Annotated in this window: 112 protein-coding genes and 16 pseudogenes (2 of these 128 only partly in view); 41 read left to right on the forward strand and 87 right to left on the reverse strand. The window is 32.9% G+C overall.

All coding sequences use genetic code 11. The annotated features are described in order from the left end of the window. The 3 genes and pseudogenes from Q9B79_RS06070 to yqeK all read right to left on the reverse strand — a co-directional run. On the reverse strand, positions 1–145 hold the start of the coding sequence (locus tag Q9B79_RS06070) for a phosphorylase family protein (RefSeq protein WP_306183019.1). Its footprint begins 593 nt before the window's first position; 145 of the gene's 738 nt are visible here — the first part of the coding sequence; the start codon lies at positions 143–145; its stop codon lies off the left edge, out of view. Continuing rightward, positions 142–886: pseudogene (locus Q9B79_RS06075) on the reverse strand (DUF3885 domain-containing protein). Before Q9B79_RS06075 ends, Q9B79_RS06070 begins: the two are co-directional and overlap by 4 nt. Before the next feature lie 13 nt (positions 887–899). After that, positions 900–1,508, reverse strand: a complete 609-nt coding sequence (yqeK, locus tag Q9B79_RS06080; protein ID WP_306183020.1) for a bis(5'-nucleosyl)-tetraphosphatase (symmetrical) YqeK — start codon at positions 1,506–1,508, stop codon at positions 900–902. 191 nt (positions 1,509–1,699) lie between these two features. Here yqeK and Q9B79_RS06085 point away from each other — a divergent pair, with 191 nt between their 5' ends. The 3 genes from Q9B79_RS06085 to Q9B79_RS06095 all read left to right on the forward strand — a co-directional run bounded on the left by Q9B79_RS06085 (position 1,700) and on the right by Q9B79_RS06095 (position 4,740). Continuing rightward, positions 1,700–2,395, forward strand: coding sequence for a response regulator transcription factor (locus Q9B79_RS06085; protein WP_046959467.1), 696 nt, complete (start codon positions 1,700–1,702; stop codon positions 2,393–2,395). Beyond that, the gene (locus tag Q9B79_RS06090) at positions 2,385–3,542 is read left to right on the forward strand and encodes a sensor histidine kinase (RefSeq protein WP_306183021.1); all 1,158 of its coding nucleotides are present in this window, start codon (positions 2,385–2,387) and stop codon (positions 3,540–3,542) included. Before Q9B79_RS06085 ends, Q9B79_RS06090 begins: the two co-directional genes overlap by 11 nt. A gap of 181 nt (positions 3,543–3,723) precedes the next feature. After that, positions 3,724–4,740: a D-alanyl-D-alanine carboxypeptidase family protein gene (locus Q9B79_RS06095; RefSeq protein WP_306183022.1), complete on the forward strand. Its 1,017-nt coding sequence runs from the start codon at positions 3,724–3,726 to the stop codon at positions 4,738–4,740. A 57-nt stretch (positions 4,741–4,797) separates the two neighbouring features. Here Q9B79_RS06095 and Q9B79_RS06100 read toward each other — a convergent pair. The 5 genes and pseudogenes from Q9B79_RS06100 to Q9B79_RS06120 all read right to left on the reverse strand — a co-directional run. Beyond that, positions 4,798–5,247 (reverse strand): annotated as a pseudogene (locus tag Q9B79_RS06100) (DinB family protein); the annotation flags it as partial. A 10-nt stretch (positions 5,248–5,257) separates the two neighbouring features. Beyond that, entirely contained in the window at positions 5,258–5,998 is a 741-nt protein-coding gene (locus tag Q9B79_RS06105) for an alpha/beta fold hydrolase (RefSeq protein WP_306183023.1), read from the reverse strand. Continuing rightward, positions 5,991–6,551 carry a nucleoside/nucleotide kinase family protein gene (locus tag Q9B79_RS06110; protein WP_306183330.1) on the reverse strand — a complete coding sequence of 187 codons (561 nt, stop codon included), beginning with the start codon at positions 6,549–6,551 and terminating at the stop codon, positions 5,991–5,993. The genes Q9B79_RS06105 and Q9B79_RS06110 overlap by 8 nt, the downstream gene beginning before the upstream one ends. Before the next feature lie 50 nt (positions 6,552–6,601). Beyond that, on the reverse strand, positions 6,602–7,123 hold the full coding sequence (locus tag Q9B79_RS06115; protein ID WP_372339536.1) for a GNAT family N-acetyltransferase: 522 nt from the start codon (positions 7,121–7,123) through the stop codon (positions 6,602–6,604). Positions 7,124–7,131: 8 nt separating this feature from the next. Then, positions 7,132–7,746, reverse strand: coding sequence for a flavin reductase family protein (locus tag Q9B79_RS06120; RefSeq protein ID WP_306183025.1), 615 nt, complete (start codon positions 7,744–7,746; stop codon positions 7,132–7,134). Positions 7,747–7,837: 91 nt separating this feature from the next. On the opposite strand from Q9B79_RS06120, the gene Q9B79_RS06125 reads away from it, so the two are divergent. Beyond that, positions 7,838–8,518 (forward strand): ArsR/SmtB family transcription factor, encoded by a 681-nt coding sequence (locus Q9B79_RS06125; protein ID WP_306183026.1) that lies wholly within the window; start codon positions 7,838–7,840, stop codon positions 8,516–8,518. A 93-nt stretch (positions 8,519–8,611) separates the two neighbouring features. On the opposite strand, the gene Q9B79_RS06130 is transcribed toward Q9B79_RS06125, so the two are convergent. The 9 genes from Q9B79_RS06130 to Q9B79_RS06170 all read right to left on the reverse strand — a co-directional run bounded on the left by Q9B79_RS06130 (position 8,612) and on the right by Q9B79_RS06170 (position 18,417). Beyond that, entirely contained in the window at positions 8,612–8,968 is a 357-nt protein-coding gene (locus Q9B79_RS06130; protein WP_131932346.1) for a hypothetical protein, read from the reverse strand. Positions 8,969–9,231: 263 nt separating this feature from the next. Then, the gene (locus Q9B79_RS06135; RefSeq protein ID WP_306183027.1) at positions 9,232–11,172 is read right to left on the reverse strand and encodes an AMP-binding protein; all 1,941 of its coding nucleotides are present in this window, start codon (positions 11,170–11,172) and stop codon (positions 9,232–9,234) included. A 49-nt stretch (positions 11,173–11,221) separates the two neighbouring features. Next, positions 11,222–12,763, reverse strand: coding sequence for an acyl-CoA carboxylase subunit beta (locus tag Q9B79_RS06140; protein ID WP_306183028.1), 1,542 nt, complete (start codon positions 12,761–12,763; stop codon positions 11,222–11,224). Positions 12,764–12,765: 2 nt separating this feature from the next. Next, the gene (locus Q9B79_RS06145; protein WP_306183029.1) at positions 12,766–13,554 is read right to left on the reverse strand and encodes an enoyl-CoA hydratase; all 789 of its coding nucleotides are present in this window, start codon (positions 13,552–13,554) and stop codon (positions 12,766–12,768) included. A 4-nt stretch (positions 13,555–13,558) separates the two neighbouring features. Beyond that, a complete protein-coding gene (gene mvaB, locus Q9B79_RS06150; RefSeq protein WP_098880945.1) occupies positions 13,559–14,470 on the reverse strand; it encodes a hydroxymethylglutaryl-CoA lyase in 912 nt (303 codons plus the stop codon). A gap of 21 nt (positions 14,471–14,491) precedes the next feature. Next, positions 14,492–14,707 (reverse strand): acetyl-CoA carboxylase biotin carboxyl carrier protein subunit, encoded by a 216-nt coding sequence (locus Q9B79_RS06155; RefSeq protein WP_001985297.1) that lies wholly within the window; start codon positions 14,705–14,707, stop codon positions 14,492–14,494. Between the two features lie 26 nt (positions 14,708–14,733). After that, on the reverse strand, positions 14,734–16,071 hold the full coding sequence (locus tag Q9B79_RS06160) for an acetyl-CoA carboxylase biotin carboxylase subunit (protein WP_306183030.1): 1,338 nt from the start codon (positions 16,069–16,071) through the stop codon (positions 14,734–14,736). Between the two features lie 15 nt (positions 16,072–16,086). Continuing rightward, positions 16,087–17,232 carry an acyl-CoA dehydrogenase gene (locus Q9B79_RS06165; protein WP_078384161.1) on the reverse strand — a complete coding sequence of 382 codons (1,146 nt, stop codon included), beginning with the start codon at positions 17,230–17,232 and terminating at the stop codon, positions 16,087–16,089. Between the two features lie 216 nt (positions 17,233–17,448). After that, the gene (locus Q9B79_RS06170; protein ID WP_306183031.1) at positions 17,449–18,417 is read right to left on the reverse strand and encodes a YbgA family protein; all 969 of its coding nucleotides are present in this window, start codon (positions 18,415–18,417) and stop codon (positions 17,449–17,451) included. 229 nt (positions 18,418–18,646) lie between these two features. Here Q9B79_RS06170 and Q9B79_RS06175 point away from each other — a divergent pair, with 229 nt between their 5' ends. Continuing rightward, on the forward strand, positions 18,647–18,946 hold the full coding sequence (locus Q9B79_RS06175) for a WGxxGxxG family protein (RefSeq protein WP_306183032.1): 300 nt from the start codon (positions 18,647–18,649) through the stop codon (positions 18,944–18,946). 120 nt (positions 18,947–19,066) lie between these two features. Here Q9B79_RS06175 and Q9B79_RS06180 read toward each other — a convergent pair whose 3' ends face one another. From Q9B79_RS06180 to Q9B79_RS06215, 8 genes and pseudogenes are all read right to left on the reverse strand, one after another. Further along, on the reverse strand, positions 19,067–19,720 hold the full coding sequence (locus Q9B79_RS06180) for a TetR/AcrR family transcriptional regulator (protein WP_306183033.1): 654 nt from the start codon (positions 19,718–19,720) through the stop codon (positions 19,067–19,069). A 24-nt stretch (positions 19,721–19,744) separates the two neighbouring features. Further along, on the reverse strand, positions 19,745–20,764 hold the full coding sequence (locus tag Q9B79_RS06185; RefSeq protein ID WP_306183034.1) for an ABC transporter permease: 1,020 nt from the start codon (positions 20,762–20,764) through the stop codon (positions 19,745–19,747). Further along, positions 20,761–21,486: an ABC transporter ATP-binding protein gene (locus Q9B79_RS06190; RefSeq protein ID WP_306183035.1), complete on the reverse strand. Its 726-nt coding sequence runs from the start codon at positions 21,484–21,486 to the stop codon at positions 20,761–20,763. Before Q9B79_RS06190 ends, Q9B79_RS06185 begins: the two co-directional genes overlap by 4 nt. A gap of 179 nt (positions 21,487–21,665) precedes the next feature. Next, a complete protein-coding gene (locus Q9B79_RS06195; RefSeq protein WP_000548621.1) occupies positions 21,666–21,917 on the reverse strand; it encodes a hypothetical protein in 252 nt (83 codons plus the stop codon). Between the two features lie 213 nt (positions 21,918–22,130). Further along, positions 22,131–22,354: pseudogene (locus Q9B79_RS06200) on the reverse strand (metallophosphoesterase); the annotation flags it as partial. Positions 22,355–22,468: 114 nt separating this feature from the next. Then, entirely contained in the window at positions 22,469–23,905 is a 1,437-nt protein-coding gene (locus Q9B79_RS06205) for an MBL fold metallo-hydrolase (protein ID WP_306183036.1), read from the reverse strand. 66 nt (positions 23,906–23,971) lie between these two features. Further along, entirely contained in the window at positions 23,972–25,171 is a 1,200-nt protein-coding gene (locus Q9B79_RS06210) for an FAD/NAD(P)-binding oxidoreductase (protein WP_306183037.1), read from the reverse strand. Between the two features lie 330 nt (positions 25,172–25,501). Then, positions 25,502–25,660, reverse strand: a pseudogene (locus Q9B79_RS06215) (peptidase M4 family protein); the annotation flags it as partial. Positions 25,661–25,786: 126 nt separating this feature from the next. Here Q9B79_RS06215 and Q9B79_RS06220 point away from each other — a divergent pair. The 8 genes from Q9B79_RS06220 (at position 25,787) to Q9B79_RS06255 (ending at position 35,482) form a co-directional block, all read left to right on the forward strand. Further along, the gene (locus Q9B79_RS06220) at positions 25,787–26,464 is read left to right on the forward strand and encodes a papain-like cysteine peptidase (protein WP_306183038.1); all 678 of its coding nucleotides are present in this window, start codon (positions 25,787–25,789) and stop codon (positions 26,462–26,464) included. A 654-nt stretch (positions 26,465–27,118) separates the two neighbouring features. Further along, positions 27,119–27,868, forward strand: a complete 750-nt coding sequence (locus Q9B79_RS06225; RefSeq protein WP_306183039.1) for a sugar phosphate nucleotidyltransferase — start codon at positions 27,119–27,121, stop codon at positions 27,866–27,868. A gap of 20 nt (positions 27,869–27,888) precedes the next feature. After that, the gene (locus Q9B79_RS06230) at positions 27,889–29,958 is read left to right on the forward strand and encodes a glycosyl transferase (RefSeq protein ID WP_306183040.1); all 2,070 of its coding nucleotides are present in this window, start codon (positions 27,889–27,891) and stop codon (positions 29,956–29,958) included. An 82-nt stretch (positions 29,959–30,040) separates the two neighbouring features. After that, the gene (locus tag Q9B79_RS06235) at positions 30,041–31,000 is read left to right on the forward strand and encodes an NAD-dependent epimerase/dehydratase family protein (RefSeq protein ID WP_306183041.1); all 960 of its coding nucleotides are present in this window, start codon (positions 30,041–30,043) and stop codon (positions 30,998–31,000) included. A 28-nt stretch (positions 31,001–31,028) separates the two neighbouring features. Continuing rightward, positions 31,029–32,117 carry a CDP-glucose 4,6-dehydratase gene (gene rfbG, locus Q9B79_RS06240; protein ID WP_098224144.1) on the forward strand — a complete coding sequence of 363 codons (1,089 nt, stop codon included), beginning with the start codon at positions 31,029–31,031 and terminating at the stop codon, positions 32,115–32,117. A 1,005-nt stretch (positions 32,118–33,122) separates the two neighbouring features. Continuing rightward, positions 33,123–34,238, forward strand: a complete 1,116-nt coding sequence (locus tag Q9B79_RS06245) for a Rap family tetratricopeptide repeat protein (RefSeq protein ID WP_306183042.1) — start codon at positions 33,123–33,125, stop codon at positions 34,236–34,238. After that, entirely contained in the window at positions 34,238–34,399 is a 162-nt protein-coding gene (locus Q9B79_RS06250) for a hypothetical protein (RefSeq protein ID WP_306183043.1), read from the forward strand. The genes Q9B79_RS06245 and Q9B79_RS06250 overlap by 1 nt, the downstream gene beginning before the upstream one ends. A 708-nt stretch (positions 34,400–35,107) precedes the next feature. Further along, positions 35,108–35,482, forward strand: a complete 375-nt coding sequence (locus Q9B79_RS06255; RefSeq protein WP_306183044.1) for a hypothetical protein — start codon at positions 35,108–35,110, stop codon at positions 35,480–35,482. A 488-nt stretch (positions 35,483–35,970) separates the two neighbouring features. On the opposite strand, the pseudogene Q9B79_RS06260 reads toward Q9B79_RS06255, so the two are convergent. After that, a pseudogene (locus Q9B79_RS06260) lies at positions 35,971–36,301 on the reverse strand (hypothetical protein). A gap of 1,194 nt (positions 36,302–37,495) precedes the next feature. Here Q9B79_RS06260 and Q9B79_RS06265 point away from each other — a divergent pair. Beyond that, positions 37,496–37,820 (forward strand): annotated as a pseudogene (locus Q9B79_RS06265) (IS4 family transposase); the annotation flags it as partial. A 232-nt stretch (positions 37,821–38,052) separates the two neighbouring features. On the opposite strand, the gene Q9B79_RS06270 reads toward Q9B79_RS06265, so the two are convergent. The 3 genes from Q9B79_RS06270 to Q9B79_RS06280 all read right to left on the reverse strand — a co-directional run bounded on the left by Q9B79_RS06270 (position 38,053) and on the right by Q9B79_RS06280 (position 39,918). Next, the gene (locus tag Q9B79_RS06270; RefSeq protein ID WP_306183045.1) at positions 38,053–38,559 is read right to left on the reverse strand and encodes a GNAT family N-acetyltransferase; all 507 of its coding nucleotides are present in this window, start codon (positions 38,557–38,559) and stop codon (positions 38,053–38,055) included. Between the two features lie 463 nt (positions 38,560–39,022). After that, a complete protein-coding gene (locus tag Q9B79_RS06275; protein ID WP_306183046.1) occupies positions 39,023–39,235 on the reverse strand; it encodes a hypothetical protein in 213 nt (70 codons plus the stop codon). Positions 39,236–39,474: 239 nt separating this feature from the next. Further along, a complete protein-coding gene (locus Q9B79_RS06280; RefSeq protein WP_306183047.1) occupies positions 39,475–39,918 on the reverse strand; it encodes a hypothetical protein in 444 nt (147 codons plus the stop codon). Positions 39,919–40,357: 439 nt separating this feature from the next. Here Q9B79_RS06280 and Q9B79_RS06285 point away from each other — a divergent pair, with 439 nt between their 5' ends. From Q9B79_RS06285 to Q9B79_RS06305, 5 genes and pseudogenes are all read left to right on the forward strand, one after another. Then, positions 40,358–40,555 carry a hypothetical protein gene (locus Q9B79_RS06285; RefSeq protein WP_071716450.1) on the forward strand — a complete coding sequence of 66 codons (198 nt, stop codon included), beginning with the start codon at positions 40,358–40,360 and terminating at the stop codon, positions 40,553–40,555. A gap of 69 nt (positions 40,556–40,624) precedes the next feature. Beyond that, complete coding sequence (locus Q9B79_RS06290) at positions 40,625–40,789, forward strand: hypothetical protein (RefSeq protein ID WP_306183048.1); 165 nt, start codon at positions 40,625–40,627, stop codon at positions 40,787–40,789. Positions 40,790–41,697: 908 nt separating this feature from the next. Continuing rightward, positions 41,698–41,903, forward strand: a pseudogene (locus Q9B79_RS06295) (hypothetical protein). Positions 41,904–42,188: 285 nt separating this feature from the next. After that, entirely contained in the window at positions 42,189–42,797 is a 609-nt protein-coding gene (locus tag Q9B79_RS06300) for a DUF998 domain-containing protein (RefSeq protein WP_306183049.1), read from the forward strand. A gap of 232 nt (positions 42,798–43,029) precedes the next feature. Further along, entirely contained in the window at positions 43,030–43,389 is a 360-nt protein-coding gene (locus Q9B79_RS06305; protein ID WP_306183050.1) for an FtsB family cell division protein, read from the forward strand. 235 nt (positions 43,390–43,624) lie between these two features. Here Q9B79_RS06305 and Q9B79_RS06310 read toward each other — a convergent pair whose 3' ends face one another. The 6 genes and pseudogenes from Q9B79_RS06310 to Q9B79_RS06335 all read right to left on the reverse strand — a co-directional run bounded on the left by Q9B79_RS06310 (position 43,625) and on the right by Q9B79_RS06335 (position 49,098). Continuing rightward, positions 43,625–44,152, reverse strand: a complete 528-nt coding sequence (locus Q9B79_RS06310) for a nuclear transport factor 2 family protein (RefSeq protein ID WP_306183051.1) — start codon at positions 44,150–44,152, stop codon at positions 43,625–43,627. Between the two features lie 154 nt (positions 44,153–44,306). Continuing rightward, positions 44,307–44,699, reverse strand: a pseudogene (locus Q9B79_RS06315) (nuclear transport factor 2 family protein). 4 nt (positions 44,700–44,703) lie between these two features. Further along, the gene (locus Q9B79_RS06320) at positions 44,704–45,525 is read right to left on the reverse strand and encodes an MBL fold metallo-hydrolase (protein ID WP_306183052.1); all 822 of its coding nucleotides are present in this window, start codon (positions 45,523–45,525) and stop codon (positions 44,704–44,706) included. 286 nt (positions 45,526–45,811) lie between these two features. Next, positions 45,812–46,432, reverse strand: coding sequence for a DsbA family protein (locus tag Q9B79_RS06325; RefSeq protein ID WP_060630888.1), 621 nt, complete (start codon positions 46,430–46,432; stop codon positions 45,812–45,814). Between the two features lie 486 nt (positions 46,433–46,918). Continuing rightward, positions 46,919–47,116, reverse strand: a pseudogene (locus Q9B79_RS06330) (YxeA family protein); the annotation flags it as partial. A 167-nt stretch (positions 47,117–47,283) separates the two neighbouring features. After that, on the reverse strand, positions 47,284–49,098 hold the full coding sequence (locus Q9B79_RS06335; protein ID WP_306183054.1) for an acyltransferase family protein: 1,815 nt from the start codon (positions 49,096–49,098) through the stop codon (positions 47,284–47,286). A 461-nt stretch (positions 49,099–49,559) separates the two neighbouring features. On the opposite strand from Q9B79_RS06335, the pseudogene Q9B79_RS06340 reads away from it, so the two are divergent. Beyond that, positions 49,560–49,781: pseudogene (locus Q9B79_RS06340) on the forward strand (IS200/IS605 family element RNA-guided endonuclease TnpB); the annotation flags it as partial. A 169-nt stretch (positions 49,782–49,950) separates the two neighbouring features. On the opposite strand, the pseudogene Q9B79_RS06345 reads toward Q9B79_RS06340, so the two are convergent. Beyond that, positions 49,951–50,052 (reverse strand): annotated as a pseudogene (locus Q9B79_RS06345) (LacI family DNA-binding transcriptional regulator); the annotation flags it as partial. A 208-nt stretch (positions 50,053–50,260) separates the two neighbouring features. Between Q9B79_RS06345 and Q9B79_RS06350 the strand changes: the two are divergent. Then, the gene (locus Q9B79_RS06350; RefSeq protein ID WP_306183055.1) at positions 50,261–50,884 is read left to right on the forward strand and encodes an undecaprenyl-diphosphatase; all 624 of its coding nucleotides are present in this window, start codon (positions 50,261–50,263) and stop codon (positions 50,882–50,884) included. Between the two features lie 7 nt (positions 50,885–50,891). Here the strand turns inward: Q9B79_RS06350 and bla are convergent, their stop codons facing one another. Together bla and Q9B79_RS06360 are read right to left on the reverse strand one after the other, a co-directional pair. Beyond that, a complete protein-coding gene (gene bla / locus Q9B79_RS06355; RefSeq protein ID WP_483861653.1) occupies positions 50,892–51,842 on the reverse strand; it encodes a class A beta-lactamase Bla1 in 951 nt (316 codons plus the stop codon). A 203-nt stretch (positions 51,843–52,045) separates the two neighbouring features. Next, positions 52,046–54,175: a peptidoglycan D,D-transpeptidase FtsI family protein gene (locus Q9B79_RS06360; protein WP_306183332.1), complete on the reverse strand. Its 2,130-nt coding sequence runs from the start codon at positions 54,173–54,175 to the stop codon at positions 52,046–52,048. Positions 54,176–54,506: 331 nt separating this feature from the next. Between Q9B79_RS06360 and Q9B79_RS06365 the strand changes: the two genes are divergently transcribed. Then, the gene (locus Q9B79_RS06365) at positions 54,507–56,273 is read left to right on the forward strand and encodes a peptidoglycan D,D-transpeptidase FtsI family protein (RefSeq protein WP_306183056.1); all 1,767 of its coding nucleotides are present in this window, start codon (positions 54,507–54,509) and stop codon (positions 56,271–56,273) included. An 11-nt stretch (positions 56,274–56,284) separates the two neighbouring features. On the opposite strand, the gene Q9B79_RS06370 is transcribed toward Q9B79_RS06365, so the two are convergent. From Q9B79_RS06370 to pepD, 5 genes are all read right to left on the reverse strand, one after another. After that, positions 56,285–57,112, reverse strand: coding sequence for an SH3 domain-containing protein (locus Q9B79_RS06370; protein WP_306183057.1), 828 nt, complete (start codon positions 57,110–57,112; stop codon positions 56,285–56,287). Beyond that, positions 57,105–57,635: an RNA polymerase sigma factor gene (locus Q9B79_RS06375; protein ID WP_306183058.1), complete on the reverse strand. Its 531-nt coding sequence runs from the start codon at positions 57,633–57,635 to the stop codon at positions 57,105–57,107. The genes Q9B79_RS06370 and Q9B79_RS06375 overlap by 8 nt, the downstream gene beginning before the upstream one ends. 587 nt (positions 57,636–58,222) lie before the next feature. Beyond that, entirely contained in the window at positions 58,223–58,816 is a 594-nt protein-coding gene (locus tag Q9B79_RS06380; RefSeq protein WP_306183059.1) for an SGNH/GDSL hydrolase family protein, read from the reverse strand. Positions 58,817–59,138: 322 nt separating this feature from the next. Beyond that, a complete protein-coding gene (locus Q9B79_RS06385) occupies positions 59,139–59,798 on the reverse strand; it encodes a CatB-related O-acetyltransferase (protein WP_306183060.1) in 660 nt (219 codons plus the stop codon). A gap of 264 nt (positions 59,799–60,062) precedes the next feature. Then, positions 60,063–61,532: a beta-Ala-His dipeptidase gene (pepD, locus tag Q9B79_RS06390; RefSeq protein ID WP_306183061.1), complete on the reverse strand. Its 1,470-nt coding sequence runs from the start codon at positions 61,530–61,532 to the stop codon at positions 60,063–60,065. Between the two features lie 216 nt (positions 61,533–61,748). Between pepD and Q9B79_RS06395 the strand changes: the two genes are divergently transcribed. Continuing rightward, positions 61,749–62,138 (forward strand): YxeA family protein, encoded by a 390-nt coding sequence (locus tag Q9B79_RS06395; protein ID WP_306183062.1) that lies wholly within the window; start codon positions 61,749–61,751, stop codon positions 62,136–62,138. Between the two features lie 18 nt (positions 62,139–62,156). On the opposite strand, the gene spoIISB is transcribed toward Q9B79_RS06395, so the two are convergent. From spoIISB to Q9B79_RS06420, 5 genes are all read right to left on the reverse strand, one after another. Next, positions 62,157–62,333, reverse strand: coding sequence for a stage II sporulation protein SB (gene spoIISB / locus Q9B79_RS06400; RefSeq protein WP_306183063.1), 177 nt, complete (start codon positions 62,331–62,333; stop codon positions 62,157–62,159). Between the two features lie 75 nt (positions 62,334–62,408). Continuing rightward, positions 62,409–62,534: a hypothetical protein gene (locus tag Q9B79_RS06405; RefSeq protein ID WP_000588712.1), complete on the reverse strand. Its 126-nt coding sequence runs from the start codon at positions 62,532–62,534 to the stop codon at positions 62,409–62,411. A gap of 112 nt (positions 62,535–62,646) precedes the next feature. Continuing rightward, on the reverse strand, positions 62,647–63,384 hold the full coding sequence (locus tag Q9B79_RS06410) for a type II toxin-antitoxin system SpoIISA family toxin (RefSeq protein ID WP_306183333.1): 738 nt from the start codon (positions 63,382–63,384) through the stop codon (positions 62,647–62,649). A 187-nt stretch (positions 63,385–63,571) separates the two neighbouring features. Continuing rightward, positions 63,572–64,309 carry a 2,3-diphosphoglycerate-dependent phosphoglycerate mutase gene (gene gpmA, locus Q9B79_RS06415; RefSeq protein WP_306183064.1) on the reverse strand — a complete coding sequence of 246 codons (738 nt, stop codon included), beginning with the start codon at positions 64,307–64,309 and terminating at the stop codon, positions 63,572–63,574. Positions 64,310–64,476: 167 nt separating this feature from the next. Next, complete coding sequence (locus Q9B79_RS06420) at positions 64,477–64,959, reverse strand: MarR family winged helix-turn-helix transcriptional regulator (RefSeq protein ID WP_306183065.1); 483 nt, start codon at positions 64,957–64,959, stop codon at positions 64,477–64,479. A 106-nt stretch (positions 64,960–65,065) separates the two neighbouring features. Here Q9B79_RS06420 and Q9B79_RS06425 point away from each other — a divergent pair, with 106 nt between their 5' ends. Then, positions 65,066–66,751, forward strand: coding sequence for an alpha-keto acid decarboxylase family protein (locus Q9B79_RS06425; protein WP_306183067.1), 1,686 nt, complete (start codon positions 65,066–65,068; stop codon positions 66,749–66,751). A 47-nt stretch (positions 66,752–66,798) separates the two neighbouring features. Here Q9B79_RS06425 and Q9B79_RS06430 read toward each other — a convergent pair whose 3' ends face one another. The 6 genes from Q9B79_RS06430 to Q9B79_RS06455 all read right to left on the reverse strand — a co-directional run bounded on the left by Q9B79_RS06430 (position 66,799) and on the right by Q9B79_RS06455 (position 73,198). Beyond that, positions 66,799–67,206 carry a VOC family protein gene (locus Q9B79_RS06430; protein WP_306183068.1) on the reverse strand — a complete coding sequence of 136 codons (408 nt, stop codon included), beginning with the start codon at positions 67,204–67,206 and terminating at the stop codon, positions 66,799–66,801. Positions 67,207–67,326: 120 nt separating this feature from the next. After that, on the reverse strand, positions 67,327–68,037 hold the full coding sequence (locus tag Q9B79_RS06435) for a class I SAM-dependent methyltransferase (protein WP_306183069.1): 711 nt from the start codon (positions 68,035–68,037) through the stop codon (positions 67,327–67,329). Positions 68,038–68,136: 99 nt separating this feature from the next. Then, positions 68,137–68,898 carry an ABC transporter ATP-binding protein gene (locus Q9B79_RS06440; protein ID WP_306183070.1) on the reverse strand — a complete coding sequence of 254 codons (762 nt, stop codon included), beginning with the start codon at positions 68,896–68,898 and terminating at the stop codon, positions 68,137–68,139. Positions 68,899–68,908: 10 nt separating this feature from the next. Then, the gene (locus Q9B79_RS06445; RefSeq protein WP_306183071.1) at positions 68,909–71,248 is read right to left on the reverse strand and encodes an ABC transporter permease; all 2,340 of its coding nucleotides are present in this window, start codon (positions 71,246–71,248) and stop codon (positions 68,909–68,911) included. A gap of 6 nt (positions 71,249–71,254) precedes the next feature. Then, the gene (locus Q9B79_RS06450; RefSeq protein WP_306183072.1) at positions 71,255–72,517 is read right to left on the reverse strand and encodes an MFS transporter; all 1,263 of its coding nucleotides are present in this window, start codon (positions 72,515–72,517) and stop codon (positions 71,255–71,257) included. Between the two features lie 45 nt (positions 72,518–72,562). Next, positions 72,563–73,198: a TetR/AcrR family transcriptional regulator gene (locus Q9B79_RS06455; RefSeq protein WP_306183073.1), complete on the reverse strand. Its 636-nt coding sequence runs from the start codon at positions 73,196–73,198 to the stop codon at positions 72,563–72,565. 485 nt (positions 73,199–73,683) lie between these two features. Between Q9B79_RS06455 and Q9B79_RS06460 the strand changes: the two genes are divergently transcribed. Continuing rightward, entirely contained in the window at positions 73,684–73,896 is a 213-nt protein-coding gene (locus tag Q9B79_RS06460; RefSeq protein ID WP_140969817.1) for a hypothetical protein, read from the forward strand. An 8-nt stretch (positions 73,897–73,904) separates the two neighbouring features. Here the strand turns inward: Q9B79_RS06460 and Q9B79_RS06465 are convergent, their stop codons facing one another. The 6 genes from Q9B79_RS06465 to Q9B79_RS06490 form a co-directional block, all read right to left on the reverse strand. Further along, complete coding sequence (locus Q9B79_RS06465; protein WP_167498158.1) at positions 73,905–74,063, reverse strand: hypothetical protein; 159 nt, start codon at positions 74,061–74,063, stop codon at positions 73,905–73,907. A gap of 158 nt (positions 74,064–74,221) precedes the next feature. Further along, positions 74,222–74,395, reverse strand: coding sequence for a hypothetical protein (locus Q9B79_RS06470; RefSeq protein WP_165507110.1), 174 nt, complete (start codon positions 74,393–74,395; stop codon positions 74,222–74,224). Between the two features lie 685 nt (positions 74,396–75,080). Beyond that, positions 75,081–75,230, reverse strand: coding sequence for a hypothetical protein (locus Q9B79_RS06475; RefSeq protein ID WP_306183074.1), 150 nt, complete (start codon positions 75,228–75,230; stop codon positions 75,081–75,083). A gap of 9 nt (positions 75,231–75,239) precedes the next feature. Next, positions 75,240–75,422 (reverse strand): hypothetical protein, encoded by a 183-nt coding sequence (locus Q9B79_RS06480; RefSeq protein WP_306183342.1) that lies wholly within the window; start codon positions 75,420–75,422, stop codon positions 75,240–75,242. A 181-nt stretch (positions 75,423–75,603) separates the two neighbouring features. Then, positions 75,604–76,947 (reverse strand): DEAD/DEAH box helicase, encoded by a 1,344-nt coding sequence (locus Q9B79_RS06485; RefSeq protein WP_306183075.1) that lies wholly within the window; start codon positions 76,945–76,947, stop codon positions 75,604–75,606. 73 nt (positions 76,948–77,020) lie between these two features. Next, positions 77,021–77,290: a hypothetical protein gene (locus Q9B79_RS06490; protein ID WP_306183076.1), complete on the reverse strand. Its 270-nt coding sequence runs from the start codon at positions 77,288–77,290 to the stop codon at positions 77,021–77,023. Positions 77,291–77,320: 30 nt separating this feature from the next. On the opposite strand from Q9B79_RS06490, the gene Q9B79_RS06495 reads away from it, so the two are divergent. After that, positions 77,321–78,112: a hypothetical protein gene (locus Q9B79_RS06495; protein WP_306183077.1), complete on the forward strand. Its 792-nt coding sequence runs from the start codon at positions 77,321–77,323 to the stop codon at positions 78,110–78,112. A gap of 45 nt (positions 78,113–78,157) precedes the next feature. On the opposite strand, the gene Q9B79_RS06500 is transcribed toward Q9B79_RS06495, so the two are convergent. Beyond that, positions 78,158–78,844: an MBL fold metallo-hydrolase gene (locus Q9B79_RS06500; protein WP_306183078.1), complete on the reverse strand. Its 687-nt coding sequence runs from the start codon at positions 78,842–78,844 to the stop codon at positions 78,158–78,160. Positions 78,845–78,973: 129 nt separating this feature from the next. Next, positions 78,974–79,234 carry a hypothetical protein gene (locus Q9B79_RS06505; RefSeq protein WP_000513513.1) on the reverse strand — a complete coding sequence of 87 codons (261 nt, stop codon included), beginning with the start codon at positions 79,232–79,234 and terminating at the stop codon, positions 78,974–78,976. Positions 79,235–79,824: 590 nt separating this feature from the next. Here Q9B79_RS06505 and Q9B79_RS06510 point away from each other — a divergent pair. Further along, positions 79,825–80,154: a YkvA family protein gene (locus Q9B79_RS06510; RefSeq protein WP_306183079.1), complete on the forward strand. Its 330-nt coding sequence runs from the start codon at positions 79,825–79,827 to the stop codon at positions 80,152–80,154. A gap of 92 nt (positions 80,155–80,246) precedes the next feature. Here Q9B79_RS06510 and Q9B79_RS06515 read toward each other — a convergent pair. The 11 genes from Q9B79_RS06515 to Q9B79_RS06565 form a co-directional block, all read right to left on the reverse strand. Further along, positions 80,247–81,592, reverse strand: a protein-coding gene (locus tag Q9B79_RS06515; RefSeq protein ID WP_306183080.1) for an IS3 family transposase whose coding sequence is annotated in 2 segments (ribosomal slippage) — positions 80,247–81,151 and positions 81,151–81,592 — 1,347 coding nt in all. Because the reading frame shifts where the segments join, the coding sequence is not laid out codon by codon here. 273 nt (positions 81,593–81,865) lie between these two features. Further along, entirely contained in the window at positions 81,866–83,101 is a 1,236-nt protein-coding gene (locus Q9B79_RS06520) for an MFS transporter (protein ID WP_306183081.1), read from the reverse strand. A gap of 138 nt (positions 83,102–83,239) precedes the next feature. Then, on the reverse strand, positions 83,240–83,710 hold the full coding sequence (locus Q9B79_RS06525; protein WP_306183082.1) for a MarR family transcriptional regulator: 471 nt from the start codon (positions 83,708–83,710) through the stop codon (positions 83,240–83,242). Positions 83,711–83,915: 205 nt separating this feature from the next. Further along, entirely contained in the window at positions 83,916–84,917 is a 1,002-nt protein-coding gene (gene tdcB, locus Q9B79_RS06530; protein WP_306183083.1) for a bifunctional threonine ammonia-lyase/L-serine ammonia-lyase TdcB, read from the reverse strand. A gap of 238 nt (positions 84,918–85,155) precedes the next feature. Next, the gene (locus Q9B79_RS06535; RefSeq protein WP_306183084.1) at positions 85,156–86,739 is read right to left on the reverse strand and encodes an aminotransferase class V-fold PLP-dependent enzyme; all 1,584 of its coding nucleotides are present in this window, start codon (positions 86,737–86,739) and stop codon (positions 85,156–85,158) included. A 69-nt stretch (positions 86,740–86,808) separates the two neighbouring features. Continuing rightward, a complete protein-coding gene (plsY, locus tag Q9B79_RS06540) occupies positions 86,809–87,357 on the reverse strand; it encodes a glycerol-3-phosphate 1-O-acyltransferase PlsY (protein ID WP_306183085.1) in 549 nt (182 codons plus the stop codon). 132 nt (positions 87,358–87,489) lie between these two features. After that, complete coding sequence (locus Q9B79_RS06545) at positions 87,490–88,389, reverse strand: BadF/BadG/BcrA/BcrD ATPase family protein (protein ID WP_306183086.1); 900 nt, start codon at positions 88,387–88,389, stop codon at positions 87,490–87,492. A gap of 18 nt (positions 88,390–88,407) precedes the next feature. After that, positions 88,408–89,556, reverse strand: coding sequence for an anhydro-N-acetylmuramic acid kinase AnmK (gene anmK / locus Q9B79_RS06550; protein WP_306183334.1), 1,149 nt, complete (start codon positions 89,554–89,556; stop codon positions 88,408–88,410). 21 nt (positions 89,557–89,577) lie between these two features. After that, a complete protein-coding gene (locus tag Q9B79_RS06555; RefSeq protein WP_074568134.1) occupies positions 89,578–89,844 on the reverse strand; it encodes a hypothetical protein in 267 nt (88 codons plus the stop codon). 78 nt (positions 89,845–89,922) lie between these two features. Then, complete coding sequence (locus tag Q9B79_RS06560) at positions 89,923–91,206, reverse strand: PTS sugar transporter subunit IIC (RefSeq protein WP_306183087.1); 1,284 nt, start codon at positions 91,204–91,206, stop codon at positions 89,923–89,925. Between the two features lie 11 nt (positions 91,207–91,217). After that, the gene (locus tag Q9B79_RS06565; protein WP_098921281.1) at positions 91,218–91,523 is read right to left on the reverse strand and encodes a PTS sugar transporter subunit IIB; all 306 of its coding nucleotides are present in this window, start codon (positions 91,521–91,523) and stop codon (positions 91,218–91,220) included. 227 nt (positions 91,524–91,750) lie between these two features. Between Q9B79_RS06565 and Q9B79_RS06570 the strand changes: the two genes are divergently transcribed. Continuing rightward, positions 91,751–93,310, forward strand: a complete 1,560-nt coding sequence (locus Q9B79_RS06570) for a glycoside hydrolase family 10-like protein (protein WP_306183088.1) — start codon at positions 91,751–91,753, stop codon at positions 93,308–93,310. Between the two features lie 39 nt (positions 93,311–93,349). Here the strand turns inward: Q9B79_RS06570 and Q9B79_RS06575 are convergent, their stop codons facing one another. The 4 genes from Q9B79_RS06575 to Q9B79_RS06590 form a co-directional block, all read right to left on the reverse strand. Further along, complete coding sequence (locus Q9B79_RS06575) at positions 93,350–94,501, reverse strand: DUF6688 domain-containing protein (protein WP_306183089.1); 1,152 nt, start codon at positions 94,499–94,501, stop codon at positions 93,350–93,352. A 166-nt stretch (positions 94,502–94,667) separates the two neighbouring features. After that, a complete protein-coding gene (locus Q9B79_RS06580; protein ID WP_306183090.1) occupies positions 94,668–95,501 on the reverse strand; it encodes a DUF3974 domain-containing protein in 834 nt (277 codons plus the stop codon). 24 nt (positions 95,502–95,525) lie between these two features. Beyond that, positions 95,526–96,638, reverse strand: a complete 1,113-nt coding sequence (locus Q9B79_RS06585) for a toxic anion resistance protein (RefSeq protein ID WP_000137416.1) — start codon at positions 96,636–96,638, stop codon at positions 95,526–95,528. Positions 96,639–96,952: 314 nt separating this feature from the next. After that, positions 96,953–97,537, reverse strand: a complete 585-nt coding sequence (locus Q9B79_RS06590) for an O-methyltransferase (RefSeq protein ID WP_306183091.1) — start codon at positions 97,535–97,537, stop codon at positions 96,953–96,955. Positions 97,538–97,850: 313 nt separating this feature from the next. Between Q9B79_RS06590 and Q9B79_RS06595 the strand changes: the two genes are divergently transcribed. Beyond that, positions 97,851–98,009 carry a hypothetical protein gene (locus Q9B79_RS06595; protein WP_001100983.1) on the forward strand — a complete coding sequence of 53 codons (159 nt, stop codon included), beginning with the start codon at positions 97,851–97,853 and terminating at the stop codon, positions 98,007–98,009. Between the two features lie 35 nt (positions 98,010–98,044). Here Q9B79_RS06595 and Q9B79_RS06600 read toward each other — a convergent pair. Then, a pseudogene (locus Q9B79_RS06600) lies at positions 98,045–98,302 on the reverse strand (RNA polymerase sigma factor SigJ); the annotation flags it as partial. A gap of 317 nt (positions 98,303–98,619) precedes the next feature. On the opposite strand from Q9B79_RS06600, the gene Q9B79_RS06605 reads away from it, so the two are divergent. The 5 genes and pseudogenes from Q9B79_RS06605 (at position 98,620) to Q9B79_RS06625 (ending at position 102,757) form a co-directional block, all read left to right on the forward strand. Next, positions 98,620–99,252, forward strand: coding sequence for a cupin domain-containing protein (locus tag Q9B79_RS06605; protein WP_306183092.1), 633 nt, complete (start codon positions 98,620–98,622; stop codon positions 99,250–99,252). Between the two features lie 815 nt (positions 99,253–100,067). After that, positions 100,068–100,496: a GNAT family N-acetyltransferase gene (locus Q9B79_RS06610; protein WP_306183093.1), complete on the forward strand. Its 429-nt coding sequence runs from the start codon at positions 100,068–100,070 to the stop codon at positions 100,494–100,496. Between the two features lie 264 nt (positions 100,497–100,760). Continuing rightward, positions 100,761–101,579 (forward strand): hypothetical protein, encoded by an 819-nt coding sequence (locus tag Q9B79_RS06615; protein WP_306183094.1) that lies wholly within the window; start codon positions 100,761–100,763, stop codon positions 101,577–101,579. Between the two features lie 374 nt (positions 101,580–101,953). Next, a pseudogene (locus Q9B79_RS06620) lies at positions 101,954–102,195 on the forward strand (hypothetical protein). A 22-nt stretch (positions 102,196–102,217) separates the two neighbouring features. After that, entirely contained in the window at positions 102,218–102,757 is a 540-nt protein-coding gene (locus Q9B79_RS06625) for a hypothetical protein (RefSeq protein WP_306183095.1), read from the forward strand. 44 nt (positions 102,758–102,801) lie between these two features. Here Q9B79_RS06625 and Q9B79_RS06630 read toward each other — a convergent pair. From Q9B79_RS06630 to Q9B79_RS06640, 3 genes and pseudogenes are all read right to left on the reverse strand, one after another. Next, a pseudogene (locus Q9B79_RS06630) lies at positions 102,802–102,999 on the reverse strand (N-acetylmuramoyl-L-alanine amidase); the annotation flags it as partial. Then, positions 102,992–103,177: pseudogene (locus Q9B79_RS06635) on the reverse strand (phage holin family protein); the annotation flags it as partial. The pseudogenes Q9B79_RS06630 and Q9B79_RS06635, both read right to left, overlap by 8 nt. 97 nt (positions 103,178–103,274) lie before the next feature. Continuing rightward, positions 103,275–103,760 carry a hypothetical protein gene (locus Q9B79_RS06640; protein ID WP_306183097.1) on the reverse strand — a complete coding sequence of 162 codons (486 nt, stop codon included), beginning with the start codon at positions 103,758–103,760 and terminating at the stop codon, positions 103,275–103,277. A 51-nt stretch (positions 103,761–103,811) separates the two neighbouring features. Between Q9B79_RS06640 and Q9B79_RS06645 the strand changes: the two are divergent. Continuing rightward, positions 103,812–104,360: pseudogene (locus Q9B79_RS06645) on the forward strand (site-specific integrase); the annotation flags it as partial. A gap of 280 nt (positions 104,361–104,640) precedes the next feature. Here the strand turns inward: Q9B79_RS06645 and Q9B79_RS06650 are convergent. Then, positions 104,641–105,909, reverse strand: a complete 1,269-nt coding sequence (locus tag Q9B79_RS06650; RefSeq protein ID WP_306183098.1) for an exosporium glycoprotein BclB-related protein — start codon at positions 105,907–105,909, stop codon at positions 104,641–104,643. Between the two features lie 429 nt (positions 105,910–106,338). On the opposite strand from Q9B79_RS06650, the gene Q9B79_RS06655 reads away from it, so the two are divergent. Then, positions 106,339–106,629 carry a DUF4183 domain-containing protein gene (locus Q9B79_RS06655; RefSeq protein ID WP_098601634.1) on the forward strand — a complete coding sequence of 97 codons (291 nt, stop codon included), beginning with the start codon at positions 106,339–106,341 and terminating at the stop codon, positions 106,627–106,629. A 61-nt stretch (positions 106,630–106,690) separates the two neighbouring features. Here the strand turns inward: Q9B79_RS06655 and Q9B79_RS27070 are convergent, their stop codons facing one another. Then, positions 106,691–107,602: a DUF4183 domain-containing protein gene (locus Q9B79_RS27070; protein ID WP_306183099.1), complete on the reverse strand. Its 912-nt coding sequence runs from the start codon at positions 107,600–107,602 to the stop codon at positions 106,691–106,693. Between the two features lie 209 nt (positions 107,603–107,811). Between Q9B79_RS27070 and Q9B79_RS06665 the strand changes: the two genes are divergently transcribed. Next, positions 107,812–108,381, forward strand: coding sequence for a BclA C-terminal domain-containing protein (locus Q9B79_RS06665; RefSeq protein ID WP_306183100.1), 570 nt, complete (start codon positions 107,812–107,814; stop codon positions 108,379–108,381). Positions 108,382–108,785: 404 nt separating this feature from the next. On the opposite strand, the gene Q9B79_RS06670 is transcribed toward Q9B79_RS06665, so the two are convergent. Next, the gene (locus Q9B79_RS06670; protein ID WP_306183101.1) at positions 108,786–109,400 is read right to left on the reverse strand and encodes a helix-turn-helix domain-containing protein; all 615 of its coding nucleotides are present in this window, start codon (positions 109,398–109,400) and stop codon (positions 108,786–108,788) included. 59 nt (positions 109,401–109,459) lie between these two features. Between Q9B79_RS06670 and Q9B79_RS06675 the strand changes: the two genes are divergently transcribed. Continuing rightward, positions 109,460–110,044, forward strand: coding sequence for a LysE family transporter (locus tag Q9B79_RS06675; RefSeq protein WP_306183102.1), 585 nt, complete (start codon positions 109,460–109,462; stop codon positions 110,042–110,044). 389 nt (positions 110,045–110,433) lie between these two features. Next, the gene (locus Q9B79_RS06680) at positions 110,434–110,694 is read left to right on the forward strand and encodes a hypothetical protein (protein WP_306183103.1); all 261 of its coding nucleotides are present in this window, start codon (positions 110,434–110,436) and stop codon (positions 110,692–110,694) included. Between the two features lie 297 nt (positions 110,695–110,991). Here the strand turns inward: Q9B79_RS06680 and Q9B79_RS06685 are convergent, their stop codons facing one another. After that, complete coding sequence (locus tag Q9B79_RS06685; RefSeq protein ID WP_306183104.1) at positions 110,992–111,120, reverse strand: hypothetical protein; 129 nt, start codon at positions 111,118–111,120, stop codon at positions 110,992–110,994. Positions 111,121–111,360: 240 nt separating this feature from the next. On the opposite strand from Q9B79_RS06685, the gene Q9B79_RS06690 reads away from it, so the two are divergent. Together Q9B79_RS06690 and Q9B79_RS06695 are read left to right on the forward strand one after the other, a co-directional pair. After that, positions 111,361–111,576 carry a spore germination protein gene (locus tag Q9B79_RS06690; RefSeq protein ID WP_088063347.1) on the forward strand — a complete coding sequence of 72 codons (216 nt, stop codon included), beginning with the start codon at positions 111,361–111,363 and terminating at the stop codon, positions 111,574–111,576. Positions 111,577–112,031: 455 nt separating this feature from the next. Beyond that, positions 112,032–112,817: a sulfotransferase family 2 domain-containing protein gene (locus Q9B79_RS06695; protein ID WP_306183105.1), complete on the forward strand. Its 786-nt coding sequence runs from the start codon at positions 112,032–112,034 to the stop codon at positions 112,815–112,817. Between the two features lie 300 nt (positions 112,818–113,117). Here the strand turns inward: Q9B79_RS06695 and Q9B79_RS06700 are convergent, their stop codons facing one another. Both Q9B79_RS06700 and Q9B79_RS06705 read right to left on the reverse strand, forming a co-directional pair. Next, on the reverse strand, positions 113,118–114,914 hold the full coding sequence (locus tag Q9B79_RS06700; RefSeq protein WP_306183106.1) for an ABC transporter ATP-binding protein: 1,797 nt from the start codon (positions 114,912–114,914) through the stop codon (positions 113,118–113,120). Next, on the reverse strand, positions 114,907–115,343 hold the 3' end of the coding sequence (locus Q9B79_RS06705) for an ABC transporter ATP-binding protein (RefSeq protein ID WP_306183107.1). 1,318 nt of this gene lie beyond the right edge of the window; only the last 437 of its 1,755 coding nucleotides appear in the window; its start codon lies beyond the right edge, outside the window — the gene reads right to left on this strand; it ends in the stop codon at positions 114,907–114,909. Before Q9B79_RS06705 ends, Q9B79_RS06700 begins: the two co-directional genes overlap by 8 nt.

Here is a 115,343-nt window from a genome sequence, read left to right on the forward strand (position 1 = left end):
TTATAGTATGAAAATGAAATTCCCAAGCTGCTCTTTTTTCAATGCGTTCACTTGGATAATACTGTTGCAAATAATTAAGTTCAGGTTCCCATGCGGCTACGATTGCAATACGTTTCATTACAAGCTTCACTTCCCCCACTGTCATTTAAATAAATTATCTATACTTTCTCGTTCATAATCTGGAATCCACTCTTTATATTTCTCATATAAATTTCGTATTGTTTCTTTATTCTTCGCAATTACTTCACATCCTCTATCATCATAAATAAACATGATAATATCTTTTGTTGCATTAATAAGAAATACATCTGGGTCAACTATCTCCACCTGAATTGTTGGGTTTCACCCGTAACACGAATCAGATGGAGTCTTCTTGCCGAAAAGGATAAAAAATTTCTTTTTTCCGTCCAAAACGAGGATAAAGCCCCGGAAAATATTCATGATTCGCAGCTTGAATAAGCGGCATATACTTTATATCGCAAGCAAAACATTTTAGTGAAAATTGATGAGTACAATACAAGTCAGCTTCTTCTTCAAATAAAAAAGGTACTGTTTCTTGCCTTATATGATACTTTAATTCTCTATTATGAATAAAACGTCTATATAGATTAATTTTCTGCGGATTTTTCACATTTTCCTTTTTAAATCGATAAACATTTGTTACTAAAAAGACTTCATCTTCTTTTGAAAATATATCTTCAAATAAGTATTTATTATATGTATAAAGTTGAGTGAAGTATTCCCTATTTATAGCGTCGGTTCTTTCTACATATAGGTCTTTACCTTTCCCAAAATGAAAATGCAAATGATTTTCCCATTGAAATTATATATGTGGTACTAATGTAACCCCAGGAAATGTTTGATTCATATATTCTTTTAATTGCATTCTTATACCCTTTCTACTCTACAATTTCTTTTAACTGCCAATATGATTCTTCTAGCCAAGGATGTAAAACTTTCAACTTATCTTTTCTATCCCACAAATATGAAATATATGCAAAAGCAGCATGTTCTAAAGATTTTTCTAATCCTTTTTTTACTTCTGCTAAATATGGTGGTGCTCCATTTTGATCCCATTCTATTTTATCAGCAACAAATAACACTAAATCCATTTTCGTTGCATGTTTACGTAGTGTAGTATGGCAACAAATTGCATTCAAAATTTCTTCATCATCCACTTTAAATATCTCTTTTGCAATTACTTTCGATAACTTTTGATGAATAATCATTGGAAATTCTCGTTCTTCTTGCAATATCTCTATTCCAAATTGCTCAGCAACTACAATCCGATCTTCATTCGGAAAGATTGCACTAATATCATGTAAATATCCTGCAATCGCTGCCTTTTCCCCATTTACATGATACATAACCGCAATTTTATGAGACTCATTTGCCACTCGAATTGAATGTTTATATGTAACTTCTTTATTGTATTTTAATAGAAAAGCTTTTATATCATTTTCAATTTTTCCAGTTGGAGTAAATGAATATATATCCTTATATAACATCGTATGTCCCCTTCTTCCTAATTTTCAGCATAACGTTGTATTTAAATATCCTTTTTATTTGTATTCGTTAAGAATGTTTTAATCCCTTTTTTATACGTTACATGAAATTTTATGTGGAATCATTGCTACAAAATACATAAATGTTTGATATTATAGTAATGTTAATGATTTGTAAGGAAAGGAACTACATAATGAATAAAAACATATTAATTATTGATGATGATAAAGAAATTGTTGAATTACTTGCTGTCTATTTGCGAAATGAAGGCTATAACATTTATAAAGCATACGATGGCGATGAAGCATTGCAAATGATTTCTACATATGAAGTTGACCTTATGATTTTGGATATTATGATGCCAAAACGAAACGGATTAGAGGTTTGCCAGGAAGTTCGTGAGAATAATACTGTACCTATTCTTATGTTGAGTGCAAAAGCAGAAGATATGGATAAAATACTAGGTCTTATGACAGGTGCAGATGATTATATGATTAAGCCCTTCAATCCATTAGAATTAGTAGCTAGAGTAAAAGCTTTGTTACGAAGATCATCTTTCCAAAATGCCACTTCCTCCAAAAATGAAGATGGTATTATCCGTATTCGTTCTGCTGAAATACACAAACATAATCATACAGTTAAAGTCAATGGAGAATACATTAAACTTACATCTATTGAATTTGATATTTTATATTTACTTGCGAGTAATACCGGGAGAGTATTTAGTTCCGAAGAAATTTTTGAACGCGTTTGGAATGAAGATGGCTATGGTTCAAATAAAACTGTAATGGTCCACATTAGTAATTTACGGGATAAACTTGAAACAGGAATGAATGGAGAGAAGTTTATTCATACTGTTTGGGGAGTAGGCTATAAAATTGAGAAATGAAGCATTTGATATATTAAAAGATATCCCAAAGTGGAAGTTAATTTTTTGGTTCATGTTAGCTATCACACTTACCCCCATTACTGAATTAATTATATATCGTCTTGTTACAAGTGTAATTGAAAGTTCACTTACATTAAGCGAACTAGGAAAAGAATTTATTAGAATTTTTGGTTATGAAAAATATAAAGGAATAAAGGAATCTCTTTGGATGATGATCGTCTCTTATTTATTTTTATTTTCGATTTTCTCATCTTACCTATACATTTTTTACCGTCATGAAAGAAAGCTTTACTATGAAGCTTGTATTAAAAAAATGATAGAAGAGATTCGTTATATTGCAAATGGAAACTTCAATCATAAAGTTTCTATTGTAAACCATAATTATTTGGAAGAGCTAGCAAGCGGGGTTAATCAAATTGTTGAACAATTGAAAGTCTCGATTGATGAAGAAAGACAGGCAGAACAAGCAAAAAGTGAATTGATTACAAATGTATCGCATGATTTACGTACTCCTCTTACTTCTATAGTTGGGTACGTGAATTTAATCCATCATGATAATTATAGAGATGAAGTGGAATTACGCCATTATATACAAGTCATTTACGATAAAGTAACCCGTCTTAATGCATTAATGAATGACTTGTTTGAATATACACGTGTTCAAAATAAAGAGTTAAGTTTATATTCTGTCCCCATTGATATTGTAGAACTTCTTGGACAATTAACTGTTCAATTTCGAATACAATTTCAAGAAGCGAATATAGAATGTCGCCCTTCTTTCCCATCTCAAAAACTGATGGTATTAGCTGATGGAGACAAATTAGTACGTGTGTTTGAAAATCTTATTATAAATGCTATCGCCTATGGAAACGACGGTGGATATATCGATTTTGCAGCCTATGAAAGCAATAATATGATTACTATAGATATAACAAATTACGGCCAACCTATTCCTAGTACGGATTTACCTCATATTTTTGAACGTTTTTATCGCGTTGAAAAATCTCGTTCTACGAACACTGGTGGATCTGGTCTCGGATTAGCAATTGCAAAAAGTATTGTAGAGTTGCATAAAGGAACAATTGAAGTATATAGTGATGATACAAAAACAACTTTCACTGTAAAACTACAACAATATAAATGTTAATACAACTTTATTTTAGGTCCAATTTCTTACCATATAAGAATTGGACCTTTCATTTTTCCATTAAAGCCCAAAATTTAATAATATTTTATAATTCTTTAGAAATTCTTTACCTTTTCTTTCTTACTAATTAAGCATTCCTTTTTACAATACTATTATTGATGCCATAGTAGGAGGATCGCTTATGCAATTCTTAAAAAAGTTCACAATTTTATTCTTATCTTTTGTTATTACAGCACTTATCGTTTTATATTTTTACCTTTATGTAAATGGTCCAATTATTCAAGCTAAATCAGCTATTTTAATAGATGCTAATTCAGGTGAAGTTGTTTATAAAAAAAATGAAGATATTTCTATACAGTCAGCTACTTTATCTAAATTAATGACAGAGTATATCGTAATGGAACAACTGAATGAAGGAAAAATACAATTAGATGAATTAGTAAAAATAAGTAACGAAGTTTTCCGAGCAGAAACAAGTCCTATACAAGTAACTTCGAAAGATAAAACGACAGTTCGTGATTTACTTCATGCATTGTTTTTGACAGGGAATAATCGTTCCGCACTTGCCCTTGCAGAACACATTGCTGGAAACGAAGATAACTTTACACTTTTAATGAATGAAAAAGCAAAACAACTAAAGTTATCACAACCATCCCCGTTTCTAAATGCTACTGGTATGAATAACGATACAAATAAACAATCAAATACAACAGCGATAGATGTAGCGAAACTAGCGACACAATTAGTAAAAGACTTTCCAGATGTATTGAATATTACGAAACTAACCTCTTACCAATTTACCTTCAAAGATTCAAAAGTTTTCAATACAAATAAGATGATTTATTCCCTTAATAAAAACATTAATCTCCAAGGTGTTGACGGCTTACAAACTAGTTTTTCAACTAATGGTAATTATAGTTTTGTCAGTACAGCACATCGAGGAGATACTAGACTTATTTCTGTAATATTAGACTCAAATGAAGAAAACAGTACCTTTATTGAAACAAAAAAACTACTACAGTACGGTTTTGATCCATCCTCGTACTCTTCACTCCAAGCTTTTAAAGATGCTGTTACATCTTGGACAGTATTGCTTCAATTTAAAAATTTAGTCATACAGACATTATTGATTTTCTTCATTATTACATTTTTAATGTTTTTACATATACGCCAGAAAAAATCCGAGGATTTCAACTAGGAAATCCTCTTATATATAACAACGGCTTGCATTTACAGTGCAAGCCGTTTTCTAAATTTATAATCCTCTTCCAATTAAATTAGCTGAAATGGGCTGAAGATTTAACTCTCTTGCCCACATAGATAGCTGACCAATGTGATGAATTTCATGTACAATTACATGCCTTAACACTTCACCGTATGTATATGTTTTATCTGTCCACGAAGCTTTTGATATCTTACATTCTAGGCTAGGTGACCACAACTGCAAAAAATCATCTAATTCTCGTTTATATAAATCAGATAACGCTTTCACTTTTTGGATTGATTGATAATCTTTAAACTGCGGTTCATTATCTTCTTTTCTTTGAAGTGCACTAATCCAGCTGTATTCAACATCGACAATATGGAATAATGTTTCTAAAATACTTCCTACACCACCTACACGCTTGCGGAGCAATTCTTCCTCTGAAAGTTGTTCACACCACTTAAACCAATCATCTCTTACTTGCCAATTGTATTGAAATAAGTGTACATATTTATCTCTCCCTAACCTCTATTATCCACTTAACAGCATCTGTTATATATTGAGGCTCATCTTTTTGAATATAGTGACCGCTTTGTTTTGCAATTACAAATTTATTATTGCTTGATAATCGTAATAATTCTTCTTGCAATTGCAACCATTTCATTTGTGCATCCGGCGAATAAAAAGCTTTTTTACCCGCAGCTAACACGACAAGTGGAATATCATTCATTGATTTACAATATCTATCTACTTCACTTAAACTAAATGTAAACTCTTCATATGAACTTTCATATACAAACTGTTTATAGTACGCTTCTTGAAAATCAGTAGCCATGATTGGTAAAAATGCTTCTTTATAATTTTCTGGTGTCGAATCCACTAAAACGATTCCCAACATATCTTCGGGATAAAAAGTCGCAAATAAACGTGCATTTATACCGCCAAAAGAATGCCCTACAAAAATATAAGGTGGTTTCAATTGTATTTGCTCCAAGCAACACCTTAAATCCTTTACGATTTCAGAACTAATACGCCTCTTAGAACTCTTCTCACTTTTCCCTAATCCCGCTCGATCATATGTAAGGACCGTCCCATATTCCGTCAACTCTTCAGCAATATGGTCCCATGTCTTTGAATAATCGCCATAACCTGCCTCCATTATAATAACTGGCTGCAGCTTCTTTCCTTGGAACTTTTTCGTATACATTTTAAAATCGTCAACTTGTACATATTCCTCTATACATTTAACCATTTACAATCACTTCTCTCAGACCAAGTTCCTCTACAGCATGATTAATTATTTCACTTACAGATAAAGAGCCATCCAATATAATTTCCGAATTCGGCTTAACAGTATGAATTGCTTCTAAATAAGCTTTTCTCGCAAATGTCATATAATGTTTCAAATCATTATGTATTTCATCTATTGTATCTCCTTTAAAATCTCTTAAAATTCTTCTAGCCAGCGCAATATCTAAAGGTGTATCGATAAATATAGTTACATCAATAAATTCTCGCATTTCACTATTTAAGTCTGCGAAAGGATAATCTACAATAATATAATCTACATTATCCTCTCGTATAAGATGCTGAATATCATGAATTAATGGCGTAAGCTCCCATTCATCATAATTTGCTCCATCATCAATCCATTTACAAATATCAGTAGGACAATTTTCAAAATGATAGCTATCAAAATATAGTGCTTTTGAATTTTTTAGCTTTTCAGTTAATTTTTCTGTAACAGTAGTTTTACCTCCTCCTGAAACAGCTGCAATTGTAATGATTTTCGTTTTATTATTCATAATCCCCACCATACCCCTTTTAATTAACATAACATAATTACAGAAAACTATTATTCTTTATCGCTCCATTCATATTCTAACATGCTCATTTCCCATAAATTCCAATACGTTTCTCCTACTTTTTTTGACTCTCGTAATAAACCTTCTTTTACAAATCCTATTTTTTCATAACATGAGATGGCCGACGTATTAAAATCATAGACACCAAGAGTTACTCTATGTAGTTTTAATTCTTCAAATGCAACTTGTAGTACTGCCTTCATCATATGTTTCCCTATAGAACGTCCTCTCATTTTTGTATCACCAACTAGCACTTTTCCAATCCTTGCCGACTTATTAATATTGTCTATTCGCCCAAGTGAAATATGACCAATTACTTCTTTACTCTCTTCATCTATTACTTTAAATGCAAGCGTATTTGCGCTTTCTATATATTTTTCTAATTGTTTTTCGTTTAAGGGATATGCAAATGCATTTCCTGACCATTGTATTAAAAATTCTTCGGAATGGATCCAGTTCATTAATTGTTTAAAATCGTTTCTTTTAAAGGGTTCTAGTTTAATCATTTCCATACTCCTTATCATGCCCGATAATTTTCACCTAGCTCTTTTCCAATTGAAAAATAATGTCTGAAATTATAAAACAACGGTTTCCATTTTAATGGATCAATATGATTTTCACTTTTAATGATCTCGTTATGTGCATGCACATGAACGACTTCAGTTTCAACAATTGCAAAGAAAGGTGCATATTCTGGAATATGCATTTCCTTCACTTTTGCTTCAATTTGTATTGGGCACTCCACTATTCGCTGTGGCTGTATTTTGGTTGAATCGATTAAAGTGAAATCACATACTGATACCTTGTCTTTTTTATATGTATATCCCATGTCTTGCTTAAAATTAGGAACATTTTCTACACCAGTAAATGGTGCAATTTTCTCAACTTGTTCCCATTGTAATGAAGAAGGTAAATTTACTACACATTCTTTATTAATTTCAAGATTTTGAATCGCTTTTCCTCCAAGACCTATGCCTAAAATAATATAATTCCCTAAAGCCCATGAAGATGACATAGGACTAACATTTGTTGTACCGTCCTCATTCAAAGTAGATAATAAAAAAATTGGCATACCATAATATAAAATCTTCGGTTGTATCTCTTTACATACAAACTTATTTATTTTTAAATCCATATTATCACTCCTAATATTTTCTATAAATCTATTGTAACTAATAAAAACTTCCATTATCATCGAAATATGGATGTAAAAAGGAGGGAATAAGATGAGTACAAATATTGCACGAATGGCATCGTTACTTAGTGATGCATCTCGATCCGCTATCTTAGTTCATCTTATGGACGGACGACCTCACCCTGCAACTGAACTGGCTAATGCAGCAAAAATCAAACCACAAACAGCAACTTTTCACCTTAATAAATTGTTAGAAGCACAGATTATCTCAGTTGAAAAGCATGGAAGGCATCGTTATTATAAACTAACAAATCATGAACTAGCCGATTCTTTAGAAAAAATCCTCTTCATTACGCAACCTGAACCAATTCAATCGTTTAAACAAGCAAAAGAAATGAATGAAATTGAATTCGCTAGAACATGCTATGATCATTTAGCTGGAAAATTAGGCGTAGAAATCGCAAATGCATTATTAAGAAAAGAAGTATTAGTAAAAAATGAAACTGATTTTCAAGTAACTAAGATTGGTGAGAAATTCTTTTATGATCTTGATATAGACTTAGAAAAATTACAAACTAAAAGACGATTATTTTCAAAATGTTGTTTAGATTGGACGGAAAGACAACACCACATTGCAGGCGCATTAGGAAATATACTTTTAGAACGAATGCTTGAAATGAATTGGATTATAAAAGTAAAACACTCAAGAGCAATACATATTACTCCATTAGGTCGACAAAAACTTAATGAAGTATTTTCAATAAAAATTTAGTTTTTATTCATTTTCATTGAAAAAGGAAATAGTATTCTTTAGTCTATTAAAAAAGGCCATTCACAAGAATGGCTTTTTCATAAAACTATTTAATTATGCTTTATTTGCTACATCCACACCGTTAAAATCAAACTCAGCAGTAACTGTTGTAACAGGAGGGAAAATTGCTTCAATTTTGCAAATTGAGATAATTACCCCCACTGAACCAGGAATAGCAGCAAGCTTAACTACATCACAACTTACAGATGAAACAGTACCTACATAAGTACGTCCCTCTGTGTTAATTTGTACTGTACGATTAATTAATTTCTTAAGCTCGTCTCTAATTCCTTGCACACAAGAGTCATCACATTTCTCATTTTGTTCTTTTTTACACTCTTCGAAAATATCCCAACAATCATCCTGTTTACACGTACACTTCTTTTTACAATTATTAAACCTAGAACCCAAAATCTCACCCCCTAATCATTTCTATTAATATAGTATGTCCACTAACTTTAAAGTGTACGAGGCAAAAACATAGAAAGGAAAAAACAAACACATGTACTAAATATAAAACAAATGTACTACTGTATGGACTTCAAGTGTATATACTTGGAATCCTCATATTAATAATTAATTAAATGTCTTTTTCTATTCAGCGCAATGCAAGAAAAAATAAAAACTGACCTCTAACAATTAGAGGTCAGTTCATATTATACATATTTTATTTCTTATATTTTACTAGACTGCAACCCCTGAATAAACGGAACTACTTCAGGATTTACAAGTGATGATAAATCACCTAATTCTTTTCCTAAATAAGCAGCTTTAATGACGCGTCGCATTACTTTAGAATTACGTGTTTTTGGTAAATCTTCTACAACGTGAATATCTTTTGGACATAATGCTTTTCCAATATGAGAGTTTACTAAACTCATTAATTCTTTCTTTAACTCTCCTGTGAATGTTATATTGTCCCTTAATACTACAAAACAATGACAAACTTCACCTTTTACTTCATCAGGTACACCAATCGCGGCAGCTTCTATGACATCATTATGCTTTACAAGAATTGATTCATATTCAGCAGGTCCAATGCGTTTTCCAGCAATGTTTAACGTATCATCTGAGCGTCCTGTAATAATATATTGCTCACCATCATAAATCACCCAGTCACCATGAACCCATTTATTTTCAAAACGTGACCAATATGTGTTCACATAACGCTCATCGTCTTCCCAGAAGCTCTTTGTCATACCAACCCACGGTTTCTCTAAACATAATTCTCCAACTTCATCACGAATTGGATTACCTTGATCATCGAGAACAACTGCTGCCATTCCTGGTAAAGATGCATTAAAACTAATCGGTGCAATTGGTTTAATAAGGACGTTTCCGAAAATGCCACCAGAAATTTCAGTTCCGCCTGAATAGTTACAAATTGGTACATTACTTTTTCCAACTGTTTCAAATAGCCACATCCAAGGGTCTGGATTCCATGGTTCACCTGTTGAGGCGAAAACTTCTAAACTCTTAAGCGAATGTTTATTTACATATTCATCACCTTTTGCCATTAACGCACGAATTAATGTTGGTGATATACCGAGATGTGTAATTTCATATTTATCAACTGTCTCCCATAAACGATCTGCCTCTGGGAAGTCAGGTACACCTTCATACATAACCATCGTTGCTCCATTTATGAGAGAGCCGAATAGTAGAAATGGTCCCATCATCCATCCCATATCAGTTACCCATAATACGCGGTCACCTTGTTTTATATTCATTCCAAATCCTGCATCAAATGCAGCTTTCAAAGGGAAACCAGCATGTGTATGTACTGTTCCTTTCGGTTTCCCAGTTGTACCTGATGTATAAATGAGCATTAATGGATCATCACTATGCATTTCTTCAGCATGTACAAATGGCTTTTCTTTTTCTAACGTACTCCATGAGAAATCATAATTATGCGGTGTAAATTCGTTTCCCGCATGACGAACGATAACAACTTTTTCAACAGTTGGACAATGTTCACAAGCTTTATCTACTTCATCTTTTAATGAAACTATTTTACCGCGGCGTGAAAAACCATCTGCAGTAATGATCATTTTAGATCCTGCCGCTTGCACACGTGTCATGACTGCATCAGACGCAAAACCTGAGAATATTGGTGAAATAATTGCTCCGATTTTCATAACAGCTAGCATTGCAACAACTGTTTCTGGAATCATCGGCATATAAATTGTTACACGGTCACCTTTTTCAATACCCGCATGTTTCAAACCGTTTGCAACACGACTTACCCAGCTGTCAAGTTCTTCATATGTAAATGATTTTGAAGTTCCATTTTCCCCCTCATACTGAAGTGCTGGTTGTGTTCTTGTTTCATCATCTGCAAGCCAGCGTGATAAAACTGATTCTACAACGTTACATGTTCCGCCATTATACCACTGTGCAAACGGCGTTCCATTTTCTAAATCTAGCACTTCTGTATAAGGTTTCATCCATTGATAGCCAACCGCTTTTTCAGCTTCTCCCCAAAACCAAGCTGTTTCTTCAATAGATTTATTATAAAACGTTTCATAATCTTCATAGCCCAATGATTTCATCCAACCATACAAACGCGTTTTTTCTTTATACTCTTCTGTTGGAAACCAAACTGCTTGTTTCAATGTTTTCCCCTCCTTGACTTTTTGAGCAAGAAAGCCCTAATTAGGGCTTTTAAACTGGATAAACAGGATGTTTACGATCCGTAAATACTTGATATTTACTCATATACATTTCGAATCGTCCTTTTAACTCTTCTCTTAAATTGTTTGGATGAACAATACCATCAATGACCATCTCTGATGCTAAATGGTAAATATCAATATCTTGCTTATACTCTTCGCGTTTTTCAGCAATGAAGCTATCACGCTCTTCTTCTGGTAAAGCAGCAATCTTATTTGCATATACAGCATTGACCGCGGCTTCTGGACCCATTACCGCAATAGAAGCTGTTGGTAATGCTAGGCAGCAATCTGGTTCAAAGGCTGGACCCGCCATCGCATATAAACCAGCACCATATGCTTTACGAACAACGATAGAGATTTTTGGTACAGTTGCTTCACTCATTGCAGAAATCATTTTCGCACCGTGGCGAATAATACCAGCACGCTCTACTTTTGTACCAATCATAAATCCAGGTACATCTGCAAGGAATAATAATGGAATATGATATGCATCGCATAAATTAATAAACTTCGCTGCTTTATCAGCTGAATCGTGGAATAATACGCCGCCTTTCATACGCGGTTGATTTGCAATAATACCAACGGGCTTACCATCAATACGTGCTAAACCTGTAATAAGTTCTTGAGCAAATAATTTTTTCACTTCATAGAAAGAACCTTCGTCAATAACTCTATTAATGAGATCTTTCATATTGAAAGGAGCATTTTGATTTTCTGGAATGATTTGTTCTAACGTTTTATCGAATTGTTTCGGTTCTTGAGGTGTAGCCAATGGAGTCTTTTCTAAGTAGTTGTTTGGAAAATATGAAATGTATTGTCTTGCTTGTGTAATTGCATCTTCTTCTGTTTTACATAAAACATCTCCGCATCCTGATACTGAGCAATGCATACGAGCTCCGCCCATCTCTTCTAACGTTACCTTCTCACCAATAACCATCTCAGCCATACGAGGAGATCCTAAATACATAGATGCATTTCCTTCCACCATCATAACAACGTCACAAAAGGCTGGAATATATGCGCCACCAGCGGCCGAAGGGCCAAATAATAAACAGACTTGCGGAACTTTACCTGATAATTTCACTTGATTATAGAAGATTCTTCCTGCACCGCGGCGCCCTGGGAACATTTCAACTTGATCGGTAATACGCGCTCCAGCAGAGTCAACTAAATAAAATAATGGAACACGTAATTTTTCTGCCGTTTCTTGAATACGTAAAATCTTTTCAACTGTACGTGCACCCCATGATCCAGCCTTTACTGTTGAATCATTTGCCATTACGCATGCAGTACGACCATGTATTTTACCTGTTGCCGTTACAACACCATCAGCAGGTAATCCTGTTTGTTCACAATTTGCAAATAATGCATCTTCTACATATTCACCATTATCAAATAAAAGAGCTAATCGATCTCGAACAAATAGTTTTCCTTTTGCTTTGTTTTGTTCATGATACTTTGGTGCGCCACCTTGTTTAATCGTTTCAACTCGTTCTTCAAATGTATTCGATTGTTGTTTTTGGTCTAACATATTTACTCCCCCTTATACATTGGTATGCGTTTTTCCTTGAATGCTTGTAATCCTTCTAATCTATCTTTCGTATGGATTACACCTTCATACGCTTGTTTTTCCATTTGTAATCCGGTATGTAAATCAACTTGAATACCGTTTGAAATTGCTTCTTTTGCTAATCGAACAGCAATAGGACCATTACTAGCAATTTTCTCTGCTATTTCAATCGCTTTTTCTTCAAGTAAATGAGCTGGTACAACAAATTCTACTAGACCATATTCTTTCGCTTCTTGCGCCGAAATACGTCTTCCTGTATAAATTAATTCTTTCGCTCTACCAACACCAATTAATCTTGGCAAACGCTGCGTACCACCTGCTCCTGGTATAATTGCAAGAGTCGTTTCAGTAAGACCAAGACTTGCAGATTCAGCCGCAATTCTAAAATCACAAGCTAAACTTAATTCCGTACCACCACCAAGTGCGATTCCATTTATAGCAGCAATAACTGGCTGTGGTAATTGTTCAACCATTTCCATAGTAGAACGAATCATACTAACAGCATGACGAACTTGTTCTTCACTCATGCCAGCACGTTCTTTTAAATCAGCTCCGGCACAAAATGCTTTTTCACCAGCACCTGTTAGAATAACTACACGGGTATTAGACTCTTCATTTATTTGAGTTAATATGTTTTGTAACTCTTCTAATAACGCTAAAGATAATGAGTTTGCTTGTCTTTCACGATATAATGAAATCTTTACAACGTGAGGTGTTACATAATCAACTGAAATGTTTTGTAATTGTAGCATCTTCTCACCTACTTATCGTTTTATGTTGAAGCGCTCTATACACATGACTCGGTAATTGGATATTTAATTTACTTTGAATAAATTGACTCGCTCTCAATAACTTCTCTTCATCAATATTCGTTTGAACCCCTAACTTATGGAGCATATGAACTAAGTCATCAGTTGCAACATTTCCTGATGCTCCTGGTGCATATGGACATCCACCAAGACCACCACAAGAACTATCAAATGTAGTAATACCATATTCTAATGACTTAACTACATTCGCCAGAGCCATTCCATACGTATTATGGAAGTGCATTGCAAACTGCGAAGCATCATATTTCTTTAATAAATGTTCTAATACTTTCTCTACTTGTAACGGATTTGCTACACCAATCGTGTCACCAAGAGAGACTTCATAAATGCCATATGAAAATAGTTGATTACATAATTCGTCAACTGCTACGACGCTTATATCTCCTTCATAAGGACATCCAAATACTGTAGAAACATAGCCCCTTACCTTTTTCCCTTCGAATAATGCCTGTTTTGTTATATCTTCAATTACAGCTAATGCTTCTTTAATTGATTTATTAATATTACTTTTATTATGAGATTCACTTGCTGATAAAAAAACATTCACCTCATCTACATTTTGCAAAAAAGCTCGTTCCAAACCATTTTGATTTGGAACAAGCGCTGCATATGTAACATTTGGATCCCTTTTCAGCTCAGAAAACACATCATTTGCATCTGCTAATGCAGGGACCCATTTAGGGTGAACGAATGAGGAAACTTCAACGTACGATAATCCTGCCTCTGTAAGTAGTTGAATCCATTTTACTTTATCTTTTGTGCCAACAATCTTTTTTTCATTTTGTAAGCCATCACGTGGCCCGACTTCTTTAATGACAGCAAAATTAGGTAGTTTCAATTCGCTTCCCCCTATATCTCCCTATTCAATTTCTAGTAATACATCTCCTTCATTTACAAAGTCGCCTTCTTGCACATTAATTTTCATAACTGTGCCAGCTTCTTCTGAAACGATTGGAATTTCCATTTTCATAGATTCCAAAATGACGACATCCTGCTCTTCCTCTACTGTATCTCCTACTCCTACAACAATCTTCCATACATTTCCTGCCATCGATGCATATACTTTCGTCATCATTTTTTCCCCCTTAATATTGTTAAATCTTATTTTTTAACAAGTTGTTTCGTTACAAAACCCGTTGTATAAATACCACTTTTGAACACATCATCTTCTAAAACTTGAATTAACATTGGCGTGTTCGTTTTAATGCCTTCTACCTTTAATTCTTCTAAAGCATCATGTAATTTCAAAATTGCTTCTTCACGAGTTTCACCATGAGCAATGACTTTCGCAATCATTGGATCATAGAAAGGTGTAATCGTTACTTGATTCTCTAAAAAGTGATCAATACGTACATTTGTTGGAAGCGCTAAATCTGTAATTTTCCCAGGTGATGGGAAGAAAGTCTTCGGATCTTCTGCATAAATACGTGCCTCAATGGCATGACCACTATGTTTTACATCATCTTGTGTAAACGATAATTTCTCACCATATGCAATTAAAAGTTGTTGTTCTACAAGATCTAAACCAGTAATTTCTTCTGTAACTGGATGCTCTACTTGTAATCTCGTATTCATCTCTAAGAAATAGAAGTTTTTCTGATCATCAACTAGAAACTCAACTGTACCAGCATTTGTATATCCTAGAGCTTTGGCAGCTTGTACAGCAACTTCACCCATCGCTTTTCTTGTACCTTCATCTAAAAATGGAGAAGGTGCTTCTTCAATCACTTTCTGATTTCGGCGTTGTACTGAACATTCACGCTCCCATAAATACACTATGTTACCATGTGTATCTGCTAAAAGCTGAATTTCAATATGGTGTGCATCTGCAATATAGCGCTCTAAATACATTTCTCCGTTACCGAAAAAGTTTTGCGCTCGTGTTTTGTTGCTTTCAAATGCTTTGGTGAGCGTTTGCTCAGTTTCCATCAACTGCATTCCAATGCCTCCGCCGCCTGCGGATGCCTTCAACATTAATGGATAACCAATCTGTTTAGCGATTTCAATTGCTTCTTCAGCAGTTTCAATATTTGTAGTAATCCCTGGAACTACTGGGACATCTGCAGCTTGCATTGCAATACGTGATTCGATTTTACTTCCCATCTTCGTAATGATTTCTTCTGACGGTCCGATAAATACGATTCCTTCTTCTTTACAGCGAACCGGAAAAGACGGATTCTCAGATAATAATCCATATCCCGGATGGATTGCTTCAGCATTTGTCTTCTTAGCTATCTCAATAATTTTTTCAAGGTTTAAATAGCTTTCTTGGACACGCGGCCCACCTACTAAGTACGCCTCATTTGCCATTTTTACATGTAGGGCATTTTCATCTGCCTCAGAATAAATAGCAACAGTGCGAATGCCAAGTTTTTGACAAGTTTTCATAATACGAACTGCGATTTCCCCGCGATTAGCAATTAATATTTTTTGAAACATAGTGATCCCTCCCTTTTATCTACATCCTAAATGTCTAGCAATTACGAGACGTTGAATTTCAGAAGTTCCTTCACCAATTTCTAATAGTTTCGCATCACGAATATGTCGTTCCACTTCATATTCACGCATATAACCGTATCCACCGTGAATTTGTACTGCTTGATTTGCAATACGGCTTGCTGCTTCCGATGCGAAAAGTTTCGCCATAGCCGCTTCTTTACCGAAAGGTTTATCGTTATCTTTTAGCCAAGCTGCTTTATGTACTAAATTACGAGCTAGCTCTACTTCAGTCGCCATATCAGCTAATTTAAATTGAATCGCTTGGAAATTAGAGATTGCTTTTCCGAATTGTTGACGTTCTTTCGCATATTGCAGTGCACGTTCAAATGCAGATTGCGCAATACCAACAGCTAATGCTGCGATTGAAATACGTCCTCCATCAAGTGTATATAAGAATTGTTTAAATCCTTTATTTACATCACCAAGAATGTTTTCTTTCGGTACACGTACACCATCAAGTACGATTTCACATGTATTAGAAGCACGAACACCCATCTTATCGTAAGGACTTGAGATTGTTAATCCTTCACTTGTAGTCGGTACAATAAATGCCGAAATGCGTTTTCTACCGTTGTCTTCAACACCGTTGACAGCGGTTACAATAATTGTATTTGCATACTCTGCATTTGTAATCCAACATTTTTCACCACTAATAACATACTCGTCTCCATCTAATACAGCTTTCGTTTGTGTACCACCTGCATCAGATCCTGCATTCGGCTCAGTTAATCCGAAAGCACCTAACGTTTTACCTGATGCCATTGGAACTAAATATTTCTTTTTCTGTTCTTCTGTACCGAAATAATAAATTGGAGAAGCACCTAATGAAATTGTTGCAGCGTAACTTAATCCTGTGCCACCACAAGCACGACCAATTTCTTCAACTGCTAACGCGTACGATACAGTATCGCCACCTGAACCTCCATACTCTTCAGGGAATGGGATGCCTAATAATCCTAGTTCGCCCATTTTTTGAAATGTTTCATATGGAAATTCCGCAGTTTTGTCATAATACACAGCTTTCGGTGCGATTTCCTTTTCAGCAAAGTCACGTACCATTTCTTTAATCATTTGTTTTTCGCGAGTTAGAGTAAATTCCATTCCGCTACACACCCCTTATCGAATATTGAGTTTCGACAGCGTGCGAGTTTCTACTACAAACACTACAGATTAAAAGACAAGAATATTAGTTAGATAATTGTTATAATTCTGTCATAATCTAATTTTAAAACAGATTCTGTACTAATGCACAAAAAAATTCCTACATTGTTCTACAACAACATAGGAGTTTTCTTGTCGAAATATGTAATTTATTGTTTAATAATCTCTACCTTTACCCGAATCTGAAATCTCTACTAACGCTTCAGGGTATGGTTCGAAATATGTTTGTCGTAATAAATACTTTTCATCAAATCGAAGAGCCCATGATTTTAAAATTGCAAGTATGCTACTAAGCGGGCTTTTCTTTTCTTTATATTTTTGTATCAGATCTAAAAAATGATCTTTTTCTTGTTTTTTCAATTTTGTTTTAAAATATCCAAAAATATGTTCACATACATTTACATTTGATGTATAGCGGGGTGTGCGCATAAATAATTCATATAAAGTTTTCTCATAATTTTCAAATACCACTTCAATCTTTTCATTTTTGTGATTTGCAATGATTCGCCCCAATTCCTTTTGTTTTACCTGATTATATGCCATAAATAAATATTTATTATCAGACTGAAAGGATACAAGATCTTTCATATTTTTATTATGTTTGATCATTTTGTAATACGCGATTGTAAATAACCTTGTAAAGAAATGTTCTCTAATAATAAAATTCGACAATCTACCTTCTTCTTCAATTGGAAGATACGAAAATTTTTTTATTACCGCTCCGCCAAATAAGCCTGATCCCTTTCCTTTCGCTGGCGCCTTTTCAAAACCAGAATAAATTTTTACATCACGAGTACCACAACTTGGCGAACGATTCTTTAAAATAAAACCATCCACCTCAGGTATCGTTTGTAAAAAGTCATTTGAAAATTTCTCCATTTTTTTAGTTACATCTTCCCGCGTCGACGGCTGCACAAGCTTATTCACACCATTTTCTTCTACAATTCGTATCGTTTCACGAGGAGTACCCAATCCGATTTCGACTTCTGGACAAACAGGTATAAATGTAACAAATGGCTGCAAATTCCGTATTGTTACATCTGGAATCATCTCTCCATTATAACGACAAGCATCAAATTCTAAACATTTACTTACAACAATTGTTGGTTTTGCAAATTGTCGCATTTCATTACCTCCTTTGTACTAGTCCGTACCATATAAATTGTACTAAGTTTAGTATCATAATCAAAGTTTGTTTTATTTATATTTTAATGAATATTTCCAATGACATTTTAACAGTTATTTAACTCTACGACGTAAAGATTTTCGCTTTATCAATATGGTTTGATACTGTCATATGAATAATGCACAAAAGAGTTGGAGAATGTAATACGTAAGAAAGGAGGGGAAATTTATGAAGAAAAAATTATCATCTATTTTAAGTGTTTTAGCACTATCTATTATGTTTTTAGGCACATCTGCCCAAGCTGAATACGATGGAAATCATATGAATAGAGTTAATAACACTGATATTTCAACTCGAGTTACTGACAATAACTTAGACAGAGTTAATAATGATGTGAGAACTCGAAATGTAAATACGACAAATGATTTAAATAATAATCGTGATAGAAATAATAATTGGGCTTGGCTTGGTTTATTAGGACTAGCAGGATTATTAGGTCTTAGAAGAAGAGACAAAGAAGTACGTTAATCTAGAATGTTTTCATAAACAAGTACTTATTTATCAAAAATATAACATATATAAATCGCCTTTTTAAAGGCGATTTATTATTTTACTTAAATGTATCATATGTAATTCATACTTCGACGATTAAATTCGTGGCGTTAATCCGTACAATATAAATTGAATCGTATTTTCAATTTCCACTTCATCATTCCATTTTTCTTCTGGTAATAATAAAAATCGTGTTAATAATAAACCTAATACAGCTGATAAAGTAAGTCGTAATACAGAAGATGGCGGCATTTCAATAATTTCTCCGTCTTCTTGAAACTTTACAATTAATTTTTTAAAATGTGAAAGTAACTCTGTTTCTACTAAATGTTGTATTTCATTTTTCAGTTCTGGCTGAAATGGCACTTCTTGAATTAATATTTTTATCATTGGAAAATGCTTTTTTGCAAATTCAAATCTATTATGAATCACAACTCTTAGAAGCCCTTCGTATGATTCATACTCCGATTTAAATATTTCCTTTGCGAAGGCTTGTACGAAAAATGGTGCAGCAAACTTTGTTAATGTTGGCATGACGACTGCTAACAATAAATCTTTTTTCGTTTTATAGTAGCGGAAGATTGTTCCTTCCGCTACACCAGCACGCTTTGCAATTTCATTTGTTGAAGTTGATGCATATCCTTTTTCTCCAAACATATCAACAGCTGCCTCTAGTATACGCATTTGACGTTCATTTCGTTTATCCGTATTTGTTGCAGCAATTAATTCTTCTAGCCAATCCTTCTTCATCTATAATGCCCCTTTGTATCATCATTATATTTTTCGATGTTTCTTTAATGCAAATACATTTCCTATTGCAAATAATACTGAGAAAAATAGTAAAACAGTTAAATCTAATGCAATCTCTATAAATCCTTGATTTCGAATCATCACTTGTCTCATTGCGTCAGCGCCGTATGTGAGCGGAAATAATTTCCCTAACATTTGAAGCCACTTATTCATCGATTCAATTGGAAACAAACCAGAAAAGAATATTTGTGGCACAATGACAAGCGGTATAAACTGAATCATTTGAAATTCATTATTTGCGTACGCTGATAAAAACGTCCCTAAAGTTAATGCCGTTAAAGAAAGCATACATGTAATAAGTAGGGTTAGCCATATAGAGCCAGCTATATACAAATCTAAAATATAAACTGAAAAATTTACGATTATAATGGATTGTATAAGTGCAAAGATCCCAAAACCAATAATATATCCTACAACTATTTCCCATCTTTTAATTGGAGTCGATAATAACCTTTCTAAAGTACCACTTAAACGTTCTCTTACGAAAGACACCCCTGATAAAATAAATACAAAGAAAAATGTAAAGAAACCGATTAATACAGGACCAAGCCCATCAAACATTGTAAAGTCTTTAGAGCCATGTAAATAATTCACTTCAGTTTTCATAGTTGATACATCGTTTTTCTCTGTACTCTTTTGTAATATTTGAAGCACAGCACGATTTTTTGACGAATCACTACCTTCTAATACAATATTCATTTTTCCATTTTCTAATCGAATTACTGCATCTACCTTTTGTTTCTCCAACTCAGACATTGCCTTTTCTTTACTATATTCATAAATTGTCGCTTCCTGATTTTTCATCACTTTTACTACCTGAGCAGGTATGTCAACAACAGCGATATGCGGTACATAGTCTTTTTGTGTAAACACTAGCGACAATAACCAAAGTAATAACATAGGTGCTCCAAACATCATCGCTAACGAACGTTTATCCCGAAAAAATTGGCGAATAATACGAATGATTACACCGGTAACTCTCATGATAGGTCCACCTCTTCCAACAAAAAGACATCTTCAATCCGCCCTGAAGATACCCGCTTTTTCAATTCTTCAGGTGTTCCAGTCGCAACTAGCTTTCCTTCTCTAATTAACCCTAGGCGTTCACAATATTCAGCTTCGTCCATTATGTGTGTCGTTACAATTATCGTTGTGCCTTTCTTTTTCAAATTATAAAATTTTTCCCAAATCGTTTTTCTAAGAATAGGATCTATCCCAACTGTTGGCTCATCTAAAATTAATATTTCAGGTTCATGAAGGAGGGCTATCGCTAATGATAAACGCTTCTTCATCCCGCCTGAAAAGTACTGTACTTGCTTTTTCATCTGTTGTGATAATTGAACAAGGTCAAAAACCTCTTGTATTCTTTCTTTTTTATGCTTCCCCTTTAATCCATACATTGTTGCCATAAAATCTGCATTTTCATATGCTGATAATTCTTCGTATAATGCATCCGCCTGAGCCATATAACCAATTTTTTTCATTTCATTTAAATTAGGCATGTTCGTGTTGTAAACAAACACTTCACCTTCTGTTGCCTCATTAATACCAGCAATCAATTTAATAAGTGTCGTTTTCCCTGAACCAGAAGGCCCAACTAAACCAAATATCTCAGCTTTTTCAACTTGCAATGAAAGATTGTGTAACACTTCTTTTTTTCCAAAACTTTTTGACACAGTTCGCAAAATAATGGAAGGTTTCTGCACGTTTTATTCCCCCTTTTCTAAAAATGAGTGAGTACTCACTTTTATTTTACTCTTGCGTAATTATATGTCAAACTTCATTGATTAGTATGTATTTTCAATCTTAAACAATGAAACAGAGTCGACATCAGAATATCATTTCTTAAAGTCGACTCTGTTTCATTTACATTATATATTTTACTTTACGTTTTTAAATTCATATACTTTCTAATTCTAGCAACATCTAAAGAGTATTCGATAACTAACTGCTGTAACGGTAAAATAACTGTGTCAGGATATAAATGTGCATATTGTAATGTTTCTGCATATTTTTCTAACCTTTTTTCTAAATACTTTATAATTTGATCAGGATGACTAACTAATAAACATTTACAATAATAATGTATTTGTTCCTCAATCGCCGTATACTCTTCAATCTCATATTCTTTATGCATGTGTACACCCCTTTAAGTTTTTTCACATGAGTTACTTATCACATTTTTCACTCGACTAATTTTTAAGTTTTTTGATTATTTACACTATAACAAACTCTTCGGGTCAAATTTTGTTACTTTATGTAACGTAGAAAATTTTTAACAAAATTGTAATGTTAACTTGTATAAAATGCATATTGTCTATTTATTTTTTTATACAAAAAATCGTACAGTTCAATTTAGCTGTACGATTACAAGTACCGGCCTATTAAAAATCCTTTTCGGAATGATACTATTGCCTAATCCTCTACTCACTATCCTATGCGTATTTTGTTTTTCATATAAACCGGCTGTATATGTAGGGAAAACCCCTTGATTTGGAGCAACTAATTTGCTGATAAAACTATATCTATTTGCTCATTAGCATAATTCTGAAAAAATTCAGGTCTATAGAATAAATCATCTATTTCTCCTATTTTAATATACTATCTAAATGTGGTGCTCCTATATATAGATATACTTCTATGTAATCCCAATTTTTCTTATTGGATAATTTAATGGAACTTATTTCCTTATACATTGCGATTACATATTATATATGGAAGTTCTTCTTTTTTCCACGCAAGAAATCCTCCCTTTAAATTCACTACTTCCTTTATACCAGCTCTTTGTAAAATACTAGCTGCTATAGCGGAACGCAATCCGGTTCGACATTGTAAAACGATTGGGCAATCTTTTGGAATGCAATCTAGTTGCTTAGATAGATTTCCTAAAGGGATGTGTATTGCATCATGAAGATGTCCTTCCTCCCACTCCTTTTCACTTCGTACATCGATAACCTTAACTTTTCCATCTTTTATATGCGGATATAATTCAATTGATGTTTTTTCTTTGTAATTTTCAAATTTATCAAGTCTTTGTATTACCTTTAAAGGTACAAAAGCAATAATATTGTCTAGCCCAATAGATTCAAAGTCTCTAATAACCTCCTCCACTCTAACCTCTTCCTCATCTAGTATGATTAAAGTTTCTGCTTTATAATCTAGTAACCATCCACACCACGTTGTAAAAGAATTGTTATAAGGTATGTTAATTGATTTCTCAATATGACCAGAAGCAAAACGCTCTACATCCCTTATATCAACTATTTGTTGAACGCTCCTCATAACTTCTTGAAGTTCTTCTACTGTTTTAATAGCAAAAACTTCCCTCTTCTTTCGAATTGGAGGACCGTACTTATTTAAATTCTTCATTAATGAAAAATACTTTGGAGGCTCTGGCTGTCCCGTCAATAAAGTCGATACAAACTCACCTTCTTCATTACACTGAAATGCCCAATTAAACATCTTTTCATAACCTAATGTAGAAGTTGGAATTGCTCCTAATGCTTTTCCACATGCACTTCCTGCACCATGTGATGGCCATATTTGCAAATAATCAGGGAGTATTTTTATTTTTTGTATAGAATCAAATAATTGTTTCGCTCCTATTTTTGCAGTATCTTTCATACCTACAGCAGTTTCTAATAAATCCGGTCTTCCTATATCTCCTACAAATATAAAATCACCTGTGAATATTCCCATCGGCTTATCATTCGTATAATTATTTTGACTCGTATCAGTTACTAAAAAAGAAATACTCTCAGGTGTATGCCCTGGGGTGTGAATTACATTAAATTTTATATGACCTATTTTAAACTCTGTGCCCTCTCTAACCAATTTGTATCGACCTTCGTTAAGATATTGATATTTCCAATCACAATCTCCTTCATCAGATACATATAACTTTGCATGATAAAGATTTGAAAGTTCTTTAGACCCAGAAAGAAAATCTGCATGAATATGAGTTTCAGCCGCAGCAATTACTTCTATTCCCTCTTTCTTAGCAAATTCTATATATTGTTCTATATAGCGACTTGGATCAATTACAATTGCTACGCCTTCCTTCTGACAACCGACTAAATAAGAAGCATGTGCTAATTTTTCATCATAAAAATATTTTAAAAGCATAGCTATTCCCTCCAAATAGTTAATTCAAAATGATTTTCAATTTTCATTACCGCTTTCTCTCTTCTCTTATAGAATCCCTTTCAACATAAAGTTCCAATACATATAGGGCAACATATATCTTTTAAGTAAAAACATACTGTATCGTTCTTTTGCTTGATTGAATGGAAACGTTTCTTGAGGCTCATGTTCATAGTTGAATTCAGCGAGTATAAGACTTTTATATCCTGTAATAATTGGACAAGATGTATACCCATCATATTTAGCCTGTATATCTCTTCCGTTAAATACGTCCATAATATTTTGTTTTAAGACCGGTATTTGTTTTCGAATTGCCGCTCCAGTTTTAGAGGTGGGTAAATTGGTACAATCTCCAATTCCGAAAATATTCTTATACTTTACATGCTGCAAAGTATAAGGGTTTATATCTACCCAACCCTGATGATCACTTATCTCACTCTCTTTAATAAAATTAGGTGGCCCCATAGGTGGAACAACATGGATCATACTATATGGTACTGTTTCTCTTTTCAGTGTTTGCGTATCTTCAAAAATTGCTTCTTTCTTCCCTGCGATAATTTCTACTAAGTTTTTATTATAATTTGTTATTATTTGCTTTCTTTCTAGCACTTGTTCTAATGTATTAGCATAACGTGGAACCTGAAATATGTTAGCATTAGCCGTGTAAAACATTACTTCACTTTTATTCCTTGCACCGCTATTACAAAAATACTCTTCTGCTAAATACATAATCTTTTGTGGAGCACCACCGCATTTAATAGGAGTATTGGGGTGGGTAAAAACCGCATTTCCTCCTTTAAATTTTTCAATTTCTCTCCAAGTAGAATCAACATATTTATAAGAGTAATTGCTACAAACCCCATTAGTCCCAATAGACTCCTTCAAGCCTTTAATACCATCCCAATTTATTTGTATACCGGCTGCTACAATAAGTATTTCATACTCAAGCAGCAGTCCATCATCTAAAAGTAGCTTATTTTCTTCCGGAAACAACTTAACGACACTTTTAGGAATCCACGTTGCACCTTTTGGAATAAGCAATTCTTGATCACGCATCGTACTTTCCTTTGAAACAATTCCTCCCCCCACTAAACTCCATAGTGGTTGGAAATAATGTTTTTTTGATGGATCAATAATTGCTATATTTTCTTTCAATAAGGGTATATTTCGTAACAAATGTGCAGTAGAAGATATTCCTGCCGTCCCAGCACCAATTACAATAATTTTATAACTATCTCTGGTCTTCATTATCCTCTTCCCATCTAAATTTGATTTTTAAAATAACTAATTCGTAGCCTTATTTTCATGGTATTAACATTATTATAAGTTAAAAACACCATCCGTTTGTCTGACTTAAATGAAAATTTTGTTAATTTTACTTTATGCGTAAATCCCCTATGCTACTTCCATCTTTTATATTTTTCAATACTAGCCCTTTATCCAATCTTACTTTTATTCCAGTTTCTCTTTACGCTCAAAGCTGCCTTTATCTTCTTTTTCGAAGAATGCTTCGTTACTTGTAATTGGAATTTAAGAGTTAGAATAACTTTCTCAGATATATAAATTTGTATAAACAGAGTAACGAAGATCAGCAGAATACTCTGTAACTGCATGAGTTAATTCATGTGCCACAACATAATGAGAACCAGAAAGTGGAATAAATCCACGATCATCTCCATCGCCATATATCATTTGCTAACCATTCCAAAATGCATTATTTACGTTAACTTCATAATTTTTACTTTTTAAGTTTGTACAAATGTCTTAGCCCTATGTACTTCTATATATAGGTCCACATCAATATATTATTGCATCATATACTGAAGAGATAATTTAAATTATTCTATAAAAAGGATGATGAGGATGAACCTAGAGGATATACAAAAATCCTATGGCCTGATTGTAAGTTTAGGCGGATTGTGCCAAGTTACTAACCAAGTCAAAAGGCACCATTTAAGAACATTTTCTGGACCTTTAGATTGGTTTTATTATCCATCACTTTCAGATGTAAACAGATTACTTCAAAATCGATTTGAAAAATTTATGAAGTTGGAAAATATGGTCATAGAAGGCTCAGAAAGTTATGGTCTTATTGAATCAGAATTTGATAATCAAACGAAATGGGCAGAACGAGTTACCTACTGTATAAAGGACACTTATTATAATTGTTTATCAATGCATGACTTTCCTATTAATCCAGATGAGAATTGGAAAGTAACCTACCCTTCTTTTAAAGCTAAATTAGACACTAAAATTAAACGATTCCTTGAAGAAATAACTAGTAGTGAATCAATTTTATTCATTAGAATTTGGGGAAATCGAGATGAGGCAGTTGAATTACAGAACGTGTTATCCAAAGTTACAAATAAAGATTTTAATATTCTTATTGTAAATTTTAAGGAGGGTATATCTAATATTGTTGAACAAAATTGGGGCATACCTAGGGTTTGTTCAATTGAACTCCCACGTTATCAGGATAGATGGGAAGGTGATGATTCCGATTGGGATTATATTTTAAATAAAATAGCATTAACTTATTAATTTCCTTTTTACTTTTAACATAATTTTGTTTGTAGATTAAAATAGGCGTAGAAAAATAAAATTCCCCTCTGATTAGTACACACTTAATTCATTATCCGTTCATATAATCATTCATAAGTCCTTCTTTATAGGATCAATAGTTCTTTACAAAGTTAATTCCATCACTAGAGCACCTTTATGCGGTGCTCTTTTTTAATTTCTAGAGTTTAAAATGTAATATTTGTTCACTTTTTCTTTAATAGTTAATTTCCTTCGCTATTCTTCTGTTAATTTCTTTGAAATCATTTATACAATCAGCATTTTCTGCTTAGGTAGTATATTCACAACTACCAGATTCTATAATTCACCTTATTTTTGTTATAATTTTATCTTCTAATACTTTTAATTACATGCTTCTTCCATTCCCCCAGATTTCCCTCCCCTTCTTTTATCTTACGAACAAGCAATTTCTTTCATTAGTACTATATAAACTAATTTACATACAATTCATGGTAAACTACATTGCGTATTCTCAACATTTAATCAGCATTTTAATTATAAATCTAACATATATTTTTTAGTTGATTGTCATTATGGTACAACCGTGTATACATTTTCCAAACAAACTACATAGCTTAAATTAGTAAAATATATAGAGAGGAAGGAAATAGATCTATGAAAGTCATAATTTTGTGTGGCGGAAAAGGGCTTCGGATGCAAGGAATTTTAGAGGACATTCCCAAACCATTAGTTCGAGTTCAAGGAAAGCCTCTCCTCTTGCATATAATGAATTGGTATAGAAAATATGGACATTCTGATTTCATTTTGCCCTTAGGATATAAAGGTGAGAAAATTAAAGAATATTTTATGGACTTTAGCTGGAAAGAGAATGATTTTAGTTTAAATTTTAAAACCAGTCAATATAAGCTACTTCAGGAATTAGAAAATTGGAATATACACTTTATAGATACAGGGATTGATACAATGACCGGGGCAAGACTAAAAAAACTTGAACCTTTTGTTCAGGGTGAAACCTTTTTATTAACTTATGGCGATGGATTAGCCAATATAGATATTGATCAACTGATAGCATTCCATAAAGAAAAAGGAAAAATTGCTACATTAACTGGAATAAAAAAGAATAGTCAATATGGCCTATTGGCGGTTGAAAATGGAATTGCTATTGATTTTAAAGAAAAACCATTACTTGATGAAGTAATTAACGGCGGTTTTTTTGTATTTAACAAAGAAATTTTCGATTATTTATGTAATAGTGATGATTGTGTTCTAGAAGAAGATCCTCTCCGAAATTTAATAAAAGATAATGAGCTGGCAGTCTATGAACACAATGATTTTTGGGCTAGTGTCGATACACCTAAAGATTTAAAAATCGTAGATGAAAGTTGGAATCCTAATAAATTTTAGTGGAGAGGACTGAATACACATTGAGCTTTAATGATAAAAAAACAAGCTTACCTCGATTATATATCCCCTCTAATGAGAAAATAATTAACCCAATTTCAACAGAAATGAAGACTTCAAATCGCTCTCCTAAAAATACTCAAAAACAAATTAACCCTCAATTCTATAACCAACAACATGATTTAAATAATCATTTTTGTGTCATTGTAGGTAGTGAATATATCTTGAAAATCATTGCCTTACAGCAATCATTAATGCAGTACTCAGATAGATTTACATTGTGGATTTGTTGTATAGACCCTTTTGCATATTCATTATTAAAAGAAATGAACCTAATTAACGTAAACCTTTTGCAAGTTGAAGAATTAGAAGATAGTGAACTAAAAGCAATTAAGAGAAAAAGAAAAGTAAATGAATATTGTTGGACTTTAAAACCTGTCTTGATAGAATATTTATTGGTAAATTATCATTTACCATCTATTCTATATTGTGATGGTGATTTATGCTTTTTCTCTAATCCTAATATTATTTTTGAGGAATGGGGTGAACATTCTATTTTCCTTACTCCCCAAAGAGATCGTGATTGGGTAGAAAAAATGTACGGTAAATACCAGGCTGGTCTAATTGGATTTAAGAGTGATCTCTATGGACTAAAGAGTGTAAGGTGGTGGAAAAAAAAATGTATAGATTGGTGTAGTGCCGAACCTGAGGAGGGAAAGTTTGGCGACCAAAAGTATTTAGATTATATCCCTATCTATTTCCCGAAAGTTAAAATCTCCAATAACTTAGGTGTAAATGCTGCTCCTTGGAACTGTATATATAATAACGATTACAAAATTGACAAGAGTAAAAATGATGTATTTATCGAAAATGATAAACTAGTTGTTTACCATTTTGCATGTATTACTATCTTTACTGAAAATGATTTTGATTTATGGTCCTTGGGAGCAATTTCAATACCAAATAATATATTAAACCATATTTACACTCCTTATTTAGAGAGAATCCAATTTATCTTAAAGCAATTAAAAGAAAAATTCAATAAAAATATAAAACAATTTTTAAGTAAAAAAGATATAAATGAAGCTCAAACCTTATATAAAGATTCACAATTAAGAAGAAAAATGAATCAATCCAATCATTTTATGAATTTTTCTATGATTATAAGTAAAGAACGATTAATTCAGGGATTGACTTCTTATTATTCGTTAGAAAATCTCGACACTAAATTTACTGTATGGATCTGTTGTATGGATGATTTAACTTACCAAATATTAAAAGATTTAAAATTAAAGCACGCCATACTCATTCCAGTAAAAGATATTGAAAGTCATGAACTACTCAGTATAAAACATGAGAGGAATTTACAAGAATATTGTTGGACATTAAAAGCACCTCTTTGTCTCCATGTCCTTAATCTTTATCCCGAAGTTGATCACATTATATATTGTGATGCTGATATGTATTTCTTTACAGCACCTAATATCATTCTTGATGAATGGTGGAAATACTCTATATTTCTATGCCCCCAAAGAAGTTCTACTGAAATTGAAAGCATACACGGTATATACCAAGCTGGTTTAGTAGGCTTCAAAAACGATCAAAATAGTAAAGAAATTCTAACATGGTGGAAAGATAAATGCCTAGAATATTGCAAAAATCATTATGATGTTGAAATGAATAGATGGGGTGACCAAAAATATTTAAATCACATTCCTAACATTTTTTCTAATATAAAAATCATGACTCATAAAGGTATTGATGCAGCACCTTGGAATGTAATTCTAAATAGCAGTTCTATATCAAAACCAGATCACAAGGTTCTTATTGATCAAGATGAATTAATTGCTTTCCATTTTGGAAGTATGCAGATTATTAATCCAAATGAGTTCGACTTATGGAAACATGAAACTTTAGAATTACCTTCAGCGATTTTAGATAATATATATATTCCTTATATTGAACAATTGAACAAGACATGTCATATCCTTCAAAACACTTTTCAAAAATCCCCATCTCCTTTATTTGCTGGCCAAATTGATACAACTACAATAAAAAATTATTTTAAATACTCCTCCCCTCATCACAATTAAGACTGATATTCTCCTTATGTTAAAATAAATGAATTTATTCCATTAACTAAAAATACATCTTAATAAAGGATAGATTATCACTATGATTACTTCATTTAAAAATAAAACTTTTCTTATTACTGGTGGATATGGTTTTATTGGTTCTCACTTAGTACGAAGACTTTTAAATTTACAAGCAAAAATTGTTCTTTTTATAAGAACATCATCCAATTCTTGGAGACTGAAGGATATTCTAAAAAATATTGAAACGTATGAAATAGATATACGAGACAAAAAACAAGTACAAGATGCAATAAAGAAAGTTAATCCAGATTATATCTTTCACCTGGCAGCCTATGGTGTAGATTCTGCCCATACAGACTACATGCATGCTATAGAAACAAATATTACAGGGACATGTAACATAATTCATGCAGCAAAACTAGTGAATTGTAAAAAAATTATTCACATGGGCAGTAGTTCTGAATACGGCAATAAAATGGAACCTATTCATGAAAATATGCTACTAACCCCTGTGGATATTTATGGAAGTACCAAAGCTGCTGCTACTATACTAGCCCATCAAATTGCAAGTGAAAACAATATTAATCTTATAACACTAAGACCTTTTGGCATATTCGGAGAGGCCGAGGAGCCACATAAAATATTCAGCTATATTATCTTGCAGGTGCTACAAAATAAAGATGTAAATTTAACTTTATGCAATCAATTAAGAGATTATTGTTATATAGAAAATATAATAGATGCCTGCATCCTAATAGTAGAAAATACCACTGTACAAAATGATATCTTTAATATTGGGAGTGGTACCATTCATCCCTTAAAACATTATGTAGAATTATTATTCAAACATTTGAACACCAATTCCAGACCAAATTACGGTGCAATTTCCTCTAGAACAAATGAAAGATGGATTCCTGAAGCAGATGTTCACAAAATTAAAGAATCTCTTTCTTGGGAACCTAGAATTAATATTGAAGAAGGAATCATTAAAACTATTAATTGGTATAAAAACAATACGCATCTATACCTAAGCCCTTGAAAATATTGTACTAAAGGAGGTGGATTAATTGTTAAATAAAAACTTTAATAATGCTTTTTACGGAAAGAAAATTTTAGTTACAGGACATACTGGTTTTAAAGGTTCTTGGTTATCCCTGTGGTTAAAGGAATTGGGCGCTACTGTAATTGGATATTCATTAGATCCTAAAAATAAACATGATAACTTTAATGTTACCAATCTTCAAAATGATATAATAGATATTCGCGGAGATATAAGAGATTTTAGTAAACTAAATAAAGTTTTTACAGATTATAATCCTGAAATCGTATTTCATCTAGCTGCACAACCTCTAGTTAAATATTCATATGAATATCCTAGAGAGACATACGAGGTAAACGTTGTAGGAACTATGAATGTACTAGAAGCAATTCGATTACATGAATCAGCTAAAATAGGAATTATGGTGACAAGTGACAAGTGCTATGAAAATAAAGAATGGCCCTGGGGTTATCGTGAAATTGATCCTATGGGCGGTCATGACATATATAGTTCAAGTAAGGGATGCTGTGAGCTTTTAATTTCTTCCTATCGAAATTCTTATTTTTCAGAAGAGAAATTTTCTCACCACAAGAAAATAATTGCAAGCGTTCGAGCTGGTAATGTAATTGGTGGTGGTGATTGGTCAATAGATAGGATTATTCCTGATTGTATACGATCACTAGAATCGAATAAAAAGATTATTATTAGAAACCCTACTGCTATTAGACCCTGGCAACATGTACTAGAACCTTTAAACGGGTACTTACTCCTCACAGAAAAAATTATTAATAATGGTATTATTTTTTCTGGTGCATGGAACTTTGGGCCATCTCTAGACAATATTGTTCCAGTAGAAAAATTAGTGACGAGCTTACTAGATATTTGGGGTTGCGGGGATTGGACATCAGAAAATATGGGTCCAATGAATTTTCATGAAGCAAATTTACTAAACCTTGACATTAGTAAAGCAAAATTCAAGCTTAATTGGCAACCGAAGTGGTCTCTACAACAGACTTTAGAAAATACAATAGAATGGTATAAACATTATAATTCTTACACCAGTACAGAGATGCTAAATTTATGTGTTAACCAAATCAAACAATATTCCACACTTTGAACTATCTCCCCTTACTCATACTCACTGCTTGTTTCTTAAGGTGGGAGTCTTCTTGGCTAAAGACACTTTAACTTTTATAGTCTAAATTGTGAACCTACTATACCTAGAATCATGTGACTGCCCATTAACAAAGATTTTATTTCTTTCGTTATTTCAAATCACTCATAGACATTATACTTAAGAATAAAGGAACCACATATTGTGCTAGTGATTCCTTTGTTCAGAGAGAATAATGCCTTATATTAACGACAATACAATATATGAACTTCTTCATTTATTTTTTCTAGTTATGAAAAATCTTTTCCTATCAGAAAAGCAAACAAGGTGAAAATTCCGATAATCACACTGAACTTTAACAAATTTATACCTATCCCCTTCTTATAGCTACTTCACCAAAACTCTTGCTTATATATGGAGTCTCGTTTACTTTCACCAATGGTGATAAATTCATGAACTGCTTATTCTATACCCAAATAGCTTTTAAAATCATCTTTTCAGAACAATTAAAGGAGATTTTCTCTTTTATGCACCTTGTCCCCCTACCACTCTTTAATTCACCTTTAATCAACTACAAAAAAATCCTTAAAATAGTACAACTTCTTTATCAATTCACAAAATTTTCAAATACCTAAATTCTAAATATTAATACTCGTTATATAATGAAATCAAGCCATAAGTAAGATAGTTTCCCTGTTACGAATAATGAGATATCCTGTTTCACTTTTTAGATTATCTCCAAAAAAACTTGTAGGAATTCCTACAAGTTTTTTTGCGTACTTTATTCTCTTCTTATTTACATACAAAAAGTTTATACATTTTGTAGCGATTCATACTATAATACCAAATAAAATAATTTGAATTCAAAGTACATTCGACATAAATTGATTATTTTTTATGAATTTTATTGAAAAACATTGTAAAATACCTCCATTTTCCCTTCTATTTTGCTATGATAGTTACAATTAAATAGGATTAAGCTATTCCTATAGGATGGGGGAGTATATAGTGAGTGATTCAGTAAAGGGAAATGAGCAATTAACCTCTCTATTGAACGACTGGTATCGATCTATGCTATCTCAACAAGTTGTAAAAGCTACTAATCTAAAAAAGAAAATTGATGAAAAAATTAATAAGTTAAGCATTGAGCCAAATCAAGAACGTCAGGATCAAAATTTGTTACTATATTACTCACTACTTGAATTTCGCTACACGGTCTTAACAGATAGCCTCGGTATTCAACAAAATAGTTTTGATGCTATTAGTGATTACGATATGCCTACAGACCATTTTCTACGCTTCTATTATCACTTTTTTAAATCCATTCATTCTACTTTTATATCAAGTTTTACTGAGGCAGAGGAACATTATAAACTGGCAGAAAAGATACTAATAAACATTCCAGATGAGATTGAACATGCTGAATTCTACTATAGAATTGCTACTTTTTATCATCATACCTATAACATGCTCGCTGCTATCGAATACGCAAATAAATCGAGAGCAATCTTTTCGAAGTATGAAGGTTATGAAGTAAAAACAGCCTTTTGTAATAGTTTGTTAGGGGGTTGCTGTATCTATTTAAAGCAGTACGAACAAGCTGAAGAATATCTGCATTGTGCGATTGAATTACTACAGAAGAATAGGGAAGAAGATTCCTTGTTATACGTAAAAAGTACTATGGGGTGGCTGTATTCTGATCAAAGTATGTCTACGCTAGCTATTCGTCATCTTTCAGAAGTAACAGAAAAAATCCCTACACACTTCAAAGCTATCTTCCTACAAGCTAAGGAACATTATAAATTAGGAGAACAATCCGCAGCTAGCAAACTCATTGATAGGGGATTACAGATCTGCAGAGGAATTCATAACGAAGAATACACACACCACTTCTCTATTTTAAAAAGATTAAATGAAAATATTCCACTGGAAGGATTAGAAAAAATTATTCAAGAAGGAATCTTATACTTTGAGCAAGAAGAATTATGGGAATATGTTGTCGAATACGCCGAATTATTTGCCACAAAATGTAGACAATTAGAGAACCACCAAAAGGTAAGTGATTATTTCCATATTTGTTATCAAGCAAGGCGAAAATCAATCGAAAAAGGAGTGTTAAAATAATGAAAAAAATCAGTCTATTGTTATCGGGTATTGCTTTTATTGGGATTCTAACGGTGGGAATTTCTCCATTTTCTAAAGCGGATCAGTTTGCTACTCATGGACATTACCCTGCTCCTACATATAGTGTTGGCGATCATGGTGGTGCACCACAACAAATTTAATATAAGTGTATGTAAGGCCCCTTCATTTGAAGGGGCTTTACATATCAAAATATGTATTGTTCTTTTTGGCTACGCCAAATCAAAATTCTTCTCTCACCTATCACCCTGCACTCTCTTAAGGCAAGAGAACTCTTTCGGAAAACCCGTTAAATAATAGAAATAGACTAACTATTATATCTATCAACTCTTCATATGCAATATTACATGCGAAGTGCCTTAAATATTTTGTTATACTATGTATGTGGATTTTTCATCCAAAAATCCTCTCAAACGCATATTTATGTATATGCCACCCTAATTGATGAAAGTGAGAAGAATGTTTATCATTTTTCTCACTTTTTTTATTTAAATTATGTGCTTGTACTTATTCTTTAGTTATTTTAAATAAGAAAATTCACTTTTCAAATCCAACCTATCGAATCAATTATTGTCTAATAATACCACACTATCTTTATCAACTCATTTTAGAATATTTGAACAATAATTTTATATACAAGCTCTGCATAAATTATTCATTTTCATTTATATAAGGCCTACATTTTTACTTCTGATAAATTATCAAATATTGAATTATTATACAAAAATCAAAAAACACGTGGTATTTTGTAGAATTTTGTCTATCAATATGTATGTACACCCTTATGTAGTGGATATAGACTGTGAGGTGTAAGGAGGTACCTTACAAAATAATGAAAAGGAGATTATAAAATGATTAGATTAACGAAAGTCTCAAAGTTAGCATTTGCAACATTAATTGTGGGAAGTAGTTTAAGCGTCTTTGTGTCGTCACACAGTGTACAGGCTGACACCTTAAATCATAATTACCAAGACACTCAAAAATTCATAACACCTTCTAGTGCTAGGCAAACATTGAAACAAAAAAACAATATTGTTCCAGAATCAAAAGTTATTAAAAACCATTATGTAAAATATTCTAAAGCACATTTCCAAACTAAAGAAAGTATACCAAAAGAGATTTATTATTCTTCAGAAGGTTTTAAGGGCTTCATACAGGCAAGTAACGTTTTGGATATGGGAGATCATTTCATAACGTTATATTCTGGAACTGTTATTCGATGTTAGATGTTTAATTCTACCTCTCCAAATGCTTATAACAATCAATAGCGTACCGCCAATACTTGTAATAGCTATTGTTCAAAAAATAAACCACAAAATCTTTTGATTTCATGGTTTATCAAATATAAAGATAATGCTAAACGAATACTCTAACATTACCTTCCCCAAAGTTAATTATAGAGTATTTTCCACAAAAAGACACTCTTGTAGTGTCTTTTTTATAATATTTTGATTTACTCCCATCTTACTTTTGTTAAACTCATATATGTAATAATGCATATTTTTTTGATTAGATATTATGATATACTCTCATTGTGAGCTAATACATAATTTCTTTAGATTGGAAAACTAAAACCTCGTTTACCCAATTTTCGGGCGCCTTATGGCGTCTTTTTTTTTGCTGTTGAAGTAAAAAAACAGGACCGGAATATCATTGTTTAAAAAAATTGTATACTTTAACAAGAATTCCACCTACTAACCCTTATTTTTTGCGGCTATTTATTTGTTTCAACATAATAATTTTTCATCTCGTATACGCAATAGACAATGATCGCTAAACTCCAACTGATAGTAATTATGTGTGTAGAAGTCATAACCTGCCTTAATATCTTTTTCCATTACAACTAACGTAAATCCTAACGCCACCCACTTGTTAATTTTCATCTTAATATATGTTATCGCTATAATTATTAAAAATAAAATATTTGTAAGGTAGTTTATCATTAACTCATATTTTTGAATGTATACTGCCATTATACAAGCAACGATATTAGTCGCAATGTCCAAGGCAACCACGGCTCCCCAAATCCTGTCCGAAATTCCCACTCCTGATTCAGTCCCTTTCTTAATCACATTCTTTTCCTTAATTCGTTCCTACATCCTATTCAAGGTATACTGTATTATCCTTGTCTGATAAATATCTATTTATCTTTTCATATAGAGCAAACAAAATTTTCACTCATAATTTTTTCTTTATTAGGCAAACTAGTTTTAATCCGTTTGAACTAGCGGCTTCACTCTTCTGGTAATGGGGTAGTAAATTTATAGTAATTGACTAACTCATTCAGTCCATTGGCACTGGCAGACGACAAAATTGTTGTCTGCCATTTTCATGTATACTTTTTCTGATTCCATTCCAAACCATATGTTTGCTGTACTGATTTTGAAAAGAACGGTATTTAATCTTTGAATAAGTAAAAAAGATACAGCTCAGTCCACTTTTGGTATAGGACTTTTTCTTTTTACATATACTATTTTTGAGCCTTTTTACCAATACGTGTTCTATTGGTGTCTTGAATTCCTCCTAACAAGGGCGGCAGATACGACTGCATGCCCTTGTTATTTATTTCATAGTTGAATTATGGTTACGTATCTAATTCAGTAATATGTAATCTGTATACCAAAAGAACATTTTTCTTTTTCAGGAATATTCAATTACCTTAATAACCTAACCTCTTATTTAAAGACAGTTTGATCACGGTGCTCAAAAACTTTCGTCTAAATCAACAGGTAAACAGTTCACTTCCAAATCATATCTCCACCAATATATTTTCTTAAAGATTTTCTGTCTTGTTCTTAATTTTGTCAAAATCCTCATATATAAGCTTCTGTCGTATATAGCCCATCTCTTCTTCTAATGATTTGAACTTTATAGTTTTTACTTGAAGAAAAAAACTCTTGTATAACCTGCTCCATTTATGAAACATCCTCCTAAAATCTATTTGAAATTATATTTTCACATAAACTCATAATCGCAACCTCTTTTACGAAAAATTACTGTAACTTTTTGAAAAGATAGTATATCTTACATACTCCCATCATTTTCTTCCTGTACTACCCAAAATAAATAATACAGTTTACATCCTAGAATTTACAAATCTCTTCACTCCATCATGTTTATCTAAAACCTTCTTACTATCTTTACTTTTTCCCCTCGTGTAAATTTAACCATAAAAAAGTACACTCCAATTGTTGTTCGTGTCTAACATTTGGGGTGTACATCAATTAAGGACGATTAAATGTCATTTATATGGACAATTAATTAGCACCTTTTTTTATTCCTCCACCATGTTTCAAAATGCACCAATTACTCCTCAGCAAGAAGGAACGAAAATTAAGCGAATATAAAGCGATTTATATCATAAAAGAATATTTTCCACTTCTTTATCAATCTTTACAAAAGAAACCCAAGAATTAACAAAGATATTGTTTCGTCATATTGTTTCGTCTGTTTAATCTCTTACAGAAAAACAGACGAAAATCCCATAGGTATAAGAAGAAAACAATCATTGATATCTTAGGCATCGTATATAATTTTTCTATGTCCCACAATCAGGTAGCGTAATCAAAAAAATTGAAGCCCGATAGGATTTATTTAGTATGCAAATTTTTAAAGAACTTACACTGGATCTTTAGAAAAAAGAAAAAATCTTATATGAAATTAAACTTGTATAATATTAGCTTGATGGGCATAGAGCACCACCCACATTTTAATTATTTTATAGACCAAGCAATTCTCAAAAAATGATAGCACAATTTTAATTATGATTTTGATTTTAATAATGCGTTCTGAAACACTACTCTTCTTCTAAAATAGCGTAATAATATTCATCCCACCATTCATTTCCATGAGGTATACACTTCCTAAAATAGCCTTCTCTCCTCATTCCAATTTTCTCCATCACTCGATATGATGGGGTATTTTCTGGCTGACATGTAGCTATAATTCTATGTAATTTCATTTCCTTAAACCCATATTTCAATGTAGCTTTTGCTGCTTCAGAAGCATATCCTTTATTGAAATATTTAGGATTGAATACCCAACCAATCTCATAAGTATGCTCACCAAAATATTTATGAAAAACAATATGACCAATCAGGATATTTTCACCTATTAGTATCACAGGAAAGTTCTTAGCATTTTCACCCATATTTTTATTTACAAAGTTTCTTGTATCTTCTTCAGTAAAAACCCCTTCAGGTATGTATTTCATAACATCGCTATCTGATGTATACTCATGAACAGCTTCCCAATCCTTGAATTCAAATTTTCGTATTAGTAATCTTTCTGCTTTTATAAACATTTACTTTTCTCCCCTCAAAAACTCGTTACTTTATTTCAGATTCACATTTAATCCTTAAAAAAGAACTTGCAGGAATCTCTACAAGTTCTTTTTATATCACGTGAATATATGGGACAAACAAACTATCTTACCGATTCATCATAGAAACTACAGGGGTAGTACTTTGACAACTATATTATATAACAAATCTTAACATCTGCAGATTTTATTTTGAAAATTATGTTAATTAAGAACAAAATTATACTTTTCCTTAACTATTCTAACTTTTATTCACTTAAATAAGCGTGTAGTTCAAAAAAATTTAATAATGAGAATATGGATACTAAATTTACTCTCAAAAACAAAAACTTAACTGCATACCTTCTGAAAGTAAACATAAGAAAAACGTTCTACTCCATATGAGTAGAACGTCTTCTCACTTTAATTCATATATTTTTTGGGACTTATTTATTTTGTGTCGTATTTAAAAAATTAATAAATTCATCTTCATAGTGATTGCGCTAATAATAATTCGTAGAATCCAAGTTGTATTCATGCTAATCTTTTCTAATTGCTTATTAAATGTAGCGATGTCTTTCTCATTAATTGTTGTGCGAGTTTCTAAATTACGAATATCTTGCATAATTTCTTTTTGTTCTGCTTTTAAACTGTCAATTTTTCCATAAACATCTTCCAATACGTTCACATCCTTTTATAATCTTAATAAAGCAATCTTTATATGATATGAGACAACCTTATTCATCGTGAATTCTTTGCAGGAAATTCCATACAAAATCCGTATTTTGTTAATAATAAAATACGAAGAAATTCATTTATTTTCTCCTTTGAATAACTTTTTTACAAAGAAAAAAGACCTTGTAAATTACAAAGCCTTTTTTCTTATATATAAATTTACAACTTTCATTTTAGTATTAGTTAAATCCCCCCACCAGGCTCTGTATTAGCTGGTGCTCCTGTATTTCCATGTGCGTAACTCGGAGACCATGTATCTCCCTTATTGTAAGAAGGCGCCCCTCCTGTATGCCCTTCCGATTCTAACTTCGGTGCAGGGAAATGTCCATGAGTATAAGTTGGTGCTCCTCCATGATCTCCATCAGCTTCTAACCTCGGTGCAGGAGTATCTCCTACATTAAAAGAAGGTATTGGATAGTCTCCATATCCATAAACTGGTGCTCCTGTATGCCCATGAGTATAGGACGGTGCTCCCCCATGATTTCCATGTGCATATGCAGGCGCTCCTCCTCCATCACCTACTGAAGCCGCTTGAACAACCCCTCCACCATTTCCATGAGTAAAACCAAAAATTCCAAATCCTAAAACAGATAAACCTACGACTGCTGTACCAATTCTCCTTTTCATAATCTCTCTCCTCTATGTGTATTTCATGTTAATTGAAATGAACATATTATGGATATCAGTCATGATGAAAATTCGACTCATTTCATTACCGTATATTTACACTTCTATGCATTTTTTGTAAAACCTTCTTGAAATCTGAAGAAAATGGTTATTTTTTGTAAAAAATAAAATACATTACAAATTATTCACTTCACAATTTGGGCTTCTTTGCCTAGCCATATTCACCACCTCGCGATAATCCCTAATTTAATATTGAAATTCTCTAAATCCTGATGTATTATATTTTTGTATTTTCTCAGTTCCCAAGCCGAGAATACATCATCACTTCTGAAAGGACCCGAACTCCATCGGGTTCTTTTTCATTCCGCTTATTGTAAATCTATTTATTTGAATGTAAAATTATAAATGAGCTCTAATATTTTGAATCGAGGTGAAAATCATGAGAAGTTTTAGCTCATTAATAATCTCTACTATCTGTTCAATACTTCTTATAATTTGGAATTTCAATTCCTTCTATCACGGATTGACAACAGGACGTACATACTACTGGATTAATGGCATCGCAGCTGTTATCTTCCTTTTATTCTTTATCCTCAACATGCGCGATTTTAAAAAGAAAAACTACAGAACCTCATAACAATAGGAGTTGATACATAAGTGGGAAAGATTTAAAAACTATAAATATTCCTCAAAAGAATTAAAGTTCATGCTTTGGTTATTTGGTATTACTTGTTTTGTACACTCGGTCGCTTTCTTTGGCGGACTATTTTCTTCCGAGTTCCTTTGGTTTAAAGGCCTTTGTGCAATTGCTGCATTACTAGCTTTTATGGATGTTAAGCGAAAAATCAATACGTATAAGATAGCAATGTGAAAAGGAGCCACTACAGGTTCTTTTTTTCTGTTCGAAATGAGAACGCCCTCCATATTTCCTTGTTATAAATAATGATATGATAATTTCATGTCACCAATCACCCCAGCAATATTGGCGATCTCAACAAATAACACAAAAGCCACGACACTCACGCACCATGGCTAAATATATAAATGTAATTAGCCTTTTCGTCCTTTTACGGATTCTTACCGTCCATGCCCGTTCTCCGGTAACGTTTTAATAAAAGGGTCTATGTTTACTGTTTATCAATGCATTGATACATTATCCCCACACTACTTTTCTTTCAAAGAACTGTATAGATAGAGTGTAATAACAGTCTTTGTGACATTTTCATTATCTGTATTTTTAGCCATTATTTTGTTTGTGGTATATGGATTAAGTTAAAAAGAAAACCTTTAGGTACCCCTGAATAAACCTCAATATTCCGTCAATAATATAGACAACCCATTTCGAACCATATTCCATGATTGGAGCAGTTAGCTTTTACTAACTGCTCTTTTTTGTAAAAAACGAACTCAATTAACTGCACGCACATATAATATTCAGTGTTCCTTTCTTTATAAAATCGTCTTTACAAAATGAATCTCGTCACGAGAGCACTTTATTAAGTGCTCTTTTTTATTTTTAAACTAACACAAAATGAAATTTTTACCACATAGCTAATTGTTAAATATTTTACGCTTATATATTATAACGGAATAGTTATTGTATATTGGCATTAAGAGGAGCGTCCGGATTAAGCGCTTCTCTTTTTTATACAGTAGGGTTTTGGTTAACATTCACTTATCTACCGTCAAATATATACAGATTTGAAACTTTATAGTAAAAACTTTCACACCCTTTATTTTAATTATGTTAATATATTAAATGAAGAGTGTAATAAATTAATGGAACAACTTGACTTTAGTGCTTTAGAACAACCACTATTTTTGTTAGCACTTCAATTAATTGCATTTGTATTGATCATTTATATCGTATACGGAATCTTATACAACACCATATTAAAATTAAATAGCCTAAATGGACTGCCCATGCGGTAGCTACGGTATTTTCCCTCGGTAGTACCTATCAATCTTTTATGAATTTCATTTAAAAACATTTTTCTTTATTTCTCCCTTTTGTAGAGGAATCTATCCTTTACCGTGCAAAAACGTCAGGCAACTTAATTGGTTGCCTGACGTTTTTGCCGTTAGTTATTTTCAAATAACTATTTTGTTAAGTTTTGCTCCATCCATTTTTTATACGTCTTTCCGCTAAACATATTTGTCCAGAAAATCCTATATTATTGAACAGAATTATCGACTCTCAATTTACAATTTTCACTTTCAATATTGTAACCATCTATAATGGAACTATACTTTTTCAAGGGAGGAATCTAATGTATATATCAAATAGGCTTGGCTTATTTAGCTGGATTGCAACTTGCCTATACTTTTTAATTGAACCTTTCTTTATTTTCACTTCTACAGCACCTTATAACTATTTGCATCATGCAATGAGTGACCTAGGTGTAACAACCTGTGGAGAATTCACCTACGAAATAGCGCCTTATGAAATATGCTCCCCTAATCACTTTTGGATGAATTTACTCTTTATTCTTAATGGAATAACATTTTGTATTGGAGTACTATATATTTCACAACATCTAGAAAAAACAAGAATTAATAGAATAGCAACATTTTTTATACTTATAATAGGAGTATCCACTATAGTTTCAGGATTAATTCCTGCAGATATAAGCCTAATTGGACATTCTATTCTAGTTTGGATAGGTATGCTTACGGTATTTCCAGGATTATTTATTTTTGCTAAGAATCTTAAAAAAGCTGGAAAATGGACATATTTCTGTTTACTAAGCTTAATAGTAATAACAATCCTTATCTCACTTGTTTTTCTTTTCCCCTTACCTGCAGGTCTACTACAAAGACTTTTTTACTTGGTTCTTTTCGTTTGGGGAACTGTATCAACCTACAAATTGATAAAATAAAGTTTTTATACAAAAGTGCACATTTATCAGGAACATACGTAAAATAATCATGATTAACTCAGTGGTAGTTATTGAGCACCTTTTATGGTGCTTTTTATTTGCGACTAAATAGGGATTTTATTTAAATTTCATAAAACTTCTCTTTACACAAATAAGTTCAAAATTATCTATTTAGCATATATAATACTTTTAAGCAGTTTAAATTCTATACATAGGTAATGGAGGCATTAAAATGGGGAGTATCCCAAATTCACCACCACCACAATCAATCTCAAAAATACAAATTAATCCTAACAAGAATCCACAAACGAATAAAAAGCTAAGACGTCGTCTTTTATTAGCACTTGCTTTTATTCTACCTATGGTTATTTCCATTCAAATCTCCATTTATAAGCAAGAACAAATGATTCAAGAAAAACAAATTACACTAAATAAAGAAAAGAAAAGATTGTCTGAATTAGAAATCATAGGACGTTATTATGAAAACGATATTAAAACTTTAACAGAGAGCGAAGAAGGTATTTTAAAGTTCGCAAGGAAATTGTATGGATTCTCTAGACCTGATGAAACTATATTTCAAATAAATGAATAGTTTTTCAAGACATAAACGATTGTCATTAATCATGAAGTGATTTAATGATAAAAAATACATACAATAAGTACCCTATACATCATATTAGATTAAATCTTATTAAAACAAAAAGGGATGTCCTAGTAACATATCTAGGACATCCCTTTATTTTTACTCATCTTAAAACATAACTTGTCTAAATTTCAAAATTCTATATATCTCTAACAATTAAACAAATATTAGAGATATCTTCTACCTAAAACATCGTATTATTATTAGCTGCCTCATTTGGAATCTCTTGAATTACATCCCAATGTTCAACAATCTTTCCATCCTTTATACGAAAAATATCCACTATAGCAACTCCCTTATCTTGAGAATTAGTACGAGAATGTACATGGAGGGCAACTGTATCTCCTTCAGATACTACACGTTTAATCTCTGCAGAGGAATTTGGATTTTTTACAAAGTCCTCCTTAAAGAAATCCATGAAGGCTTTTCGGCCATCAGCAACAAAAGGATTATGTTGCTTATAATCTTCACTTACATATTTAGGGATAATATCGATATTATGTTTGTTAAAAACTTCATTATAGAAATCAACTACCATCTTTTTATTCTTTTCTTTTTCTGTCACATTATCTTTCGATACCGATGCAGCATTCTCGCCCTTTATTGAATGACCTTTGGTATTACCAATTGAAGCTTGAAATATCAAAGTCGACACAATTCCTAAAATAAACACAGAAATAATTATTACTATTAAATTTTTCTCTACTTTCATATATACCTACCTCTTCTAATTTTATAATTCATCTTCGTTAACACCTTTGATACAGGAAAAATCTTTCCCATAATGTGATGTAAGAGATATTGTTAGGAAAACACATTTATTCTAACAATACTCCTTATACGAGGCATGTTAGAAACTAGTAATCCTAACTTAATACCTCATTAACAGTTGCACTGTCCACAATTTGAATAAACTTCTTAACCTTATCGTTCTCATCAAACTCATAAAGATGACAAAAATCTGCCACAAATGATTTCCCTGTTGTTTTATATGTTCCACTATATTTTCCATACACGATAACAGTATTGTTATTAAAAGCATAAATTTCATCTTTAGCGCTATAGTTATCCCATTCAGTTCCAAGACGTTCATGTACATTTTTCACTACTTCATCAGGACCTATATAAGTGCCTGCATATGGAAATCCAGCAGCTTCTGTTCAAGATACATTTTCACTTAAATACGTTTTGAAAGCATCCATTTTTCCCTCACCTGTTAACACATACGTTTCATGTAATAGTTTTTGATATTTATTCATAGCATTAACCCCAAGGCATTTCTTTTGTTACAACTTTTGCACTTAATTCTAATACACCTTTATTTGCATAGCCTGGATATGCTGCTTCAAGTATTGCTACAAAATCTTTTGAAGTTTTACTTTCCTCAGAAGCTTGAATTGCTGTTCCTAGATAATCCATTGTCGCAGTAAGTGCTTGATTATTTAGGGATTTTTCGATTGATCCATGGCTAGGTACAATTATGTCAGCATGTAATGCTTGTAACACTTTCAAGTTCTCAATCCACGCCTCCATCGCCGCTTTTGAGCTAGTATCCGCTAAGAATACATGTATTTCGTTAAATACATCAATACCACCAATTAATACTTTCAGCTCTTTATTAAATAAGCTAGTTCTGTATTGATCTAAGCCTACTAGTTCAAATGTTAGTCCTTGAAAATCAATCGTTTTTTCATTAAACACTTGAGGTAATACCACATTGCTTGGTGCATTTTCTCCAAGTGCACCTTTCCAAACTTTTAATTTTCCTAATACAGAATGAACAATATTTTCAACCGTAGACTCTGTTGCATATGCTATAGCTTCTGGGTATGCAGCTTTCATACTTTCTAACCCGAAATAGTAATCAGGATCCCCATGGATGATAAAGATTTTATCTAGAGATAAATTATTGTTTGTCAAATAATCCACAATTTCTTTCGAATCAGATTGCGTAAATTTTGAGTTTATTAAAAATGCATGTCCTGCTTTCTCAACTAAGGTTGCAGTGACCATGAAACTTTTTTCGTCTGAACTAAACACCGTCAATTTTACATCTTTTTGATTTGTATCGATTGTTTTAAACATAGAATGTTTCTCTCCTTTTGTTAAAGTTATTAAATAAATCACACATTTTTTCTTGTTCAAATAGAAACTCCCTATTCAATTCACCTGAAAGTGTGACAGCACAAACAATTATTCGGGAGATAAATGTCAGTTGGCGTAAGATAATATGTTTATTACTATGGCCTATAATAAAATTGGACTGTTTAAATACAAATTGAAATCAACTATTATAAAAAAGGTTTAGTCCATTTACTTATAGTAGTTTTTCTTAAAACGTTACATGCAATATACTGTAGCTTAAGATTTTTTAATATAAACTTTTAAAACGCGCTTCGATTTTATCTGGCGTCATTACCCCGCCACCAATAGGAATAATTTGATTATCTTTTTGTAAAAGTAATGAAGGATAACTATTAACACCAAGCTGTCGAACTTTATTGAAATCATTTTGGACATCTATTACTGTTTCTTGAGCGTTTAAGCGGTCTAATACTTGTTCAGGGTCCAAACCATGCTCGATTGCAATCTTACGATATGTCTCAGGATCACTTAGACTTTGTCCCTCATAATAAAACGCTTTTTGCATAGCCGAAGTGAATTCTAACAAACGGTCTGGAGCTAATGAGCGTAATGCCGAAAAACCAATTGCAGCATCTTTCGAATTCATTTTAAAAGTACCTTCTTCCACCAATTTTTGATATGAAGGACCAAATTCCGCACCTGTGAGTTGATTAATTCTTTTATTTCCCTCTTCTATATATGAGAAATTTTTCATTGGTAAATTATCTAAGAATAAACCTCCACATAAAACGGTTAACGGCATTTCAGTGTGGTTTTTGTAAAACCCTTTAATACTTTCTGAAAAGCCATAGCACCATCCACAATAAGCGTCCCATACATAAATAAGGTTATCTTGTTTCGTCTCCATTTAAATCTCCTACCTTTATTTTTATTATCCAGCTCAGTTAAATTTCTGGTTTATATAAGTACATCTTTTTATATCTTGTTCTTTTTTGAGTTACCTTAATATATTTTTCAAAACTAACCCTTTCAAAAAAGATTAACTTTGATTTTTAACAAAAGATAACTGTGCACATTTTTTTCAAAAAACAGACACTTGATGTAACTTTTTCGATTACATCTTTATGTAACCATTTTAGTTACAACTAGTATATAAGTCAATTCTTTTTTTACAAAAACATTTAATTTCTATCCTAGCACTTCCAGAATTCTAGTATCAAATACTTTTCTTCTTGTTCTTAAATTTGTCATAGTCCTTAGTAAATTAATCCCAAAACTTATCAGAAAGAAACGCTCACTTTTTAATATGCTTTATATAAAAAACTACAACATAGCATATAATAAAAAACGGCGAACCCTCCACGTAGGAGAATCCACCATCACAAATAAAGGATTATTTCACACCTAGTTTTTCTTTTGCTTTCTTAGGAAGCTCGTCTTCCTGCACTTCCTTCCAAGCCGTTACACCTTTTTTCTCTGAATGATATACACGTAGGAATGCTTCTTTACGAAGATTCTTTTGTACAATAAATTCTAACTCATTTTCCTTACCTTCCTTATCAAAACCCGATAATGCATATTCATACCCCTTTACCATTCATGTCCCGTACAAAAAAGCGAAGTCTTCAACCAAACTTCGCTTGTCATTGTATTATGAATTACAGGAATTATTGCTAAATGCCAAAAGTTTATTTCTTCAAACATAGATCTTTTTTATTTCAGCTAACTGTGCAAAAGAATTTGATCAAATATAATTAATTATTGATTAACCGCTTTAACCACAAGGACTGCGTATGCTTCTGCACCTAAATTGGTTAAATGCACACCATCAGGTGCAAAGTAGTCTTTCTTTCCAGCACTTGCTGCATACCAATCAACTAGAGTTACATTAGGATATTTAGTTACTGTTACTTTCAGTCTCTCGTTCACAATTGATTCCCACGGACGTGGCACTCTCGTATTAATAAATATTATTTTACGTTCGTTTCCAATTAATTTTATTAATGAAACAAGTTGTTCAGTAGTAAAGGCTCCATTTGTACCTAATCCGATAATGACATAGTTTCCTAAATTCCCTTCATTTTTTAACTGTTCCACTACTGGAATCGCTTTTGACAGCTGACGGCCAATTTGCGCATCAATCCTGATATCAGGAAAAGTATTTTTTAAATATGGAGTAATATCAATCATAACGGAATCGCCTATCGCAGTAACTGTGAGTGGATTTTTAGGGTGTGCAGAATTTGCTTCTTTTGATTCCCCTTGATTTAGAGGCGTTTCTTGATTTGGTTTTTCCCAAACAGCAACTGGATGTGGCGCCGGTTGTGTTTGTACTGCTTCCACCTTATCTTGTTGATAATTCCCCTTAGCCTTACTAGCATTTAATAAGCCTAAAACTGCTATTGAGGTAAAGAATAATGAACAAACTAAAGCTAACTTAACACCTAAAGTGACATTTTGAAGTCTTAAGTTCTTAAACTGAATGTTCCGGAGCGTACCTTGTCGGATTGGTTTTTCGATAAACTTCCATGAAATTTGCGCAATCAATATTATTAGAAGAAATTGAAGGATTGCTCTTATTATTGAAAAATCCCCTGCATTTACTTTTGGAGTCGTTAATGTGAGAATTGGATAATGCCAGAGGTATATGCCATACGATCTTACCCCTATCCAACGTAAAGGTCTAAATCGTAAAAATTGAGCAATGCGACTAGCTGGATGAGCTAGATTTGCCACTAACAATGCTGTTGCAATTGATAAGAGAACCATTCCTCCCTTGTATAGAAATGGATCATATTGATTGGTCTTCCAAAACATAACCAAAATAATAATAAGAGCAATGCCACCCACTACATCAAGAATGAAACGCGCCTTCGGGATAATTTTATTAGCAAGCCTATTGCTTGGCCAAACTAAGGCAAGTACCGCTCCGATAAGTAATGAAAAGGCCCTCGTATCTGTACCATAATATATTCTGCTCGGATCAACTCCAGGTTCATACAAAATTGCCATTGCTAAAGCTGAAGCAAATGCTCCTAGACAAATCAATAAAATCATACGGGATTGTTTTTTTATGTAGTAAAGTCCTAAACTAATAATAAACGGCCAGACAACATAGAATTGTTCCTCGACTGCTAACGACCAAAAATGATTTAATGGCGAAATCTGGTTAAAATTATCAAAGTACGATAATTTATGATAAATATACCACCAGTTACTAACATAAAATAATGCCGCTAATGAATCTCCACGCATTTTTTCAAGTAAAGAGCTATGAAAAATCGTAATCCATGCCAATGTTATAACGAGCATGACAATCATTCCTGGAAGCAATCTTCTTGCCCTACTAAGCCAGAACTTTTTCAAATCAATTCTCTTATTTCTCTTCCACTCCATGGCTAGAATATCTGTAATTAAATAACCTGAAAGTACAAAAAATACTGTAACTCCTAAAAACCCTCCAGGCATCCAATTAAAATTAATATGATACAAAATAACACCTAGTATAGCTAGACCCCTTAGACTGTCCAACCCTACCATATAACGACTATTTTTTTTAAAAGGTTTAGTCATCCTACATTCACCTCTATTTCTTGAAAACTAGGTTAATAATAACGTCATAAAATGCTATTAATCCCCTAAAATTGTATAAGCTAAACCAATACAAACATCATTTTGTAAGGGTTTTTTTGATATTTACATGCACAGCAATAAATACTTTATCACGTTATCTGGCTCTGTTGTAAAAATTTTTATAGTAGGTGTTTTTACTCTTCCTAAAAAAGAGGAATTTGCCCAATCAAAAATTTATATACCGTGTGTCTTAAAGTAAAATTTTGATACGTTTTTACAGACATATCAAGGCCTGTGACATTTTGAATATAATCGATAATGCATACATAAAGGATTTTGTATATAAAAACATTATAAAAAAGAAATATGTATAATTACATATTTCTCTTACTGATAAAGCGCCTCCATTTAAAAAATTTCTCTTTAATATTTTTAATCTCTTTGTTAGCTTGATAGCGTAATGGTATAGCAAACAAAACATTATCTTATCGGAAACATTTGCTTCAAATCAATTATGTTTTTGTTATGGATATCCAAACCAAGACGTTACTAATCTAACCCTACGAAAATGGGACTACTCTTCATGTTGTACGCACCATAATCGGGAGATTTCCGCAAGTATCAATTGGAAGAATGAAGCGATAAGGCTTCTAACCACAATAACTATAGTCATAACCTACTAATAAGGGAGAATTCTATTGAGCCCCTTACCTATTAATTTCCCTCATCTTTACGAGATAACAGTGGGAGTAGTTCAATAAGGGGATAATCTTCATAAAGTAAAATTACAGCTTAGATTTCGAGGATTTCTGGATGTAATAACCAGCTCGATAAATCGAACTGGTTATTTTTTATTGTTTTTTCACTAATACGCCCAGTTTGATTAATTACCTTGGATACAGTTGCTATTGATACACCTTCTTTTTCCGCAACATCATAAATTGTTGGTTTCACTTTAATTATCCCTTCTTAATCATCTTTTTCTATATTTTATCATAAAAATATTTTACTTCTTGGTACACAAAAGGAATTCTTTTAAAATTTGTAAGTATTTCTATCTTTGAGCGTAGTACTTCATATTTACAAATTAATCAGCCTTGATGAAACACTAGTAGAAAAATATTTGACTGATTTACTTATTAGACATTTAGAGAGCATCTGCATGAATTATAAGATGTTTAGAGCTATCAATCGTCTAGCTGGTCGTAACTCAACATTGGATACATTTATGATATTTATTTCACAAAAGACTCGATTCCTGTACATTTTCTTATTAGCCTTAATGTGGTTTAGAAACAATTCCTACAAAAAAATTATTTTATTTGCAGGGGTATCAGTAGGATTCGCATTATTTATAAACCGCTTTACCCAGCTCTTTTATTTTAAACCTCATCCATTTGTTACACATCGTGTGCGTATACTTATCCCATCACAGAATAATTCCTCATTTCCTAGTAAACATAAAGTCTTAGCATTTGCCTTAGCGACCTCCGTCTTACTTCGTGAACGTTTATTTGGCTCAATCATGCGGTTCTTAGCAATTTTGACAGTTTTTTCACGTATCTGGCTAAGCCATCATTATCCATTTGATATCATAGGAAGTGCCTTCATAGGAATCTTAACCAGTATAGCTATTGGTAATATTGGTAATAATACATATAATATATTTAATTCTTTTGTTACCTGGATTATAAATGTATTCGGCATACAAAAAAGCGATTCTTTTCACATTAAAAAGGATCGCTTTCCAAGTTCATATTTTCAATTACATTACATAAAGAATTGAGAGATTATCACTTAAAAGCATTAACGACAACTTCAGCCGCCTCTGCAATGAGTTGATTATCATAGGTAGCCCCTTTTTCATCTTTACTAGATAAAATTGCGACGATAATAGGTGCTCTATTTGGTGGCCAAACGATAGCAATATCATTTCGTGTCCCGTAACTGCCAGCACCCGATTTATCTCCAACTATCCAGTCAGTTGGCACGCCTGCACGAATAAGTTTGTCCCCTGTAGCATTACCTTTCATCCAATCTGTAAGAATTTTACGTTTTTCAGCTGGAAGTGCATTTCCGACCGTAAAAGTTTTAAGATTCGTAGCAATTGCTTTCGCTGTACTAGTGTCACGAATGTCTCCTGGAATAGCTTCGTTTAACTCTGTTTCAAAGCGATCAGACATAGTAACCCGATCCCCCATCTGTCTAAGCGCTTTTTCATACCCTTGCGGTCCGCCTATTTTATGAAATAAAATGTTCCCTGCAGTATTATCACTGTAACGAACAGCAGCCTCCGCAATTTCTCCTAGTGTCATTCCAGTATCTACATGTTTCTCTGTAACAGGTGAATAATCCACTAAGTCTTCTTTCGTAAATTTGATAACTTCATTTAATGTATCAATTGAGTTTTGCTGTAGTAATACTCCTGCCGCTAAAGCCTTGTAGGTTGATGCAAAGGCAAACCTTTCGTTAGGTCGATAAGAGATTGTTTGATTGGTACCAATATCAATCGCATATACACCTAATCGAGCATCAAATTTTTTCTCAAGTTGAGAGAACTCTTTATGCGTCGCCTGATTTTTATGTTTTATTTGTCCTTTCTTTTCTTTCGCTTCAACTTGCAGTGATCCTCCTGTAAAAGCTTCTAGGCTTGTAAGACTTAAACCTAATATACCAACGCATATTCCTATTTTTAGCATCCTCTTGTTTTTCAAAATCATCATTCCTTTCAAGTTCTTAACCATTTTTTACATACACATAATAGACAATCACCGAAACAAGTTTGTTCCATAAACTTTTAAAAATTTTTAGCTAGTATGAGAGTCATTAGCAAAATAAGAGATAGCCACAATGATTGTCGCTATCTCTTATTTCCAATCTCATTTTTCTTTTATAAAGACCTTTAATAAACAGTATCTCTTTCCATAAGAAAAGCGTATACGTTTTTCTAATTTTGATTCGGAACATCTATATGAGTAGTTTCACCATGTATACGTTGCTTTTTCAAATCAAAATATACATCTAAAACTTCCTTTCCGATTATAGAATTAATTCCACTTTTATCATTATGAAGCCACGGAACTACTACTGAAAATGCTACTTCTGGATTATCATAGGGAGCATATCCAACTAACGTTAAGTTGTAGCATTCCATACGTTCTCCTTTTGCATTTCTACCAATTGGATCATCTCCACCATATACAGTTTGAGCTGTCCCTGTCTTTCCTGCTGGCTTATATGGAGCATTTTTGAAATGCTTCACGCCAGTTCCATCACCTTCTTGGAATACCCATCTAAACCCTTCTTTTATTCGATCAATATGCTCTGTCTTCATATCAATCCGATTTAATACGACAGGCTCTATAGAACGAATAACTTTGCCAACCTCTTCTTTTATTGATTGCTCTCGTATTTCTTGTACAATTTGAGGTTGCATTCTATAACCGCCATTAGCAATTGTTGAAATATATTGCGCTAATTGCAATGGCGTATACGTATCATACTGACCGATAGAAAAATCTAGTAAAAAACCAGGCTGGCTATCTACTTTTCTAGTTTGTCCAATTATTTCATTCGGTAAATCAATACCCGTAGGAACTCCTAAGCCAAATTGCTTAAAATAATAGCGCATCGTATTAAATGCTTCTTGTTTTATATCCAATGAACCATTTGGTACGTAATTAACGCCCGCAATTTTTAAAGCTGTTTGGAACATGTATACATTCGAAGATACTTGTAGAGCTCGTAAATCATTAATATTACCAAATCCGGATACATTCCACGATTTCTTAGCTTGTGTACCTTTAAATTTCATCGGTGCATCATAAAATTGATCTCCTGGTTGTATTGCCCCTGTCTCATATCCAGTTAATAAAGTTGCACCTTTTACAGCTGACCCTAGTTCATACGAAGTTGTCATATTACCTAATGCCAAATCCTCGATTTCCATTTTCCCTTCTTTTTCTACAATCCTTTTGCCTGCCATAGATAAAATCTGTCCGTTATTCGGATTTGTCATAACAACAAAAGCTCGGTCCAATAGTGGCTCTGAATTCTTAAAAGCTCTCAAATTTTTCTCTAAACTTTCTTCCACTTTCTTTTGTAATTCCATATCAATCGTTAATGTTAAACTATTACCACTTTTTCCTTTAGAAATTATTTCTGTGTTTATAATATTTCCTGATTTATCTGTAATATTTTTCACTTCTTCTTTTGTACCGTGTAACACATCTTCATATCGTTGTTCAATATAACTTTTCCCTACACGATCATTACGGTTATATCCGCGTACTAAATAAGAATCTAAATTTTCTTTTGGCAGACCTTCTTCGCTACTCGTAATATTACCTAACACGGAACGAAATAAATCACCATTTACATAATTGCGCTCCCAATCAACTGTTGCATCTACCCCAGGAAACTCCGCAAGATCTTCACTGATTCGCGCATACTCTTGATCAGTTACATCTTTTTTTATAATTTGTGGTGTCAGTTGATAACCTGAGCTCATTTTACTTTTAATAGCTAACACCTTTAAATCTTGTGCTGTTAATTCTGCCAATTCTACTTCTGTAACGCGACTTCGTCTTAATTCTTCTATTTTTTTATCTAACTCTTTTCCCTCTATTCCCTTTTCTTTAAACTTTTCTATATCTTTTTTCGTAATCATTGTTTCCGCACGTTTCGTATTCAACTGCATCCAAAAATCTTTTTTATCGATATCTGTTAATTTGTTTATATCTTGTTCAGGCATTTCAAGTACTTTTGCCAATTCTTTTGCTATTTTTAAAATATCTTCACTAGTAATGCCCTTTACCCTTGTATACGTAATTGTGCGAAGAGATTTATTATTAACAACTGTTTTTCCTTCTCGATCTAGTATTTGTCCACGTGGAACTGGAATACTAGTTGATGCATTTTGACTGTTTTCCACTTGATTCTTATAAGCCTCTCCCTCTACGATTTGCACTTTTCCTAGCTGCATAATAATAGCTGAAAACAATAAAAATATGCAAAGGAACATTATATTTAATCGAATAGATATATATGTCTCCTTATTTCCTTTTTGCTTTTCCATAAATCCTCCATATATTTGCTTATATATTACGTAACGATGGCCGATTATAAATATCGTTTCAACTTTTTCACTAAACCATTGTAAGCATCCATTTCTTTTCGTTTTGCTACGTAATTCAAAACTCTCCTGTCTTGTTTTCTCTCTATTTTTTGTCACTTGCATTAGAAATGCTACACTGTATAACGACTCATCTTAAAAGTAAAATTTCATACTATTTATTCCTTTCTTTATGCTGTAGTACTTAATAGACAACCTAAATAATAAAGTTGTTCCACATTTACAAAAAAAATAATTAACTATAATATGGAATAAGCTAAAAAGGGAGGGTTTTATGTTACATACAAAAATAAAAAGATGGAGATTTATAGTGATTCTTTCTATTGTAGGTTTTATATTAATAATTTTGTTTAAAAGCCATTTCTTTTCAATTACTATCGAAACTTCTTCAGCCGAAAGAGGACAAATACTTGATCAAAATGGTGTAATACTAGCTACAAATAAGAAAGTTAAGTCTCTATATTGCACTTTTAATAATGAAAAGATATCGAAACTAGATACAGCAAACACGTTAGATTTTTTCAATCAATTTTCAAGCGAGTTTCAACATGACATTTCTGCAAAAGATATAAAATTACACTTACAACAATCTTGTAAAAAGCAAACTATGAATGATATACCGTTATACTCTGACATAAATGAGCGTGAACTTACATTCGTAAATAAGAACAAACCCAATAATGTAATAATTAAAGATGAAGTGATTCGATATTATCCTAAGCATGAAATTGGTTCACAAGTAATTGGTTATGTGGAAAATGAACTTAATTCAGAGCATATGCCTGTTGGTAAAAGTGGGGTTGAGCTGCGATATGAAAATGATTTAAAAGGAAAACCGGGTAAAACTCTTATTTTTAAAATAAATAACAAAAAATTCTTATGGAATATTCAAAACGCACAAAAAGGAAAAGATATCCAATTAGCTTTAAATTCTAAGTTACAGCAAAAAGCAGAGGAAGCATTAAGATCTCAAATCAAGAAAATAACTGATGTTAATGCCGGTTATGTTGTGGTAACCGATGTGAAAACTGGCGCAATTTTAACTATGGCCAACTCAGCAGTATTTGATCCAAATATATTACATATACATACATCACCTGAAAAAGAAAACATGAAATCACTTTCGCAAAATAAAGCAATTCAAAAATTAAAGTACGGTGAATCTTATGTAAATATGGCCTCTACTATAAAGCCACTTTCTATTTTAATTGGATTAAACGAAAAGCTCTTTCAACCTGAAGATACTTATTTAGATAAGGGTAGTTTTCAGTATGATAATCAAAATAACATTGTGAATGCACCTGGAACGCCAACTGGGGAGATTACACCGCGGCAGGCTATCATTAATTCATCTAACACATTTATGACAGCAAAAGTAGCACTACCTTTATTCAACGAAAATAATGGTAATATAGAAAAAGTAGCAAACATATGGACCGATTATTTAATGCAATTCGGTCTTCGTTCTAAAACAGGGATTGATTTACCATCTGAAGAAGACGGACAATATGAGCTTCATCCATCTAATAAATTTGAAAATGGAATATCAGCTTTATTAAATGCCTCTTGGGGAGGAAATGAAGTACACACTCCTCTTCAACTTGCTCAATATGCAGCAACTTTGGCAAGTAAAGGTGATAAATATAAACCTCAAATCATAAGTGCTATTATTGGTCCAAATGGTAAGGAAACAAAAAAGTTTAAACCCATTTTAGAAAGTTCAAATCATTATCCGATGAAATTTTGGAATGTCGTGCAAGGTGGAATGAGTCAAAATATAGAGGAAATTAAAAAGCTGCCCTTTGAAGTCGCAGGTAAAACAGGAATTACAGGTTTTCCGAATGAGCAAGCAAGAATGATCAATCATTCTCTTTTCATTGCATATGCTCCTACCGAAGATCCACAAATTGCCGTTTCTGCCGTTATTCCTGGTAGTAATTCAGAAAAAAACATCGCTGCTCTCGTTACATCAGAAGTTTTAGAGTCTTGGAATGCACTTCAAAAAGAGAATAACAACAAAGAGGAAGGTTCATTAAAGTGAACCTTCCTCTTTTACCATATAGAATCAATATTCGTTACTTTCCATTTACCTTCACGATCCTTTTCGAACATGAAAGAATATTTAATATCAGTTAAAACATACTCTTTTTGTACATATCCAGTATTACCGTTTATTGTAGATACTTTTATATATCCATCATTCTGCACTTTTTCCGTAATCCAAGCTTTTACCATTTCATTAGATACTTCATATAAAACTCGTGATTTTCGTTTTGGTTCAGCTAAAATTTTCGTTTTATTTCCAGTAACAGTTGCATATATAAAATGCGCTTGCTTTGGTTCGTTACTTTCTGTCAATCCACTTGGTACTTTGTATACTTGCTTTGTATCATTTGTAAATTCTCCCCCCATTGTAAGGGCAACTTGCAACTCATGAAAAATATCTTCATCAAACTTCAATTCATCCTTCTTATAACTCTTCCCTTTAAATAAAACTTCATCATTTAACGCTCTATTCAAGTCGTTTTCATTTTTTGCATTTGTACTTTGATATAAATCATTCATAAATTGTCTTAATGTTGGATCTTGAGCAGACTCATCTTTCGTTTTAGGCTTAATTTGAGTGCTGCTTTGGACCGGTGATTTATTATCATCAAGCCAAGGTTGTTGAACAATAACAAATAATATTGTACAAACGAAAACAACTACAATAGGCAGCGCTTTTTTACGAAACGGTTTTTTATGTTTTACAAGATCCGCTTCATTATTTTCATATATAGACTGCTTTATTTTATAAATAAATTCCTCTTCATTTTTACGATTCTCCATTGGACCTTTTTTTAATTTACTATACCAGTCGGGATTTTGTTTATTATTCATCACTACTACCCTCCCCAATTAATTTTGAAACCTTACTTCTCGCTCGGCTTAATCTAGATTTTACAGTTCCAATAGATACTCCTAGTGTTTCAGCCATTTCTTCATAAGATAATTCATATTTCGCGTCTAAAATTATTATTTCACGGTGTTTTTTAGGTAGTTTTAATACAACATCCCACACTTCATTCATTTCCTCTTGATTAAAAAATTCTTTTTCTGCCGATGGGGATTGTTTATCATCACTAAAAAATCCTACTAAAGATATCCTTTTAAAATAGGAGGATTTCAAATAGTTTATTGCCGTATTTCTTGTAATTTTTAATATCCACGTTTTAATAGATGACTCCTTTCGAAATGAATTCCAGTTTTTAAATACCTTTATAAATACATCTTGCGTGATATCATCTGATAAGTGTGGATCTTTCGTAATAATAAATGAATAATTCCATACATCTTGCCAATAATCGTTTATAACATAGTCAAGCTCATCATGATTACATTTTTCAATAAACTTCTGTTCCATTTCCACACCTCGAACTTATTTGAATAAACATAAAACTACCCTCGCTTTTATTATGGTTTCAATATATAGACAAGATACAAGTTGTATTTGTTCCATTGTTTATCTTTTTTTAATTAAAAAATCCTACTAAAAATGTAAAGGTGTGCAACTACTTTCATAAAATAATCAGCTATATATTCTCTCACATGACAGGCTCTAAAAAAGAAAGTAATGCATACAATGTTAAAAATACACTCATAAAAATCTGATTATTATTTGTGCATTTCACGCAATATTCTACTTGTATTACCTTTTTTCCTAGAGCACACTTATTTGTGTGCTCTATTTATGTTTTACTACATAACTGTTTTGTTAAAGTTTAAAATTACCCTCGCTTGTCCATTTCAATTTATTTACCTCTTTTATTTACTATTAACGATGGTAACCTTTCAAAAATGAAAATAAAGAGGAGATATCACTTTTCTACAGACACAACAAAAAAAAGCATTTTCGATTAGGAAGAATGCTTTTTTATTGTGCTCAATTTATACATTTTATTTTAACTCAAAACCCCTGCGCTGCATGAGACAGGGAATTCATTCTAAAACTTATTTAGAAAAATCACGTACAGGTATACTACTATAAATCACTTCAGCAACTTTCACATATCCTTTTGAGTTTGGATGAATTAAATCCTTAGACCAAACCGTATCATCATTAACTAAATGATGATTCCAAAAGTCAACATAATGAAGTTTATACTCTTTACTCAGTGAACGTATAACTTCGTTTGCCTCTAATAATTGTTCTTTTAATACTTGCTTTTTTTCAGATGAAAAAGGAAGCCTGATTGTAAAATCTGGAAGGTTCCCTATAATAATATCAGCATCTGTTTTAATTAATGTATCTATCATATATTCCATATCGTCCTTATATTCTTGATGATTCCAACGTCCTTTTAATACATCGTTTGCACCTGCGATTAGACTTACCAAATCTGGATTAAACGTTAATGCTTTTTCCAATTGCTGCGAGCGAATTTCTTTAGTTACTAACCCACGCTTTGCAAAATTAGCATATTCTATATCAAATGCACACAGTTGAACAAAATGATCTACCCAGCTTTTTAATGCAATTCCCTCAACTTCATCCCCTATGCCCTCGGTAAAACTATCACCAATCGCTACAAATCGCTTCCACATATGTAATCCCCCTTTTTGTTGTTCATATCTACACTATATAATAGTTCACAGCGTATATCTATTTTCATTGTAATTTAATTGAATAATGAATCTTCTTTTATCCTGTGTAACTTTATTAAACTATCCTTGTACCAGGGTGCTTTAAATTAAAAAATCAAAATAAACGCCATTCTTTTTTCATACTAGCAATTGCTAATGATTCATCTGTATTTTTTTCATATAAAATCTTTCCGGAATTTAGATGAATTTTCCTTAATCTAGACTATTAAATTTTTATAATAAAAAACTACATCCTATATAGAATGTAGTTTATTTCACAGACTTATCTATTTTTTACTTCCTTTTTATAAAAATCATATAATAGTTTAATAAATGAGCTAGATAATATAGGCATTGCCTTCTCAACTAATTCTCTATCCCAATCAAACCAACGCATTTCCATCAGCATATTCATTTCTGTATCAGTGAACCGCTTCTTTATTTCCTTTGCAGGATTTCCACCAACTATTGTATACGGCGGAACATCTTTACTTACGACAGATCCTGCTGCAACGATTGCACCTTCACCAATTGTAACGCCAGGCATTATAATAGTATTCATTCCAATCCAAGCATCACTTTTAATGACTGTATCACCCTTCGGTTCATATGAATGTTCAATTTGCTCAGCGAACGGATATACTGTAATCCATTCTGAGTGATGATTGTGATTACCACCCATTAAAATGACTACTCCACTAGCAATACAAACATAATTCCCAATAATGAGTTTATCAAGATGCCATCCCATCTGTTCAATTGGATTGAAAAGTGCTCGGGACTTAGCATCTCCCCACAAATACCTTACACAGCCATCTTCAAAATTTTGGTGACCATAATACCCTGAATAGTAGGAGTACTCTCCTACCTCAATGAGTGGATTTGTAACTATATCTTTTAAATACTTCGTTTCTGACCAATGATTATATAATGGATACTTCATACCTTTATTCCTCGCTTCTAAGTATTGTAGATCTTTATAATTCACTTAGAAGCTTAATACGACTGCTACATTTTTTAGCTTTCTCAAGCGATGAATCATTATATTCAAGCCTTTCTGTTATAATAAAAAAATCATAACGTGTTAAATTACATAAGTCAAATTGTAAAAATATATCAATTGAGTGGAAATGAAAATGATGAAATAAAACGCTATACAAAAAAGTAGCCTATAAAGTTTTATAGGCTACTTTTCATTTCATTACTATTATTTAGCTAATTCCTTCGTATCCTTCATTACATCAACGAAGAAGCCCCAGTTATTCACAACAGAAGAAATACTAATATGTTCATCTGGAGTGTGAACATTAAATATATCTGGACCGAATGAAATTGCATCTAATTCAGGCATCTTTTGAACGAATACACTACATTCGATTCCTGCATGTACAGCAAAGATTTCAACATCTTTATTATATTTTTCTTGATGTACTTTTTCAAACAAATTACGAATTTGTGAATTCGGATTGTATGGCCATTCTGGATACTCTGACTCGATTTCAAATGTTGCACCAACTAAATCGGCAATACATTTAATTTCATCTGCAACATGTTGTTTTAAACTACTTACAGAACTTCTCACTTCGTTACGTAATTTAATTTCATCTTGTAACGTTTCAATAACGCCTAAATTTGTTGAACTTTCTACTAGACCTTTAATATCCATGCTCATACTTTGAATTCCGTTTGGAATTAAGAATAATGATGAAATAAGTTGCTTTTGTGTCTCTTTAGCAAATATTTTTTCTACTTTCTCATCCAATTTTGTAAGTGTAACATGAATATCTGGATCAACAGCACGCAGTTCTTCTTGTAATACTCTTGTCCAAGATTCTAGTTTTTCTGCCACTTTCTCTACATCTTCTGTACGCAATACAATTGTAGCTACACTTTCGCGCGGAATCGCATTCGTTTTTAATCCGCCGTGAACTTCACTTATATCAAATTGAATATTTGCTGATAGATCACGTAATACTCGTCCTAATACTTTGTTTGCATTACCACGTTGTTTATCAATTTCCATACCAGAATGTCCGCCTTTTAGACCACCAACATATAGACGGTATGCACCCGTATTCGCTGGCGCTTCATCCCATATTACTGGAATTGTTTCAACGGCTTTCGCACCACCTGCGCTACTTACAAGTAATTTATGATCTTCTTCAGAATCAATATTTATAAAAATCTTACCATCAAAGTGATTTGCATCAACAGCGAAAGCCCCACCCATTGTTGTTTCTTCTTCAGTGGTAATAACTACTTCCAGTGCTGGATGCGGAATGTCTTTTGAATCTAATAAAGCCATCGCATACGCCACTGCAATACCATTATCAGCGCCTAAAGTCGTTTGATTTGCATATAACATGTCCCCAATGATTCGTAATTCAATTGGATCTTTTTCAAAATCATGTACGGTTGCTTGATTTTTTTCACATACCATATCCATATGACCTTGAATGATAATAGCTGGTACATTTTCATAGCCAACAGTTGCTTCTTTTTTAATAATGACATTCATTGCTTCATCTTGAATCACTTCTAAATTACGCTCTTTTGCAAAGCCAACTAAATAATCACTAATTTCCTTTTCATTTCCCGATCCTCTAGGAATCTTTGAAATTTCTGCAAAATGATAAAATACAGGGTGCTTTGTTAATTGTTCTAAAGTAGAATACATTTTTAAACTCCTCTCAAAATGACAAAATAATATGTAAGTCTTTTATCATTATACCATGATTCATTATTTTACCTTTCTTTTAACTTTTTAATATGTTGTTCATTTTATGGACAACACTCTTACAACACTGTAAGGGTGTTGTAATCTAAATCGATTTTTCTCATTTCATAATAGCCGTATACTGTGTAAAGAAACAAATTGAAGGAGATAAAGAAAATGAAAAGGTTTTTAGCGATTATTACACTATGTTTATTATTTTCTAGTTTTACTATTGGATGTGAAAGAGCATCACTAAATCGAATTGGTAAAGATGTATATTACGTACAGATAAAAGGCGAAGGAACTATCGAAAAAGTAGAAGGTAGAAACTTACGAAACTACACACTGCCTGCTTATGACGAAGACGGAGTAAAAAAACAAATTACATTTAGAAGTAAGAAAGCATCAAACGAACATAAATTAAATGAAAATGCATTTTTATGTCTTTATGTAGATCAAGATGATAAGAGCAAAAATGAAATATCATCAATTGAAGTGAAGTCATATGAAGAGGTTCAGGAAGCTGATTTACCTGCAAAAGTAAAAGAAAAGTTAAATGCTAAATAAAAAACAAAAGAAAATGCTCTATGCATTTTCTTTTGTTTTTTTCACTCGTATATATTTTGAACTGCTATTATTCATCAGTTTCTCTAAACGATTGATATTTTCCGTTAACGCACCTTTCACAAGAGAGAAATCTGTATTTGGTTCTTCTTTTTTTTCTTTAAAAAATGAAGAATTTTGCACATTTACTTCAGCCATCTCTTCTCCCCCTTTTCAAAAAGATACAACCTTCTATTTATATTATATCGTAAATGTAGACAGCATGTACAAGTATCATTTTCTTTTTAATTCTTCTTCTAGTTCTTCTACTTGCTGTAATGTATCTCCTTTTATTAACGAGAAATCTGTTGTATCTTCATTATCTTCTTTAAAAAAATCATTGTCATAATCTTTTATCACTACAATCACCTCTACGTGCTAGTGTAGGGATGATTGTCCGATTTTATACAAGTTTGTCTAAATTTACTTTGTCTTTATGTATAAGTGAAAAGGACAGAAAAAAATCCTGTCCTCATTTACTAAAATAACTATGATGTATTGTTAAATTATATACATTTTCAAAATCCCGATCTTGCAGATTATTTTTCTTCCCATCAATAACAATGAAAACATCACTCACTATTTTCGCTGGTATAATTCCGACATTTTCTACTTGCACCGCTTTCTGCTCATTCAATTGCTCAATGTGTTCAAACGGAACGATGATACTAAATTGTGAGCGGATACCGCGAAAGTTTGTATTCAATTCCTTTGCCGCTTCAAATACAACAATTTTCGCCCCAATCTTTTCCCCATACGAATCTAAAAATGCGTTTAAGCTTTTTGTATATTCTTCTTCCGTATGCCATTCCATCGTACCAAATACTGCCGGATTGACATTTTGAATAATTGTTGTGTATATTTCTCCTCTTGCTTTAGAAGCAATTAATGACCGTTTTATCGATTGAACAGTCTTGCCGATATCGCTAAATTTCGCTCCCCATATTTCTGAAATATTAGGTGTTAAAATAAAGGCAATATCAACGAAAATAACCATTGCAGTGAACATTAAAAGATTTTTCCAGAGGGTTAAATCAATTCCTTTTATCATGAAATACACGGTAACTGATACTATAAACAAACCATACCAAGTCTTTCTAATACGTTGCTTTTTCTCCTCGTACAACTCCTCATTTTTCCAATAAAATAAAACAAGAACTATAAAGACAATCGCTAAAACAAATAAGCCAATTCGAATGTTAGAGATCATCAATCACATCAACCTCCATTCAAAAACTACTCACGATATCATTACATGCACAAGCAACTCTCTTTATGACAAAAGACGTGGACAAGCTTCTAAATTTAGCTACATCGCATATACATTAGAAGGTGCCACGTCTTTATCATGAGTCTACATTGTATATGTAGACAAGCATTCATTTCAAATTTTCATGTTAAAAAGTAATATGTTTCGGAATCTCCCCTTCTGGTACTTCTCCGTCCATACTTAAATAATAATGACGAATTGGACGTAAATCATCGTCTAATTCATAAACGAGCGGAATGCTTGTTGGAATATTTAATGAAACAACACCATCACTTGAAAGGTTATCTAAGTATTTCACTAGCGAACGAATTGTATTACCGTGCGATGAAATTATCACCTTTTCACCACTTTTTAATGACGGCGCAATTTCTGAATGCCAATAATTAAGTACTCTTTTCTCCGTATCCACTAAACATTCAGTCAATGGAAACTCACCTTTTTTAAGTGCTTTATATCTTGGATCATTCATTTCATATCTAGGATCATCTTCAGTAAGAGCAGGTGGTCTTACATCAATACTTCTTCTCCAAATATGAACTTGCTCCTCACCATATTTTTTCGCTGTTTCATCTTTATTTAACCCTTGCAATGCACCGTAATGTCTTTCATTTAACTTCCAAGATTTATGTACTGGCACCCAGGCAAGATCCATCTCATGAAGTACAATCCATAACGTCCGAATTGCTCGTTTTAATACAGATGTATACGCAACATCGAAAGTATATCCATTTTTCTTTAATATCGCTCCTGCTTCTCTCGCTTCACTTAATCCATTCTCTGATAAATCTACATCTGTCCATCCAGTAAAGCGATTTTCAAGATTCCATAAACTTTGTCCGTGACGAATAAGTACAAGTTTAATCATGATAATTCCCCTCTCGGAAATGTGAATTTTATTGTTTCATTGCGTACACGTATAAAGTATCTAGTAATGTATCTTTTTATCCATTCACTCTATGACCAAACCATAGTTGCCAAATGTATGGATAAAATTTGTTCTTTTTCAAACTATAAAAACAAATATAGTTCTCATTATTTTTGATCGATTACAACTTCCCGTTTCGATATCCAAGCATCAAAACCTGATCGGCTATTTGCCATTTCATTCATAACTTGATGCCAATTTTCTTCACACGATTCACCAAATTTTGAAAAAATAGCACTCATTTGTTGCCTTTGTACATCGCTCAGTTTTTTCTCTAAATCTACACCTTTTTCTGTTAAAGATAACTGTTTCACACGGCGATCATGTGTAGCTTCATTGCTCTCAATTAAACCCTTTTCTACAAGTTGACGCAGTGGTCCGTGAAGAGCCTGTTTACTTATTTCTAATAATGATAATAACTCATTTACACTTATCCCTGGAAAGCGTGCGATAAAAAATAAAATTCGGTGATGTACTCGTTGTATACCATATTCTTTTATAATTTCATCTGGCTTTTCAGTAAATGTTTTATATGCAAAGTAAAATAATGCTAATGCTTCATTCATCTGTTCTTCTTTATGTTGTGTCATCTACTTTCCCCCTGTATGTAAATTATACCACAATCTAGTAATGAATATTTTACTCAACACTCTAGAGCTACTTTCTTTTATTACAAGAAAGCAAAACAATTAGGAGATGATTCACTTGAAAACGCAATATACTGTAAGTACATATTTATTAGACCGACTAAGCGAATTAGGAATTGAGCATATTTTTGGTGTCCCTGGTGATTATAATTTGGCTTTTTTAGATGACGTAGTAGCACATGAAAAGTTAGAATGGGTTGGCAATTGTAATGAGTTAAATGCAGCATATGCTGCTGATGGATATGCTCGTATAAAAGGAATTTCCGCTCTTATTACCACTTTCGGTGTTGGAGAATTAAGCGCCATTAACGGTGTTGCTGGCTCATACGCAGAAAACGTACCTGTTATAAAAATCACGGGGACACCACCAACAACAGTAATGGAGAATGGCGCACTCGTTCATCATACGTTAGGTGATGGAAAGTTCGATCATTTTTCCAATATGTATAGAGAAATCACGGTAGCACAATCAAAATTAACACCTGAGCATGCCGTTGAAGAAATTGACCGTGTGTTACGTGCATGTTGGAGTGAAAAACGCCCTGTTCATATTCAATTACCAATTGATGTGTATAATAAACCCATTAATATACCTACGGAACCAATTTTACATAAACCAGTTTTAAGTAATAAAGATGCGCTGGATAAAATGCTTCTACATGCAACTTCAAAAATAAATAGTGCCAAAAAACCTGTTATTTTAGCTGATTTTGAAGTGTCACGTTTTCATGCGGAAGAATATTTGCATCAATTCGTAGAAAAAACTGGGTTTCCTATCGCGACGTTAAGTATGGGAAAAGGAATATTTCCAGAAAAACACCCTCAATTTATAGGGGTTTATACTGGTGATGTAAGTTCTTCGTACTTGCGAAAAAGAATTGATGAATCTGACTGTATTATTAGTATTGGTGTAAAGTTAACTGATACTATAACAGGCGGTTTCACACAAGGTTTTACGAAAGAACAAGTTATAGAAATTCATCCCTACACTGTGAAAATTATAGATAAAAAATACGGGCCAGTTGTAATGAAAGATGTTTTACAACATTTAAGTGACTTAATTGAGCATCGCAACGAGGAAACTCTTGAAATTAAGCCGTTTATTTCAGAATCAGTTTCTATTACAGAAGAGTTTAATCCAAAAATGCAAATGGTTACGCAAAACCGTTTTTGGCAGCAAATGTACCATTTCTTACAAGAAAACGACGTCTTGCTTGCAGAGCAAGGAACACCTTTCTTTGGTAGTGCCGCTATCCCTTTACCATACAACACTACATATGTAGCGCAACCATTATGGGGATCGATCGGCTATACATTACCTGCTCTACTTGGTACACAGCTCGCTAATTTATCGCGGCGCAACATTTTAATTATTGGTGATGGTTCTTTCCAATTAACTGTTCAAGAGTTATCGACTATACTACATCAAAATTTAAAACCAATTATATTTTTAATTAATAACAATGGATACACTGTTGAACGTGCAATTCACGGTCAAAACGAACCGTATAATGACATACAAATGTGGGATTACACAAAACTAGCGAACGTATTCGGATTGAAAGAAAAAAGTCGAACATTTAAAGTGGAAAATGAAACAGAGCTGGCAAAAGTCTTAACGAAAATAAATCTTAATAAGGATCAGCTTATCTTTGTTGAAGTTGTAATGAGCCAAGGGGATCAGCCTGAATTGTTAGCTAAACTTGGAAAAAGAATCGGCCAACAAAATTCTTAAAAAGAAAAGCGTAACTATAAATGGGTTACGCTTTTCTTTTTAAAGCTTTATTCAGCAAGAGTTAGCTGCCAAGACACACCATACTTATCATTTAACCAACCAAATTTTTTACTAAACGGATAAGACCCTAAAGGCATAAGTACTGCTCCATCCTCCGCTAGTTTATTAAAAGCCGTTTCAATTTCTTCTTCCGTATCACAAGTTACATAAAGAGACATAGCTGGTGTAAATGTAAAATTATGATTTACATAACTATCTATGCACATGAACTCTTGCCCGTGTAACGTAAACGTTGCCTGAATTACAGTACCCTCTTTACCAGGTCCATTTTCATCGTAGCGAGAGATATTTACAATTTCTGATTGATCGAATAGCGACGTGTAAAAATTCATCGCTTCCTCAGCTTTGCTCTCAAACATTAAAAACGTAGTAATTTTTTGATTTGTGTTACTCATATAGAGACATCCCCTTGTTATGTATTTATGCAAAATATACATCGGTTAACAATAACCGAACGTACATTCCTGCAAGTGTATTGTCTATAAAAACGATAAGTTTGTCAATTATCTACTTTCTTATTTCTTCTTAAATAATGCTGTCCAAAGAAATGATTCTCCAAACATAGTATTGGGTTGCTCAATTTGCTTCATCTTTCTAATTTCAATTACTTCAAATCCTTTAAATATCTCTCTTAATTTTTCTTCTGAATAAGCAAGACCACCTTGTAGACTCCATCCTCTATATACGTCCCAATCTGTTATTTCTGATCCATTTCGCTCATCTAAATCGCCTGCTACAAAACATGTTAATCCGAAATAACCGCCCGATTTCAATGAGTTTTTAATTAATTCCACATAATTTATTCTTCTATGCGGTGGAATGTGATGTAAACAGCCCGAATCATACACAAAATCAAATTCGTTTTGAACCTCTAAATTGAAAATTGAATCACAAATAAAATGAATTTCTATTCCTTTTGCTAACGCTCTCTCTTTCGCCCAATTAATGCCCTCTATAGATAAATCTACAGCTGTTACATCAAATCCTTCATTTGCTAGATAAATTGCATTTCTGCCTGGACCACATCCAAGTTCTAATACTTTCCCTTTTGGAACTCTTTCTTTTTGTATATATGAAATTAGGTTCTCATCTGGTACATTTGCAAAAAATGGAACGTTCTTCTCTCTATTTGCATAAAATTCATTCCAAAATGGTTCTGCTGGTCTTAATAATGAATCAAGCATTTTAATAATATCTTCTTGCGTATGCAACGTTTCATTTTTCATTCGTATCCCTCCACATTTTAATAGTCAGAAAATTATTATATATCTTTTTGAACTTTCAGACAAAGAAAAAACCCCTACATTCAATAGGAGTTTGTGTCTTTAAAATCCAAGTACAGCTAACCATTTTAACAACTTCTCTTCTCGCGCTTTTACATCATCGTTCCTAAGCTTACCTAACTGTATTTCACTAACAATTTCACCGTCCACCATAAAAAGAACTCTTTCTGTTTTCGCTGCTACCTTTACATCATGAGTGACTAACATAATAGTAGTTCCATCACGATTAATATTTAATAAGATATGCATTACTTCTTCTGTTGATTTTAAATTTAGAGCACCAGTTGGCTCATCAGCAAAAATAACATTTGGATTATTGATGAGTGCTCTACAAATAGAAACTCTTTGTAATTGCCCTCCAGATGCTTCGGTTATATAATAAGATGCTATATCACTTATCCCCATTTTCCCCATTAGCTCTAGAGCACGTTCATTTACTATTTTCTTACTCTCACATTTCGCTAAATATGCTGACAAGATGATATTATCGAATAGATTCAAGTTTCTAAGAAGGTTACTCTGCTGAAAAATAAATCCTATTTCAGTAAGGCGCAATTTGGCTAACGCTTCTTCTTTCATACATGATATTTCTTTACCATCAATTTTTACACTTCCTGATGACATTTGATCCATTCCACTAATATTATATAGTAACGTTGATTTCCCAGAACCAGAGGGCCCCATTACCGATACAAATTCTCCCTCATAAATCTCTAAATCTATATTTTTTAGCACGTAATAATTTGCATTTTCATCTATTGAATATTTTTTGTTTAATTGTTTTACTTCTACAATTTTTTTCACGTTACAACCCCTACTCCCCATTTCGTTTTAAATCGTTTGCTTGTTTCATAGTGAAACTACTGAAAAGTGTTGTTGCAGTCACACATATAAATAAAATAGCTGGACATATTACATAAGAGACAATAGGATTTACGACAAACTTTATATGAGCTGCTCCCATAAATGAGCCCAACCAACTTACTAACATCTCACCAAACGTAGCAGCTATACATGTCCCTGTTACAATGCCTAATAATACAATGACAATAGAACGTGTTATATACTGTATACGAATATCTTTGGAAGAAAAGCCGATACTTTTCATAATTAATATTTGCGAAGAATCTTTTGCCAATAACATTTTTAAAAACATCGTAGTTATTAAAACAGAGATCGCTATAGCTAACAACATTGCCACTTGAGTCACGAGTCTTAATTGTTTAATTGTCTCTCCTAAAGTTTGAGATAAATAATTATCCGTATCTGTTATTTTTGCTGAATGAAAATTTTGTTTATACTCTTTTACTTTTTCTTGCAAACTCACAATAGTCTTCACGTCTACATTTACTACATACCATAATATATTTTCGTTATTATAAGAGAAGCTCGCTTTAGCTGTTTTCCCACCATTCGTTACATCTTGATATATACCACTAATAGTTAGTGCTTTCTCTTCTCCATCTACAAATAAGATGATTTCATCCCTTACATTCTTTTTTAATTCATTTGCGTTCATATAAGAAAGCGCAATCTCATTTTCATTTTTTGGTGACTTGCCTTGAATATACTCTAATGGAAATTGAGTGAAGTCTCCTACTTCTACATTTAAGTTTTCATGTGTACCATCAGCGTTTACCATTTTAAATGTACTCGTTACAAATGCTGCATATTTTTCTACTTCTTCATCATTTCGTATATATGAAATTACGTCCTTAAATCGTTTCTCTATATTTTCAGATTGCTGTAAATCTATTCGAATATCACTTTTTCCTGTCCCCATATAATTTACAAATTCCGGTGACTGGATTGTATACAAAAAGTTAACAGGTACTACAATCATGAACACAGCTATTATTAATACGATACTTAATACGCGATATAACTTAAATCTTTTTATAACATCTTGTATACCAATAAATATATTTGCATTTTTAAATTTAGATCGATTGAGTGAAAAAGAGTTTCTAATCTTTCTTTTCCCTAGTTTATCCCTTGATTGTAAAGCGTCTATTGCTGTAATCCCCCTAAAATTCCGCAAAATGATGCGACAGTACAGGATAACGACTAAAAATAACAATGTTGTAATTATGAATGGCACAACATTGTGTAAAATACTTTTATCTGCCGCCCCCATATAAAGAGTGATATTCGAAGTGAATATTTTTGTAACAAATAATGAAAGAAAATACCCGCATATACATCCGCTAGCAGCTATAACAACGTATTTTGTTATATATAGCTTTTGAATCTCTGTACTTGTAATGCCGATAGCTTTCATAACACCTATTTCTCGATAATCTTCTTCCATAGAAGTAATAATCGTAAATCTTATACATAAACTTGCGATTAGCATTAATAGTGCACTTATTATGATAAGCACTGCAGCTATAATTCCATCTGTTAATGAATTGAGTGTTTTAAAGAGTGAATACGTAATAGAGGGACCTTTTTGAGGTAAGTTCGCTGATTGGTATAGATGTTCAAATTCATTTATTTTATTTACATCTGTCAGCTGGAATTCAATAAGATATTCGCTTTCTCCGAAATTTCTTTTTATTCTTTCGAAGTCTTCATTACTTATTACAAATCGTTTTGAACTAACAAGTGATGGGTTCATTTGTACATCACGAACAAATGCCGAAATAGTCAATGCTAGTTCATTATTATTTTTAACAACCCATATTTTATCTCCAATTCGCAATTTATATTTTTGCATATAATAAATTGGTACACCTATTTCCCCTTTCCTAACATTGATCACTTCATTATTTAAATCTAATAAAAAGTCAAAATTACTATTTTGTTTAACGAAACTAATGTCCATTACACTATTATGTTCCGCTTCATTTTTCTTCTTTATAAAAATGTTAGACCCGCCAATTTGAATCATCTCAGCCGTTTGCTGTTCTTTTACAAAAGGAGTTTTCGCTACAAATGAATCGATTGACTTTTGATTTATTTCTCCGGCATGCATTTGTACGAAGTGCGGTGCGTTTGATACTTTAAACAGTTGATTCATCGAGTTCAATAAATTTATAACGTTACTTGAAGCACTAGCCATTAAAAGACTTGATAACATGATAAACATAAATAAAATGGTAATTATCATTTTATTTTGAGAGAAATCTCTTTTTAACATTCTCCTAATCATATGAAGCTAGTCCCCTTCATTCCATAATATTTTCTTCGTCACGATCGCTATTATTATCATTATGAAACTAATAGCTAATATAGGTAAATAAATTTTTATATTGAATTCTTCAAACATAAAACCATAAATAATTTGCCCAATTGGCGCCATACATTGAGATACCGCTGTTATAATTGCCATTACTTTTCCTAGGTTTTCATTTGGTGTTTTCTTTTGGACTACAGTAATTACATAGATGGATACAATTGTCATGATCATTGCAATTAGAATAGAAGAAAGTATAAAGAGGATAAATGGTGGATAGTGTCCTAAATTAAGAATAAATGGCGTAACTGATAGTGACATTAGTATTACTAATAAAGCTATTAAAAGCATCCAGTAATACAATGTTCTCATCTTTATCTTTTTCGCAAAATAACCTATAGATACCGCACCTAATATCGTTGCAAAATCTATGAATCCCATTCCAATTCCGTATAACGTGTCGCTACTTTCCATCGTTACTCGTATAATAATTGGAGCACCAACTACAAATAGCGGTGTCAGTATTAAATTTAGTAATGCGGCTAAAAGCATAGATTTCAAAATAAATGGTTGTTTTAAAACATATATAAAACCTTCTTTCATATCTTTGACAATTGTCGGTATGATATGTCTTTCTTGCACTCTTTTTATAAAAGGTATCGTAATAAACATTTCTAAAATCGCAGATAAAAAGAAAGCAAGACAGCTTATTATTACGAGCGTTTCCAAACCAATTATGCCGTACAATATTCCTCCTAATACAGGAGCAACTATATTAGATAATGCTTGCACACCATTTACGATACCGTTCGCTTGTTCTAACTTTTTCTCTGGAACTAATTTCGGAATACTCGCCATTACAACTGGTGAGTACATTGCACTAATGACTGCTAGTAAAAACATAATTGTCCCAATTAATACAATAGATACAGTTCCAGTAAATAATAAAACCATAAAGCTTAATACAATCGCAGCGTTTATAAAATCAAAAATGACCATTACATTACGGCGATTGAAACGATCAGCTATCGCTCCGCCAACAGGGGCTAACAAAAACGGAATACTCGTAACCGCATATAATCCTGCGAATATATCAGCACGCCCTGTTATATCTAGCACATATAACGACAGAGCAAAACGTAAAAGTGTTGATCCTAAAATAGTAATAATTTGCCCACTCACCATTAAGTGAAAATCTTTCATAGAAGATTGTATACTTGCTGGCATCTTCATCACACCCTTCATTTAATTTAGACCGACTGTCGGTCTGTAAAAATTAAACAGAAATCATCATTTCTGTTTAATTAAAACCTCCAGCATATAATCAAAGGATCCTTCTTTCGCTCCAACAGATGCTTCCATCATTTTAATATAAGCTTTCGCTCTTCTCATCATTTCTTCCGCCTTCCACTGGAATAAACCTTCATCAAATATGACTTGTGCCGAAGAAAGTAATAATTCAATCGTTTCTTGTGGGTATGGTGTAGAAAATATGCCTTCATCGATTCCTTGCTCTAAAACTTCAGCTAATACTGGAGATAAATGTATAATCGATTGTACTAAACTTTTTTGATGCATTTCTGCATTATTTGGTTGATGAAATTGCTCAATCATTTTATCTTTTACATCCCCTGATTTTGGCGATTGTTCCATTAAAATTCGAAATAACTTTTCTAAAACTGGGATATTTGGGTTAGAGACGATTACTTTCGCTTTAGCAACATCTTCTTTAATAACCCTCATAATAATCTCATCCATTACTTCTTCTTTCGACTTAAAATAGTGATAAAACGTCCCCTTTGCTATTCCTATCTCTTTTAAAATGTCATTTACTGTTGTTTTCGTATAGCCTTTCGTAATAAATAAACGTTCAGCAGTTTCTAAAATTTCCTTTCGTCGTTCCTCATATTCCTTAACTATGCGCATTCACGTTCTCCTTCCCGCCAGACCGACTGTCGGTCTATTTTAATTATATGTTTAGTTAGTAAAAAGTTTCCTAATTATTGTTTATATACAACATCCTTCTTTCTATTTCCTTTATAAATTTTTATTTTTTAACTTCCGTTCAATTTGTTTAAAACGTATCTCATGTTTCTTATCGTCAACTTTCATTTTAGGAAAAAAACGATGCCCCCTGCTTGAACCTATTTTTCTTAATTCTTCATTCAGACGCACAATACTTTGTAGTTTTTCATCTCCTTTATCACAAGTCTACGCATCTCCTTTTCATCGATAGCTTCAAAAAATGACAATTGATTCATACGATACGGTTCCCCTCTGTTCGATTTATTTACTTATGAATGGATTATTTTGTTGAGTCCCAATATGCAATATTGCATATTCCGTACTTTTAATTTATATATGTAATAGTTTATTTATAAAAATATAAATTATTAATAAGGGTGATTTATATGAGCAAGTTCCGAAATAAGATAATTAAATATTTGCAAACATTTTGGGGATGCTTAGCATTTTGTGTATTAATGTTTGCTATCTTCTTAATTATGGATTTAACAGATGCATCTTTAAATACATTAGGCTGGAGAGACTGGCTAGGTTCTGTAGCAGGCGCAGCCATTTTATCTGTTGGGATGTTTACTTTAAATAAATTGGATTTAAAATAAATATTCGGTCAATACTGAATGTAGGCTGTATGCCAACATTCATGTAAAGTAGTCTTCTCTGTATCTCCTTGTATTGAGCAGTTAGCTTTTGCTAGCTGCTCTTTTATTTCGTTCCAGTTCTTACCTCTTAAAGAAGTCTTTAACTGCGTTTCCCAATACGTACACATATCTATTCCCCTTTGCTACAAAATGAAATCTTTATTTTGTTTTACGCGTCGCTTCTTCAATCAGCCAAGATACAATATTAAAATCATTAGCTTCAACCTTTAAAGATGTTCCGTTCAAAAAGCATTCTTTCATCACCTCGAGTAATTCTCCAACAACTTCAATTCATCCCGTATTCATTCGCCCTTTCTCCCAAATAACTATTTTGTTTTACTTTATACTCATCGCTCTTTTGAACATTTACCTTTCTATTGTTATATTTGCTCATTGTTTTTCTCTTTGTTTTACTAATTAGCTGATTAATTTCGCAAACACCATTTATTAAACATTCCATGTTTCTTCATCTCTTGAATATTTTTCAAATAAAAATACATACTATTTTCAAGCCGCCGTGTCCACGGCTAATACTTCTTTCTTTTGTTACAGCAGAAGCAGGTAGGTTCTTCACTTATCTGCTTTCTCTGTATATTTTTTTAGAAATCGAAAATAATACCAACAAGCTGTTTGAACTAGCAGCTTCACTCTTCTCGTAATGGGGATGCAAATTATCACAATTAGCTAACTCATTGAACTCACTGGCAGACAACCAAAATCGTTGTCTGCTTTTTGTATGAGATTTTTCATTTTACATATACTACTTTTGAACCTGCATACCAATACGAGCCATTTTGGTGCTTGGGATTTCCCTTCCGGGGATAAGTATTTTTTACTTATCCCTTTTTTTGTATAGACACTTATATTTAGGGTAAAACTAATCACAAGCAGATTTTCTGTTTATGCGTAGTTCTAAACAAGATTACTTTTTCTCCTATTAAAGGACGGCAGGTACGACTGCTAGTCCTTTTTTCTTTTTTCTTTTTTCGTATACTACCCCTTCTGTTAACTTCACACTACATTACCTTCATCGTCATAGTAAGCAATTTCCCAATTAGGATGGCAGTGGTGCTTCTCGAGTTCCCCATCGAACAAAACTAACAAATTAGTATTCCAGTTTCCAACGATCGTACCCCCATACGAGTTTAATCCTTCATAAACTTCTCTTGTTCCATTTCAATAATTGCGGAATGTGTAATAAAAATATTCGTTCGCTTCAATACCTTTTCTTTCAACAAAAGTGTTCTGCCTAAATAGTAGACATAATAAGTCCCTTTCTCTTTTTGCTGCAGCATAACATTCCCCTACCATTTGAATATGTTACGAATTTCTTTCACTCCATCGTCCAATTCTTTGTTTCCAAAAGATGTTTTCGTATCGTTATACCAATTGATTTTTTCATACTCCGTATCATCATCAGGGGAGCTAGTACGAATTGCTTTCTCTCGATTTTTTCCGATTAAATATTGTTCATACGTAAGTTGCACTTGTTCTTGAATTGCGACATGGTAGTAATCCCCTTGCTCTACTGGTTTTGGATTATAAAATTTCCTTTATAACTTTTAAATACGGTGAATGAAATTTTTGTTTTTTCTTGCCATCATCCTTGTTGTATACAAACAAAAAAAGAGCCGCAATATTTTGCGACTCTTTTACAATTATAACTATTTAACGGCCACGTCTTTGCTGACCTTGTTTTGTACTACCTTTTTTATTACTTGGCTTGTTAAATGATCGGTTGTTATCATTTCTCGAACTATTTCTTGAGCCACCTTTTGAACCACTTCTTGAACCTTCGCGGCTATCTCTTTGACGATATTGATCTGATTTCTTTGGGGCCGGCGGCTTTGGTACCGGTTTTCCATTTTCATCTACACGTCTTATCTTCGGTTGTTCGATTATTTCTCTTTGCAATGGTGCACCAAGCGTTTTTTCAATTTCTTCTAAATGTTTTTCATCTTTCGCTGCAACAAACGTAATTGCAAGACCTGATCCACCTGCACGTCCTGTTCGGCCAATGCGGTGAATATAACTTTCTACATCTTCAGGGATATCAAAGTTAAATACGTGCGTTACACCATCTACATCAAGTCCACGAGCTGCTACATCAGTCGCGATTAAGTACTGAATTTTCGCTTCGCGGAAACTCTTCATAACTCTTTCACGTTTCGCTTGAGGTATATCGCCATGAAGTTCAGCACAATTATAACCTAGTCCTTTTAAATTATCATACAACTTACTTGCTCTAACCTTTGTACGACAGAAAATAACAGCTAAAAATGGCTGATCACGATCCATAACAAAACGAAGTGCATCTGGCTTTGCACGATCTGTCGTCTCAATGACACGCTGCTCAATTGTATTTACCGTTACTTCTTCACTTTGTATTTGAATCATTTGCGGCTCATCCATATAACGTTTCGCCAATTTTTTAATATCTTTTGGCATCGTTGCTGAGAATAACATCGTTTGTTTACTACCAGGTGTCTCATCTAAAATATCTTCAATATCATATAAGAAACCGAAATAAAGCATTTGATCCGCTTCATCTAGTACAATCGTTGAAAGATTACTTAAATCAATTGTTTCACGACGTATATGATCTAATAAGCGTCCTGGTGTCGCAACAACTATATGTGTATTTCCTTTTAATTTTCTCAATTGCTGTGCTACATCTTGCCCGCCATAAATCGCTAGTACATTAATATCTTCTCTTTGAACAAGCATTTTTTTTATTTCAGTCGTAATTTGCAGCGCTAGTTCCCTTGTTGGTGCAACAATTAAAGCCTGAACATCACTACACTCTGGATCGATTTTTTCTAAAATCGGTAACACGAATGCTAACGTTTTACCCGTACCTGTTTTTGCCTGCCCAATAATATCTTTACCAGACATAATAACAGGAATTGCCTGCTCTTGAATTGGTGTTGCTTCTGTAATTCCATTTTCACGTAATGTATGATTAAAAGTTTCACTAATTCCTAATTCTAAAAAGTTTTTCAAATAGACCACTTCTTTTCCTTATTTTTCACATTAGCTTTCATTGTACCATTTGTTTCGCCAAATATGAAAAATAAAAAAATTCTTATCTTCTTTTTTTATATTCATTATGTACTAGTTGGACAAATTCTATTTGTTTTTTCTCGGAATTTATTAATGTTTCCATGTTAGTCGTAGACAAAATAAACTTTTTAATTTTTCTATTACTCCAAATGAGTCTTGTATACTTTGTATCTTCATGTAGCCTTCGAAACCATTCAAATTCACTTAATTTTGCAATATGATGTTTTAATTTCATGTCATTTCGAGGGTAAAATGTAATTATAGCCATTATTACATCAAGCAGTAAACTCATCTTCTCTCCCTCCTATACATATATATTTCAATGTTAAGGAAACATAGTTACAAGGTGATAAAATTGACCAATACATTCATAAAAATTTTTTGCGTATTTTTCTTACTATATTTTCAATCCAACACAATTATAATGGCGAAATCTCAAACAGATGTGATAAGTGAATTTAAACAAGCTTTACTGAAAGATGATAAAAAATTAATGCAGTCATATGTAACTGCAGGGATTGAACTACCTACTTTCCAAACAAATAAACCTATTCATGAAATTAAAATCGTACCATCTCCAAAAAAAGATACCACAATTCTTATTTCTTATTCCAAAGACACATATGATGAATTTACTATCAGTTGCATTTTAGAAATAGTAACAAAGAATAATAAAATATCTCGAATTAATCAAATTTATGATGGAACGAATCCATTTATGAAAGAAGCTACTATCGTAAAAGAATATGAAATGAAGTGTAAGGAACATATACTTACTCCTACAAAATTCCCGTTCGAAATTCATGAATTTCAAGGGTACATTTATAACGATTACTTAAACCTCCAATACTACAATGAAGATAGTAATGGGATTTTAAAAATCACCGTTTCACCAGTTCAAAATAAATTAGGCTTCTATGTATATAGGGGAGCTAAGTTCTACAGCTTAAAAAATAATATAAAAGCATTATATAATCCTCATTTTGATTCAGCATATGAGCTTATCTTTCAGCAAAATGGTTTTCAATATACAATTGCAATTGGTAACAAACGCTATATACAAGGAAAATATAACGTAAAAGATTTAATTAAAATTGCAGAATCTATGAATTAAAAAAACCGATCTTTTCAATATGGGAAAGATCGGTTTTTTATTATTTTATAAAGTAAGCTTTCCTCCATGATAGCAATAATAGCCTGCTGCTTTAAGGTTTTTAATTTTCTTTAAAGATTCTTCCGCTTTTTCTATATCTAAACAAAAATTCGGATTAGCTATTACTAATTCACAATTTGCTTGAACGGCCGCATCCCCTGTAATTACACAGTTTGAATTCGGAAAATATAATGAAATATGCCCCGAAGTATGTCCTGGTGTTGCTACTATTTGACATTCATTATTCAAAATCATTTGGCCATCATGTACTTTTTCATCGACGGAAATATGTTTTATATTTTTCAACTGTTGTATAAACCATTTCCCAAATTCTTTTTCTTCATTTGGCATACGTTCTAACATTTCTTCTGCTTGAACTAATCTCTCTGATTTTCTATGACCATTAATGTAGCTGGATTCAATTTCACTAGCAATAATATTAACGTGAGGATATTTAACTTTGAAATCATATAAAGATCCTATATGATCGTCATCATAATGAGTAATAATTATATTTTTTAAGTTTCTCATCTCATACCCAAGTTTTAAAATTGCATCTTCAATTAAAGGTAAAAAATTTGTATATCCCGTATCGACTAATGTTAATTCATTATGTAATATAATTAAACTTGGATAAATACATTGTTGTTGCCCGTTAAATTCGAATTCAATTGGTAGTTCTCTTATTTTCATTTTTCTTCCCCCATACCACTTATTAAAATATTTAATAAAAACTAAATCATCTATATACATTTCGTTCAAATTCACGTTTAATGTGTACTTTCTATATAAAAAAGAAAAAGCATCCGTTATGAATGCTCCTTATCTGACCTGCTCAACTACATAAATCAGCTTAGGCCTATCCGAAACCTGATATGTATAGTCTTCATTTTTATGCATATATGTTTCTATCCTATTTATCACTTCAAACATTCTGTCTGAATTCGCACTGAAACGAGAGACTGAATCACATAAAACTATTGACCCTTTCTTGTAAAAATTTATAATTTCATAAATATCTCGTTCTAAACAAACTTCTCCTACTTGCAAATCCTCTTTCGCTTCATAGTTATAAATTCCCATTCTCATTTTCCCCTCAAATTGTATTTTTTCTTACAACATCCCCTTGTTACATAAATAATAACACGATAAAATTCTAAAACTCAAACTCATCGGCTTCATCTGAAAAAATAAAAAAGCCATCGCCGAAGCGACAACTTCTTAACACTTAACCGTCGTAATTCATCGATGAAAGCTTGTGTATCAGCTCTCATATCTCTATTGTTTTTACCTCTACATCAGAAAAATTCTCGGTTGGATTCACCAGTATTGTATGGCCTCCTGTAGTTTTCGCGGAATGCCCATTTCCCACAGTACCTTCTTGCTATTTCCCCTCTTAAATTCTACTTAATCGTATAAGCTATAGTCGCTTTTCATGTAAATTTAGTAACACCTTTATACGTATTATCACAAAACTTAATCTTCGTATTACATTACTTGGAACGAACATATACTATGTAACGGAACACTATGAATCGTTGCATAATCCAAATTATATTATTTTAAACAGGTAATTCCCTATTTTTGTGGAAATATACAATAAAATTGATTATACCCTCTCTTCTTTGTCTATCCTTTTAAAAAATCTATTTTTTTGTAAAAGGAGTTTTTATATGGAGAAACAGACACTTTGGAAAAAATTCAAGAAAAGCTCTGCAAACCTCGGTAAATCTAGCGTATATGAAAGTATTATTTTATATTACACTTTAAAAAAGTCAGGGTTACCAACTAAAGCTAAGCTCATTATAATAGCTGCTTTATCCTATTACGTGTGGGCAATTGATTTCATTCCAGATATAGCAGCAATTATCGGAATTGGGTTATTAGATGATGTTTTAGCGATCGCCGTAGCGCATAAATTTGTTATGAGACACGCAGATGCTAAAATTCGAAAAAAGAGTAAAATCAAAATGGAGTCATTATTTACTTCAGTACAGGCGTGATTTAAAAAAAGTAGTTATTTACATACCTTTTCTAGTTTCAACAAAAGCCACCCTTTATGAAGTGACCCCCGAAAGTTAGACAGGTCGTTTCATTAGGCAGCCTCTAGGGTATGAGCCCGGTATGGTGCCGGGCTCATACCCTTTAATTTTGCCTTAATTCTTTTATGATTATAGTATTCTATATACTTTGCTAATTCTTGTTTGAAATGTGTTATACTTTCAAATTCTTTTCGATACAGAAATTCCGATTTCATGATACCGAAGAAATTTTCAATAACGGCATTGTCATAACAGTTTCCTTTGCGAGACATACTTTGAGTTATGCCATAATTCTTAAGAGAATGCCGGTATTGTTTCATTTGATAGTGCCAACCTTGATCAGAGTGAATGAGGAGTTTATCCGGATCTGTTACACAATAAAGGGCTTGGTCCAACATTGTGGAAACAAGAGAGTAGGTCGGTCTTGAACCAATTGTATACGTGATAATTTCACCATTAAATAAATCTAACATTGGTGATAGGTATAACTTCTCCCCAAATAACTTAAACTCCGTAATATCTGTAACCCACTTCTCATTTGGTTTTTCAGATTGGAAGTTACGATTTAAAATATTCGGTGCAATTTTCCCAACTGTCCCTTTGTAAGAGCGATATTTTTTTATACGAACCAGGCATTTTAACCCTAATTCTTTCATAAGACGATACACCTTTTTGTGATTTACTTTGTGCCCACGATTCATAAGTTCATAGCGAATACGACGATAGCCATAACACCCATCATGTTCATCATAAATAGCTTGAATCAGTTCTTTTACCTCCGCATTTTGATCAGGACGATTGAACTGTTTTATCCAATAATAGTACGTACTACGTGGAATCTTGGCGAGTTGAAGTAACTCCTTGACAGGAAATTCATGCCTTAACTCATAGATTACTTGCGCTTTGTCTTGTTTTGTGATTTTCCCTTGTTTTGAACTAAGGCATTCAACTTTTTTAAATATGCATTTTCCATACGTAAACGCTCATTTTCTGCTTGTAAGGCTTCGATAGATCCTTCAACTACTGATTTTATTTTTTTATCTTTCATGGTTGGACGCCCCTTTTTCTTTGATTGTAGGGCATCCACTCCTCTTGTTTCATAGGCTATTTTCCATTTCCGAAGCGTTTCATAAGACGGAATATTGAAAAGTGCCGCTGTTTCTCTGATAGATGTCCCGTGTTCATTCATATAATAAAGTACATCTAGTTTATACTGGGCTGGGTAGAATGTATAGCACTTTTCAAAGGCCTTTTCACCTGAAGATTCATATCGTCTAATCCACTCACGAAGTACGCTAGGGGTAACTCCTATAGATTTAGCAATTGTTTTTCCACTTTCTGTACCATCTAAATATCGTTTCACTGCTTGAATTTTTTCTGTTGAAGAAAATTTAGCCATAAAAAATGCACCTCCAATTATTAGACTGTGTCTAACAATTGGGGTGCACTTCATTAATTCATGAGAACTCTATGTACCCCACCCTTCTTCCACTGCGCTTTTACAGGATAAACCCCATTAGAAACAAAAGAAATTCTTTTAACTCTCTAACTGTAGAGAATTAGGTTGTCAGCACTTGTTTTTAAGTGCTGACAACCTATAATTTTTTTCATATAACTATCTATTATGCAGTTGATTCCAGTAGAGGAATAAAAGCAATAATAGTACGATAGTTTATACAGTTACATGCGTCCCCCTATACAACACTGCTATTGCCAATACTATTAGAATCATTCCCATAAAAGCAGGTGCAGCATGACCAAGTGACACATAGATTGGTCCTCCAATAATCGGACCAATTATTCTTGCTAAAGCTTGAATAGATTGACTACCACCTTGAATCCTTCCTTGTTCACTAGAGTCGACAGACTTTGAAAGCATCCCGTTGAATGAAGGACCAAAAATTGAATCACCAAAACCAAACAGTAACATTCCAAGGATAAGTAGTGGATAGAGTGAAAACAAAGCTGATGCAGCAATAAAACTATAGCCTATAACCTCCGAAGCCATCCCAATAATTGCTATTTGTTTATCACTAAGCTTGATCAAAAGTTTTGGCATTATAAAAGCTTGTGAAATGATGTCTTGAAATCCCATAATTGAAAACATAAGTCCGATGAGTGCAGGTTTCCAGCTAAAAGTATCCATCGTAAATTGTGTAAAAATTGCTTGTAAAGATCCGTTAGGTATCCAAAGTAAAAACGCTGAGACGAGTAACCATTTTAAGCTTTTCATGGAAAGAATGTTTGCAAGCTGCGCAAAAGGATTTAATCTTACAAAAGTAATCTCTTTCAACCTATTATTTTCGTCAAGACTCTCAGGCATATATTTCATTCCATATAAAACATTTAATAAAGTTATAAGTGCTCCAAAATATAAAGGTACAGAATGACCAAACTTTGCAAGTAAGCCCCCAAGAGTTGGACCAATGATAGTTCCCGCACCTACAACTGCACTCACCCATCCAAAGTATTTCGTTCTCTGTTCTGGAGGAATGATGTCTGCAAAATATGCATAGATAGTGCTTATGCTACCGCCTGTTATACCTTCTATTATGCGTCCAGCAAATAGTACCCATAAAGCTCCCCCTATCCCGAAAACTAAGTATCCTATTACAGAGCCAAATAAACATATTAAAAGTAATGGACGACGACCATATTTATCGCTCAAAGCTCCGAGTACAGGAGCAGCCAAAAATACGCAGGCTGCATAAACTGAGGTTAGTAGTGTAACAACTAACGCTTGTTCTTCCGGATTACTTGTATATGGCTGCACTAAGAATGGGACTACAGGCATGATGATACTGAAACCTATACCACAGAGAAATACAGAAATAAGGCCGAATATTAAAGCATGTTTATCAATGTTTTTTTCAGTTTCGCTTTCATTTTGTGATCTAAAAATATACATTTAACTTCTCCTCTTAAATTTTGTTGCTTTGTCAACAAAATAATAACTCTTTTTTGTTGAATAGTCAACAAAAATACATTAATAAAAAAGCAGCCTATTCTCATTAAAGTAAGGCTACCATTTTATTATTAAAGTGTATTACGATTTAATATGTATACCTTGTTTCTTTATTTCCGTATCCAAATGCTTACTATATTTTTCCACAAAGCTAATTATACTGTCGAATTCTTCTTCAGTTACTTGCTCAAATACGGCTTTATCTCGCTCTTGAAACTCTTTGTGTAGATCTTCATGGATTTTATAAATTTCTTTCCCTTGTTCAGTAAGCCTAAAATAAATTTCTTTCTTATTTTCCGACTTTTGATAGCTCTCAATAAGGCCTTTTTGTATGAGCTTCTTAGTCATTCTACTTATAGCACCACGAGTCACATAAAAAGCCTCTGCAAGTTGTGTCACGTTAGAATCTGCATTGTTTTCAATATATTCAATGCAATGTACTTCAGAAGACTTAAAACCTTTAAGACCTTCTTCCATCTTATCTTTATTAAGCCAAACTAGCTTATTATATAATTCCCTGAAACCATTCATGACCTGTTCTTCCTTGTTCATGTTCTATCCTCCTAACAGCTCATTCATACGCTAAAACCATTATATTAAATTTATGTTTCCGTTTCGACAATATTGATATAATTATTTGAGGTATCTTTGAAAATAGACGATTAACATATGATAATTCACTATACAGTAGACAAAAAGTAAGAGCTAAGATTAGTTGTCTTAGCTCTTCTTCCATAAAATTTATGTTTTTTAAATACTATTTCACTTCATTAGCTACAAAAAATTGCTCACAAACACTTGAAATGCGCTGTAAGTCTACGTTCCCACCAGATATAACCGCGACTACCTTCTTCCCTTTAATATATGGATCTACTTTCCCTGCAAGTAGAGCAGCAGTAGCTAATGCGCCAGCCCCTTCTACAACAGCTTTACCACGTTGTAATAAGTCTTTCATCGCTACTTCTAATTCACCTTCTGATACTGTTACAATATCATCTACTAATTCTTTTACTACTTCAAAAGTTAAATCACCTGGTATTTTAACTGCGCAGCCATCTGCTATTGTTGGTGCCTCATAATGCTCTACAATTGTACCTTTGTCATAAGATGCCTTCATCCCATGAACATTGTCTGCTTGGACACCAATAATATTAATGGATGGATTAAAAGATTTTAATGCAACAGCAATACCAGAAATAATTCCACCTCCGCCAATTGGTACAATGACAGTATCAACATCCCACATATCATCAAGAATATCTAATCCTATTGTACCTTGACCAGCCATTACTTCTACATCGTCATATGGATGTAAGTATGTTTCACCTGTTTCCTTAATAATCTCTTCACATTTTGCCTTCGCGTCATCAAAAGTTTCACCATATAAAATCACTTCTGATCCATATCCTCTCGTTGCTTCAACTTTCGCCTGAGGTGCAGAAATTGGCATAACAATTTTACTCTTAATACGAAGTAAATGAGCTGATAAAGCAATTCCTTGTGCATGATTACCAGCGGAACAAGCAATTACTCCTCTCTCTTTTTCCTGATCTGTTAGCTGTGACATTTTATTAAATGCACCACGGAATTTAAAAGAACCCGTTAATTGCATATTTTCTAATTTCAAGTAAATTTCTCCACCTGTTTTACTCGTCAAATAAAATGATTTTACTAATGGCGTTTTACGAGCATTTCTGTCTAAAATATTTTGAGCTTTTTTAATATCGTCTATATGTAACGGTAGTTTTTTAGTTATCATACTAACACCTCTTCCAATGATCTATTCCTAAGTTTTCGTATGTAGCAACTCCTTTATACGAAACCATCTATATTAAGAAAAAGTCTTTATCCCGCGTTAACGGACAGTAAAACTCCCACCTCAAAATTCAGTTGGAGCAAAGAAGTTAGGTGGGAGTCGGGCTGTCCGTAAACGTCCGATTGGTGAGGGCTGATAATCAGTGGGGGATGAACAAAACCCCACTGATTAAAGTTTCACTTTATATATGTACCTCACTCTGTATTACACACAGTTGTAAACAATTCAACATTCTTTTCATATCACGTTCTTTGTAATGATTCAGGCATGCAATTTGGATCCAGTTATTGTTTTGTAAATAAGCTGATTCATAATGGACGACATATCCTTGTAACGCTAACGCATCACCTATCGATTTAGAAGAAAGACCTTTATTTAATTGAATGGTAAGTATAATTGGCGCAGCATGTTCTTTAGGTGAAACAAGTTTTAAACCTATAGTAGTAATAGCTTGTTCAATATATGCATACGTCTTTTTTATTTTTTCAAATACTCCTTCATCTTCAAATCTCTTCAACGCTTCTTGCAATGCATAAACTAAATTCCATGAATGTGAATATGGAATACTTTCATTTTCTTCGTACATGCCAATGTCCATATAGGCCGGTAATGTCTCGTTTACTTTCACATTATGATTATGAAAAACGAAAGATAATCCAGTAAACGATTTAATTGCCTTTCCGCTCACGCCGCTCGCAAAATATACACTCTTTAAATCTATTGGTATTGCTCCAATTGAGCTAATGCAATCTACACATAGTTTCACTTCATACTTTTCACATAATGCATTTAACTCGTCTAAATCATTTAACATTCCAGTAGATGTTTCATGGTGAACAAACCAAAGCCATTCATAATTTCCAGTTTCCATTACTTGTTCTAATTCGGTATAAATAAACGGTTCTCCCATTTCTTTTTTATACGTATCAAAATGTAATTGCGCGCGCGCTGCGTGTCCAACTAATCTATTGCCAAATTCCCCATTTGTTAATACTAGTCCTTTTCCTTTTAAAAAGCGTAATTGTAAAGCAATAGCATCATTCGCTAACGTCCCTGTTCCTAACATAATTTGCACACGTTTCGCTTTTGTCATTTGCAGTAAACGTTTTTTCACATTTTCCATCGTCACTTGAAATGACTTAGAACGATGCGAAATAGGCTTTGCAGAAAATGCTTTTTGAACATTGTCTTCAATATCTACTGGACCAGGTAAAAACGTATATTCTTTCGTCATAATACCCCCAACACTCGATGCTTCAAACATAGCAGGAGTAACATACATTGGCTGAAATGCTGCTTCTTCTGTACCAACTAACGTATGGAAAGACTTGAATCCCATTTGTTCATATAAAGGTAGTTCACGTGTTGTCGCAGAAATGAGTGCCAATTCATATCCATTTAGAAGCAAATAACGATGTAAAAACCGAATTAACCCTAACAATGCTCTTCCATTTCTATATTCCCGTTCTACTGAAAGTAAACGAATTTCATATGCATTTTCTCCATGCTCTTGCAAATAAAAATCTAAATTTGAAATTTTATAATCTAACGAGAATGGTCGTTTTCCTCGCAATGCAACCATACCTACTAACTTACCTTCATCTAAACAAATTAAATATGTATTTTCATCATGAAACCGATCTATACGAACACGCTCTTTCGTTTCTTCATGTTGCGGAATTTCTTCTACAAATGTTTTATAATTCAATTTATGTATACGTTCAAATTCCCAATCTTGATCAGCAACTTTATAAATTAACCCCATGCCTTCTCTCCTTTATGTATTTAATAAAAATTATAAGTGGAGATTTACTCCACTTATTAAAAGTTCGTTTCATTCTCGATTTACATATAAAATAAGCACAATGATAAGAGCACTTAAAATAGTCGTAATAATAGAATAAGAATACAAAATCATGCAAACTGGTAAACAAGCGATTGTAATTAACCCTGGCTTAGTAAACCCTTTAAAGATTAAATAAAATATAATGAAAACCGCAATAAGGGTAAGCGCTATCAAATAGTCAAATGCAATTAATCCTCCAATAAACGTTGATATACCCTTTCCACCCTTGCATTTAAATATAATTGGATAAATATGTCCAAGTAAAACAGCTAGTAAAGCTAACATTACAAATGTAGAATCTCCAAAAAGGTATTTTGCAATAGAAACTACAATCGCCCCTTTTATTGCATCACCTAAAAATGTAGCGATGAAATATCCTTTTCCATATACACGCCCCATATTTCTTGCGCCGGGATTCCCACTTCCTTCATCTCGAATATCAACGTTATATCTCCATTTCGTTACTATATAAGCGGTCAATATGTTTCCAAATAAATAAGAAGCGACCAAATACAAAAACTGCATACTATTAATCATATAATCATTCACTTTCTACATGGAAGTACTTATACAATATTCATAAACTATGTATATTGTACTTTTTTATCCACTTCCCTTTATACATTTTAACATCATATATTTACAAATCATACAAAAATTCTCATGCAGCTATTTATTTAAATATAAATTCTTCATTAAATAATATGTTCCTTTCACTGCTGGTTCGGATTGTGATACAAATGTAACTTTTCCTATACTTTTCTCACAACATTTCTTAAATTCAGCATATATTTCTGGAACGAAACGCATTATGCTGCCACTTACTGCAATTGAAGTTGATACATCAAACTTCATTTTATTGTAAATATTCACTGTAATTCTCGTTAATTCCTTAGCAGCTTGCAAGATAATTTCACGTGCATCATCATTCCCATTTCTCGCTTCCTCAATAATTAATGGAGCAATTGCTGCAACTTTATCTTTTGAAGAACTATAAACCAGTCTTTTTATATGAGACGATGTCAAAAGTTGAAACTCATCTTGAAGCCTTAAGCTTAATGGGCAAAGTGCAACTCCTTGATCAAATTGATTCGCCATTCTTTTTAAACCTTGTAATGCAATCCAATATCCGCTTCCTTCATCTCCTAAAATATGTCCCCATCCACCACTATACTCGTACACTTCTCCTTTCTTTCCAAGACAAATTGCACCTGTGCCGCCAATTGTTAAAATTCCATCTTTCCCTTTTAAAACAGCTGCATGTGCAATCATCGCATCATTAAAAACTTCAATTGGTGTTCCGTACTTCTTCTTTAGACGTAATGTTAATTCATTCGTATTTACTCCACTTACACCCGCTAATCCTAAACAAATACAAACACAATGCCCATTTAATACACCTTTCTGGCATTGATCAATCACCTCCATAATATGCACAAGAGCTTCTTCAAAATCTATTAATATATTTCCAAAACCACTTGTAGCTCTTACAAGTTCATTTCCGTCTTTATCAAATGCAATTGCTTCTGTCTTTGTTCCCCCGCCGTCTACTCCAATCATATATTTCATCTATTCGCCTCATTCATTTCAAATTGGAGGGAATGTTATATTCCCTAAAACTACAGATTCCTTTGCACCTGTTGCGCTCGGCACATTACTCGGATTACGATGATATGTTTCATTTGCTAAAATGGCAAAGGCGATTGCTTCCTTCGCTTCTGAAGAATAGCCTATATCTTCTTGAAGGAATAATGCACATTTTTCTTCTTTCAATCCATGCCGTATCATTTCTACAAGTGTATCATTATAACTTCCGCCACCACCTAGAATTACCTCATCGATTTCATAATACGGCAGAATAAACTCCTTATAATGATAAACAATTGAACTTGCTGTAAACCTTGTGACAGTCGTCAATATATTTTCTTTACTATGCTTTTCAAACCGCTTCAATAACTCACTGACAAATTCTTCTCCAAACTGTTCTCTACCAGTTGATTTCGGTGGATTCATTTTCAAAAATGAATGATTCATACAATATGTCAAAACCTCTTCTACAACTACTCCCTGTTTTGCAATGTTACCATTTTGATCATATGGCAACTGAAATAACCTTTGACATACTTCATCCATTACCATATTCCCTGGACCTGTATCAAAAGCTATAACGCATTGATCACTTATATGACCTGGTATTATGGTAACATTACCAATCCCGCCGATATTTTGTAGTAGTCTACTTTTAGTTGGATGACGATATAAAATAATCTCTGAATATGGTACAAGTGGTGCACCTTGTCCCCCAGCTGCCATATCCATCGTTCGAAAATTAGAAATAACCGTTATATTCGTTTCATACGCTATAACTGCTGGTTCTCCAATTTGCAATGTAGAAGGAATCATACTTCCATCTTGCTGTGGCTGATGATAAATCGTTTGTCCGTGAGAACCAATTAAATCTAATTGTCCCAAAGGAAAATTGGCCTCTTTACAAACTTCCTTTACAGCGTTGGCAAAGCATAAACCGAGTTTGAAATTTAAGCTGCATATAAGTTGTACATTTGAATTTTCTATTGATAATGCCTGCTGGATCTCATTTTTTATATCATTACTAAATGGCACAGTAGTAAAATGGATGAGTTCAACTTTAGAACCTACACCGCTTCCCTCAATGTGAATGAGCGCTACATCTATTCCGTCTAACGAAGTACCAGACATTACCCCTGCAACATACATAACATGCATGACCTCCCCTTACTAAAAAACAATCATGTAAGTTACAAACGTACAACCGATTGAAAATATTATAAATCTAAAAAATAACTGAGCTTTTGATGCAAACGATCCATCAATAAAAGAAACAACTATTGTAAGCAAGATACTTGCCGCAATACTTGTAACGAGCCATATACTATGCATTTGTGATAGATGTAGCATTCTTAATAAAGGTACAAAAAGAAAATTTGCACATATCACTCCAAATAGTAATAAAAATACACCTTTATAACTAAATTTTATATTCATTCCAATTCATCCTCTCTGAACTTCATGTAAAAGAAGTGATAGACAGAATGCCTATCACTCATAAATAGAGTATGAAGCCTACGAATTAACAGATTCTCCGTCTCCATTCTTTTCAATTTCAAGCATATTTTTGTCGTACATTTTAAAGAATGGTAAATAAATAAGAAATGATATTGCTATATTTATTAATACTAATACAACTGCACGCCAATCTCCTCCTGTAGCTAAATATGCACCAATTGGAGCTGGCAAGGTCCACGGTGGCATAATATGCGTTGGCGTTACAAATCCCATTGCAGTTGCAGAATAAGCTATAGTAGCTGTTACTAATGGTGTAATAACAAATGGAATAATTAAGATTGGATTCAGGACAATTGGTAAACCGAATATAACCGGTTCATTAATATTAAAAATGCCGGGCACAATACAAGTTCTCGATAGTGCTTTCGAATATTTTGACCGGCCAAATACAATCATAGCTAACACAAGTCCTAACGTTGCTCCCGAGCCACCAATCCAAATAAACCATTGATAAAACGGCTCTGGTGCAATGAATGGAAAATGACTTGCCCCACTTGCTACAGCTTCACCGTTCTTCCCTAAATACACATCCCAAAGCGGCCTTGCGACAGTACCTACAACAGATACACCGTGTATCCCGAAAGACCAGAAAAATGTAATTAAAAATACAGGGATGATAACACCAAAGTAACTATCACCAGCTTTAACTAACGGCGCTGCTAATTTATCCACAACGTAATGTACATCTACTTTAAAAACGACAGTAATAAGACTCATCATAATAATAACGAAAGCCGCAGGTATAAGTGCTTCAAACGAACGTGCTACCGATGGTGGTACTTGTTCCGGCATTTTAATCGTTACATTTTTCTTCTTACAAAATCTTAATATTTCCACTGATAAAATAGAAACAATCATCGTCACGAATAATCCATGGCCTCCAAGATTTGTCATCGGAAGCATAAACCCTTTTTTATCAATTAATTCAGGTGTTAATGTTAGTAGTAATGAACATACTGCAAGCTGTGCTCCTGATAAAGCATCTAGCTTATAACTTTTCGCTAAATTGTATCCTATTCCAAACGCTATATATAAAGACATAATAAACATCGTTAAACGATATGGTATTAATATACTCGTTTGATTTTTTAATGCCCAAACAGATATGAAACTATCTTTCGGTAACGGTGGAAATGCTACGATTAAAAAGAAACTTCCTACAATAATAAATGGTAATGCAGAAATAACTCCATCACGGATTGCTTGTAAATGCCTCTGTTCAGAAAGCCTTGCCATCGGTCCAGATAAATTTTTATCAAGAAACGTGACAAATTTATTCATAACGCTTCCCCCTAACGAATTAAATCATTTACAGTTTTTAACAAAGTCGGTCCACCAAGCGGCGTGTATGCTTGCGGTGGTATAATACCGCACGGGATAGATTCCTCTTCTGCAAATTTTTTAACAGAATCAAATCGATGTCTGACTTGAGGTGCAACCATTACAACATCCCAGCCATTCTTTACTTCTTCCTCTACCTCATTTGTTCCAATCGCATGGACTTCCATGTTTACACCCTTTTTCTCCGCCTCTTTTTTTAAAGCGTTTACAACAATTGCACTGGACATTCCTCCAGAACAAACGAACAATACTTTCATTTATTAATCCTCCTATACTTATAATTTATTCCCCTTCAAATGAAAGGAAGTTTCACTTTACTAACAAGCATATGAAGTAATGAAACGATTTAGTTATAATGAAAGTAAATTTCATTAAAAATATTTTTCCTATTAAATTAATATTTCAATATTTGTTTTTCTCAATTGTAAGTACAACCTCACCTCGGATATCATATTAGTTAACCATATAATAGGGAGGCGTATAAATGATCATGAAACGTTTATTAATGACGTGTTGTATCGTCATCTTTTTTATTCCTTTCTCTCTCATTTCTCCTCACTCTACTTATGCTGAAGTAAATACTACGTACAAAAAACATGAATTACGTGCTGTATGGATTGCATCTGTTCTTAATATTGATTGGCCCTCAAAAACTGGCTTGACAATTAAAAATCAAAAACAAGAGTTTATTAGATTATTAGACGATGTAAAAAACACTGGTATGAATGCGGTCGTTGTACAAATAAAACCAACCGCTGATGCTTTTTACCCTTCCAATTACGGTCCTTGGTCTGAATACATTACAGGTACACAAGGAAAAGATCCTGGTTATGATCCACTCGCATTTATGGTTGAAGAAGCTCATAAGAGAAATATAGAATTCCACGCATGGATTAATCCATACCGAATAACGATGAATCACACTGATATAAATCGATTATCAAATAATCACCCTGCAAAACAGCATCCGGATTGGGTTGTACCTTATGAAGGAAAGTTATATTACAACCCTGGCATTCCAGAAGTAAAAAAATTTATAACTGAAGGTGCTTTAGAAATTGTACAAAATTACGATGTTGATGCGTTGCATATGGATGATTATTTTTATCCATATAAAGTAGCGGGCGAACAATTCCCTGATCAAAAAACGTACGAAACATATAATAACGGTAGATTTACAAATATAGAGGATTGGCGACGTGACAATGTAAATGAACTTGTAAGAGATTTAAATACTGCTATAAAACAAGAAAAGTCATACGTAAAGTTTGGCATAAGCCCGTTCGGCGTATGGCGAAATATAGCTGACGATCCAACTGGATCTAACACAACTGCAGGTCAAAGAAACTATGATGATCTTTATGCTGATACACGTGAATGGATACAAAAAGGTTATATCGATTACATTACACCGCAAATATATTGGAATATAGGTTTCACACCAGCTGCATATGACATATTAGTAGACTGGTGGGTAAAAGAAACAAATAATAAACCGATTCACCTATATATTGGTCAGGCGGCCTATAAAATTAATAATAACTCTGTCCCCGCTTGGTCTGATCCGGAAGAATATCCAAGACAAATTGCATTAAACCGGCTATTTCCTGAAATAAAAGGTAGTATGCATTTTAGCTTAAAAGATATTAATAATAACCCACTTGGAGTTAAAGATAGACTCGCAAAAGACGTATATAAACATCCTGCATTAATCCCGCCTATGCCTTGGCTTGATCATGAACCACCAAAACAACCGACTTTAAAAGGAGCCATTCCAAGAGATGAAGGTATTGCTGTAGGTATCATTGATGATAGAGAGAATGACTCTGCTTATTACGCTATTTATCGTGTGAATGGAAAAAATGAAGTGGATACACAAAACCCCAAAAATTTACTTACTACTGTAAGAAAAACAAAACTTGGAGAAATTTATGTAGATAAAACAGCTATTTCTGGAGAAACGTATACGTATGTAGTAACTGCAGTTGATCGATTGCATAATGAAAGTGTTGCATCTAGTAAATCTACTATTCAAGCAAAATAAAAGTAAGAGCTCGCATTTTTTGAATGCGGGCTCTTACTTTCATTTTCGTAGTTCACTATATTGAATATGAATTCTATTCTCAGGGTTTTTATCTACTGTGTAAAGTACAAATAAGAAGAACCATTCTAGTGGCTTCATTAAAATATAAACAAAATCAGCCGACCATTTCGTATTAATATGTTTACTAATCGGATAACCGTATTTATCATAAAAATTACGAATAACCTTATGACATTTTGGTACTCGCTCCTCAATTACATTTTCAAAGGCGTTCGCAATTAATAACTGTCGATTAACTGTAATTCTTTCTCCATGCCTAATTCCTGCTCGTAATGGCTTAACAATATTTTTATGCCCTTTCACAGAAACTGTACATAAATAATGCCCATCCCCGGAGACAATTTGAGGACTTGGAGCAGGAATCTTAGAATAATTAAAGCTACTTGTTTCCATAAACACTCTTATAAAACTATCTGGTTTTTGGCCAAACAGTATTAAAATAAATTGAACAATTAACAATATAGGAAATAAACTTATCGTCCAAACTGTAGCCATTTTTTGATACCCAAAAGAAATACGATGCAGATATAATATAATCCTGTTGCTCTGCTTATAATCTTTCTCATGCTGAGATTGTATGAAATAACTTAATGAATTTCTTAATTTAGCTATGAATAATAGACTAAATGCAAGCATTCCAACTTGAATACAAAAGATTGGAATGTATCTCAATCCTCCGAGTTCTGTATAAAAGGCAAAGCCTGTATGGGTAATATATATGAATGTATATACGATGTTTATTATCATTAAAGTACTATAAAAAATATAAAATATTGGTGAAATTTTTGTTAAGCCTGTTGTTAATCTCCAATAAGAAACTCCACCTAAAACAACTAAGAGAACCACTATAGCAATGTGGTCATGTGCTAAAGAAGCATATTGATCAGACATCATTCCGTTCTTTTCAAATTTATGTAATGGTATTCCTCCTCTTACATCATTTGCATTCCACATAATACCTAAACCAAAGATAAAATAACTCAAACATATTGATAATATTTCCTGTGGCTCGAACTTTAGTATACTTGAGGAATTTTCCTTCTCCCCTTGGAAACTATTCCAAGCCTTACTAATAGGATAGCCAAGAAATAAAAATAGAATTACAAATAGTATGACTAACTCAAATAACACAATACCATACCCCTTTTATAATAATTGTTTATACAAAGTACTAAAAACCATTCTATATTTTACCATTTATTAACGTTTGTATATACAATCTTACAAAAAGATTAAACTCTTTCAATTCAAAAAAAACGCCTAATAGCTGAAACATTCAACTTTTAGGCGTTTTCTTCTATTTATTCTTAAACTTCTCAGTCGCTGCTCTCATCTTCACATTCAAATCGTGATCAATCGAGTCGCGGATATCTCGTTCTACTACTTCCATTTCTTTTTGGAAATTTTGTAAGTAGATTTTTAACTCTTCTTCTTTTTCTGGTCGTTGTGAAGGTGGTAATTGTACGACTAACGATAGCATCGCCGTTAAATCTTTCATTAAGAACGTTTCAAGTTTATGTTGTTGCTCAAACATGCGTTGTTCTTGATAATACGGAAGTGCATTTAATACTGAAATGGTAATGTCATCAACCGTTCGTTGTAATGAAGGATTTATTGAGCGTTTATACGCTTGAATTGTATTTAATGCATCTGGATATCGATCATAAAAATACAATTTATAAAACGATAAGTCTGTCGGTTTTACCGTTTGCTGCGTTTCTTGTCTTAAAAAATCTTTTACTTTCATCGCCGCTATATCAATATCTTCATTTGTAAGCTTTTTCGTCGTTTTTGCCATTACATGTACTTTTTTCTGTTTTTCTTTCGGTAACATTGAGAATACTTGCTCTCTCGTACGCTGACCCGATGCACAGAAAAGAGTGTTTAATGTATGTGGTTCTTTCTTTCCTTCCGTACGAATCCAACGATAAAAGAGCGGGTGTTGTGTAAATTCTTGTAGAAACGGTAATGATTTATTCGATAGCTTATCTAAAGAATCGTGTGCTCTTTTATATGGCTTCGTCCATGAAAAATACAGTTTACGTCCGAAATATACTACTAAAACAACGACAGTAAATGCGATTAAAAGCAATGTACCTAATAGTACTAATACAGTTTGAATGAAACTCATTTTTTCACCTCCTCTAAAAGTCTGCTATTTTCTTGGGCGCTGAATGAGTTTTTGTTTCATTTCATCATTAAATGTGTCTAGTTCAATAACAAATTTCTTACTTGACTCGATAATACGTTCTGACGATTTCTCAGAAGCTTCAATCGCAGCGAATACGTTTTGGAATGATTCACGTAATTTATCCATGCTAATTGCAGGATTTTCAAGAAGTTTTGTTGTTTCTTCTGTATTTTGTTTTAATGCTTGTGAGTTACTTAATACCATCGATTCAATTGCTTCATTTGTCGCATTCACTGCATCAATTGTTTTACGTTGATTTGTTAATGCTAATTGGATAGCAGCAGAAACTGTTACAACGTTTTGCGTCATCGTAATTGCATTACGAATTGCCTCCGTTAACTTTTCATTATTTTTCTTAATAATGTCTACCGATGCGATAGATTGTAATAACACACTTTTTGCTTGCTGCATATTACGCGTACGCACTAAAATCTTTTCTAAGGCATCATTAATTAATGGAATATCTCTTTGACGTTCTGGATTTTGTTTCTCAGCTTCCAGCATGCCAGCAAGTTTTTTCCCTAAGTATACTTGCTTATCAAGCGCGTGAATTTTATCATGTGATTGCTCTTTAAGCATTTCAAGACCAACTGTATCTTCTTGTAAATTGTCACGGCCAATTAGAAGGGATCTTATAATCTCCTCAATTTGCTTATCTATAGATTGATATTTATGCACATATGTTTCAAGCGGGTTTTTCTTGAATACTTTAAACATAATTTTCTTCATACCACTTGCTTTTAATGAATTCGGATCAAGCTCTGATACCACTTTTCGTAGCTCTAACAATGTATTTGGAATTTCTTCGTTCTTTCCATTCATCATCGCTGTGACAGGACGTTTTAATGCTGATAACGTTTGTCCTGCTGCTTGTTGCTCTTTATCCCCTAAATCTCCTAGCTGAGACAATACTTTTGATAAATCTGTATTTTGCTCGCTATTTAACTTTTGTACATAAAGATCAGCTTCTTTATTCAGTTCCTCTAATTCTTCATCTTTTATAACTGTATCCACTACTACTTCTACATTATTATCTTTCACAACTGATACAGGTTCTTTTTTCTCGAGTTCAGTCAACAAAATCGCTCCTTTATTTATATGTGCGAATTTATATGCACTATATTTCATCTTTTATATCGTATTTCATATACATTCTGACTGCTTGAAATCGATTTTTTTAGAAATGCCTGTTTATGCAGTCATTCCCTGTTTCTTACTATAAGTATACCTGTAATCAACATAATTTTCCTCAGACTTAAGACCTAGAGAACGACATGCTGAAGGCCGATTCTTCGTATGTTACGTATATAAATAATGTGCTTCCTATCCTACTGTACTCAATCTTTTGACATACACCCTTTTTCAATGTGATAATTATATTACGCTCAAATCTATTTCTTCTTGCGCGCTACAAACGCTCCATTTTGAAATGCCAATAACACTGTTTCAAACATTTCATCTTCTTCAATCATTTTTCTAAACTCGGCTAATTCGCTTGCATGAGAGGTTGCATTGTCAACAACAAGAATACCTTTTGGTTGTAAAATGCGTTTTATATGCTCCAGCCACCACATGTATTGTGTACGCTCTGAATCTAGGAAAATAAAATCAAATGAATGATTTAGTTGCGCATCTAAAAATGCCCCTGCTTCTTGATTATGAACATCAATCCTTTGCAAAAGGTTTGCCTTTTCAAAATTGACAAGTGCCTCTCCAACTCGTTCTGAAGAAAGCTCTACAGTTGTTACATTTCCATTTGTTTCTTCTACCGCATTAGCTAACCACAATGTAGAATAACCATTAGAAGTTCCAATTTCTAAAATGTTTCTTACGCTACATCCTTTTACTAAAATTGATAAAAACTGTCCCATCTCACGTGAAATATTCCGTAATTTTTCTTCCCGAGTTTTTTTATTTCGATCATGCTCTTCTCCATATTGTTCAAGTTGAAGTAATAATGAATCTAACATATTCATTCTTTTCATCGCCTTTCCAAAGCAATATGATGAAAAAACTCTTGCTGCCCGTCTACTTTCATTATATGCGAAACGAAAACCTTTTTCTCGTTATATGACAAAGATTTGAAATTTTTTATAGCATATTGTTTCGTTTTTTGGTAAAGTTAATTTCTACGTGCAATTATTCCATTCATACTATTTTTAATCCAATTGCAGTTGTTAAATCATATAAACCTCATTTAAATGAATCGGTATTTCAAATTCAATTAAGCGCCCTTTCCGGACGCATTTTCTTTTGTTTATATATTTATTAGAAGAAAGGATGCTTACAATGAACGTGATTAGCTTAGATGCTGCTCGAAAGCGAAAACAGCATAAAAAATTAATGATTACTATACCGATTATTTCACGTATTTATGAAGAAGATGGGGAAATTAAATTTGAGGTAGCCGGCGAAAAAGATGTACCTCTTGAAATGTTAGAGAAATAATAAAAAAGACGCACTTCTAAAGAAATGCGTCTTTTTTATACTATTCTATTTAAGTGCATAAGTTTTTCAGGATTAACCATCATATAAATATTTGAGATTTTCTCATTCTCAAATGTGAATGAAAGTACATAAGTCACTTTGTTTTTCACTTTAACATTAACGCCTGGGGCACCATTTACTATCTTATAATCAACATTGTACGCTGATGGGAACTTACTTCTAATTCCAGAGAATAAACGAATAATTCTATCTGCAGAATAGATTGGATGAATTGCAGTCGTAACTTTACCACCAACAATTGCTACATCAAAATTTTCCATAACAAAATCCCTCCTTTTCCGTTCTACATACAAGACGAACGACTAACGAGGGATTTGACATTCAATTACACATAATTTATTTCAACAAACATCTTATTTACATAATAATATTATTTTCTAATCTATTACAAGCTGATGCCAAAGTTCTCTTCCTACTTCACTCCTTCCTCCAATTATTTTTAATGAATAAGAACAATAAATCAAATGCAGTTGTCCTTTCACATTTCAATAACTAGACTCATATCCTGAATTCAAATTGTATGAAAATATAAGAAAGGCGGATAATACAAATGACCTCTAATATCGATTACACTTCCCCCTCAACTAACTTCACTCATGATTTAAATAGAAGTAATTTTTTTCAGAAAGATGCTCAAAATTATATAAACGTACTTGGCGTGAATCAATTAAATACGTTAGAAAATACTTCTTTATTAGATATCTATTTAAGTACAGGAAATGTTGTAGAGCCGCATATTCATCAAAATGCAGCTGAACTTGTTTACTGTATTTCAGGATCTGCTGTTGTTTCTTTACTGAATCCTTTTACAAATCAAATATTAAACTTACCGATAAAACCAGGGCAAGTTGCCAACATTCCAAAAGCTTGGTGGCATTATGAAATTGCGACAGCAGATGGTACTCATTTATTAGCTATTTTCGACGCCTCAACGCCAGAAGTTATTTTTGGTTCTGATATTTTACGATTAACTCCTGCTAATATAATGGCTCATACTTACTGTCTCGATGAACAACAATGGAAACAAGCGGTATCCCCTATTCAATCCACTACAGTAATTGGCCCTCCAGCAAATTGTAATAAAAACCGCGGAACGAAAAACCCTGCAACTCAACCTCCTAATCCACAACAAGATTTATATTACCAAGATTCATACTATTCCCCTCTTTACTGGGGATATTAATTTATATCATTAATAGACAATTATTTATCTCCTCGGAAAATACGTAGGAGATTTTTTATTGAATAATCCCCATTCCTATTTTTTATCGTAACAATTAATAGAGTACATACATATAATAGTTATATATTTAATTGGAGGTGATAGTACTATGAGTAATTATAACTATCGAAAAAACTACTCTCATAATAAAAATAGTAGTTCATCCGCATCCTCTCAATCCTCAAATTCTCAATCTTCCAATTCCCAATCACAAAGAGACTTAGCCGAGCAAGGCTATGTAAAGAAAAAAGGATGTAACTGTAATAAAAACAAATAGTTTATTATTAATTTGAACAATAACATTGCAACGCTCACGATAAATAAATTACTTCCCTTTTATTTAAAAGATGAATTCTGTTTTTAATAGTATCGGAACTCTGCAAAGAGTAGTATTAAAAGCCTTAGAACCCTTGTTAATTCAGGGTTTCGGGCTTTTTTTATTTATCATTTATATTGCAAGATAGAGCATAAATAAGAATACTACTGGGGCTAAGTAGGGCTAGTTTGGGACCCGAAATATAAAAGGCTTGCGTGTGTATAGAAATGGATAAGTGTAAAAAACAATAAAAAAACTCTGTAAATCTATAGTACATTAATCTTGTTTATAGTTAATAATTATTAGCCTTTCTTTTCTTCAAAATTTTTCATTGTCCCTTTATCCATCTAAGGGGAAACTTTTTAAATGACCTTGAGCAAATACTAATTTCTCCACGCAATTCTTGGATTTTCAGATATAATGATATTTATTCTGATAAAAATAAAAGGAGTTACTTGTTTTGATAGAAAAATTCAATAAAATTCCTCTTCATGTACAAGACTTTCAAAAATTAAAAATGTTATTAGACGAATTAGTACAAGATGAAATAATGTTCATAGAAGGTCTTTCTAAGTATTCTTTAGATATTTCTTCTAAAAAATCTAAAGTCACCATTAACCTTAGAAGCGAGTTTTTCCCCGATCCATACTTGGCGATTACTGCTATAAGTATTACCCCAAGTAATCAAGGTAAGGGAAGTATTGTTCTTGAATGGTTTAAGAGATTCGCTAAAGAAAAAGGCTTTGAACGATTAATATTACAAGAAGTTATAACTGAAGAAGGTTACCACTTTGCATTAAAAAATGGCTTTTCAAAAAAACATAGTCCATACGAGGAACTATTTGGAAGACTAAACAGTTTTGACGGGGATTATGAACTACATTTATAAAAGGTAAAATAAAAGTGAACGAATATTTTCTTTATGCGTTCACTTTTTTACTTGATGAATTATCCACCACAGCTTATTCTTTTCTTTCCATAAGAGCAATTTCCTCTATACTTTTAAATATTTAAATCGCTGTCAAACACATACCCTCATCCATTTGATGTTAACACAACAATTGTTGTATTTAAAAAAAAGGGGGACTTCTCACAAGAGAGATCCCCTTTTTATTCTTAAAAATGGTAAAATGTAGTTTTAGGAGGGGGAAGAATGAGGAAACTAAAAATAACTGTTTTTATCTTATTACTGAGCATACCACTATTCCTATTAAATGGTTGCTTTACAGACACAAAACTATTTGAAAAACCAATAGGAGATTATTTGTCCGAAAACTACGGGATAAATAATGGGGACTTTAAAATTCTTTCTGCTGATAGTGCGCTTGGAGTTTCTGATCATAACACTTACGTGGAAATAAAAAAACCATACTACACTGTTGCTTATTTTATTGTAAACAGCGACTCCCATTATGAAGTAGTTGAAAATGAAAGCGATGATGTTTTTCTAGAAATATTTAAAGGGGCTTATGTTGAACAGCATCCTGATGTTTTGAAACAATCCGATAAGATGATAAAAAAGTATAACTTATTAAGTGAATCTCCTACCGAATATGGCAAAGGAAAACAAAATTTCTATTACTATTTACATATAAATATAGATAAACAACAAGAAAAGGAATTAGTTGAAAATTTCAAACGTGATCAAAAAATAAACACTGACAACATAATGAAAACGTTAAAAGATAGTACACCTAGAGATCATGCCAATTATAAAGGAGTTATCAATTTTAGTTACTATTACAATACCTACAAAAATAGTGAAACTATTCCAAATGCTCAAGATATTATGGATGATTTCGAAAAGAGCCACGTGTTAACAGAGGGTATTTATAACATAGCAGTTAAGACCATCTATTCCAGCCCTAATAAAATAGGGGAAACAATGGATGATCGTCGTAATAATAATGTCATGTTTACCGTGGATGGACAAGGGAAATTCGAAATATTAAAAACAACTGTAGATTCTTGATAAAATATGCCAATTGTTGTGTTTAAAAAAAAGGGCGACTTCCCACCAGGAAGATAGCCCTTTTTTCTTATTACTGTTCTTGTTCTATTACTAATAACCCGGTGGTTCAAACCCACCTGGCCAAAAACGGGGACAGCTCAACTTTGAGCATACCCCCACTGAAAAAGGTAAGTCCAACTTTGGACAGTCCTCCCTCCTATTTAATTACATAAGCATAGATAACTAAATCTTGTTTATCACCTTCAAAATCATCAATTCGAGTTATGCCATACTCTTTACCTCTAAACATAATGCTCATGCTTGGATGTAAATCATTTCTCCATCCAATTCACCTATTTTCTTTTTAACTTCCTCTTCAGCTTTACGAACAGCCAATATATTCTTCTTTAGATACAGCGTAATTATTTTTGCGGTTATTTTATTCATTCCAACCTTTACTTTCTCTTTAGTGGCATTTTTAGTTTACTATTATACAAAATTCTTTTTCATGAAAACACGATTAGTAAAGAATGTAGCTACTGGTGAAAAGTTTTATGTGGATAAAGAAGATTTCAAACAATATAAGAGGAATTTTAAGAAGAAAGAAAAACAAGTTAGAAAGATATCTAATTTGTAAGTTCATTAAAGGAGAAAAGCGTATGAACAAACAACTTTTTATCAAAGATAACCCTTTTGATAAATCTCAATTCGAGCCAGTGAGTAATTGGTTAGATCGTCCTGACGGTGGTCTTTGGACAGCAGATTATAATGAAGGTAATGGATCAGCATGGTTGTCATCAGGTACTTTTCATTTCGAATCTGATAATCCTCCTGTAGGTTATGTATTTTCAGTAAATTCTCAAGCAAATATTTTAAATTTAAATACAGTAAAAGATGCCTTGGATTCATTTCCAAATTATTACATTTCAACATTCTCTCCAGCTCCTATAAGACTTGATGGAACAGAATCTCATATTGGCAAATATAAAATTGATTTTGAAAAAATGGCTCAAACCTATGATGCAATCCGTGTGTCACATGAAGTAGCAAATGGTGATGTTCAACATAACGGCAAATACTCTCCTTTTGCTGAATGGAGAATTGCCTCAACCCTATGGTTTAATACAAATCACTTAGAACAAACAGATGAATTATCTACCGAAAAACTAAAAGAATTACTTATGAACGCTAGAGTTTAATAACAAATAAACAAGCCGACTCAATTTAAGAGCCGGCAAATTTTTTATTTTACCTCTACATAAGTAGGACTAGCTGTAATGTAGAAGATGCTACCTTTTGAGTTTTTCACTTTGTACTGTGGTGAACCTTGTACATCTATTTTTTCAATAATTTCAAATCCTAATCCTTTAGTTACAACACCAGCAACATCCGCATCTGACCATGAAGGTTTTGAATAGAATCGTAATTGATCTGCCTTTGAATCCAACTTTACTTTTTAACTCTCCGTTATATCCTGCTGCGAATACGCCTGTGATATAGTCGATGGCTGCCATGATAACTAGAACTTTCAATGTCGTATCCCACCCTCCCAAAAAATACCCGCAAAAAGCTCCGAAGGTAGCTATAAATGTTTTCATTAATACATCAATGCGATCCATTCTTTCACTCCTTTTTTTAGACAATAAAAAAGCCTGCTATTAGCACGCTTGGGTTTATTGTAAATCCATATTATATTTATAATACTTATGCGATTAATTAAGATACGCCTACCCCGTTACTATCAACCCAACCGTTATTATTTTTGTTTCTGTAAATCGGTTTATTTAAATCGGTATCAAAGTATCGTTGTCCGACTTTTGCAATCGTTGGACGTTGTGAAGTTGTCCCACTGTCGATATATTGGATAGTCTTCCAAGTGGATCCATCACCGATTCTAAGATCACCGATTACGTCTAAAAATCCATCTTTAGGAATTACACGCAAATTACCAGCTTTTGTTTCTAGTAACATACCGTTTGTTTGGTTTAATGGTGATATAATATCTACTCGAGTCTTGTTGACTGAATTATTGATATTTAACATTTCATTAGCACCATTCGCAATAGATAAGACATAAGCATGAGCGTTATTTACTTTTAATCTAAATGCAAAGGTAGCATTGTCTACTTTATTTTGAATAAGTGTAGCAATTCCCTTCACACCCGTCCAAATGAATTCACCAACTTTTGAAATATAGAACATTTCTTTTGAATAACCAGCACTAGCATCATGTTCATGGAGCGCTAAAAATTTACCGTTGCATACACAGGGATTCGTAGAGGTGAAGCCTGTGGCTTACAGTGGAAAAACATTGATTTTGATAATAAAACAATAACTATTGAACGCACTAGGGATAATAAAGGTATACGATCACCCAAAACGAAAAATAGCTATAGAACAATTTTAATAGATGATTTATTAGTAAATCAATTAAAGATATATCGAAAATGGTGTATGAAGGTAATGTTGTCTTTTGGATACAAGCTAAAAGATGACTCTTTTGTATTTACATCATACCAAACTGGAAAATCTATAACAGATGGCTGTGTTTTTTATGCATTTAGAAGAGTATTAAATAAAACAAAGCTCCCTCCTATAACAATACATGGCTTACGTCATACACATTGCACTATATTATTAAATCAAGGTTTAAATGTAAAAGTGATTGTCGAACGTTTAGGGAATTCTCCACAAATGATTTATAAAATTTATGATCATGTATTAAAAGAAATAGAATCCGTGTCAGTAGAGTTATTTAGCCAGAGTTTAACAAAAAATGGGGCTGATTTTGGAGCTAGTTAATAATAAACATGCTACAAATATTGATATAATAAGGGCTTTTTATACTATCGAATTCTATTTTTAATAGAATTCATCTTTTTTATTTATAGGTAATTTTTCAGAGCATATAACTTATTCCATAAACAATAGAGTATAAATCATAAATTTTGATTTTTTAACAAAGAGTACTTTCTCAATTGATTTATCACCTATTTTCCCATAAAATATAGCCCACCCTAATAAAATTAGGATGGGCTATATACAAACGCCAATTCAAATTTCAAACAGGCGTTGTAACAAACTAGACGATATTAATACCTGCACTTACAAATCCAGCTACTGCAGCTATTGGACTTGCTGCTGTTAATGAAACGTATAGTAGTATTTTATCTCCTGCAGCTACTGGGATAGCTTCAGGTATAATACCTGATGCTGTAGAACCAATTGCGATTGCAGCAAATGCTGGTGTTAATAATAGAGGTGCACCCTGTACTGTAAACGTATTACTTGCTGCAGGTGCAGTTAATATTTGTATCTGCACTTGAACAGGTGATAATGGAGATAATGCAGCTGTTGCACTAAAGAAACCTGCTAATGACGTAATAACACCTGCGCGTGGTGCTACAAATGCATAATCACCTACACCTAACGCTAATGTGATACTAGTTCCACCTGTTAAAGCTATACCAGGCTGACTAAATCCAAACCCAAGAAGAGTTCCTGTATTTGCTACTAATGCGTTAACTAACGCAGCTGGTGTTGTACCCGAAGCGAATGGAATAATAGCTCCGCCACCTGTTGCTCCTGTTGCTCCTGTTAAGCCTGTTGCTCCAGTTAAACCTGTTGCTCCCGTTGGGCCTGTTGCTCCTGTTGGACCTGTTAAGCCTGTTGCTCCTGTTGGGCCTGTTAAGCCTGTTGCACCAGTTAAACCTGTTGCTCCCGTTGGGCCTGTTAAGCCTGTTGCGCCACCAGTACCTGCTGGACCTGTCGCTCCTGTTGGGCCTGTTGGACCTGTCGCTCCTGTTGGACCTGTTGCTCCTCCTCCTGGACCTGTTGGACCTGTTGGACCTGTTGCTCCTCCTCCTGGACCTGTTGGACCTGTTGGACCTGTTGGGCCGCCTCCTGGCGTAGCACCAATTAATTGAGTTAATAAGTTTAATAAAAGTTGTAAACTTGCAGGGTCAATAATTAATGAGAAGAAGAATGGTGCAAGAGCACTGTAGAATTGTTGTAATAAAGAAAGTAATTGACCTAAATTTGGATTAGGAGATTGTAGTAAGTTAATAATACTTTGAATTAATTGTTTTAAGAAATTTCCTTCTGGAGAAGGTGCTAATTCATTTAGTAAGTTCAATAGCTGAGTAAACAAATTGAGTAAAGCTAATCTGTTTGCATCACTTGGATTTGCAAAAAACGCTGCAATTGCCGAAATTAAAGAGTTTAGTAAAGTAATTAATCTACCTAATTGCTCACTAGTAATTGGAACTGTTTGTGGATTGTTACAACATTCTGGAGTGAACACAATCGGATTATTGCAGTTATTATGACCAAAACAATTATTATGTGACATTTATTTCCTCCTTACTTATTTTATATTTGAGTGTCTTCCTATTATAAGAGCTATACAATTGTGCATAGGTTTAATTCACTTAAAATAGGAAACATGAATGATAATTAAACTTTAAAACGTTATTTAATTATGTTCATGACTCACATATTAATTATATGTTTTTAATAATTGACTGCTTAGATTAAACACCTAAACTTAAGAGTTTATTTTATTTTTCCACGTTTATCTCTTAGGTTCAAAAGCACATTTTAACTTGAGTATAAAAACTAAACATTAGCATATAACCACCAATTAACAACAATACCTTTACTAAAATTGTGTTCCGTCTATTATCATGAAGCCGTTTCTATTATCAAAAACTTTCATACAATATATTGGACAAGTTATCCCATACTTTCTTCAAAAAATAATTTAGGGAGTGAAAATTAATTGCCTATCATTCAACCATTTATGGCATCTAGAAGATTTACATCTACATTAGGAGCTGGAACAGGAACAGGTGCAGCTTTTGCAATTGCTGCTACAGCTTGTTTAAACGATGCTGGCACTACTGCAACTGCTTTTCCGACTTTTACGTATTACAACTTATATGTAAACGGCATTCTTCAGCCTAGTGTGAACTCCAGTGTTACTACTGGACCTACTGGTGCTATTACAATTCCTGGCGGAGATGCATTAGACGGTGGAATTCCAATTACAATCGAATTTATCATCACTTAGTTTTAACTACTTTAATGTAGAGCAAAAAGACAGATCCTTTTTATTTAAGAATCTGTCTTTTTTAATTAATGATGATAAATTGTAAAATAATTGAAGAACCTTGTGATGGTGGTTGATCATCTAATAAAGTTAGCTGACCAGTACTAACCTGATATAATGGTTGTGGTTGAAGTATTCCATTAATAAACAAATTAATGTACGAAACCTCATCAGGAGATAATATGTGAGTTGTACCATATTGAGCAATTCCATCTGCATCTGTATATATAAGTTTTTCTCCATCTGAAAAAGTGTAAAATAATAAATTAGTTGTTGTTATAGGACCAATAACTCCAGTTGGACCCGTTGAGCCTGTTACTCCTGTTGCTCCCGTTGGACCTGTTGCTCCTGTTGCTCCTGTTGGACCTGTTGCTCCTGTTGCTCCTGTTGGACCTGTTTCTCCCGTTGGACCTGTTTCTCCCGTCGGACCTGTTTCTCCTGTTGGACCTGTTGCTCCCGTCGGACCTGTTTCTCCCGTCGGACCTGTTGCTCCCGTCGGACCTGTTTCTCCCGTCGGACCTGTTTCTCCCGTTGAACCTGTTGGGCCTGTTTCTCCCGTTGAACCTGTTACTCCTGTTGCTCCCGTTGGACCTGTTGCTCCCGTCGGACCTGTTTCTCCTGTTGGACCTGTTTCTCCCGTCGGACCTGTTTCTCCCGTTGAACCTGTTTCTCCCGTTGAACCTGTTGGGCCTGTTTCTCCCGTTGGACCTGTTGGGCCTGTTTCTCCCGTTGGACCTGTTTCTCCCGTTGAACCCGTTGGACCTGTTTCTCCCGTTGGACCTGTTGGGCCTGTTTCTCCCGTTGGACCTGTTTCTCCCGTTGGACCTGTTGTTCCCGTTGGAATATAAATTGGCGGAATAACCGGAAAGGTAGGTCCAATATTTTCTGGTCTTATCATACCTTTATTCAACGATAATTTGTCATTGCGGTTCAATTTAATACCTCATTCCACATTTTTTTACTACTTAACAAAATAATACATTTATCATTTTAAGAAGAATTCCATCACTACTTTTTTCATTCTCAAATGATTTTTACATATAGTAAACTATTTACCGTTGCTATAACTAGTAGTATTAATATACTAAAATGATAGTTCCATTTCAAAATACTAAACTCGTTACGTTCTAATTTAAAAATAAGGTGATTTATATTCAAGATAAGAATGAAGAAATAAAAAAAGAACTATTATCACTGGCTCTTGAAATTATTCTTCCATACAGACTTACAGGTCCTACTGGGCCCACAGGGGTTACTGGACCTACAGGCATTACTGGATCTACGGGCATTACTGGGCCTATTATCACAACAAACTCTATGTTCGCTAATAATACGTTAGGTGGTCCGATTTCAGTCATATTAGGAGGAACTAATATTCCACTTTCTAATAACCAAAGTCTCGGTAATTTTACAGTGAACGCTTCAAATGATATATTTACAATTCCTGTTACTGGGAGATATTATTTAACCTATCAAGTTAATACGACAACTGCACTACTTGCTGGTACAAGGCTACTATTAAACTCTTCAACTCCAATTCCTGGATTTATTTTTTCACCCACAATATCAACTTCAAATTATAATAATAATTTAATAACTAATTTTATTGCCGGTAATACAATTTCACTTCAACTATTCGGCGTATTATCCGTAGTTAATTTAGTTGGAGGTGGTTCAACTGGTGCCTTTTTAACAATTATACGAATTGATTAAAAAATGATTCGTTCTTTTTTTATAATAATCATTCTTAAATATTCAAATGGAAGCGATTACGTTATTAAAGCTACTATTCTTTCGATAACTACACGATAGTGATTAAGCAATAAAAACATTTTGCACTATATTAATAGTAGAAAATATCTATACTAAATTTTTCGTATATACATTATCAATTTACACTTCTTCCCGCCGATGTTACATTGACTAAGAAGGCAATTTCTCAAATGCGAACCATCTCAATACGTTTTTGAGAAACATACTCCAATCCTATACGCGAGAGCAATACTATGTTGACACTCAAACGAGTGTCTTTTTTTATGAATTTCAAAAAATAAAACCATCTTTTATAGATGGTTTATCAACGTATTTTTCTTTATATTCTTGATGCTATAACAAGTCTATACAACTGGATAATAGATAGTCATACTTAACCGAGTTAGCGTACTTCCGGAATTATGATAGAAGTGTGGTCTATCCGCCTTAAAGCGAATTGCATCTCCGCTATTTAATGTATATTGACAATCATTTATTTCAATTGTCAATTTCCCTTCAAACACCGTTATAAATTCTTCGGTCCCTTCTTTATGGCCTTCCGAACTTAATTTTCCTTCTGTTTCAATTTCAACCGTATAGATTTCAAAGTTCCTATTATCTTGAAAAGGAAAAGATGGATACACTTTATATCTCCCATTGTCTTCTAATAATGCTTGAACATCACTTCGTAAAACGACTTTCGTATCCAGTTGGGGATTATTAATTAAAGAAGTAAAAGACACTTTCAACCCATTAGCTATTTTCCATATCGTTGTTAATGTTGGACTTGACTCTCCACGTTCAATTTGTCCAATCATTGTTTTACTCACACCTGTTAATTGGGCAACTTTTTCTAAACTTAATTTTTCTTTCTCTCGTATTGTTTTTAAATTTTTTGCCAGAATAAGTTGAATTTCTTCCATAAAAAACACTCCTACACTATATACAATATAACGACCGTTATGTATAATAAAAAGCACACGTTATATTGTTCTTTTCGGTCATTATAACATACACCAAATAATTAGGGGGTTTTGAAATGCCTATATTTTCTTTTTTGTTATTTGTTATTATAAGTAGCTTCACACCCGGTCCTAACAATTTCTTAGCTATGACATACGCCAATCAACATGGTTTAAAAAAGAGTATGCAATTTTGCTTTGGAGTGGCTTTCGGTTTTTTCATCCTCACTTCATTATGTAGCTTCTTTAATATTGTACTAATTAATATCCTACCTATAATTGAATTCCCTTTAAAAATTTTAGGTGTAGCATACATGCTATATTTAGCCTTTAAAATACTCACTAGTAAAACTAGTGCAGATCCAGATAAAAAACATAATAAAAACTTATTTACAGTCGGGATTTTTCTTCAATTTGTTAATCCTAAAGGGATACTATTCGGGCTGACTGTAGTGTCAACTTTTATTCTCCCTTACTATAATGCATATTCAAGTTTTCTACTCTTCTCATTATTTCTAGGTGTAGTCGGGTTAATGAGTACATTCAGTTGGAGCTTATTTGGTTCTATGTTCCAAAAACTTTTATTAAAACATACTACATCATTTAACATCATTATGGCTGTCTTATTAGTTTTTAGTGCTATTTCAATAGTAATTAATTAAATTCAAATTCTCATTTTTTTCTTTTTAAATATATGTTTTGTAAATATACTTGAAATTTCCGGTGAACCTCTGACTTACATGTATTACTTATTATGTATTAAAACAGAAATCTTCTATATCTAATCATATTTATACGAGGTAACATTATAAAAAGAGGAATACTCATAATAAGTAATCCTCTTTTTATGTCCTATCGTTTTTAAAATTTTCTGTTCTACTAAACTAGAATTCCCCTTAACTTCATACCACTAACCTTTACGATCAAGGTAATCCGTCATACCTTTAAGTTGCGGTATTTACGACTTTAAACTACTCATTTCAAAATCTTTTTTATTATAATACAAAAAAATGCGTTATAATATAAGTTACTGGTCTCAAGGAGGAGTTTAATGACTGATAAATATAAATTTTTGATACTCATTGTTACAGCATTTTTTTCTTTCTTTTCTTTAATAAAAGATTTCCGTAACACTTCAAAAAGTTTCTTTTGGGGGAGCTTCGCTATCCTAACAAGCTTTATATTATTATTAACTCACACTTTAGAATTAACTCCAATACTTCTCTATTCAGCCCAGATGGCTCTTGAGATTATTACAATTCCACGTAAATTAATTCTTCCATCTGTCACTGAAGCTGCTAGTTTTTGCTAACAATTCGTATATATAAGTTTCAACTCTACATTTCTAATTATCTTTACAAATATAATAGTGCGGTTTCTCCTTTCTAGAGAAACCGCACTATATTAAATTTTAAACTGACTAGTATAAAAATCTCATACATCGCTGTTTTTTTCATTGAGTTTGTTTTGTGTAAAAGAAAAAGCACCCAACTGGTTGCTTTTTACAGAATCATCTTTTTCTTCTGCTTCTTTTTACTTCCTTTATTTCTCCTTGCTTAACTAGTTTTTCAATATATAAATGTACTAGCTCATAAACACACTCTCTTCGCTAATTTTCCTGATTTTTCATCCGGATGCACAATGCTTTGTAGCTTTTCAGCTCCTTCACCACAAGTCTTCGCATTTCCTTTTCATCGATATCCTCTTGAAGCCGTTCTTTTGTTGAAATTAATTCCATCACATTACCTTCTGTGCTAAAAATACGGATCGCTCTTTCCTAAAACTCCATCCCCAACATCCCATCATCACTTAAAAGCTTTACATTACCTCCCATTCTTTTAACCTCACTTTCTATTCAAAGGATTATTTTATTAGGTTTTCACTTAACTTCATTTCAAAATTCTCCGCTTTAGATAAACCACTAGACACATACACCATATACTAAGTTAAATACTTCCTAGGAAAGAAGGTGAAAGTTATGCCATCTATTGTCGGAAATATGGTTGTACAAAATAGTAACGGTTCTTTCAACTTAGGTGATTTTTATAATGTTTCTCCAAAAGAAAATACAAAAGCTTATAATGGTTCAGGTGCATCTAATGTTGCTTTTGTGCTTAATACATTTAACGGTGTTAGTGCAACCAACACATTTGATTCTGATGTTGCCGACCAAAGCCAAGTTGGAACAGCCTAAACTTATTTATTTCTTCTACTTCCGAATAAAAGCCAATATCCCGTTAATAATGTATATATAGTTTCTGTTTCCCCTTCATACCCGAAGGCTTATCAGTTAGCTTTTGCTAGCTGTCCTTTTTAAATACGGGCTGCACACGTATTCAGCTTATAAATTAAGCCTTGTGAGCTGCCACCTTTTAAAGGAACACATTTAAATATATGCTCCTTTTATTCAATGTTTTTTCACGATCTTGCAGAATAAAGCATAAGGTATATGGTAATTCAGTGTTCATAAAACCTATTTTTTCTAAGAGTTTATCCATTTGCAAGCTCTTTTTTTCTTTGCAAATGACTCTTTTATTTTTAAATTTGTATTATTTTAAATTATCTATTCTACTTCTCTTTTCTTGTTCATATGCCAAGTCTTTTATTCATAAGCTAAAAGTACTTGACATAACTGAATGGAGGCTAATAATGTCTTTTTCAAATATTATTAAATACGGACGCGTTCCCCTCTTTAATTCTAACTTCCCTTTGATTTTATTTTGGAGTCAAAAAAGTGGCTGTACCTCTCTTGCACATTGGTTTTTTTATCAAATAGATTTATTTAAAGAAGCCATAAAATACGATTCTTTCATCCATAATTATGAAAATGAAATATACAAAAGCTCCTCGGACTACTTTATTGAACTAGCTGCGGCTTTATATACAAACGGAAAAGATACCTATAAATTAGTGAGGAACCCCTATACAAGAGCTGTAAGTTCATTTTTTTCACTAATTGCCCCCCCTTACATAGAAAACCCAGCATGGAATCCTATTCGGAATTTTTATTACGGTAATGAATTTTGTAATAAACCTATTTCATTTAAAATCTTTCTCTACTACTTAAAAGAGCAAATGATAGATTTAGAACAAGTAGATCCACATTTAATGCAGCAATATGAACCAGGTGAGGAAGAGTTTGTTACAAAGTATATCTACCTTGAAAATTTCTCTACTGAAATTGAGCGCTTAGAACAAACATATCAATTAAAAACTGCTCCTTTACACATACTAACCAAATCATGGCATCATCAGAAAGACAGGGCGATTTTTAAAGGTAATTTTGCAGATGCTGATATTACCGATCCTTTATTCCCACGCCTCCCAACATACGATAGCTTTTATGACTATGAAACTATCCAATTAGTACAGGATATTTTTAATAAAGATTTTAGCACGTACAATTACCCATTAACTCCTTTAAAAAATATGTGATTTTCTAATTGTAGTTTCATATATTATAGAGAAACTTAGATTCACCTATTTAAGTTTCCTTATAAAACTCTCGTAGTAAATTGGGACACTGGAAACAGTGTCTTTTTTTAATAAATCATTAAAACATTTAAATAGAACGTGAAATACTCATTAAGGTTGCCACCATTCGTATGTTTTACTTTGTATGCAAGAAAGACGCAGTTAAAACATTTAGTGAACGAATATTTAAATAGTAATGTTTACAAACATAAAAATGCGGTTTCTCCGATATAGAGAAACCGCACCTTAATAAAGGTTTTATTAAATTTTAAACTGACTCGTATACAGATCAAAGTAAAAACCTCTATCTTCCATAAGAGATTCATGATTCCCTCTTTCCATAATACTTCCATCTTTTATAACAAGGATTTGATCTGCTTTTTCAATCGTTTTCAATCGATGAGCGATTACGAAACTTGTTCGACCTCTCATTAAATTGTTTAGTCCCTCTTGAATTTGTAATTCTGTTCTCGTATCAATGTTAGATGTTGCTTCATCAAGAATTAATATATCTGCATCTGCTAAAATTGCTCGTGCAATTGCAAGAAGTTGTTTTTGTCCTTGACTTAAATTCGATCCTTCTGATGCAATTTTTGTTTCATATTGATTCGGCAAATGCTTTATAAAAGAATGCGCAGATGCTGCCTTAGCTGCATGAATTACTTCTTCATCGCTAGCATCTAATCGACCATAACGGATATTATCCATAATTGTCCCAGCAAATAAATACGTATCTTGTAAAACTACCCCTATTTTACTTCGTAACGAATTTATATCATAATCTTTTATATTTTTTCCATCGATATGAATTTGCCCTTGCTGTATATCGTAAAAGCGAGTTAGTAAATTAATGATTGTTGTTTTACCCGATCCTGTGGGACCAACTAAAGCAATTGTCTCTCCTGGCTGTGCCTTAAGACTCACTTCTTTTAAAATCGTTTTATTTTCCTCATAACCGAATGTAACATTCTCAAGCTCAACATGCCCTTGTAAATTTTGTACCATGAACGCATCTTTTTTATTTTGGATTTCTGGTACTTCGTCCATAATTTCAAAGACACGTTCTCCACCAGCAACTGCCGCTTGAATCGTATTCATTAAAGTTGCGAATTGACTGAGTGGTCTTGAGAATTGACGAGAATAATTAATAAAAGCTGCAATGACACCTACTGTTGTCATTCCATTTAAAACCATTACTGATCCAGTCCCAATAACAAGCCCCATACCTAAGTTATTTATAAAGTTCATACTTGGAAAAATAAAAGCTGAAAATGTATCCGCCTTCGTAGCAGACATTCTGAGTTGTTCATTAATTTTATTGAAATTTTGTACAGTTTCTTTTTCTTTCCCGTATAACGTTGTAACATCCGCTCCAGTTATAGCTTCTTCAATAAAACCATTTAATTCTCCTAAATCTTTTTGACGCTTTGCAAAGTTTTTACCACTATAAGCAACTAGTTTTTTTGTAACAAAAAACATAATAGGTACTGTAATTAGTGTAACAATTGCTAAAATCCAATCTAATGCGAACATCGCAATTGTTACACCTATAAAGGTTAATGCTGATGAAATAATTTGTACAACACTTTGAGTTAACGCTTGATTCAAATTATCTATATCATTTGTCACACGACTCATTAAATCCCCTTGAGAACGTACATCAAAGAACCGTAAAGAAAGCGTTTGGATTTTCTCGAAAATATCTTGTCGTATTTTTTGTATCGTTTTTAATGCAACGTTAACCATAACAAATGTTTGTAACCATGTTAACAATACTGTTACACCATAAATCGCGATAAGTAACAAACACATTCTCGCCGTACCGCTTAAATCTTTCGGTACAATATATTGATCGATAATTACTCCCATTAAATACGGACCTAATAACCCAAGTAATGTCGTAATAAATACTAAAAATATAACGAGCGTAAGAGCAGCCTTTTGATAGCCCATATAGTTCCATATTCTCATTACAGTTCCTTTTGTATTTTTAGCTTTACCCATCTTAGGCGCGTTACGCCCACCTTTATTTGCAAACTGCCCTTGGAAATTACGCATGTTCTTTCCCACCTTCTTTATATAAATTACCACCTTGGGAAAGATAGATTTCTTGATATACCTCACATTGTTCTAACAGCTCTTCATGTGTACCATCACCTACTAATTCACCGTTATCTAAAACGAGAATTTTATCAGCATCTATTATAGATGAAATTTTAGAGGCAATTAATAATGTTGTAGTTCCTTTATATTCTGTTCTTAATGCCGATTGAATGTTAGATTCTGATTTAGCATCTACTGCAGATGTAGAATCATCTAATATAAGAATAGATGGCTTTCTCACAAGTGCCCTCGCAATGGATACACGTTGTTTTTGTCCGCCTGATAAATTCGTTGCACCTTGTGTTAAATGATATTGATATGAATCTTCTAGCTTATTAATAAACTCAGTCGCACAAGCTGCTGAAGCTGCTACTTCAAGTTCCT

The sequence above is a fragment of the Bacillus sp. MHSD_36 genome (genome assembly GCF_030757775.1).
GTDB lineage: Bacteria > Bacillota > Bacilli > Bacillales > Bacillaceae_G > Bacillus_A.

What these genes read in the sequence shown, in the direction of transcription:
- Q9B79_RS06160 (WP_306183030.1), bottom strand. Translation starts at nt 16,071, where the DNA reads ATGTTTCAAAAAATATTAATTGCTAATCGCGGGGAAATCGCAGTTCGT.
- Q9B79_RS06115 (WP_372339536.1), bottom strand. Translation starts at nt 7,123, where the DNA reads ATGGAAATGATTAAACTAGAACCCTTTAAAAGAAACGATTTTAAACAA.
- Q9B79_RS06525 (WP_306183082.1), bottom strand. Translation starts at nt 83,710, where the DNA reads ATGAACAAGGAAGAACAGGTCATGAATGGTTTCAGGGAATTATATAAT.
- Q9B79_RS06270 (WP_306183045.1), bottom strand. Translation starts at nt 38,559, where the DNA reads ATGTTTATAAAAGCAGAAAGATTACTAATACGAAAATTTGAATTCAAG.
- Q9B79_RS06335 (WP_306183054.1), bottom strand. Translation starts at nt 49,098, where the DNA reads ATGACTAAACCTTTTAAAAAAAATAGTCGTTATATGGTAGGGTTGGAC.
- gpmA (WP_306183064.1), bottom strand. Translation starts at nt 64,309, where the DNA reads ATGATTAAACTTGTACTTATTCGTCACGGACAAAGTTTATGGAATCTT.
- Q9B79_RS06310 (WP_306183051.1), bottom strand. Translation starts at nt 44,152, where the DNA reads ATGAAAGTAGAGAAAAATTTAATAGTAATAATTATTTCTGTGTTTATT.
- Q9B79_RS06615 (WP_306183094.1), top strand. Translation starts at nt 100,761, where the DNA reads ATGAGGAAACTAAAAATAACTGTTTTTATCTTATTACTGAGCATACCA.
- Q9B79_RS06280 (WP_306183047.1), bottom strand. Translation starts at nt 39,918, where the DNA reads ATGAAAAGGAGAATTGGTACAGCAGTCGTAGGTTTATCTGTTTTAGGA.
- Q9B79_RS06590 (WP_306183091.1), bottom strand. Translation starts at nt 97,537, where the DNA reads ATGAATATGTTAGATTCATTATTACTTCAACTTGAACAATATGGAGAA.
- Q9B79_RS06180 (WP_306183033.1), bottom strand. Translation starts at nt 19,720, where the DNA reads ATGAAGAAGGATTGGCTAGAAGAATTAATTGCTGCAACAAATACGGAT.
- Q9B79_RS06120 (WP_306183025.1), bottom strand. Translation starts at nt 7,746, where the DNA reads ATGGATTTAAAAATAAATAAGTTTGTATGTAAAGAGATACAACCGAAG.
- Q9B79_RS06695 (WP_306183105.1), top strand. Translation starts at nt 112,032, where the DNA reads ATGTCTTTTTCAAATATTATTAAATACGGACGCGTTCCCCTCTTTAAT.
- Q9B79_RS06445 (WP_306183071.1), bottom strand. Translation starts at nt 71,248, where the DNA reads ATGATTAGGAGAATGTTAAAAAGAGATTTCTCTCAAAATAAAATGATA.
- Q9B79_RS06085 (WP_046959467.1), top strand. Translation starts at nt 1,700, where the DNA reads ATGAATAAAAACATATTAATTATTGATGATGATAAAGAAATTGTTGAA.
- Q9B79_RS06650 (WP_306183098.1), bottom strand. Translation starts at nt 105,909, where the DNA reads ATGTCACATAATAATTGTTTTGGTCATAATAACTGCAATAATCCGATT.
- Q9B79_RS06385 (WP_306183060.1), bottom strand. Translation starts at nt 59,798, where the DNA reads ATGAAGTATCCATTATATAATCATTGGTCAGAAACGAAGTATTTAAAA.
- Q9B79_RS06685 (WP_306183104.1), bottom strand. Translation starts at nt 111,120, where the DNA reads ATGGAATTAATTTCAACAAAAGAACGGCTTCAAGAGGATATCGATGAA.
- Q9B79_RS06475 (WP_306183074.1), bottom strand. Translation starts at nt 75,230, where the DNA reads ATGCTGCAGCAAAAAGAGAAAGGGACTTATTATGTCTACTATTTAGGC.
- Q9B79_RS06500 (WP_306183078.1), bottom strand. Translation starts at nt 78,844, where the DNA reads ATGAAAATAAGAGAACTACCAATTGAATTCGAATTTAACGGGCAACAA.
- plsY (WP_306183085.1), bottom strand. Translation starts at nt 87,357, where the DNA reads ATGATTAATAGTATGCAGTTTTTGTATTTGGTCGCTTCTTATTTATTT.
- Q9B79_RS06175 (WP_306183032.1), top strand. Translation starts at nt 18,647, where the DNA reads ATGAAGAAAAAATTATCATCTATTTTAAGTGTTTTAGCACTATCTATT.
- Q9B79_RS06410 (WP_306183333.1), bottom strand. Translation starts at nt 63,384, where the DNA reads ATGATCTCTAACATTCGAATTGGCTTATTTGTTTTAGCGATTGTCTTT.
- Q9B79_RS06520 (WP_306183081.1), bottom strand. Translation starts at nt 83,101, where the DNA reads ATGTATATTTTTAGATCACAAAATGAAAGCGAAACTGAAAAAAACATT.
- Q9B79_RS06675 (WP_306183102.1), top strand. Translation starts at nt 109,460, where the DNA reads ATGCCTATATTTTCTTTTTTGTTATTTGTTATTATAAGTAGCTTCACA.
- yqeK (WP_306183020.1), bottom strand. Translation starts at nt 1,508, where the DNA reads ATGTTATATAAGGATATATATTCATTTACTCCAACTGGAAAAATTGAA.
- Q9B79_RS06640 (WP_306183097.1), bottom strand. Translation starts at nt 103,760, where the DNA reads ATGTTCTATATTTCAAAAGTTGGTGAATTCATTTGGACGGGTGTGAAG.
- Q9B79_RS06545 (WP_306183086.1), bottom strand. Translation starts at nt 88,389, where the DNA reads ATGAAATATATGATTGGAGTAGACGGCGGGGGAACAAAGACAGAAGCA.
- Q9B79_RS06350 (WP_306183055.1), top strand. Translation starts at nt 50,261, where the DNA reads ATGAATTATAAGATGTTTAGAGCTATCAATCGTCTAGCTGGTCGTAAC.
- tdcB (WP_306183083.1), bottom strand. Translation starts at nt 84,917, where the DNA reads ATGATAACTAAAAAACTACCGTTACATATAGACGATATTAAAAAAGCT.
- Q9B79_RS06580 (WP_306183090.1), bottom strand. Translation starts at nt 95,501, where the DNA reads ATGAGTTTCATTCAAACTGTATTAGTACTATTAGGTACATTGCTTTTA.
- pepD (WP_306183061.1), bottom strand. Translation starts at nt 61,532, where the DNA reads ATGTATTCTACTTTAGAACAATTAACAAAGCACCCTGTATTTTATCAT.
- Q9B79_RS06395 (WP_306183062.1), top strand. Translation starts at nt 61,749, where the DNA reads ATGAAAAGGTTTTTAGCGATTATTACACTATGTTTATTATTTTCTAGT.
- Q9B79_RS06300 (WP_306183049.1), top strand. Translation starts at nt 42,189, where the DNA reads ATGTATATATCAAATAGGCTTGGCTTATTTAGCTGGATTGCAACTTGC.
- Q9B79_RS06220 (WP_306183038.1), top strand. Translation starts at nt 25,787, where the DNA reads ATGAACCTAGAGGATATACAAAAATCCTATGGCCTGATTGTAAGTTTA.
- Q9B79_RS06320 (WP_306183052.1), bottom strand. Translation starts at nt 45,525, where the DNA reads ATGTTTAAAACAATCGATACAAATCAAAAAGATGTAAAATTGACGGTG.
- Q9B79_RS06195 (WP_000548621.1), bottom strand. Translation starts at nt 21,917, where the DNA reads ATGCATAAAGAATATGAGATTGAAGAGTATACGGCGATTGAGGAACAA.
- Q9B79_RS06450 (WP_306183072.1), bottom strand. Translation starts at nt 72,517, where the DNA reads ATGAAGGGTGTGATGAAGATGCCAGCAAGTATACAATCTTCTATGAAA.
- Q9B79_RS06170 (WP_306183031.1), bottom strand. Translation starts at nt 18,417, where the DNA reads ATGCGACAATTTGCAAAACCAACAATTGTTGTAAGTAAATGTTTAGAA.
- Q9B79_RS06435 (WP_306183069.1), bottom strand. Translation starts at nt 68,037, where the DNA reads ATGAAAAATGAAACGTTGCATACGCAAGAAGATATTATTAAAATGCTT.
- Q9B79_RS06470 (WP_165507110.1), bottom strand. Translation starts at nt 74,395, where the DNA reads ATGGAATGTTTAATAAATGGTGTTTGCGAAATTAATCAGCTAATTAGT.
- Q9B79_RS06105 (WP_306183023.1), bottom strand. Translation starts at nt 5,998, where the DNA reads ATGGTTAAATGTATAGAGGAATATGTACAAGTTGACGATTTTAAAATG.
- Q9B79_RS06460 (WP_140969817.1), top strand. Translation starts at nt 73,684, where the DNA reads ATGAGCAAGTTCCGAAATAAGATAATTAAATATTTGCAAACATTTTGG.
- Q9B79_RS06250 (WP_306183043.1), top strand. Translation starts at nt 34,238, where the DNA reads ATGAAAAAAATCAGTCTATTGTTATCGGGTATTGCTTTTATTGGGATT.
- Q9B79_RS06495 (WP_306183077.1), top strand. Translation starts at nt 77,321, where the DNA reads ATGTTAAGGAAACATAGTTACAAGGTGATAAAATTGACCAATACATTC.
- Q9B79_RS06285 (WP_071716450.1), top strand. Translation starts at nt 40,358, where the DNA reads ATGAGAAGTTTTAGCTCATTAATAATCTCTACTATCTGTTCAATACTT.
- Q9B79_RS06165 (WP_078384161.1), bottom strand. Translation starts at nt 17,232, where the DNA reads ATGGAATTTACTCTAACTCGCGAAAAACAAATGATTAAAGAAATGGTA.
- Q9B79_RS06095 (WP_306183022.1), top strand. Translation starts at nt 3,724, where the DNA reads ATGCAATTCTTAAAAAAGTTCACAATTTTATTCTTATCTTTTGTTATT.
- Q9B79_RS06185 (WP_306183034.1), bottom strand. Translation starts at nt 20,764, where the DNA reads ATGAGAGTTACCGGTGTAATCATTCGTATTATTCGCCAATTTTTTCGG.
- bla (WP_483861653.1), bottom strand. Translation starts at nt 51,842, where the DNA reads ATGGTTAAGAACTTGAAAGGAATGATGATTTTGAAAAACAAGAGGATG.
- Q9B79_RS06455 (WP_306183073.1), bottom strand. Translation starts at nt 73,198, where the DNA reads ATGCGCATAGTTAAGGAATATGAGGAACGACGAAAGGAAATTTTAGAA.
- Q9B79_RS06535 (WP_306183084.1), bottom strand. Translation starts at nt 86,739, where the DNA reads ATGGGGTTAATTTATAAAGTTGCTGATCAAGATTGGGAATTTGAACGT.
- Q9B79_RS06375 (WP_306183058.1), bottom strand. Translation starts at nt 57,635, where the DNA reads ATGGAACAGAAGTTTATTGAAAAATGTAATCATGATGAGCTTGACTAT.
- Q9B79_RS06365 (WP_306183056.1), top strand. Translation starts at nt 54,507, where the DNA reads ATGTTACATACAAAAATAAAAAGATGGAGATTTATAGTGATTCTTTCT.
- Q9B79_RS06605 (WP_306183092.1), top strand. Translation starts at nt 98,620, where the DNA reads ATGACCTCTAATATCGATTACACTTCCCCCTCAACTAACTTCACTCAT.
- Q9B79_RS06560 (WP_306183087.1), bottom strand. Translation starts at nt 91,206, where the DNA reads ATGAATAAATTTGTCACGTTTCTTGATAAAAATTTATCTGGACCGATG.
- Q9B79_RS06505 (WP_000513513.1), bottom strand. Translation starts at nt 79,234, where the DNA reads ATGGGAATTTATAACTATGAAGCGAAAGAGGATTTGCAAGTAGGAGAA.
- Q9B79_RS06570 (WP_306183088.1), top strand. Translation starts at nt 91,751, where the DNA reads ATGATCATGAAACGTTTATTAATGACGTGTTGTATCGTCATCTTTTTT.
- Q9B79_RS06555 (WP_074568134.1), bottom strand. Translation starts at nt 89,844, where the DNA reads ATGAATATAAAATTTAGTTATAAAGGTGTATTTTTATTACTATTTGGA.
- Q9B79_RS06360 (WP_306183332.1), bottom strand. Translation starts at nt 54,175, where the DNA reads ATGGAAAAGCAAAAAGGAAATAAGGAGACATATATATCTATTCGATTA.
- Q9B79_RS06490 (WP_306183076.1), bottom strand. Translation starts at nt 77,290, where the DNA reads ATGAGTTTACTGCTTGATGTAATAATGGCTATAATTACATTTTACCCT.
- Q9B79_RS06700 (WP_306183106.1), bottom strand. Translation starts at nt 114,914, where the DNA reads ATGCGTAATTTCCAAGGGCAGTTTGCAAATAAAGGTGGGCGTAACGCG.
- Q9B79_RS06565 (WP_098921281.1), bottom strand. Translation starts at nt 91,523, where the DNA reads ATGAAAGTATTGTTCGTTTGTTCTGGAGGAATGTCCAGTGCAATTGTT.
- Q9B79_RS06370 (WP_306183057.1), bottom strand. Translation starts at nt 57,112, where the DNA reads ATGAATAATAAACAAAATCCCGACTGGTATAGTAAATTAAAAAAAGGT.
- anmK (WP_306183334.1), bottom strand. Translation starts at nt 89,556, where the DNA reads ATGTATGTTGCAGGGGTAATGTCTGGTACTTCGTTAGACGGAATAGAT.
- Q9B79_RS06110 (WP_306183330.1), bottom strand. Translation starts at nt 6,551, where the DNA reads ATGAATAATAAAACGAAAATCATTACAATTGCAGCTGTTTCAGGAGGA.
- Q9B79_RS06420 (WP_306183065.1), bottom strand. Translation starts at nt 64,959, where the DNA reads ATGACACAACATAAAGAAGAACAGATGAATGAAGCATTAGCATTATTT.
- Q9B79_RS06235 (WP_306183041.1), top strand. Translation starts at nt 30,041, where the DNA reads ATGATTACTTCATTTAAAAATAAAACTTTTCTTATTACTGGTGGATAT.
- Q9B79_RS06325 (WP_060630888.1), bottom strand. Translation starts at nt 46,432, where the DNA reads ATGGAGACGAAACAAGATAACCTTATTTATGTATGGGACGCTTATTGT.
- Q9B79_RS06225 (WP_306183039.1), top strand. Translation starts at nt 27,119, where the DNA reads ATGAAAGTCATAATTTTGTGTGGCGGAAAAGGGCTTCGGATGCAAGGA.
- Q9B79_RS06595 (WP_001100983.1), top strand. Translation starts at nt 97,851, where the DNA reads ATGAACGTGATTAGCTTAGATGCTGCTCGAAAGCGAAAACAGCATAAA.
- Q9B79_RS06210 (WP_306183037.1), bottom strand. Translation starts at nt 25,171, where the DNA reads ATGAAGACCAGAGATAGTTATAAAATTATTGTAATTGGTGCTGGGACG.
- Q9B79_RS06290 (WP_306183048.1), top strand. Translation starts at nt 40,625, where the DNA reads ATGCTTTGGTTATTTGGTATTACTTGTTTTGTACACTCGGTCGCTTTC.
- Q9B79_RS06125 (WP_306183026.1), top strand. Translation starts at nt 7,838, where the DNA reads ATGAGTACAAATATTGCACGAATGGCATCGTTACTTAGTGATGCATCT.
- Q9B79_RS06380 (WP_306183059.1), bottom strand. Translation starts at nt 58,816, where the DNA reads ATGTGGAAGCGATTTGTAGCGATTGGTGATAGTTTTACCGAGGGCATA.
- Q9B79_RS06425 (WP_306183067.1), top strand. Translation starts at nt 65,066, where the DNA reads ATGATTCACTTGAAAACGCAATATACTGTAAGTACATATTTATTAGAC.
- Q9B79_RS06140 (WP_306183028.1), bottom strand. Translation starts at nt 12,763, where the DNA reads ATGTTAGACCAAAAACAACAATCGAATACATTTGAAGAACGAGTTGAA.
- Q9B79_RS06430 (WP_306183068.1), bottom strand. Translation starts at nt 67,206, where the DNA reads ATGAGTAACACAAATCAAAAAATTACTACGTTTTTAATGTTTGAGAGC.
- Q9B79_RS06305 (WP_306183050.1), top strand. Translation starts at nt 43,030, where the DNA reads ATGGGGAGTATCCCAAATTCACCACCACCACAATCAATCTCAAAAATA.
- Q9B79_RS06145 (WP_306183029.1), bottom strand. Translation starts at nt 13,554, where the DNA reads ATGCTACAATTACAAAACATTTCAGTTGATTATGTAACACCTCACGTT.
- Q9B79_RS06205 (WP_306183036.1), bottom strand. Translation starts at nt 23,905, where the DNA reads ATGCTTTTAAAATATTTTTATGATGAAAAATTAGCACATGCTTCTTAT.
- Q9B79_RS06255 (WP_306183044.1), top strand. Translation starts at nt 35,108, where the DNA reads ATGATTAGATTAACGAAAGTCTCAAAGTTAGCATTTGCAACATTAATT.
- Q9B79_RS06625 (WP_306183095.1), top strand. Translation starts at nt 102,218, where the DNA reads ATGAACAAACAACTTTTTATCAAAGATAACCCTTTTGATAAATCTCAA.
- spoIISB (WP_306183063.1), bottom strand. Translation starts at nt 62,333, where the DNA reads ATGGCTGAAGTAAATGTGCAAAATTCTTCATTTTTTAAAGAAAAAAAA.
- Q9B79_RS06155 (WP_001985297.1), bottom strand. Translation starts at nt 14,707, where the DNA reads ATGATGACGAAAGTATATGCATCGATGGCAGGAAATGTATGGAAGATT.
- Q9B79_RS06465 (WP_167498158.1), bottom strand. Translation starts at nt 74,063, where the DNA reads ATGTGTACGTATTGGGAAACGCAGTTAAAGACTTCTTTAAGAGGTAAG.
- Q9B79_RS06510 (WP_306183079.1), top strand. Translation starts at nt 79,825, where the DNA reads ATGGAGAAACAGACACTTTGGAAAAAATTCAAGAAAAGCTCTGCAAAC.
- Q9B79_RS06690 (WP_088063347.1), top strand. Translation starts at nt 111,361, where the DNA reads ATGCCATCTATTGTCGGAAATATGGTTGTACAAAATAGTAACGGTTCT.
- Q9B79_RS06680 (WP_306183103.1), top strand. Translation starts at nt 110,434, where the DNA reads ATGACTGATAAATATAAATTTTTGATACTCATTGTTACAGCATTTTTT.